Genomic DNA, 112,399 nt, shown 5'->3' on the forward strand with positions numbered 1-112,399 from the left:
CCCCCCCGCCGGTGGGGGGCGGGCCCCCCCCGGGCCCACCCCGGCCGGCGGGGGGGGGCCCCCCCCGCTGCTTTTAGTTGTGGTCTCCGGTGCAGGCGCCATGGTCTGTGAAGCGGGCAGCAGGTACGCGTGATCGCTTGCACTCAGTGTGTGGGAGTGCTAATTATTGACTTAGCACTCTTGCCGGATGACTGCTAAAAGTCCCCCGGCGTTGAGTGAACCAGCAACCACTGGGGTGAGGTTCGGGGAACCGCGTAAAGAGATCGCGCTAGCCGGGCCGTCCGTCGCGGGCACCTCAGCCGGGAATGGAAATTTTTGCTCCAAGCATGACTGTTCCGGAAGGACGATAGCCGTTATGGCCAAGATCATTGCATTTGAAGAAGAGGCACGCCGCGGCCTCGAGCGCGGGTTGAACATCCTCGCCGACGCCGTCAAGGTCACCCTCGGCCCGCGTGGCCGCAACGTAGTCCTCGAAAAGAAGTGGGGCGCTCCCACGATCACCAATGACGGCGTGTCCATCGCCAAGGAGATCGAACTGGACGATCCCTACGAGAAGATCGGCGCTGAGCTGGTCAAGGAAGTTGCCAAGAAGACTGACGATGTTGCCGGTGACGGCACCACCACGGCAACTGTCCTGGCCCAGGCGCTGGTGCGCGAAGGCCTGCGCAACGTTGCCGCCGGTGCCGACCCGCTGAGCCTGAAGCGCGGCATTGAGAAGGCTGTTGCAGCCGTCACCGCCGAGCTGATTTCTTCCGCCAAGGAGATCGAAACCAAGGAGCAGATCGCGGCTACGGCTTCCATCTCCGCCGGTGACCAGCAGATCGGCGACCTGATCGCCGAAGCACTGGACAAGGTCGGCAAGGAAGGCGTCATCACGGTCGAGGAGTCCAACACCTTCGGCCTGGAGCTGGAACTCACCGAAGGCATGCGCTTCGACAAGGGTTACATCTCCGGTTACTTCGTCACTGACGCTGAGCGCCAGGAAACGGTCCTCGAGGATCCGTACATCCTGATCGTCAACTCCAAGATCTCCAACGTCAAGGACCTCGTTGCCGTCCTCGAAAAGGTCATGCAGTCCGGCAAGCCGCTGCTGATCATTGCCGAAGACGTCGAGGGCGAAGCCCTGGCAACCCTGGTGGTCAACAAGATCCGCGGCACCTTCAAGTCCGTAGCCGTCAAGGCTCCGGGCTTCGGCGACCGCCGCAAGGCCCAGCTGGCTGACATCGCCATCCTCACCGGCGGCCAGGTCATCGCCGAAGAAGTTGGACTGAAGCTCGAAAACGCCACGCTCGACCTGCTGGGCAAGGCCCGCAAGGTTGTAGTCACCAAGGACGAAACCACCATCGTCGAAGGTGCAGGCGACGCTGAAGAGATCGCTGGCCGCGTCAACCAGATCCGCGCCGAAATCGAGAACTCCGATTCCGATTACGACCGCGAGAAGCTGCAGGAACGCCTTGCCAAGCTGGCCGGCGGTGTCGCTGTCATCAAGGCCGGTGCCGCAACCGAGGTGGAACTGAAGGAACGCAAGCACCGCATTGAGGACGCCGTCCGCAACGCAAAGGCTGCCGTTGAAGAAGGCATCGTCGCCGGTGGCGGCGTGGCCCTCATCCAGGCCGGCCTCAAGGCCTTCGCCAACCTCTCCCTCGAGGGCGACGAAGCAACGGGCGCGAACATCGTCCGCGTTGCCATCGACGCCCCGCTGAAGCAGATTGCCTTCAACGCCGGCATGGAGCCCGGTGTTGTGGTGGACAAGGTCCGCGGCCTGCCCGAAGGCTTCGGCCTGAACGCAGCCACCGGTGAGTACGAAGACCTGCTGGCTGCCGGCATCAACGACCCGGTAAAGGTGACGCGTTCCGCCCTGCAGAACGCTGCCTCCATCGCCGGCCTGTTCCTGACCACCGAAGCTGTGGTCGCGGACAAGCCGGAGAAGTCGGCTCCCGCCATGGGCGGCGCTGACGAGATGGCCGGCATGGGCGGCATGGGCGGCTTCTAAGCCCCCGGCTGACTCGGCTCAGCCTCTGCGCCACGCGTAAAGCAGGCACGGCACCCCGTTGGGGTGTCGTGCCTGCTTTGTTTCACCCGGGTCTAGTGGCGGAACAGTGAGGTGTTCGCTGCCTCCGTTTCGGCATACTGCGCCGACGCGAAGGCCAACGCCTGGTTAATGCTGTCCAGGGACTCCTCCACACGGGCCTGCGTAGCCCGCCAATCAGTAACCAGCGACTGGAAGTTGGCCGAGGCAGCGCCCCGCCAGATCTCGCCCAGTGACGCCAGCCCGGCCTGCATGCCGTTGACGTCCGCCCTCAGGCGCTCGATGGTTCCCTGTACTTCTGCACTCTTGGCGGCCAGCGCTTCGCTGTCCACGGCGAATAAGGGCATGTCTTCCTCCTGGTAAGGGTGCGGTTCGGATACCGGCAAGGCTAAGCAGCCCCGGGCACCGCAGCATGCCGGGAGGAACCCCTGTGGACGGCAGGAACAGGTGTCACACGGCCGGAAGGGGTGTGGAGGAGCGCAGGGGCGCCCGTCAGCTTCCCTTGCCCTCTTCGGCCCCGTCAGCGTCTTCGACCTCATCAGGGCTCTCCGGGAACTGCTCGGGTGCCCGGTACGGCAGCCGGATGGAGAGGGTGGCGCCGCCGCCCTCTGTTTCCGCGAGCCGCACCGTCCCGTCGTGCTGGGCCACCAGGGCAGCCACGATGGCCAGCCCAAGCCCGGTGCCGCCGGTTTCCCGGTAGCGGGAGGAATCGGCACGGTAGAAGCGCTCAAAGACGCGCGCGGCGTCGTCCTCCGAGATGCCGGGGCCGTGGTCTCGCACCTCCAGGACGGCGTCCATCCGGTCGTGGATGACCGGGGCAACCCCCACCGCCACCTCAATGGGCGAGCCGTCCGGGGTATAGCGCAGCGCATTGGTCATCAGGTTGGCCACTACCTGGCGCAGCCGTGCCTCGTCCCCCATGGTGGGCGCACTCTGCGGACCGTTCCCGTCCAGCCCCACCACCTTGATGACCCGGTCCGGTGCGCTGGCGCGGGCATCCATGGCGGCGTCGTTCCCCAGGATCATCAGGTCCACCGGTTCGTATTCCAGCGGCCGCTGCTCATCCACCCGGGCCAGGGTGAGCAGGTCTTCCACCAGTTGGCCCATGCGTTTGGCCTCGGATTCAATCCGTCCCATGGCCGCGGCAACTTCATCGGGTTTCTGCAGGGCGCCGTGCCGGTACAGTTCCGAGAATCCGCGAATAGTCACCAGGGGTGTCCGCAGCTCGTGGGAGGCGTCCTGGACAAAGCGGCGCATCTTCCGTTCGGACTGGGTCCGGGCGGCGAAGGCAGTCTCAATGTGCGCCAGCATAGCGTTCAACGAGCGGGAAAGGCGGCCGATTTCCGTGGCGGGATTGCCGACCTCCACGCGCCGGGACAGGTCACCGGCGGCAATGGCGGCTGCCGTCTTCTCCACCTGGCTCAGGGGCCGGAACTGCCGGGTCACGGCCCAATAGGCAATACCGGTGGCGCCCAGGGTCCCCAGCAGCCCCACGGAGAAGACCAGCGAGGCGGCCTCGTCCACCGTAGCGGCCACCGAATCCAGCGGAATGGCAACGGCCACGGAGCCGGGCAGGTTCTGGAAGTCGTAGATCCGTACCCGCCAGCCCTTGGACATGGGGGAGGTGCCGCGTACGTCAAAGCCGCGCGTGCCCATTTCGGCGACCTGGTCGGAGGTGTAGTCCGGGATCATTGGAATGTCCGCCGCGGACTCGGAGTGGGTCGCGGGACCGTGGCTGCCGTCTTCGTTCAGGTAGAGGCCGTAGTAGCGGAACAGGGACGCATCGGTGCTGGGGTCATTGACCAGCAGGTAACGGGAGACGGCAGGAGCGTTCTCGTTAATGTCGGCATCCAGGCGGCCCACCAGGATCTGGCGCAGCACATAGATGGTCGCCAACCCGGTGATGGTTACAGTCACCACCATCAGCACCGCCATGATGGCGACCAGCTGCGACCGCAGCGAAGCGGATTTCCAGCGCCGTACCAAGGCCCTAGCGCTTCTCCGAGGAGCGGAGCAGGTAGCCCACGCCGCGCTTGGTCTGGATCAGGGCCGGGGCGTCGGGGCTGCGGTCGATCTTGCGGCGCAGGTAGGAAATGTAGGACTCCACAATCGAAGCGTCGCCGTTGAAGTCGTATTCCCAGACATGGTCCAGGATCTGGGCCTTGGACAGCACCCGATTGGGATTAAGCATCAGGTAGCGCAGCAGTTTGAACTCGGTGGGGGAGAGATCGATGGTGACGCCGCCGCGGCGGACCTCGTGGGCGTCGTCGTCGAGCTCCAGGTCATCCACGCGGATGACGGCGTCATCATCCTCCAGGGGCTGGGTGCGGCGCAGCACTGCACGGATGCGGGCCACCACCTCGTCCAGGCTGAACGGCTTGGTGACGTAGTCGTCGCCGCCCACGGTCAGGCCGGTGACCTTGTCCTCGGTGTCGTCGCGGGCGGTCAGGAAAACCACGGGGAAGTGCTGGCCGGCGGCGCGGAGCCTGCGGGTGAGCGTGAACCCGTCCATGTCCGGAAGCATCACGTCCAGGACGGCGAGGTCCGGGTTGTGCGAGTCCACGGCGGCCAGTGCTTCACGGCCGTTGGCGGCAGCGACGACGTCGAAACCGGCGAACCGCAGCGAGGTGGACAGCAGTTCGCGGATGTTCGGCTCATCATCGACAACAAGGAGGCGTGCTTCGGGTGCAGACGATTTGTTCACCTGCCCAGTTTCTTACATTTAGCTGGACGTTGTCTGTAGGTCTGCATGAAGTCAGCTGGATAAATCCGGGTAGTTTGACCGGGTGGGCTGCGGGAGCGTCAAAAGCCCATGAGTGTCGAAAGGAGGTCCCGGTATGCCGTGCCGGTGGTCACCGCCTCGAATGAGACCTGCCCGTCGCTGACCGAGAGCAGATGCTGTCCGGCACGGCCGGCATCCACGTACCCCCACTCAGGAACGGGCCCGCGGTCTGCGGTCTGCACTTGGACCCGCCAGATGAACCAGGGTTCGCGCCACATGCGGATCCAGGCGGGATCATCCGTGGGTGGTGGCTCGTTCACGGAAAGCAGGCGGCGGTCAAAAACGCTGGTTGGACAATCCAGGACACCCTGGGTCAGAGTCCAAGCGGGGGCCAGGCCCAACCATGACGCCACGGTTGGCGCGAGTTCCGGAAGCCCTACGAAATCCAGCTGGACCAGGCCCTCATAATCACCGGTCCTGCCGGCATCGAGTTCGGCATGGGAAGGGCCGGCGAGTATCAACGCATTTTCGTCATCCAGCTGGATCTGCAGATCCGAGGACCCCTGCGGGTGGAGGCATTGGATACGGATGGCGGCGCGGGTTGCGGTCAGGGGTGCCGTCACGGTGGCTCCCTCGGGCGTCAAACGTCCTGCGGTGTCCATCAGGCCGGCTTCCACCAGAGCCGCGAGGCCCGATTCCCGGTTCTTCCGCTGGAGGCGGCCGACCCGGCCGTTCTCCGCCGCGGCATCCAGCAGGGTGACCGCGTCGCCGTCCAGCCATGGCCCCAGCGACTTGTAGGGCTGCCGGGCGGACAGCCCGGACAGCTGTTCAAGATCGGCACCGAGGATGTTGCTGGCGGCCTCATCGAGCGCGGGTTCACGTTCGGGGACAATATCAACCATTGGAGCTGTCTTTCATGGTGGCCGAGAGCGCGATAGACCCCAGGACTTCGTCGTAGGCGCCGAGCTGGTTGGCGGCGCAGGAAGTGGTCACGGTACCTGCAAGCCCGTTTTCAAGCAGCAGCAGGAGGGTGCAGTGGATCAACCCGCCGGAGCCGCGGTGCAGGTACTCCATCCGGCGGACGGCCTCCAGATGCGGAACCGGATCCACGGAGAGCAGGTAAGGGTCTGCCAGGGACGTCAGGAGTGCCGCCATAACCACCGTGCTCAGCTGGGTGACGGTGCCGGGGAAGGCAAACGTGGTTACCGTGACGTTCGGCCTGAAGCCGCCCTCGTCCATCCACGGAGCAACGGGCGCCGCCACTACCAGCTCCGCCTCAGGGAGCTGAATCACTGACCAGTCAGACGGTCGTTGAAGGGCAACATTGGCGCTTCGGTCAGCGGTGAACATTCTTGCTCCTCCGAAGCCAGGTGAACGGGGACGAATACTCGGGTTTCCGGAGCTGCTCCTTATCTGCGCCGCTGTCCAGCCAATCCTTGTACCACTGGGGCAGCATAAAGCGGGGAAGGCGGAAGAGGCAGGTCAGCGCCAACACCATCAGAGCTGAAAGGACAAACTGCGGGCCCATGGTGCTAAACCAGTCGATCCGAAGTTCCACGCCAATCACCAGCAGGATGCCGAACGCAAGAAACGGCAGCAGGTAAAACCCCATAAAACCCAGGTAATTGTGCTTGCCAAACTGGTACATGCTCGTCCCGGCCGCCCACCTTCGCCAGCTTCCGTTCATAGCGGCGACGCCGGTAATCAGGCAATAAAGGACTATGAAGAGTCCGACCACGCCGACCAATAAGATCGCTAGTGTATTCATGTCGTTGGATTCTGCCATGCTTCTTTCTTTTCTCCTGCCGCCTTGCCGAGCAGCATGCACGGCGGCGTCACCAAAGCTTCAGGTTCTCCCACGTTTCTTTGAGGGCACCCTTCGCGGCCTTGGCCACGCCGTCCTCGCCAACGTTCCTGAGGAAGTTTCCGGCGCCTTCTCCGACGGCTCCGCCGATCCACCCTCCCACAGCTGCTCCTACGACGGTTCCCACCACGGGGATGGGAATAAAGCTGCCCACTGCGGCCCCGGCGGTGGTACCGAGACTGCCGCCGGCGATGGCGAATCCGCCTTCGACAATCGCCGTGGCAGCGGCGCTGCCAACGCGCTGGCCAGTGCTGTAATCGGGATGCTCCAACTGGTCTTGGTTCCATTGTTCGGACCCGTTTTTGTAGATGGACAAGACGCCGTCTATCACGCCCAAGCCGTTAGAGGCCTTATTCGCCCAACCCGGGATCTGCGGAACCCTTGCCGTTGTTCCGCCGGCCGTGGTCCGCCGCCGGGCGTGTTCGACCACCGGGTCACGGAACACCGGCCGATGGACCGTGATTGCGCGGCGGCCCATCGGCGCCAGCAGTGTTGCCATCACGCTGTCCGGCGGGTAATAGCGGTGGGGCCGGCCATTCATGCGGAGCGTGACGGACCCGTCGACGTTGAGGCTGCGTCGATTGGAGCCCGGGTCAAGGGCCACTCGGATCAGCCGTGGACCCGGGGCCGAATGGATTGACAGCAGCCCGTGGGACAGCAGACCGCCCCCGACGGCGGCATAGGGGGAGGTTGCGCTGCCGGGCGCTTCCCAGACCGACTGGTGCAGGCCGGAAATGGCTCCGGCGCAAACGTCTTCGGCTGCCTGGAGCTCAGCTGCGATGGCCCATGTTTCACGGGCGATACGGGATTCTTCCGCCTCCGCAGCGGCCACGCCGTCCTCGTCATCCTCATCCGGCACTTGGGAAGCGTGGGCGCCCATAGCCGCTACCAGGGCGTCGTACCGCGGGCGAAGCGCATCGACGGCGTCGGCGAAGGCATCAAGGGCGTCCCGGATACCTCCGGTGACCTCCGCCGCCGCGTCGGTGTACGTTGCGGCCTTGTCCATGGCGCCGTGGACGATGTCCTGCTCAGGGGCCTGGTAACTGTCCCGCAGCCCTGCCCATGTTGCGACCAGGTCCTGCCCGTGGCCTCTCGCCCGGTTTCCCGAGTCCGCCACGCGTGCTGCGTCGCCGCGGATGGCGCCTGTGTCGGGCAGCTCCGGCAGGTTGCCGGCGCTCACGGCAGGGCTCCGGCAGGGGCGTCGTCGAGGCTGGTTAAGGAGGACCCGCCCGCCGACTGATTGGCGTTTCCTGCCATCTCCGCATCGCCGCTCACATAATGATTAACCGCATCGCCGGTTGAATTGCAGGCGTTCCCCGCGCGTACGGTGCCGCTGTTAACCAGCCGGGACAAATAGTCCTCGTAGCATTCCGTCATTGCCGAAAGGATTACGGGGCTGTTTGTTGAGCCGGCCGCGGAACTGACCGCATCCTGCAGGGTGGTTTCCTCTGCCTGCAGGTCCTCCACAGTGACCCGTGCCTTTTCGATGACGCCCCGGACTACGTCGACCTGGATATCCCAGCCGTTTATCGGCATCTTTCCCCCGTGGATAACGGAACAGCTTACGGTTCCGAGTGCTGGAACAAATGTAGCGAATGTCCAGACGAATTTAACCCAGAAAGGAGAGGGCGGCCATGGGGAGAACTACCCATGGCCAAATACAGTTAGACCGGCTTTTCGATATCGGAGGCGTCGAGGATGGAATAGGCATAGCCCTGCTCGGCCAGGAACCGCTGCCGCTTGGCGGCGAATTCCTGGTCCAGGGTGTCCCGGGCCACCACTGTGTAGAAATGGGCTGCCTTGCCATCCGCCTTGGGCCGCAGCAGCCGTCCCAGCCGCTGCGCTTCCTCCTGCCGGGAGCCGAAGGAACCGGACACCTGGATGGCCACGGAGGCCTCGGGCAGGTCGATGGAGAAGTTGGCAACCTTGGAGACCACCAGGGTGTTCAGCTTGCCCTCGCGGAATTCGCCAAACAGCCGCTGGCGCTCCTTCACCGGGGTATCGCCCTTGATGACGGGGGCGTCCAGCCGTTCAGCCAGTTCGTCCAGCTGGTCCAGGTACTGCCCGATGACCAGGGTCTGCTCACCGGTGTGGCGCTTCACCAACTGCTCGACGACGCCGGTCTTGGTCTCCGACGTCGAGCACAGCCGGTACTTGTCCCCGTCTTCGGCCATGGCGTAAGCCACCCGCTCATCCCGGGGCAGGTCCACCCGGACCTCGACGCATTCGGCCGGGGCAATGTAGCCCTGCGCCTCAATGTCCTTCCAAGGAGCGTCGTACCGCTTGGGTCCGATCAGGGAGAAGACTTCACCCTCGCGTCCGTCTTCGCGCACCAGCGTGGCGGTCAGGCCGAGCCGGCGGCGGGCCTGCAGATCCGCCGTCATCCTAAAGATCGGGGCCGGCAGCAGGTGCACCTCGTCATAGATAATCAGCCCCCAGTCGTTCGCGTCCAGGAGTTCCAGGTGCGGGTACAGGCCGCCGCGCTTGAGCGTCAGGACCTGGTAGGTGGCGATCGTGACCGGGCGGACTTCCTTCACGGCACCGGAGTATTCACCGATCTCGTCCTCGGTCAGCGAGGTCCGCTTGAGCAGTTCGTCCTTCCACTGCCGGGCGGAAACGGTGTTGGTGACCAGGATCAGCGTGGTGGTGGAGCTGGTCGCCATGGCGGCGGCTCCCACCAGGGTCTTGCCGGCACCGCAGGGGAGGACCACCACACCGGACCCGCCGGCCCAGAAGTTCTCGGTGGCCAGTTTCTGGTACGGGCGCAGGGCCCAGCCGTCTTCATTCAGCATGATGGGATGCGGGGTGCCGTCCACGTAGCCGGCCAAGTCTTCGGCAGGCCAGCCGAGCTTGAGCAGCAACTGCTTCAGCTGCCCCCGCATGGCGGACTGCACCACCACCGTCTCGCCGTCGATCCGCGGACCGAGCAGCGGCTGGATCTTCTTGGCGTGCATTACTTCTTCCAACACCGGGTAGTCGGTGGTGCGCAGCACCAAGCCGTGCTGGGGGTCCTTTTCCAGCCGCAGCCTGCCGTACCGGGACATGGTTTCTTCAATGTCGATCAGCAGTGAATGCGGCACCGGGAAGCGTGAATAGGTGAGGAGCGTGTTCAGGACCTGCTCGGCGTCGAGCCCCGCGGCACGCGCATTCCACAGACCCAGCGGGGTCAGCCGGTAGCTGTGGATGTGCTCGGGTGCCCGCTCCAGTTCGGCAAACGCGGCAATTGCATGCCGTGCCTCGGTTGCCTGCTCATGGTCGACCTCAAGGAGAATCGTTTTATCGCTCTGGACAATCAACGGTCCGTCAACCATGCGCCGGGCTACCCTCCACTATTTCCACATCCATAATCCGATGTACTGACACTGTACGTTCCACGTCGTGGCGCGGATCGTAGACCCGCACCCTTCCCTCGGTCACCGATAGGGGAACGAATATCTCCTGCCGCTGATTCCCCTGGCTGTCCACAACGCCCATCCGCACCGAACTCTTGGTCCGGATGGCCTTGCGCAGGGTCTCCAAGCTGACGAGGGACTGGCTTTCCCCGTTCGCCTGCAGCGGCGGTCCTTCGCCGCGCAGGGCTGCCAATTGCCGTTCCAGGTCCGCATCGGTCAGTTCCCACGGGTTCAGGCGCGTCTTGGAGGAGGACGGGGCGGCCACCGGGACCATCCGGTGGGAGCCCACCGGCTTGCGGGCCGGGCCCTCCAGTGCCGGGGGATACCCCAGATCCCGCAGGGACGAGGTCAGTTCCTTGGCCGGCACATTGGCCGCAACCACCGTGGGTGCCAAGCGGACCAGTCCCAGCGACGCTGTCCGCGGATCGGCCAGCAGGGCATTAAGGCCGGCTTCGTCGTCGCTGCGGAGGTATGACCCGGCGGCTCCCACCCGCAGCCGGCCGTACCGGGCGGCGGTGTCCTCCACCAGATAGCGCAGCGGCTGCGGAACCTCCGTGGCTGAATGCTGGCGCAGGAAGGCAAGAATGCCGTCGGCGTCGTGCCCTTCGTCCAGCGCGCGTCGGATGGAATCCGCGGAGAAACGGTAGATGGCCGCCGGGCCCTGACCCTCGGCGGTGGAGATCAGCGCCAGTTCCCGCGCGACGTCCGGCTCCAGGTAACCCGGTGCCACTGCCGTCAGGTCAGCCTGCAGCAGGAACGAATTCAGGGGTGCGGGCAACGCATCGCGCAGCACCTGCGTGGCAGCGGCATAGTCCCCGGCGGCCACGGACGAGCCGAGCAGCGTCAGTGCACCGGAGCCGAGCAGGCCCAACTGCGCAGCTTCCTTGAGGATGCCCGGAACCAGGCGTGCGAACCGCCGCTGCAGCCGCGGCTGGTGCCAGGTCAGGGCACTGATGAGGTCTTCCGGATCAAACGCCCCCACTGTTCCGTTTTCGCTGTCGCGCTCGGAAAGGAGGGCAAGCATTTCCATGGCCCGACGGCGGACCACGGGGGCGTCGGGCCGGGATACTTCGGCGGCCAGTGCGTTGACCGCGCCGCCTGCCGGCAGGGGAGCACCCACGAGGGAAGGTGCACGGTCCGCATCCAGCCACGCTTCAACCAGCCGGCGCCACTGCTCTTCGCGGTTCTCGTTCAGCCAGTTCCCTTCGGAGGCGCCCCACCGGGAAGTGGCTGCGTCCAGGGTGATCAGCCCGGCAATGGCGGCCAGCTCCAGCAGCCAGGAGGTGGTGGCGCCGTCGAGCCGCAGCGACTCGGACAGACGGCGTACTTCGCGTACACCCACTCCGCCCGAACGCAGGGTGCCGACCGGATTCTCGGCCGCCAGCGCCAGCAGTTCCGTGACTAGGCGCAGGGTCTCGGCCACTGCACCGAACGCGGCGTTATCCCTCAGGTTTCGGGTGACACTGCGGGGAGAGGGGCGGGGAGCTTCGAGCTGGAAATCGGACACAATGACGTGCCCGCGCGACGCCTGGCCCACGGGACGGGGCAGTTCCACGTGCAACGCGTCCAGGGGAACCAGCAGGCCGCGGGAAACCAGCCACTCCACCGGTGTGGGGGAGGGGTTGTCCAAGACGGCCCGTCCCATGGTGGCTTTCTTCGGGATGGTGCCCACCGGGGAGTACTTGAACCGCCGCAGCAGCTCCGTGGTGCCCGGAGGCGCCCCGTTCATCAGCGCCGCCCAGCCGGCAGGATCCGAAACCAAGTGGTGCAGGGAATGGGCAGCCGTGGCGGGGGTGTCCGCTTTCTCCAAGGGCAGCCCGGTGCTGCGCAGCCCTTCCACGATGCCCACCAGGCGCTGCCCGAACTCCGGGTGCTGTGCGGCGAGGGTGGAGTAGGGCCGGCCGAGACCCGCGGGATAGGCGCCCAGCGCCTCACCCAGAACGGACACCGGCAGGTAGAAGCGGCGCGAAGCGTCAGCTTTCGGCGCTCCCGGATGCGGTTTGGCCCGCCGCAGCAGGGCCAGCGAATGGAGGTGGGCCAGGATGGCGTCCAGGGACTTGATGGTGGACCCGGCAATCGCGGCCTTCAGCCATGAGGCGGTGGTGCTGAGCTGGGAATCTTCGTTGGTGGTCAGGTCAACGGCTTCAAGCACCTGCAGCTCGGGGGCAGTCAGCTTTTCAAGGATGCGCTGCACGCTGACCCGAGTGGAGGCGCGGGCCGCCAGGGCCTGGAAATCGGGGACCGGAGGAAGGACCAGATCGGGCCGGGCCGCGAACAATTCACGCAGCTGGTCGTCGCTGCGTGCGGCTAGATCATCGGCCAAAGCTCGAATCGCGGACATCAGCACCACGTTACCTGAGTGGGAAGGGAAACGGACCGATCAGCCTCGGCGTCTGCGCCGAACTCCGCTGATGACCAAACCTGCCATCAGCAGGAAAGCGAGAGGTAACGCAAAGTAGACGGCAGCAACCAGCCACGGGGCAACCGACTGGCCCTGCAGGGCAAGGATCAAAACGGCAGCCAGGGTTCCCAGCCCGAACAGGGCCAGAAGACCGGCCGCCGCGGCCAGGGCCCCCGAAATCCACGCGCGGGTGCGGCGGGGACCAGGCTGGGAGCCGGAAACAGAGGCCGAGGCGGACCGGACGGAGTCCGGCGGGGTTTTGTTCATGGTGATTAACGCTAACAGCGGAAATCCGCGGGACAAAGGGGCAGCCTTGGAGCCCCTATTCGCTTGTCGGGATATTCTAAAGGGAACAGACTTCCCCGTAGTATCTCAGAGGTACGGGTACCCCCCCGCTGCTTGCTGGGCAACGCGGAAACGGTGGCGGAACTGAACGGTCATGCAACAAGGCAGATGTCCTGCCGCAATCGGAACTAAGAACGAGGTAACCGAAGTGCCTATCGGCAAGGTCAAGTGGTTCGACACCGGCAAGGGTTTTGGTTTTCTGGCCACGGACGATGGACAGGAAGTCTTCCTCCATGCCTCGGCCCTGCCGGCTGGCGTCAGCGAGGTTAAGCCCGGTACGCGCATGGAGTTCGGTGTAGCCGACGGCCGGCGCGGACCGCAGGCCCTCTCCGCCCGTATCCTGGAGGCACCGCCGTCGGTTGCCAAGGCCACGCGCAAGGACGCCGAAGACATGGCCGTTATAACGGAAGACCTGATCAAACTGCTCGATGGCATTTCCAACGGACTGCGCCGCGGCCGCTACCCGGAAAAGAAGCATGCCACCAAGGTGGCCGCTGTGCTGCGTGCCGTTGCCGATGACTTGGATATATAAGGTTCGTGCGCTGAAGTGACAATGACACCCGTAACTCCCTCTCCCGAAACGCCCTCCGACCCGGCGGCCCGTAAACGTGCGCCCCGGCGGTCGGGGAAGCCCGACGCCGTGCTGGCTGCCGCGGTGGCGGAAGCACGTGCAGGCCTGCTCGAAGTTGCGTCCCCGGCTGAAGTTGGGGAGTACGCGGGGGCCGCGGCCGACGGCGAACGGCTGGTGACCCACCGGTTCACCTCGCTGCGCCCCGGTTACCGAGGCTGGCAGTGGTACGCCACTGTTGCCCGGATGCCGCGCAGCAAGAAGGTGACGGTCAGTGAAGTAGGGCTGCTTCCGTCGGAGGATGCGCTGCTGGCTCCGGAGTGGGTGCCCTGGTCGGAGCGGCTGCGTCCGGAAGACATTGCTGCCGAGCAGGAACAGTTGGCCCTCGAACAGGCAGCCCGGGAACATGTTGACGACGAACAGCACGCCCACGCCGAATCCCGGGACAAGGATGGCCAAGCGCGGGACGGCGCTCCCGAAGACGACGCTCCCGAAGACAGCGCGCGCCAAGACGATGCAGCGCAGTCCGGCGCGCAGGATCATCAGGAGACGGACGCGCAGGAGGACGAATAATCCGTGGCGGTTGCGGCAACTGGTTCAACAATCCCTGAGGGGGCGCTGAGCTGATGTTCCGCTCCCTCCGCCTCTTCAACTACCGGATCTGGTTCTTCGGCGCACTGGTTTCCAATGTCGGCACCTGGATGCAGCGGACCGCGCAGGACTGGCTGGTCTACGACATCCTCACCAACCAGGATGCCGCAGCCATGGGAATCGTGATGGCGCTGCAGCTGGGGCCACAGCTTCTCCTGGCCCCGTGGTCCGGGCTGATAGCCGACTCCTACAACCGGCGCAAAGTCCTGCTGATGACGCAGATCAGCATGGGTGCCCTGGGTCTGGCCCTGGGCCTGCTGGTGATTTCCGGCCAGGCGCAGCTGTGGCACGTGTACGCATTTGCGCTGGCCCTGGGCGTGGTGTCGGCGGTGGACGGACCGGCGCGCCAGGCGTTCGTCTCCGAGGTGGTTTCCGAGCGGGATCTGCCCAACGCCGTGGCGCTGAACAGTGCCTCCTTTAACGGGGCGCGGATGATCGGCCCCGCCGTCGCCGGACTCCTGACCGTCGCCGTCGGGCCGGGGCTGGTGTTTGTACTGAACGCCGTGACGTTCGGCGCCATGGTGCTCGCACTGCTGAATATGCGTGCCGGCGAACTGCGCGTGCTCCCCAAGGCGCCCCCGGGGAAGGGCCGCATCCGGGCAGGACTGGCCTATGTGAGGCACCGGCCCGACCTCATCATGGTGATGCTGGCAATCTTCATCGTGGGCACCTTTGGCATGAATTTCGCCATTTACATAGCTGCCATGGCACGTACCGAGTTCGGCCGGGACGCGGGCACGTTCGGCCTCCTCAATTCGGTGATGGCGATCGGTTCCGTCGCGGGCGCCTTGCTTTCCGCGCGGCGGGACAGGCCGCGCCTGCGCTTTGTCTTCGGAGCCGCAGGGGCCTTTGGCTTGTCCTGCATCCTGTCCGCAGCTGCGCCCACCCTGATTTTGTTCGGTCTATGCCTGATCCCGGTGGGCCTGTCCGCACTGACCCTGATGACGAGCGCCAATGCGTATGTTCAAACCACCACCGCCCAGGTCATGCGCGGGCGGGTGATGGCGCTGTATTTCGCCATCTTTATGGGCGGAACACCGCTGGGCGCGCCGGTGGTGGGCTGGGTTTCGGACTCGTTCGGCCCCCGCTGGAGCCTCGGTGTGGCCGCAGCCTCGGGGCTGCTGGCAGCCGCCATCGGTTTCGTATGGGCCTGGCGGACCTACGGGATGCGGTTCCACTATGACCGGAACCTGCCCCGGCGGCTCAGCATGACCACAGATACGCCGGAAAAAGCGCAGGACCCGGACAGCGCGTAGCGTTCGGGCCCTCCGGGCAGTGCATGCCCATGTTGGCAGTAATCAGGCTCAGGAGTTCGCGATCACGTAGTCGATGCACGCCAGGAGGGCGCTGACGTCGTCGGGCTCAATGGCGACAAAGGTGGCAATGCGCAGCTGGTTTCGGCCGAGCTTGCGGTAAGGCTCCACGTCCACGACGCCGTTGGCCCGCAGCGTCTTGGCAATGGCGGCGGCGTCGATGTCCGCTGCGAAATCGATGGTGGCAATAACGTTGGAACGGTCCTCCGGGCGGGCCACGAACGGGGTGGCAACGGCGGACTGTTCGGCCCACGAATAGATCCGTCCGGCAGATTCCGCGGTGCGGCCGGCGGCGAACGCCAGCCCGCCGTTGCCGTTCAGCCAGTCAATCTGGGCGTTGAGGGTCACCAGCGTGGACAACGACGGCGTGTTGTAGGTCTGGTTCAGCCGCGAGTTGTCCACGGCGGTCTGCAGGTTGAGGAAATCCGGGATCCAGCGGTCGCCGGCATTGATCCGCGCGGCGCGTTCCAGCGCAGCGGGGGAGAACATGCCCAGCCACAAGCCGCCGTCTGACGCGAAGTTCTTCTGCGGGGCGAAGTAGTACACATCGGACTGCGCCAGGTCCACGTCCAGGCCGCCGGCAGCCGAGGTCGCGTCGATCAGCACCAGGGCGCCGTCGTCGGAACCTTCCACCCGGCGCACCGGAGCGGCAACGCCGGTGGACGTTTCGTTCTGCGGCCAAGCATAGACATCCACCCCCGCTTCAGCCGCCGGTTCCGGACGGGTGCCCGGTTCAGCCGTGATGATGCTCGACGCCGAGAGGAACGGTGCTTTATTGGTAGCCGCCGCAAACTTGGAGCCGAATTCACCGAAGGACAGGTGCTGGGCCTTCTCCTGAACCAATCCGAAAGCGGCGACGTCCCAGAAAGCAGTGGAGCCGCCCACGCCCAGAACTACCTCGTAGCCCTCCGGAGCGGAGAACAGCTCGGCCAGTCCCTCGCGGATGCTGCCCACGAGGTTCCGCACGGGTGCCTGGCGGTGGGAGGTGCCCAGAAGCCCGGTGCCGGCACGTTCCAGCGCCGCCATCTGTTCCGGACGTACTTTGGACGGCCCGGCACCAAAGCGGCCGTCCTGCGGGAGGAGTTCAGCGGGAATCTTCAGTGCGGCGGTGTCGCCCATTGTGTCGCTCCAAGCGTGTCGAACGGAAAGCGCGTCTGCATTTCCATTCTGCCGCACCGCTTTCTTTCGGACGGTTTATGACCGCCGCCACAGGGATGTGTGGCGGGAAGCCCGCAATTTTCGGGCGGTCCGGCCGGTAGGCTAACGTGTTGGCGTAGACCCGGGCAGCGCGTTTTGCCGCTGTCCTCTTGCCTTCTACTAGGAGCGGCCCGTCATGACGGATCTCATTGACACAACTGAGATGTATCTCAGGACCATCCTGGAGCTGGAAGAAGAGAACATTGTGGCGCTGCGGGCGCGTATTGCCGAGCGGCTGAGGCACTCAGGCCCCACCGTGTCCCAGACCGTTGGCCGGATGGAGCGTGACGGCCTCGTGGTGGTGGCGGGAACCCGCCGGCTCGAACTGACGGAACTGGGCCGCCGGCGCGCTACCGAGGTGATGCGCAAGCACCGGCTCGCGGAGCGGCTGCTCTCGGACGTTATCGGCCTGGACTGGGCCTACGTCCACGACGAGGCCTGCCGGTGGGAACACGTGATGAGTGAGCGCGTGGAGCGCCGGCTGTATGAGCTGCTGGGACATCCCACGGAATCCCCTTACGGCAATCCGATTCCAGGCCTCGAGGGCATCGGCGGAGAGCCGGCACCGGTCTTCCACCAGGGCGTGCATGACCTGGTCTCTGCCGTGGCTGCCGTAGAGACAGGGTCCAAGTTGACCCTCCTGCGGCTGGCCGAACCCATCCAGGTGGAGCCGGAGCTGCTGTCCCAGCTGGATGAAGCCGGGCTGCGCCCCGGTGCGGAAATCACCGCCGAAGTCGTAGGCGGCTACATTTCCGTGCGTGTCCCCGGCATCGAAGGAGCGCTTGAATTGCCGGCAGAAGTGGCCGCACACGTTTTTGTGGCACACGCCGGGTAACGGAATGGTTACTTTTGGGACATTTACCCTATAGTGAATTCCGACGTTGAAACACCATCGTTATCCGGTCTGTCCGCCGAGCCCTGCCAACGGACCGGAGCACCAAACTCGTCAGGCAGGGGCGGAGGACCCAATTTCCGGCAGAAGAACTGCCTTGGGGTGAAGCCTTCCGGAGGCCGGCGGCAAAACGTGCATAGAAGCACGCAGTGCCGGCGGTGAGCCGAGGGCCGAGTTTCTCTACTCGAATCCGACAGCTAACTTCGCAGGCGTTCCAAGAGAGGGAAACACTTGTCGAAGCATGCTGCTTCGGGGCGCCGCCGTGCGGCTGCCCCTGTTGCGCCCGCCCGCCGGCGCAGCTCCCCGCCCTCCGGGCGCAGGCGGGTTGAAACAAAAACCCTGTCCATGGGTGGCGCCGCCCAAAAGGTGGCCATCACCGCCGCCACATCAGGCCTGATCCTCACCGCAGCGCTGCCCACCTCCGCGGCCGCTGACGATCCCGTCCAGCCGCAGCCGGTTTCGGCCGACACACCGGTTTCCGCGGATGCCAACGCGAACATCGGATTTGCCCGCGCCGGGTTGAGCAGCAGCTATGACCCGGACGCCAAGCTGGCTTCCGTCGGCGTGGCAGCAGGGTCCCACACGGTCCCCGCGGCCGCTAAGGGCACGCTGTCCACCCCGCTGGATTCCGCGCTGGTGGAGACATCGGGATTCGGCCACCGCGTCAGCCCCATTACGGGCGAAACCGGGGAAATGCATAACGGCCAGGATTTCGCCGCCACCTGCGGCACCGCAGTAAACGCAGCTGCTTCCGGAAAAGTGGTCTTCGCCGGCTGGCACCCCTACGGCGGCGGCAACCGCGTTGTCATTGACCACGGCAACGGGGTCGAAACCACCTATAACCACCTATCCGCCATTTCCGTGTCGGTAGGCAGCGAAATCAAGCGTGGAAACCTGGTGGGAGCAAGCGGAACAACGGGCTCTTCCACGGGTTGCCACCTGCATTTCGAGGTCATGGTTAACGGTGAAGTAGTGGACCCGCTGAACTGGTTGTAACCGCACGAATATCATTTCGTGACCGGAACGTGACATAGCGCAAATGTTGCTGTACGCTCGTCCTCGTGCCCGATTGGCCAAAGATCGGGCACCTTCGAACAGATCGCCTAGCTCTGCCACTGTTTGAAGTCCGTTCGCAGAATCGCATGGCAGAGGCGGGGGAACCAATTTCGGGTTTCGCAAGAAGCCCTTGGGGTTAAGTTGCAAATGGCTTTAGGCCTGGCAACCGGGTGACTCCCATCCGAATCCGACAGCTCACCTCGTAGGCAATTGGGAGAGGCAAACCTGTGTCATCACACGCTCATGGCCGCCGTCGCGCAGCCACCGTTCAGACCAACCCGATTACTGCACTTTCCAAGGCAGTCAGCAGCAACGCAGGCATGGTAGGCCGTCAGGCCGCCGTCGTTGTGGCAGCATCCGGCCTCGTGCTGGCTGCAGGACTCCCTGCACAGGCAGCGTCCGTCAGCATGGACCGCCAGGCACTCGAATCCACCCCGCTGAATGTTGTAGCCGGGACAGTCAAGGCTAATGCGGACGCGGACGTAAAGCTTGCGGTCATGGAAGCACCCAGCTCCATCTCCGGCGAAGAATACCGCGCACAGGTAGCAGCTGAAGAAGCCGCAGCCGCAGCAGCTGCTGAGGCCCAGGCCCAGCAGGCAGCAGCAACCCAGCAGGCAGCAGCAACCCAGCGTGCCGCTGCTTCCCGTGTTGCCGCACCTGTTGCAAACGGCGCAGTACAGACCGCATCCTCCACTCCCGCAGCACCGGCCGCTGACGCCGTAGCTCCGGGCAATGTGGCCGCCGGCCTCGTGGCCTCGGCTTACAGCCAGATCGGCGTGGCGCAGGATTGCACCGCCATGGTCGAGAAGGCCCTGCGCTCCGTCGGCAAGTCCGTCGGCGACCTGGCTCCCGGCCAGTTCTTCCAGTACGGCACCGTTGTTGGCAGCCCCGCTCCCGGTGACCTGGTCATCAGTGCTACCCACGTCGCCATCTACGTTGGCAACGGACAGGTCATCAGCGGCGGTCTGAACGGTATGAACACCGGTCTGCACAGCCTCTCCGACCTGCACGGCTACAGCTTCGTCCGCGTCTCCTAAGCCCTGGTCTTCGAGAACAATCATGACCTCGACAATTGAGCGCGCCCGCCACCGGGCGCCGGTTGAACGCACCAGCACGCTGAACGCCCTTGCAGGTGCGGTCAGTGCAAACGCAGGAACGGTTGGCCGCCAGGCTGCCGTTATCGCAGCTGCCTCAGGCTTGGTCCTCACCACCGGTGTGGCCGCCAATGCTTCCGGCACGGAGCCCCTGCGGGATGTCCAGACGAGCACCCTGGATCTCACGGCAGCAAAGCTCGACAAAGTGTCTGCAGAAGCTGTGCTTCACTTTGAGTTCGAAGGCATTGCGGGCACCACTCCCGCGCCGGCTCCGGCAGCCCCTGTGGTGGAAGAGGCGCAGACCGCTCTCCAGGTTCAGGAAATGCCGGCCGCAGGTGCTGCGCAGGTTGCCCGCCCGGCATCCAACGCAGCTCCGGCGGCAAGGGTCAACACCGCCGCCGCCCCGGCACCGCAGGGCAGCCCCTCAGGGCTGGCCGCCACCATTGCTGCAGCAGCCTACGCCCAGCTGGGCGTCAACCAGGACTGCACCATGCTGGTGACCAATGCCCTGGCGGCTGCGGGGATCAACTTCCACGGATGGCCTGCCGGCTACCTGTCCCTTGGACGGACGGTCAGCGCAGCCGAGGCCATGCCCGGTGACTTGATCTACTACGCCGACGGCGGCATGGGCCTGGCCCACATTGCCGTATACGTAGGCGGTGGCCAAGCCGTGCACGGCGGCTTCAACGGCAACAGCACCGTTGTGGCACCGGCAGAACTCGGCTCGGGCGGCGTCTACATCCGCGTAGGCGGATAACGGCTTTTCTCTCCGGCCAAAAGCTCCTCCTTCGGGGGGAGCTTTTGCCGTTAACCGTCCGGGTCCGTCCCCGGGGACGGACCCGGACGGCGGAAGATGGCGCCAGCGCCCAGGGCAAGGTTTCGGCCCCGGAAATGGCCAAGACTGCATTCCCGTCATACTCTTGCATAGACAATCCGATGTGCCGTAAGTGTGCCGGTGTCTAGTATTCACTGGCTCATGGACGGCCGACGAAGAGGTATGTGCATGCGCACTCTCGTTCTGAATGCTGGATATGAACCGCTGGCCGTGATCACCTTCCGCCGCGCGCTGGTGCTGGTCCTGAGCGGGAAAGCGAGTGTGGTGGCGGAGAGCGGCGAGCCGGTAGTCGGGCCCTCTGAAATCCTCCCCAGACCCTCGGTTATCCTGCTCCACCGGTACGTCCGGGTCCCGTACCGGGAGGGCACCGTTGCCACCCGTCGGGGCGTGCTGCGCCGGGATAACCACGAATGCGCGTACTGCGGAAAGGCGGCAGCCACGGTGGACCATGTTGTTCCCCGTTCACGCGGCGGCGATGACAGCTGGGAGAACCTGGTTGCATGTTGCCTGCGCTGCAACAATACGAAGGGCGACAGGACGTTGGCACAGCTTGGCTGGCAGCTGCGTATTTCTCCGAAGGCGCCCCGTGGAGCGCGCTGGCAGATCCGCGAACTGGAGCGTCCGTCACCGCAATGGGACCCCTTCCTGCAGAATGACACTGCCGCCTGATGCCCGTTGTTCCGGTGTACGACGCCGTAATCCTCGCCGGCGGCCGTTCCTCCCGCCTCGGCGGCAGCCCCAAGGCACTGCTGCGTACCGGTGGGCGCACCCTGCTGGAAACCACCTTGGACGCGGTTGCCGGGGCCCGGCGTGTGGCCGTAGTGGGACCGGGCTCACTGCTGCCGCTGCTTGAGGACGCGTCCCGCGAAACCGTGCTGGTGCGGGAGGAACCGGTGTTCGGCGGCCCGGCAGCCGCTGTTGCAGCGGGGCTGGAAGCCCTGCCCGCCTCGGGTGACTGGACGCTGGTCCTGGCCTGCGATATGCCGCGAATTGCCTCCGCGGCCGGAGTCCTGCTGGATGCGGCCGTCAGCGATGATTCCGACGGCGACTCCACCCTTCTGGCCCTTGACGCTGACGGCAGGAGCCAGCCGCTGGCGGGCCTGTACCGGACCGCAGACCTTCGTCAGGCCGTCCTCGGCCATGCACCCGGCGGCCTGACGAACATGTCCATGAAGGCTCTGCTTGCTAGGGTGCAATGGAGGGGTGTTGATGTTCCCCCCATGAGTACCGCCGATGTCGACACTTGGGCGGACGCGCGGATCTTGGGCGTAAGCACCGAAGGAACCGCGTTAACAGCACCGTCCAGCGAAGCGAAGGAGCACTAATGCCAAGCCAGCAGGAACAACTCGAGGTGTGGAGCGGGAGACTGCTCAAGGCACTGGAGCTCGAGGGGACCCCCGTGGATATCTCCGCCGTGCTTGACCTCGCTGCGGCCGCAGCCCACAACGTGGTGCGGCCGGCAGCGCCGTTGACCACTTTTATTGCCGGGTACGCAGCGGGACTGGCTGCCGGCAGCGGACAGGCGACCGACGCCGCGTCCATGCGTTCGGCCATGGCGGTGGCAGCCGCCGAATGCCGGGACGCAGCAGACGAAGGGGATGCGCAATGAGTGAAAAAAGCGCTCCCGTTATCCTGCCCGCACAACCCAATGCGTCTTGGGCCCAGGCCCGGCACGCGGCCTATGCCGCCGCCCGCCCGCTGCCCTACGAAACCGTTCCACTGGACGAAGCGCTGGGGCGGATCCTTGCCCTGGAGACCTCCGCGCTGCAGCCCGTCCCGCATTATGCTTCCGCCGCAATGGACGGCTGGGCCATAGCCGGGCCTCCGCCCTGGACGGTCATCACCCAGGAGGAACCGGAAGTGGAACGCTGGCAGATCCACAAGGAGTCCGGGCGGCGGGCGCTGCAGCCCGGGGAAGCCGTGAAAATCCTCACGGGCGGATTGATTCCCGAAGGCGCCGACGCCGTCCTGCGGTCCGAGAGCGGCTCTGTTTCGAACACCACGCCGCCGCGCCTGACCCGCAACGACCGGGCCCGCGAATCCGAACCGGCCGCCGGGGAGCACATCCGGCCCGCCGGGGAAGAGGCATCTGCCGGAGAGACCACCATCCCCGCAGGCAAGCTGCTCAACCCTGCCCATATTGCCCTGGCCGCCGTCTGCGGCCACGACACGCTGCCGGTGCTGCGTTCACCGCGGGTGTCCCTGCTGCTGACCGGTGATGAAGTGATTGATGCGGGGCTCCCGGAACCGGGCCAGGTCCGGGATACCTTCGGACCGCAGCTGCCGCAGCTGGTGTCCATGCTCGGCGGCAAGGTGGATGTGGTGCGCCGGCTCCCGGACCGGCTGGAGGAAGTGGTAGCAGCGCTCAGCAGCGAAGCCACGGACGAAATGTCTATTGCGATGTCCTCCGGCGACGTCCTCATCACCACCGGCGGTACCGGACGTTCCGAGGCCGACCACTTGCGCCGTGCCTTGGAAGAAGTGGAAGCCGAGCTCCTGATCGACGGGATTGCGATGCGTCCGGGCCACCCCACCATGCTCGCCCGGCTCCGGGACGGCAGGCTCCTGGTGGCCCTGCCGGGTAACCCGCTGGCAGCCATGATGGCCGTTTTTACCATCCTCCAGCCCCTCTTGGACGGACTGCGCGGCGCTCCGATTTCCCGGGAACGCCACGTGTTGGCCGGTGTGGACCTGGAACCGCTGCCCGGCCGCACCAGGCTGGTGCCGTGCAGTATCCAGGAGGACCGGGCCATGCCGTCCCCCTACTTCCGCTCCGGCATGCTGCGCGGCCTGGCCGAAGCGGACGCCGTGATGGTGGTGCCGCCCGAAGGCTGCATCAGGGACCAAGCAGTGATGGCCCTTCCCCTGCCCTGGCAGGTCAACCGGGCGCCCGCAGGATAACGTGCCGTACGCGGGCACCCGCTGACTGCGGATCCCGCCGCGGAGGGGCAACATAGAAGCAGGAAACAGGAATCAGGGAGGCATCATGGGACGGGTCACCACACGGGGACGGGTCACGAAATTCCGGCTGGACGGAAACGTCAGCCGGCGCGACGACGTCTTGGCGGGGGAGGAGCCGCTGGAGATCCGGGTGGGAGGAAAGAGTTTCACCGTCACCATGCGCACCCCCGGCGACGACTTTGACCTGGTAGCCGGTTTCCTGGTCTCGGAGGGTGTGATCTGGGAGCCCGGCCAGCTCATCAGCCTGCGCTACTGCGCGGGTGTGGATGATGACGGCAAACAGACCTTCAACGTGGTGGATGTACAGCTGAGGCCCGGGACCCCGCTGCCGGATACCGGCATGGAACGGCACGTCTATACCTCCAGTTCCTGCGGCATCTGCGGCACGGCCTCCATCGAGGCCGTGCGCAAGTCCTCCCACTTTGATTTGGAGGGCGACGGCGTCCGGTTGCCCCTGGAGATGCTCGCGTCCCTGCCGGACCGGTTGCGCGAAGGGCAGAAGGTCTTCGACCGGACCGGCGGCGTGCACGCGGCCGGGCTCTTCAGTGCCGAAGGGGAGCTGCTGTGCCTGCGTGAGGACGTGGGCCGGCACAATGCGGTGGACAAGGTGGTGGGCTGGGCCCTTCGCGCCGGGCTGCTGCCATTGCGCGGCATGGTGCTGCAGGTCTCCGGCCGGGCCTCGTTCGAACTGGTCCAGAAGGCGCAGTTGGCCGGCATCCCGGTGCTCGCCGCCGTAAGCGCACCGTCGGCGTTGTCCGTGGAATTGGCCCAGGACGCGGGGCTCACGCTGATTGGATTCAGCCGCGGCACCTCGCTCAACTGCTATTCGGCACCCGAACGGATCCTGGCCCCGGTCACCGCGGTAAGCGCCTAGCGCCGACGGTCCCGTGTCCGCCTAACCGGCCCCGGGTCCGGGGGCCGGAGCGGACCAACGCCTAACGGCCTGCGGGCAGCAGGACCGTGGCGGTGGTGCCCGAACCCACCTTCGATTCGACGCCCAGTTCCCCGCCGTGCTGCAGCACAATGTCCTGCACAATGGCCAGACCAAGCCCGGTTCCGGGAATGGCGGCCGAGGTGGCGTTGGAAGCGCGGAAGAACCGGCGGAAGAGATTGGGCAGCTCGGCTTCTGGGATGCCGATTCCGGTATCCGTGATCTGCACGCGGATACTTGGCCCGGCGCCCTCGGCACGCACCAGCTCTGCCCGGACCAGGACGGATCCGCCAGCGGGGGTGAACTTCACGGCATTGGAGCAGAGGTTGGTGAAAACCTGCTCCAGGGCAGCGCTGTCACCGTCCACACAGAGCGGATCCGGGCCGAGCTCCAGGCGAAGATCCAGGTTGTTCGCGCCGGCCGCAGGGGCCAGGGACGCCGCAACCGCTTGGAGCAGCTCATGAAGGTCCACCTCTTCAACATCCAGGGTGCCCTCGTCGGCATCCTGGCGGGAGATGGTGAGCAGGTCGGTAATCAACTGGTTGAGCCGCACCGCGTTGCGGCCTACGATCTTCAGCATATCCGCGACGTCGGCGGGGATGTCGCCGCCGGAGCCGTCCAGGATGAGGTCGAGGTATCCGGTGATCGAGGTCAGCGGGGTCCGCAGCTCATGGTTGACGGTGGCCACGAAATCCGTTTTCGCCTGGTCCAGTTCCCGCAGGCGTTTGAGCACCATCCGCTGCGCGGTGATCAGGTTTCCCTGCACCAGCCCGTGGGCAAGGTTTCCGCTGGCATGCTGGATCAGGGAAGTTTCCGTGCTGGTCCAGTCCCGGGGGCCGCGTTCACCGGCAAGCCACACCAAACCGAAGGCCTTATCCCCGTGGCCAAGCGGCACAATCATGGACGTCCCGAGGCCGGCGGCCAATGACGCCGGGCTCAGCGGGACCGGCTCGTCGCCGTCCGGCTGGCGATGGTCTTCGACGGCGAGTCCACGGCCGCGTGCCCACAGCTTTTCCGCAAGCTCGACGGCGGTGGATCCCGCCAGCGCGGGAATGGAACCGGTGGTTCCCTCACGGCTCCAGGACAGTGCCAGCTCGGGAACGCGCTCGTCCGGGAACGTCATCAGGAAGACATGGTCCGCTTGGAAGGTCTCGCCGAGTCCGTGGACCACTACTTCCGACATCTGCTGCGGATCATTGGTGGCGCGGATGGACGCGGAAATGCGGCGGGTTGCCTCGCGCAGCCGGGCTGCAGTCATCCGGCGGCCCCGGTGCGCCTCGGCGGTCGCCAGCATGAGGTCCACCCGGCGGGTCAGGTCATCGGGGTCTACCGGACTGGCGACAAAGTCCGCAATTCCCAGTTCGACCATAAGGTCTATGTCGAGGCCGGCTTCGTCCGCCACCAGGATCACCGGCAGCTTGGTCAAGGCCGGTACTTCATGGCGCAGGCGCTTAAGCAGGTCCATTCCGGCGATCCGGCGGACTCTGGAATCGACTACGGCGAGTACCGGTTCGGCAGCCCGTGCGGAAGCAACGGCCCCGTCCAAGTCCCGGACGGCAACAGGTTCCAGCCCCGCGGCGGCGAGGATTCCGGCGGTCACGGAGAACACGTCGGGCCGCTGCACGGCCACCAGCGCGGTGTAGCGCCGGGCGGCGCCGTCCGTGGGGACAGCCCCGGGGGCAGCCTCCTGCACGGAAGCGGAGCCCATGGTGGGTACGCCCTCCGTGGGGGCAGCAGGGGGTTTCAGTGCCGGAGACATAGCGGCCTTTCGTAGGTGCCCGGTTCAGCACGGGGGCAGCGTTTCGAAGTGTACCAGCGCACGGCGCCAACTCCGTGACATGTTTCACGCTGTGGAAAGGAAAGTCGCCGGCGGTTTCAGCCCCTGGCGATCGGCCGGGCCGGAGCTGGAGAGGGGCTTAAGCTGGAACGTGCATACAACGGAGGAAAACACATGAGTATGGAAGGCGCAGCCTGGAGCTCGCTTCACAAAATCTCGCGCGGCAGCGGAAATGACCGGAAGATTTCCCGGGAAACCCTGAAGCGGATCATCCGTTTCGCCGCTCCCTACCGTTTCCGGCTGCTGGGCTTTGTCCTGCTGTCGGTGGTCGGGGCATTCCTGGCCGTGGCCACGCCCGTACTGGCCGGTGAGGTGGTCAACTCCATCGTGGCCGGGACCGCTCCCGGCGTGGTGGTTCGGCTGGCCCTGCTGATCGCCGTCGTCGCCGTTGCCGACGCCGCCGTCTCCCTCGCCACCCGGTGGTTCTCCTCGCGCATTGGTGAAAGCGTCATTCTGGACCTGCGGACCGCGGTGTTCGACCACGTGCAGAAAATGCCGGTGGCGTTCTTCACGCGTACCCGCACCGGCGCCCTGGTCAGCCGGTTGAACAATGACGTCATTGGCGCCCAGCAGGCCTTCAGCGGCACCCTCTCCGGAGTGGTGAGCAACGTCGTCGCCCTGGTGCTGACCCTGATCGTGATGCTGGGGACGTCCTGGCAGGTGACTGTGCTGGCCATGCTGCTGCTGCCGGTGTTCCTGCTGCCGGCCCGGCGGATGGGAGGACGGCTGGCCGCCCTGCGGCGTGAAGCCGCCAACCACAATGCCTCGATGGGTACCCAGATGACCGAGCGGTTCTCCGCCCCCGGTGCCACCCTGATCAAGCTGTTCGGCCGGCCCGACGCCGAATCCCGGGAATTCGCCCTGCGCGCGTCCCGGGTCCGCGATATTGGCGTCAAGACCGCCATGATGCAGTCGGTCTTCGTGACCGCCCTGACCCTGGTTTCCGCCCTGGCGCTGGCCCTGGTTTACGGGCTGGGCGGCTATCTGGCCCTGCAGGGAAGCCTGAACACGGGCGACGTCGTCACCCTGGCCCTGCTGTTGACCCGCCTGTACGCGCCGCTGACCTCCCTGGCCAATGCCCGCGTGGAGGTTATGAGCGCGGTGGTCAGTTTCGAGCGGGTCTTCGAGATCCTCGACCTGCGCCCCCTCATCCGGGAAAAGGACAGCCCCGCCCCGGTGCCCGCCGGTCCGCTGAGCGTGGAGTTCGACGACGTGCGCTTCGCGTACCCCACCGCGGACAAGGTTTCCCTGGCCTCGCTGGAGGACGTGGCCGTTTTGGACACACGCGGCGGCGAGGAAGTCCTGCACGGGATATCTTTCCGGGTGGACCCGGGCCAGACGGTAGCGCTGGTAGGCACTTCCGGCGCCGGCAAATCCACCATTGCGCAGTTGCTCTCCCGGCTTTACGACGTCGACTCGGGTGCCGTGCGCTTCTCCGGCACCGACGTCCGTGACCTGAGCTTTGCCGGCATCCGGCAGGCCCTGGGCATGGTCACGCAGGACGGGCACCTGTTCCACGAAACCATCCGGGCCAACCTGCTCCTGGCGAACCCCGGGGCCAGCGACGAAGAGGTCTGGGACGCACTGCGCCGGGCCCGGCTCGAGGACATGGTGCGCTCCCTGTCGGACGGGCTGGAGACCATGGTGGGGGAGCGCGGGTACCGGCTTTCCGGCGGTGAACGCCAGCGCATGACCATTGCACGGCTGCTGCTGGCACAACCGCGCATCGTCATCCTGGATGAGGCGACGGCGGCCCTGGACTCGACGTCCGAGGCCGCGGTCCAGGCCGCCCTGGGGGAGGCCCTGCAGGGCCGGACCGCCGTCGTTATTGCGCACCGGCTCTCCACCATCCGCAACGCGGACCGCATCCTGGTGATTGAGGACGGACGGATTGCGGAGCAAGGCACGCACTCGCAGCTGCTGGCACAGGGAGGACGTTACGCGGAGCTCTACAACACACAGTTCGCAGCAGATCCGGCAGCGGAAAGCGATACCGCCGCCAGGTCCTAGGCCGGGCTTACCGCAGGGTGTCCATCCCGCTGCGGACCTCCCGGTAGTAGTCCTGCAGCTTCAGTTCCGCGGCGGCGTCGGGGTCCAGGACAAACGTGGCGTGCGGGTGCATCTGCAGCACGGAGGCGGGGCACATGCTGGACAGCGGGCCCTCCACCGCGTCCGCAACGGCCCGAGCCTTCGCCTTCCCCTGCGCCACCAGCAGCACCTTCCGCGCTTCACCGATGGTACCCAGTCCCTGGGTGAGGCACAGGGCGGGCACCTGCGATGCGTCGGCGAAGAAACGGGCGTTGTCCCGCCGGGTGGCGGACATGAGGGTTTTGACCCGGGTGCGGGACGCCAGCGACGACGTGGGCTCGTTGAAGCCGATGTGCCCGTTCCGGCCAATGCCCAGGATCTGCAGGTCAATACCGCCGGCTGCACGGATGGCGGCCTCGAAATCCGCGCAGGCGGCAGCCAGATCCGCGGCCGTACCGTTCGGCACGTGCACGTTGGCGGGGTCCAGGCCCAGCCGTTCGGTGACCTCGCGGCGGATAACTGAGGCGTAACTCTCCGGGTGCTGCGGGTCCAGGCCCACGTATTCGTCCAGGGCAAAGGCCTGCAGCGCGGACAGTTGCGGGCTGCGGTGCCGCTCCAGGACTTCGTAGATCGCCAGCGGAGAGGATCCGGTGGCGACGCCCAGGGTGCGGAGCTTCCCGGCCGCCACACCGCGCAGGATTTCCTGCGCCGCGAAATCCCCCACCTCGGCAGGACTGTCAAGGATCACCACATGCATTGTCAGCTCCCTGCCCGCTGGGCGGACCCGGTGACCGTTTTGGCCGGCGCCACAATAACCCGGGTTCCGCGGCTTTCGAACTCCGCTTTCTCGCCCTCGGTGATACCGCTGTCGGTGATCAGGTTGCTGAAGACGTAGCCACTCAGCGTCGCGAAGCTCCGGGTGCCGATTTTGGAGGAGTCGGCCACGATGTAGGTTTCGGAGGCCCGCTGCGACATCAGTGAATTCACTGCAGCCTCCCCTTCATCGCTGACTGTGGGGCCTACCTCGGCGTCGAGCCCGTTGACCCCCACAAAGGCCAGGTCCAGGGCTACGCGCTGAAGGATCACATCGGTGTAGGGCCCCACCAGCTCATAGGATCTCGGGTTCACGACGCCGCCGGTCACCATAACGCGGATATTCGGCCGGACCACCAGTTGCACGGCGATGTTAATGGCATTGGTGACAACCGTGAGCGTGGGTTTGCTGGACGGTTCCATCAGGTCCCGGCGCATGCCCAGGGCCTGGGCAATGGCCGTGCTGGTGGTTCCGCCGCAAAGTCCGATCACCGCGCCTTTGGGCACCAGCGCACTGGCGGCCTGCGCGATGGCCTGCTTTTGCGCAGTGTGGTCATCGCGGGTGTACCGGGTCGGCAGGTCATAGGCCACTGCCTCCATGGTGGCACCGCCGCGGGTCCGGGTGAGGAGCCGCTGGGCGGCAAGGGTATCCAGGTCCCGCCGGGCGGTGGCGGGGGATACCTTCAGCTCGGCCATGACGTCCTCAACCTGCACGTGGCCGCGCGCAGCCAGGAGGTCGAGGATGGAGTTGAGCCGCTCAGTCTTTTCCATGGGTGACAGCCTTTTCCGCGTTCGCGCTCAGCGCGAAGAGGGACAGCAAACGGCTTGCTTCGGGGGCGAGCGCCCGGCGGCCTGCGGAGAAGTACTTCCTGGAGTCGACCAGGTCCGGGTCGGTTCCAAGCGACTGGCGCACGGCGCGGGTGAAGAAGCCGTTCAGGTGCGTGGAAACGTTAATCTTAGTCATCCCGGCGGTGATGGCGGCAGCCAGCATGGCATCCGCAACCCCGGAGGAGCCATGCAGGACCAGGGGGATGGGCAGGGCCGAATGCAGTTCCGCGATGAGGTCCAGGTCCAGTGCGGCAGTGCGCTGTGCCATGGCATGCGAGGAACCTACGGCAACGGCCAGCGCGTCGACGCCGGTGGACATCACAAAGTCCGCTGCTTCGAAGGGATCCGTCCGTACCCCGGGAGCGTGTGCACCGTCCTTGCCTCCTATCTTCCCCAGCTCGGCCTCCACAAACACGCCCAGCGGCTCGGCATGCTTAACCACCCGTGCCGTGGCCGCCACGTTCTCGCTGTACGGCAGGTGCGCGCCGTCGTACATCACCGAGCCGAAGCCGAGCCGGACCGCCTGGTGCACCAGGTCCTCATCCTGCGCGTGGTCCAGATGCAGGGCAACGGGCACGGCTGCGGCCGAGGCCACGGACAGGCATGCTGCCGCCAGCGGTTCAAGGGCGCCGTGGTAGGAGGCGCAGTTCTCCGAAATCTGCAGTATCACCGGCAGCCCTGCCGCTTCGGCGCCCTCGACAATGGCTTCCGCCGTCTCCAGATGCAGGACATTGAAGCTGCCGATGCCGGTCCCTGCGGCAAAAGCGTCCGCCACGAGTGCCCGGGTTGGTGTAAGACCCATCAGTTTTCCTCCAGTACAGCGGATGCAGTGCGGTCATGATGCAAGGTGATGGTGATCTGCTCCTGCAGGGAGCGGTAGCTGGACGGGATTTCACCGGCCGCCGGCATCAGCACGGCGGCGGAGGAACAGGCGGCCGCCAGGCGGAGCATGCGGGCGGTGTCCCGGCTGCCGGAGGCCAGAGTCACCGCGACGGCGGCCACCGCTGCATCGCCTGCGCCGGTGGGGTTGCCGGCCAGGGTCCGTCCCAGCCGGGCGTGCAAGTAGTGGTCCGGATCCGTTGCGGAAAATGCGAGCAGTCCGGCCTCCCCGCAGCTGAGGAAAACCGTCCGCGCGCCGGCGTCGAGCAGGGAACGCGCCGCCCGGCGCAGGTCTTCTTCGCCGGTGGCTTCCCTCAGCTCGTGCTGGTTGGGTTTGAGTGCGAAGGCACCAGCCTCGGCCGCCCGCACCAGGTCCGCGCCCGAGGCGTCGATGATGCAGGGGATGTCCCGGCCGGCCGCGGCGTGGACCAGATCCGGGTAGAACCCGGCAGGCGCCCCCGGCGGGAGGCTGCCTGAGCCCACCACCACGCTTGCCCCGGACATGGCGGCGTCCACCTGGCGTTCAAGTTCCTGCCACTGGGCGGAGGTGAGGGGCAGCCCGGTTTCGTTGAAGATGCTGGTGAGGCCCGAGGTGCTGTCCACGAACGCCATGGTCCGCCGCGTTGCCGCGGTGACCGGCACCAGCCGGTGCGGGATTCCGCTGCCGAGGAGGTCCTCACGGCAGCGCTCGCCGGTCAGCCCGCCGCAGGTGGCAACGGCCAGCACCGGCGCGCCGAGCTGGTGCGCCACCCGTGCAACATTGAGGCCTTTGCCGCCGGCCCGGACCAGGGGAGGGGAAACCCGGTGGCTGCCGCCCGGGGTGAAGGCCGAAACAGCATAGGTCTCGTCCAGGGCGGGATTGGCGGTCACGGTCAGGACACCGCCTGCGCGGCCCCACCCGTTCACGCCGGTTCCCCCAGCATCCCCCGTGCATGCAGCGCCGCGCCCATAAGCCCGGCATCCTGTCCGAGGGTGGACACCCGGATGTCCGGGCGGCGGTGGAAAGACAACCGTGAGTCCACGGCCCGGACCAGGGGCCCGGTTAATTCGTCTCCGGCCTGGGACAGTCCGCCGCCCAGGATCACTGCCTCGGTCCCCAGCACCGCGGCCAGCTGGCAGATTCCCTCGGCCAGGGCTGCCACCGCCTGGTCCCACACCTCCCGGGCTGCCGGCTCCCCGGCCCGGGCTGCCCTGAGCACCGCTTCCGCACCGGTTGCCCGATTGCCCGTTCGTTCGTTGTAGCGCCGGACGATGGCACCGGCCGAGCCCACCGTTTCCAGGCACCCGTAGGCCCCGCACGCGCACTGCGTACCCGACGGGACAGGTGAGTGGCCTATTTCCCCGGCAAAACCGCCTGCACGTACCCTGCGTCCGTCACAGAACACCGCTCCGGCAATCCCCGTGCCGATGATCAGGACCACTGCATCCCGCAGCCCGCGTCCGGCACCGAGGTGCATTTCCGCCTCACCGGCTAGGCCGACGTCGTGCCCGAACGCTACCGGCAGCATGCCGTTCTCCTCGCGCAGCCGCCGGGCAAACGGGAAGTTCCGCCACCCGAGGTTCGCCGCAACAATGCCGATCCCGGCCTGCTCATCCACGAGGCCGGGCACCACAAAGCCAAGGGCCCGCACTGATGCCTGCGGGAACTCGCGCACGTACCCGCGGGCCAGCCCGGATACTTCGCGGATTATCGCCTCGCCGGGGCTCGCCGCGTCCCGGGGCGTGGGGACCCGCTGCAGGGAGTGGAACACGCCGTCGTTGTCCTGGAGGGCGGCCTTGATATCTGTCCCGCCCACATCGAAGGCCAGGACGGATTCCCCGAAGGAATGCCGGCTCGGCGGGAGATGGGACATGGTGCTCCTAGGTGTGTGACTGGCCCGGCAACTACGGAAAGTCCCTCAATGATGGACTTTGATTGGTATGCGTGTCTATAGATCAATAAAAATCATGCACTTCGCCCCCGCTGGAGGCCCAAGTTGGCCCTGCAACCGCGGGACAGGGGCAACTCGAGCAGTAAATATCCCGCAGAAGGGGTTGACTGCGCGCCCGGAGAGGGCAATTATTTCCTGCAACAGGCTGACGGAGCCTGATTGATAGTCCGGCATACTTATCAACTTCCATCACACCTACTTCAGCATTACCTTCCCCAGCACGTTCCTCCCCGCCGCGGAATGCGGCCGCTACTATCCAGTTCCCCGCCCTCGGCACCCTCGGCACCGGGCGGGAACCAATTGAAAGAGGACCCAATGAAGAGCACACTTCGAATTGGCCTGGTGGCGCTGGCAGCCTCCGGAGCACTGGCCGTTTCCTCCTGCGGTTTCGGGGGCAGCGGTTCCGACGGTGACGGCGGCGCAAGTTCCATCGACCTGCTGGTGCCGAGCTACTCGGACGGCACCAAGGCGCTGTGGGAGGGCGTCATCGAGGATTTTGAAGCCGCCAATGAAGGGATCACGGTCAACCTGCAGGTTGAGTCGTGGGAAAACCTCGAATCGGTGCTGCAGACCAAGATCCAGTCCGGCGAAGCTCCGGACATCTACAACGGCGGAGCGTTTTCGGCTTTTGCCGATGAGGGACTGCTCTACCCGGCAGAGGACGTGGCGTCCGACGAAACCATCAGCGACTTCCAGGACTCGTTTGCGGCCAATGAGACGCTGGACGGCACGCAGTACGGATTCCCGCTCATTGCCTCGGTGCGCGCCCTTTTCTACAACAAGGACCTGTTCCAGGCTGCGGGTGTGGCAGAGCCTCCGACCACCTGGGATGAACTGTATGCAGCTGCGCAGAAAATCTCGGCTACCGGGACCCCCGGCTACGGCATGCCGCTGGGCTCCGAGGAAGCACAGGGTGAAAGCCTGATTTGGTTTTCCGGCAACGGCGGAGATTTCGGCGACGAATCCGCCATAGCCGTGGACACCCCGGAGAACCTCGAGGCCGCCGAATTCATGAAGAAAATGATTGCCGGAGGCGTGACCCAGCCGGATCCGGGAGCCACGCAGCGTACCCCCATGATCAACGTGTTCGCACAGGGCAAGATCGGCATGGTCTACGCCCTGCCCCAGACAGTAGGCCAGATTGCCGAGGACAACCCGGACCTGAACTACGGCATAGCCAGTGTTCCCACCCGCACCGGCGAGCCCTCCACCTTGGGCGTAGCGGACCGGCTGATGGCCTTCAAGAACGACGAGGATAAGCAGGAAGCCATCACCGCATTCATGGACTTCTTCTACGCCGAGGACAACTACGTGGACTGGGTCCAGACCGAAGGGTTCCTGCCGACTACCAAGAGCGGCTCCGAGGCGATGGCCTCGGATGAGGACCTGTCGACCTTCCTGGACATGCTCCCCAGCGCCAAGTTCTACCCCACTACCAACCCGGCCTGGAACACCACGGACGGCGCCTTCAAGTCGCTGATGGGCCAGCTTGAAGACCAGGAGCCCAAGGCAGTCCTGGAGCAGATCCAGTCCAAGGCTGACGCAGCCTGATCCGCCCGGGGCCGCTGCCCGGCGCAGGCGGCGGCCCCACCAGTCCCAGAACAGGTTGAACTCCATGAGCACACTTCGGCAGGTACGCCTGCGTACCGGCAAGCGGCGGGGCAGCAATGAAAGCGTGTGGGCCGCGCTGCCCTGGATCGGTCCGGTCCTGCTGCTGATCTTCGGCATTGTTATATTCCCCGCCGGCTACATGATCTACAGCTCCACCCGGCGTATCAGCCAGGCCGGCACCAATGTGGAGGGTGTGGGAGCGGCGAACTTCCTCACCGTCTTCGAGGACCCCAACCTGCCGCGGATCCTGCTTAACACAGTGGTCTGGGTGGTGGTGGTGGTCACCTTGACCGTGGCCATTTCACTGGCCCTGGCGAACTTCCTGAACAAGCCGTTTCCAGGACGCACCTTTGTGCGGATGGCAGTGGTGGTCCCGTGGGCGGCCAGCGTGGTCATGACTACCACCGTGTTCTACTACGGCCTGGACCGCGACTACGGCATCATTAACAAGTTCCTGGTGGACGTGGGGCTGATGGATGCCTCCTACGGGTTCACCAAGAACACGGCCACGGCGCTCGCCGCCGCCATTGTGGTGGGTGTGTTTGTATCCATCCCCTTTACCACCTACACGCTGCTGGCCGGCCTGCAGGCCGTGCCGGGGGACGCGCTGGAAGCGGCCAAGATGGACGGTGCCGGACCGGTGCGCACCTACTTCAGCGTGGTGCTTCCCCAGTTGCGCGGCGCCCTGGCGGTGGCGGTGCTGATCAACATCATCAACGTGTTCAACAACCTGCCCATCCTGAGGATCATGACCGGGTCCATTCCGGGCTACAGCGCCGACACCCTGATGACGTACATCTTCAAGGTCCTGCAGTTCGACCGGCGCCTGGATGTGGCCAGTGCGCTCAGCGTCGTCAATTTCGCCGTCGTGCTGGTGATAGTGGCCGCCTACGTGAAGATCGTTCGACCCATGAAGGAGGCCTGACATGGCCGTCACTGCCCCTGCGCCCCCGGCAGGTTCCGTGCCCGCTGCGGCACTCCGGAAGCGGCGCTACGGCGCCGACAATGTCAGTGCCCGGCGGATGTGGGCGCGCACGGTCATCGGTGCCCTGATTGCCCTGGTTTTCCTCACCCCGTACCTCATCATGCTGGTGGGGTCACTGAAAACCAGGTCGGAAATCCTTTCGGTTCCCCCCGAGTACCTGCCCGGGGACGGGCTGCAGTTCGGCAACTACCAGTCCATGTGGTCCACTCCGGAAACCCCGCTCACCTACAACCTGCTGTCCACCATCATCATTGCGGTCCTAGCCACGCTGCTGGTGCTGCTGGTGGCCACCCCGGCCGCGTATTACACCGCAAGGTTCCGGTTCCCGGGCCGGCTGGTCTTCCTGTTCCTGGTGATTGTGACCCAGATGCTCCAGCCGGCGGTCCTCACGGCCGGACTGTTCCGGCAGATGCTGTGGCTGGACCTGAACGACACATGGGTGGCCATGATCCTGATTAACGCGGCCTTCAACCTCTCCTTCGCGCTATGGATCATGCACAGCTTCTTTGCCGCCATTCCGCAGGAGATTGACGAAGCGGCACAGATCGACGGCGCCGGACGGCTCAAAGTGCTGATGCGGATCAACCTGCCGCTGGTCTGGCCGGGGATTGTGACAGCGGTGATTTTCACTTTTGTGGCGTCCTGGAACGAGTTCGCGGCGAGCCTCGTGATTATGTCCACGGCGGAGAACCAGCCCCTGTCCGTGGCGCTGACTAAGTTCATCGGCCAATACGCCACCAGCTGGCAGTACGTTTTCGGCGTGTCAATCGTCGCCATTGTGCCGGTGATTATTCTCTTTGCCGTCATCGAAAAGCGCCTCATCGGCGGACTTACCGCGGGTGCCGTGAAGTAAGCAATCCATAGGAGCGGACATGATGAAACTCGCTGCGGGCGTCCTGCTCGCCTCGGTCGTTGCGCTTTCGGCCTGTTCCGGTCCGGCCGGCGCCACTGCTTCGGCCACGGCCTCCCCGGGTGTGTCCTCTCCGGGGGCCGACGCCGGCGGGGAGGGGGAGTCGCTCGAGTCACTGTTCAGCGCGGTCCGCAACAACGCCCCCACAGGCGAGCGCATCGACGCCCTGGAAGCCATCGCGATGCACTACTACTGGTACGGCGGCGACCTGTTGCAGGCCGAAGAGGAAATCTTCCAAGGCATCACCCTGCACGGGGATTACGACGTGGTGGCGCAGGCATTTGCGCAGGCGGTGGAAATGGACCCGTGGGACGTGGACCTGAGGTATTCACTGGCCTCGGCACAGGTGCTGCAGAAGAAGCTTCCGGAGGCCATGGACACCTACGCCGGCATCCTCGCCCTGGATCCGAAAAACTTCAATGCCCGGCTTATGCACACCGTGTACTCAAAGGTGACCGGTGACACCGCGGCCTACACAGCCGGGATGGAAGAGCTGCGGCGGCTGGAACCTGAACGTGCCGCGGAGTTTGAGGCGCGGATCCAGACTGTCGACGACGTCGCCGCCGTTCCCTTTAACACAAAGGTCCCGGACGGACTGCCCGCTGAGCACCATGCCTTCGTTGTCCTCGGCTATGCACTTTCGGACACGGGTGAAATGGAAGAAACACTGATTGAACGGCTCAAAGTAGCGAAGGCGGCAGCGGACAAGTATCCCGATTCCCTGCTGATCGTGACCGGCGGCGTTCCCAAGGGCGGCATCACGGAGTCGGAGGCGATGGCCCGCTGGCTGACGGAGAACGGCGTGGCGGAGGACCGGATCATCGAGGAGGGCCTGGCAACGGACACGGTGGAGAACGCACTGTTCTCCCTTGAACGGGCGCAGGACGCCGGCGTGGAAAGCATGACGCTCATCAGCAGCGCCAGCCACATGCGGCGTGCCCTGGTGGTCTTCGGGGAGACCGAGAAACTGCTGGCCCATCTGTCCGGCAGCAAGCACCGCGACATCGGCAACGCCGTCTACCTCGACTACCCCACCGCCGAAGAGGCGTCCGTTATGGGCCCGGACGAAGAAATGGTCATTATGCGGGACCTGATGCGTTCCTCGGGAATCTGGGCCTTCCCCGGGCTGCAGCGCTAGCCGGTTCGGGTGAACGCAGGCAGGGGCCTTAAAACAGAAAGTGCCCCCGGCCGGAATCGAACCGACGACCTGCCCTTTAGGAGAGGGCCGCTCTATCCTACTGAGCTACGGAGGCGGACCGCCGGGCTTCCCGGCGGGCGATATCAGCTTACCCGTTTCTCCCGCGGCCCGTTTGCAGCGTTTCCGGTGCGGCGCCGTCGGGCCCGGCTGCCTGGCTGCCGTCGGGCGCCAGCCGGGCCAGGTACCGCGAATAGCTCTCGCGGATGGACTGCATAAAGCCGAGTATGGTGCGCAGCTCCTGGTCCGTGTAGCGGGACATCACTTCGTCATTCATGGCACCCAGTGGGCCGAAGTATGCTCCGGCCAGCTCCATGGCCAGCGGTTCAAAGTGCAGGGTGACTTTCCGCCGGTCCGAGTGGGTGCGGTTGCGGTGGATGTGGCCGATGCGTTCAAGCCGGTCGATCACCGCGGTGGTGGCACCCGAGGACGTGCCCAGCCGGGCGCTCAGCTGCCCGGCGGTCAGCGCCTCGTGGCGGATTTCCGCCTCCATGATGAGCACCAGGGCCCGCATGTCCGTGGCGTTGAGTCCGTGGGTGTGCGCAAAGGCATCCGCCACACGCTGCCCGTCCACGCTCATGCCGCGGATTGCGTCGACGATGTCGCGCCTCAGTTCCTGGTCTTCCACAAGATCCATACTAACTTGGAATTGAAGTATCTCCATATCTGAGATACTTTCGAATGGAGATACTTACGTCACGGGAGAAGCACATGTACGCAGGGATAGTGAAGAACGCCAAGACGGCGTGGGTCACTCTGCTGATCGGGGTGGCCGTCATCATTGGCCTTTTTGCCCTGCCAGTCGAGGAAAACGACACCACGGGGGTGGGCGGCCTGGACGACAAGTACCAGTCCACCCAGGTTGCGGAGCTGCTTGAGGAATTCCCGGACGCACAGGAATCCTCCGCCATCGTGGTCATCTCCCGGGAAGACGGCGGTCCGCTGACCGATGCCGATACTGCAGCCATTGCCGGGATCAATGCCGCGGCCACCGAAGCAGGGGCCTCCGGCCCGCCGCCGCAGGTTCCGCCTGTGGTTTCGGAAAACAAGCTGGTGGCGATCGTGCCGCTGACACTGCAGGCCGCGGCCGACGACGGCGACGCCGTCTCCGCGGAAGTGGAGGCCCTGCGCAGCGCCGTTTCCGATGCAGCCCCTGAGGGGGTCAAAGCGGAGCTGACCGGCGGAGCCGCATTCAGTGCGGACCTGGCCGGAGTGTTCTCCGGGGCAAACTTCGTGCTGCTGACCGTCACCGCCGGCGTCGTTGCCGTGCTGCTGCTGATCACCTACCGTTCGCCGTGGCTGTGGATTGTGCCGCTGGCCATTGTGGGTGCCATTGAACAGCTCGCCGCCAAGGTGGTGGACCTGCTGGCCCCGGCCACCGGTATTACCGTGGACCCGTCCGCGGTCGGCATCACCAGCGTGCTGGTCTTCGGTGCCGCCACGAACTACGCGCTGCTGCTGATTGCCCGCTACCGGGAGGAACTGCGCGCCCACAGCTCGGTGTACGAAGCCATGGCCAAGGCCCTGACCCGCACCCGCGGGGCCATTATTGCCTCCGGCGGCACCGTGATCCTGGCGCTGCTGACCCTGCTGTTCGCTGACACCGCCAGCTACCGGGGCCTGGGTTTCTCCGCCGCCATCGGCATTGTGCTGGCAATCTTCAGCGCCCTGTTCCTCCTGCCGGTGGCGCTGGTGCTGCTGGGCCGCAAACTGTTCTGGCCGTTTGTGCCCAAGGTGGGGGACCCGGCCAAGGAAGGCAAGTTCTGGGGCCGGCTGGGTGAGGCCACCGCACGCCGCCCCAAGACCATTGCCGGCATCGCCGTCGTCGTCCTGCTGGCCCTGGGCAGCGCCCTGTTCAGCCTGCAGATTGGCCTCAGCGAGAACGAACAGTTCCGCGAAAAGCCGCAGGCCGTCACAGCCGCCGAGACGCTCGCTGAAGGCTTCCCGGCAGGTTCCTCCTCGCCGGTCACCGTCCTGGTGGACACCGCCGCGGCCGACGCCGCCGTTTCACAGCTGCAGGACGTCGAGGGCGTTACCGCGGCCACGGCGGGCACCGAGCATGACGGCAAGACCCGGATTGAACTGATCACCGGCTACGAGGCAGGCACCGACGAGGCGAACACCTTCATCACGGACCTGCGCGCGGACCTGGCCGGGGAGGACTACGGCGCCCTGGTGGGCGGTGAAGCCGCCGAACGCGTGGACCAGCTCGCCGCCAACCAGCACGACACCGTCCTGGTGGGAACCACCGTGATTGCCTTGGTCTTCCTGGTCCTCACCATCCTGCTGCGCTCCCTGGTAGCACCGTTGCTGCTGGTGGCCTCGGTGCTGCTGACCTTCCTGGCCGCCACCGGGCTGAGCTGGCTGGTCTTCGAGAATGTGCTGGACTTCCCGGCCATGGACGTGCAGACCCTGCTGTATTCCTTCCTGTTCCTGGTGGCGCTGGGTGTGGACTACAACATCTTCCTGACCACCCGGGCCCGTGAAAACGCGGTCACCATGGGAACAAAGCAGGGCATGCTGGCGGCACTGCGCTCCACCGGCGGCGTCATCACCAGCGCCGGTATCCTGCTGGCCGCTGTGTTCGCCGTGCTGGGAGTGCTTCCGCTGGTGACCCTGACGCAGGTGGGCATCATCGTGGCCGTCGGTGTCCTGTTCGACACCCTGCTGGTGCGGACCGTGGTGGTACCGGCCCTAACCTTCATCCTTGGCGAGCGGTTCTGGTGGCCGTCCCACCCGTCGCGTGAAGACGGCAACCACGGACGCCGCAAGGCTGAGGGCCAGCAGGATCCAGCGGGCGACGGTCAGCGTGCACGCCAGGGCGGCGTCGCCTCCCGATAGTTCGGCTGCGCCAAGGGCATTGTCAATGGCGATGTTCTCCCACAGGTCCGCGACCACAAAGAGGATCGGCGCACTGAAGAGCACCCAGCGCAGCGTCCGGCGCTGGGTGTTCAGCCCGATTATCAGCAGCCAGGTCAGGCCGAAGATCAGCGGGAAAAGCACCCCGGCAGTCTTGTGCACATAGCTGAGCTGGCCCAGGGCATCGGCGTCCATGGCCGCACGCAGCGCGGCCAGATGGTCTTCGCCGTATCCGAAGACCATCGAATCCGGCATGGCCAACCCGTCGGCGAGCTGGGTCAGCTGGCCCAGGACCAGCAGATGCAGGTACCAGAAGAGGAAGAGCGTGGTCACCACGCCCGCAATGACCACCAGGCCGGGGCTGGACTTGCCCTGCGGTCCCGGGGTTCCCGGACCGGCAGGGGCTCCGGGGGTGCCGGGCCGCGGCAGGCCGGCCTGAGGTCCGTGTTTTGCGGCGCGCTGTGCTGCTGATTTTCCCATACGTACAGTATGGCCGCACTGCCGGGGAGGCCCGGCCTGCAGCGCCGCGGGGACCGGGCGCTGCAGGTTTGGGGGTCCTTCACCGTCGCCTTCCGTACAGCTGATGCGGCCTGCCTGGTGCCTTATGTACAGCTGATGCGGCCTGCCAGCCCTCCAAGCCGCATTAGCTGTACACCCGCGCCCCCGCGCCCCCGCACACCGCCCACCTGCACCCCGCCCAAATGCCCCCTCCTGACCTGCGCCTGTCCGGGGCGGAGACGGGCGGCTACGCTGGGAGGCATGAGTGAGAATGCCCTGCCCGAGGACTTCCAACTGGCCGCCGACCTGGTGCGCGAAGCCGGGCAGCTTGCCCTGCAGATGCGTGCCGAGGGGCTGACCGCCAGCCAGAAAACCTCGGTGTCCGACGTCGTCACCGCCGCGGACCGCGAGGCGGAGGCGCTGGTGGTGCGCCGGCTGCGGGAACTGCGTCCGGACGACGGCATCGTGGGGGAGGAGGGTGCCAGCCACAACGGCACCTCCGGCCGGTCCTGGGTCATCGACCCCGTGGACGGGACCTACAACTTCTTCACCGGGTCCACCTACTGGTGCTCGGCCATTGCACTGCGGTCCGAGCCGGGCCCGCACGAACTGCCGGGTGACCCCGACGTGCTGCTCGGCGCCATCTACCAGCCGCAGGAAGACCTGCTGTGGGTTGGCGGCAAGGGCCGCCCGGCCACCCTCAACGGCGAGCCGATCGGTGCGCCGGCCGACGAACCGCTGAACCGGCTATGCGCCGGCACCTACCTGCACCCCACCTGGCTGCAGCGCCCGGAAGTGGTGGGCCCGTGGACGGCAGCGGCGTCGCGCGCAGCAACCCTGAGGATGATGGGCTCGGGCTCCTGCGACCTGGGCCGGGTGGCTTCCGGCCAGCCCGGGGCCTGGTTCCAGCACAGCTGCCCGGAATGGGACTGGCTGCCCGGCAAAGCCATTGTGCTGGCTGCCGGCGGCAGCACCGCCGTCGTCGAAGTAAACGGGTTCCGCTGGCACATTGCCGGTTCCGCCGGCGCCGTGCGGGAGATCCACGAAGCCCTGACCTCCGCCTGACCGGCTGCCCGTGGTCCGGGCGTGGACCGGACCGCAGGCGGTGCTCACCGGATTGTCAGCCGCAGCGCCTAGACTTAAAGCCATCATGGACTACCTCTTTGATCCACTCTTTCCCGCACCCCGCAAAAACGCTCCGGAGCCTGCCGCGCAGGCACCGCAGGCCGAACACACCCGGCGGAGATCCTCCTATGCGGACGAAAGCCGTGCCGCGGACCTGCTGCAGGGCCTGAACCCGCAGCAGGAAGAAGCGGTGAAACACGCCGGGTCGCCCCTGCTGATTGTGGCCGGCGCCGGATCGGGCAAAACCCGGGTCCTCAGCCACCGCATCGCCTATCTCCTGGCCACCGGCCGCTCGAACCCCGGCCAGATCCTGGCCATTACGTTCACCAACAAGGCCGCCGCGGAAATGCGCGAGCGGATCGAGAACCTGGTGGGCGGCGTCGCCAAGACCATGTGGATCTCCACCTTCCACTCCTCCTGCGTGCGGATCCTGCGCCGCGAGGCCAAAACGGTGGGGATGAACTCCAACTTCTCCATCTACGACTCGGCGGACTCGCTGCGCCTGATCACCTTGGTGGCCAAGGGCCTGGACCTGGACCCCAAGCGGTTCACCCCCAAGTCCATCATGAACAAGATCTCTGCGCTGAAGAACGAACTGGTGGACGAAGAGTCCTACGCCGAATCGGCGAATTACTCCGACCCGTTCGAATCCGCTGTGGCCGAGGTCTACAAGGGCTACGCGCAGCGGATGCGCCAGGCCAACGCCATGGACTTTGATGACCTGATTGCCCAGACGGTGTTTATGTTCCGGGCCTTCCCTGGCGTGGCCGAATACTACCGCCGGCGGTTCCGGCACATCCTGGTGGACGAGTACCAGGACACCAACCACGCCCAGTACGCGCTGGTCCGCGAACTGGTGGGCAGCGACGACGACGCCCTTGACGTTCCGCCGGCGGAACTGACCGTGGTGGGCGACTCCGACCAGTCCATCTACGCATTCCGCGGCGCCGACGTGCGGAACATCAACGATTTCGAGAAGGATTACCCCGCAGCACGGACCATCCTGCTGGAGCAGAACTACCGCTCCACCCAAACCATCCTCAATGCGGCCAACGCGGTGATTTCCCGCAACCCCAACCGGCCGGAGAAACGGCTCTGGACCGCTGAGGGCGACGGCGAGAAGATCATCGGCTACGTGGGCGAGAACGAACACGAGGAAGCCCGGTTCATTGCCGAGGAGATTGACCGGCTGCAGGACGAGGAAAACCTGCGCCCCGGCGACGTCGCGGTGTTCTACCGGACCAACGCGCAGTCCCGTTCCCTCGAAGACGTGCTGGTCCGCGTGGGGCTGCCCTACAAAGTGGTGGGTGGCACCCGGTTCTACGAACGCAAGGAAATCAAGGATGCGCTGGCCTACCTGCGCGTCCTGGTGAACTCCGACGACGTCGTGAACCTGCGCCGGATCCTCAACGAACCCAAGCGCGGCATCGGCGACCGCGCGGAATACTCCGTGGCGGCCCTGGCCGAACGGGAACGGATTTCCTTTATGGCCGCACTGCGCCGTGCCGCCGAGGCGCCGGGCCTGGCCACCCGGTCGCTGAACTCGATCAACGGCTTCGTGAAACTGATCGATGACCTCTCGGAGGTAGCCTCCGGCTCGGGTGCCGCCGCAGCCCTGGAAGCAGTACTGGAACAGACCGGCTACCTGGCCCAGCTGCGCTCCAGCAACGACCCGCAGGACGAGTCTCGGGTCGAGAACCTTGCCGAACTCGTGGCCGTGGTGCGCGAGTACGAGCGGGACAACCCCGAAGGGTCCCTGGGCGAGTTCCTGGAGCAGGTCTCTTTGGTGGCGGACGCCGATTCCATTCCCGACGCGCCGGAAGGCTCCGCGGAGGAAGTTGCGGCAGCCGTGGAGGAATCCCGCCGGCAGGGCGTGGTGACCCTGATGACCCTGCACACCGCCAAGGGCCTGGAGTTCCCGGTGGTGTTCCTGACCGGTATGGAGCAGGGACTGTTCCCGCACCAGCGCTCGGCCACAGACCCGGCCGAACTGGCAGAGGAGCGGCGGCTGGCCTACGTGGGGCTGACCCGGGCACGGCAGCGGCTGTACCTGACCAGGTCCGAGGTTCGCAGCATGTGGGGACAGAGCCAGTACAACCCGGCCAGCCAGTTCGTGAGCGAGGTCCCGGCGGACCTGATCGACTGGAAGCGCGAAGGAATGGAGCGGCCGGCCTGGGGCGGCGGCGGCGGCGGAAGCATCACGTCCAGCCGCTACTCCGGGTCCTCCTGGGGCGCCGGTACACCGCTGGGAACCGGCGGCAGCACCGCCAATGCGCCGGTGGCCAAGGCCATGGGCCGCGTGCAGCCGCAAAAGGAAGTCATCTCCGTGGCAGCCGGGGACAAGGTCAACCACACGTCCTTCGGGCACGGCACCGTGCTGGCCGTGGAAGGTGCGGGGGACAAAACAGTGGCAAAGGTGAAGTTCGACATCGGGGAAAAGCGCCTGCTGCTGCGCTATGCGCCGCTGACGAAGGAGTCCTGAAACGCGCCGTTCTTCATAACGCAGACCGGCCGATTTCTACAAGCGATAGAAGTGTGTCCTTCATCACTAAAGAGGTAGTCTGTGATCGGCGCCAAGCGCCGAGGTACTAAAGTTCCCAATGGAGCAGACCGGCTGGAAGCATCTGCTCTGCGATCGTCAGATCGAATGTAAACCTACTTCGACGTAGAAGGACACTAGCCCGTGGACCTGTTTGAATATCAGGCGCGCGATATGTTTGAGGCGCACGGTGTACCCGTGCTCGCCGGAATCGTGGCGCACACTCCTGAAGAAGCCAAAGCTGCTGCTGAGAAGATCGGCGGCGTTGTCGTCGTCAAGGCACAGGTCAAGGTTGGTGGCCGCGGCAAGGCCGGCGGCGTAAAGGTCGCGAAGACCGCCGATGAAGCTTTCGAGCACGCATCCAACATCCTGGGCATGGACATCAAGGGCCACACCGTTCACACGGTGATGATCGCCCAGGGTGCCGACATTGCCGAGGAATTCTACTTCTCGGTCCTGCTGGACCGCGCAAACCGCAACTACCTGGCCATGTGCTCGGTCGAAGGCGGCATGGAGATCGAGCAGCTGGCAGTGGAGCGTCCCGACGCCCTGGCCCGCGTAGCTGTTGATCCCGCCGTCGGCATCGACACCGCCAAGGCCGAAGAGATCGTCGACGCCGCCGGGTTCGCCCCCGAGCTGCGCGAAGGCGTAGTCAACGCCATCCTCAAGCTGTGGGACGTCTTCACCAAGGAAGACGCCACCCTCGTTGAGGTCAACCCGCTGGTGAAGACCGGCGACGGACAGATCCTCGCCCTCGACGGCAAGGTCTCCCTGGATGAGAACGCCGACTTCCGCCAGGCCGGACACGCCGCCCTGGAAGACAAGGACGCCGCGGATCCCCTCGAGGCCAAGGCCAAGGCCAATGACCTGAACTACGTCAAGCTTGACGGCCAGGTGGGCATCATCGGCAACGGCGCCGGTCTTGTCATGTCCACGCTCGACGTCGTCGCCTACGCCGGTGAAAAGCACGGCAACGTGAAGCCGGCCAACTTCCTGGACATCGGCGGCGGAGCCTCGGCATCCGTCATGGCCGCCGGCCTGGACGTCATCCTGAATGACGAGCAGGTCCGGTCCGTGTTCGTGAACGTCTTCGGCGGCATCACCGCCTGTGACGCCGTCGCCAACGGCATCGTCAAGGCCCTGGAAATCCTCGGAGACGAAGCCAACAAGCCGCTGGTTGTCCGTCTGGACGGCAACAACGTCGAAGAAGGCCGCCGCATCCTTGCCGAGGCCAACCACCCGCTGGTCACCCTGGCCACCACCATGGACGAAGGCGCCGACAAGGCTGCCGAGCTCGCTTACGCCGCTCGCTGACCAAGAGCCTGTCGAACCTTTAGAAAGAGAATCCCCTTATGTCTATCTTTTTGAACAAGGACTCCAAGGTCATCGTTCAGGGCATCACCGGCGGCGAAGGCACCAAGCACACCGCCCTGATGCTCAAGGCCGGAACCCAGGTTGTCGGCGGCGTTAACGCCCGCAAGGCCGGCACCACGGTTACCCACGGTGACGTGGAACTGCCCGTTTTCGGCACCGTGACTGAGGCCATGGACAAGACCAACGCAGACGTCTCCATCGTCTTCGTGCCGCCGGCCTTCACCAAGGACGCCGTCATGGAAGCGATCGACGCCGGCATCGGCCTCGTCGTCGTCATCACCGAAGGTGTTCCCGTGCAGGACTCCGCCGAGTTCTGGGCCCACGCCCAGTCCAAGGTGGATGCTGACGGCAACCAGGTCACGCGCATCATCGGCCCGAACTGCCCCGGCATCATCACGCCCGGCGAAGCTCTGGTTGGCATCACCCCCAACAACATCACCGGCAAGGGCCCGATCGGCTTGGTCTCCAAGTCCGGCACCCTGACCTACCAGATGATGTACGAACTGCGCGACCTTGGCTTCTCCACGGCCATTGGCATCGGCGGCGACCCGGTTATCGGCACCACTCACATCGACGCCCTGGCTGCGTTTGAAGCGGATCCCGAGACCAAGGCCATCGTAATGATCGGTGAAATCGGCGGCGACGCCGAGGAACGTGCCGCAGAGTTCATCAAGGCCAACGTCACGAAGCCGGTTGTCGGCTACGTGGCAGGTTTCACGGCTCCCGAAGGCAAGACCATGGGCCACGCAGGCGCCATTGTCTCCGGTTCCGCTGGAACCGCCCAGGCCAAGAAAGAAGCCCTCGAGGCTGCCGGCGTGAAGGTCGGCAAGACGCCGTCCGAGACCGCCACCCTGCTGCGCGAAGTTTACGCAGCCCTCTAGTTCCACCGCGCATGCCCCCGTCCTGCGGATTTTTCCGCAGGACGGGGGTTTTTGTGCGTACTGATCCGGTAAGAAAGTTAGACATGTCCACCTCAGTATCAAACGGCTCCACCAAGCCCGCGAAAGCAACACCGCACCGGCGGGCGCTCCGGCGTGCGTCCTGGATTGTTACCCTTGGCGGATTCCTCTTCGGCTACGACACCGGCGTTATCAACGGTGCACTGCCGTACATGCAGGACGATCTCGGCCTGACTCCGGTCACCGAGGGCCTGATTACGTCCAGCCTGCTGTTCGGTGCAGCCTTCGGCGGAGCCATTTCCGGCAAGCTGACGGACCGGTTCGGCCGACGCAGGGTCCTGATGGGTCTGGCCGCCGTCTTCCTGCTGGGCACGCTGGGCACGTCCTTGGCGCCCACCATTGCCGTGATGGTGGGCTCCCGCGTGGTTCTTGGCCTGGCGGTCGGCGGCGCCTCCGCGCTTGTGCCCGTGTTTCTGGCCGAACTGGCGCCGGCGGAGCGCCGCGGACAGATGGTTACCCGCGACCAGCTGATGATTGTCACCGGACAGCTGGTGGCCTTCATAGCCAATGCCGTGATCGGCAACCTCTGGGGCGAGGACCAGGGCGTGTGGCGCTGGATGCTCGTGGTGGCCACCCTGCCTGCCATCGCCCTGTGGATCGGCATCAGCTTCGTTCCGGAAAGCCCGCGCTGGCTGGCGTCCAAGGGCCGCTTCGCCGAGACCCTCGCCGCCCTGCGCCGGATCCGCAGCGAGGAAGACGCGCAGGCGGAACACGAAGAAGTGCGCACCTTGGCCGAAAAGGACTCCGCGGAGACCGGGACGCTGCGCGATTTCGCCGAGCCCTGGTTGCTGCGGGTGCTCCTGATCGGCATGGGACTGTCCATTGTCCAGCAGATCACGGGCGTCAACGCCATCATGTACTACGGCACCCAGATCCTGGAGGACGCGGGGTTCGGCACCGAAGCCGCCCTGACCGCCAATATCGCCAACGGCGTGGTCTCCGTTGCGGCTGCCATCTTCGGTATCTGGCTGCTGGGCCGGGTCCGCCGCCGGCACATGCTGATGACCGGCCTCATCGGCACCGGTTCCTCGCTGCTGCTGATTGGCCTGGTGTCGCTCTTCGTTGCCGAAGGTGATGCCCGCGGATACATCATCCTGGCCCTGACGGTTCTGTTCCTGGGCTTCCAGCAGGGCGCGGTATCCCCGGTGACCTGGCTGATGCTCTCGGAAATCTTCCCGCTGAAGGTCCGCGGCCTCGGCATTGGGCTGTCCGTCTTTGTGCAGTGGATGACCAACTTCGCCGTCGGCTTCTCCTTCCCCATCTTGATGGACGCCATCGGGATCTCGAAGACCTTCTTTATCTTCGTGGTGCTGGGGCTGCTGGCCCTGGTGTTTGTCCGCCGCTTTGTTCCGGAAACCCGCGGACAGAGCCTGGAGCAGGTGGAAGCCCAGCTTCGCGCTGCCGGCACCAAGTAGCCCAACGCCGGAAACGGAAGGGACCCTGCACCACGGTGCGGGGTCCCTTCCGTTTCTGTTCCCGGTGGCCCCTAGGGGACAGCCGGGTAGGCGGCAACGGTCGGCAAAGCCACCGAAGCGGTGAAGCTGGTCAGTGCCGTCGCCTTGGGTAGCGCATACACGGACGTGGCCGGGGTAATCTGCAGCACCAGCCGGCTGGCGGCATTCACCGTGTAGGAGACCTCTTCCAGCGGCACCGTCAGGGTATGTTCCGTGCCGTCCAGGATCAGCGGAACGGGTGTCACCTGGTTGCCCAGTACAAGTGATGCCCGGGATTTGTCGATGATCTGGGCATAAACGTGGGTGTTGCCCCGCGGTGCGTAGCCGCGGTAGGTGAGGGTCAGCTGCGGAGCCCCGAAGACCGACGTCGGAACCGCCGGGGAAACGATCGGCACGTTCACTGCCACGGGCGCCACAGCGGCGGCGATCACGGCGCCGCTGATGGCTGCGGGGGAGAGCAGGATCGAGCCGCGCCCGGTACCTGTCAGGGATCCGGTGGCCTGCGGGTAGCCCGGCGCGGCGCGGGTGATGCCGTTCTGGTCGATGAACTCAAAGGCTGCCCCGGTGTTCACCGGTTCATTCCGGAGATACCTGGCAAACCAGTTCAAGACCGCCGGAGTGATCCGGTCCGGTCCCGCAGTGGAGTTGCACAGGCCATGCCCGCCGCAGAACTGCAGCATTTTGGTGGGGGTGCCGGTGCTGCTGATGAGTTCATAGTTGCGGGTGGCCTCATTGAGGGTGAACAGGGTGTCTGCGGTGCCCTGAATGATCAGCGTGGGTGCGGTGATCGAGGTGAACATTTCGTCCGGCGTCAGGGACGCAAAGTAGGCGATGGATTCCGGACTGAGCTGGTTCGGGTAGGTCAGGCCCTCCTGGCAGGCCTTCCGCACGGGAGCCGAGAGGGCGCCGTCGTTCCCCACCAGGGAGCCCAACTGCCCCAGCGCTGTGCCCTCCCCGCAGAGCAGCGCACCCCAACCGGTTTTGAAGGAGCCGGCCTTGTAGAGGCTGGTGGTCAGATCATTCCAGGCGATGGTCGGGGTAATGGCATCCACCCGCTGGTCCTGGGCGGCGAGGACAAACTGGATGCCGCCGCCGTAGGAGGCGCCCGCCATGCCGAGCACCGGATCGCCGGGGGCGTCCAGGCTGGCCTCGGGCTGGGCAGCAATGAAGTCGATGATCGCCGAGCCGTCGCGGCCTTCGTAAGCGGGATTGTTGACGTAGGCCTCCCCGCCGCTGAAGCCGAAACCGCGGGGATCCCAGGTCACAACGTTATAGCCGGCATCGCGCAGGGGAGCGATGCCGATGGAACCGATCAGGGTATTGGTGGTTGTGGTTGGGATGCGTCCGCCGGGGAGGCCGAAGCCGGGTCCCACCATCACGGTAGGCGCCTGCTGCCCGGCAGCGAGATTGGTGGCCGGGAAGAAGTTGGTGTGGATGGGGGTGCCGTCAAAGCTGGTGATGACGACGTCGGTGCGGATGGCGGGCGCCGGTGCTGCGATAGCGGGTGCAGCAGACAGGGACGTGCCCAACAGCGCGGCGGACACCCCCAGAATAGCCAGGTGTTTCCTCATGGTGACCTCATTGTCGTGGGGAGGGGCTAATGGTTACCGTCTGGTAACTTTCGCAGACTATGAAGAAGGAGGAACGGCCACAAGCCTTTGAGCGCGTATTGGACCCGATAAGGCAGCAGTCCGGTGGACGCATCGGGAAATTACGGGGAGGTGGGGGAGACTTCTTCCTGCATGGACGGATGGCTGGAGCATTCGCTGGTGACCTTCAAGGTCCGCCCCAGCTCGTTAGCCCAGAACTTGATCACCGCCCCGTCCGTGCCTTCCGCAGTTACCGTCCACGTGACCTGCGGGGGATCGCCCGGTTCCGGCTCGAACTCGGCGATGATAGTCATGCCCTCGTCCTCGAAGTAGCGGCGCATCTGCTCACGGTCACGCCCCGGATCATCCGAAGGCGGTCCTAAGAGCTGTTGTGTCATATGCCGGGGGCCGGTACGGTCCTCGGGCCGGCATAAGATCGGAACGATGGGCTCCTCATACGTGGACGACCACGGCGCCCCGTTCACGAATGTCCATCCGTCCGTAGCCCCTGTCGCCTTGATCGCTGCGTCCGACGCGGCCATGAAACCGTCGAAGATCTCTCGGGAAGTCCGGTTCGTCTCCAGAACGGAGGACGCCGTGCTGGAGTCGACGCTACCCTTCCTATCAGCAGTCCTTTCAGCGCAAGCGGTAAGGCCACCACCGGTCAGAACAGTCATAGTCAGTCCGAGGCCAACCAGGCGCCTGGCGAAGGGGATCATTTCCCAAACACTCAATTGATTCAAATGACTTGTGCTTTCTGGGGGTAGTTTCTGTCCTGGGCCGATTGTTGTATAGGCGATACCCTCGCAGACTGTTGGAATCCGCAGCTAGGTACTGGTCGAAGTCGTGGTTTCCGTGGCTTTGGGCACCGGGCAGTCCGGTGGACGCGTCGGGAGATTACGGGGAGGTGGGGGAGACTTCTTCCTGCATGGACGGATGACTGGAGCATTCGCTGTAGACCAGCAGCCCCTGCCCGTTGGAATTGGCTGAAAATTCGATCCAAGACCCGTCCTTGCCCTGTGCCATAACGGTCCACTCGGCGTACGAGGGCTCATTGGGCTGGGGGTCGAAGACGGAAATCACAGTCATTCCGCGGCTTTCGAAATGACGGCGCATCCGGTCGCGGTCTCCTTGCGGATCGTCCGTGGCGGGGCTGAGCAGCAGTTGTTTCAGCTGCCACGGCCCGTCGCTATATTCCACCGAGGGGCAGGGGCCGGCCATCAGGGGCCGGTCACGATGCACTGCCCAGGGAGTGCCGTCCTCGGTTGTCCATGCTTCGGGTGCCGCGGACGCCTGGACCGCGGCGTCGGCGTCGGCGGCAAAATCATCGAAGACCTCCCGTGAGGTCCGGTTCGTTTCCAGCACGGAGGCAGGGCTGCTGTCGACGTTACCCTTCATATCATCAGTCCTTTCAGCGCAAGCGGTAAGGCCACCGGTCAGAACAGTTATGGTCAGTCCAAGGCCAACCAAGCGCCTGGCGAAGGGCATCATTTCCCAAACACTCAATTGATTCAAATGATTTGTGCTTTCTTAGGGTAGTTTCTGTCCTTGGCCGATTGTTGCATAGACGATACCTCGCAGACTGTTGGAATCCGCAGCCAGGTACTGATCAAAGTCGTGTTTTTCCGTGGCAACGTACACTTCGTCCCCGACCTTGACACCCTCGGAGGAGAAATATCGACCGCCCCAGTCCTCTTCTGAAGGGTCAGTTCGATAGTTGGACTCGGAACCGGAATCACCACCTGCTAAAGCGAAAACATCAGTGACCAAAATTCCGACGGGTGCCAGTCCATCCCCTTTGGCCGTGCTGACAAAGATGTCCCGCCGCCCATCAACACCGCGGTCAATGTTCAGCTGATCCGAAGACACATCGCTGTCTACGCCTGCCGAACCGACATAGACCGCCGAAGTAATCGGGTAGATAGTCTCGCCCAAAGCCTTGGTGGTCATATGAGTCCCATATGAGTGCGCTATCACGTTCGTTTCGGGCGCAGGAAGTCCGTTCGTGCTGTACGTCAGGTGCAGGCCGTCTAGGGAAGTGGCAAAAGCCTGTGCACCCCGCTCGGCATGGCCATCGGCAGTGACTGAAGTTGCGCCCGGAGTTTCATATCCTATATAGGCCACGGTCACGTGATTCCTTGTCCCGTCCGCTCGCACCTGCCGGTCGCGGACCGTTTCAGCATTAGTAACAAGGGAACCCATATTTGTTGAATAGTTGTTCATCCCTGGCACCACATAAGTGACATTAGTGTCTATTCCTACTTCTCCATCCAAGTCGCCGACGGCTATCGCCGCTAACGGATGATCATGGTCAGGTTCGAAAGAAATCAGCTGCTTAGGAGGATTTCCACTACCTTTCAACGCATCGCTGATGGATCGATAGGCCTCGCGTTGCTCTTCTGTCGCTTCGTAGGCAGGCGACAGTACTATTTCAAGGACGTCTCGGTTGGCCTCGCTTCGGACTTTGTAAGGGGCACCCTCCAGGTTTCCCGTCAGACCTGGCATGGACTTTGCCAGACCGGCACGTTGGGATGGTGAAAGCGACTTCCAGAACGAGGCTTCTTGATATGCACCCATCCCCTTTACGAAGAGCGAGGCCGCGGGCACGGCTGCGGCAAACGCCGCCACCTGCGCGGGACCCATCTCACCGAGCGCTCGGTAGAAAGCGGCAATATCCTCCTCGTTTGCGTCCGGCTTGGTCGCGTTTGCGAAGGAAGCAGCCAGATCCTCGGCTGCCTCGGTCTCCAGATCCATCCCGGGTGAGTCGAACTGAGAGATGACGGGGGTGGATACACGGGAAATGCCGTCCAGAGCCGATTGGCATGCTGCCCTCGCGCGTTCGTACCTGTCCTCAAGGGCCTCCACATCTGCTTGGAAGGTAGCCGTCCTCTGGGCCATCATCGCGTGCGCGCCGTCCCAATTGGGGATATTGCCGGAAGTCATCTCGGTCGCAATCGGTACGAGACGGGATTCTTCATCATCGATTTGCTGTTTCAGGGCGATTCTCGCGGCATTTATCTCCACCAGTTCCGCAGCAAATTCATTCAATGCGTCGGCGGCCAATGACACGCTTTCCTGATGGTCCCGGGCTTGTTGGGAGGGCCTTTCCATGGCCTGCAGCACCTTAGCTCGCCCAGGACCCATGTAGAGCGTGTCCAGAGCAGACCATTTGTTCCGGATCGAAGAGATCGCTTCCTGGAAACCTGCGGCAGACGCCCGCAAGTCCGCAGCGGCAGCGAGTATAGGTTCGCCCGGAGGTAAGTCCCGGAGCAGGCGCATGTCAACATCGAGAACCCAGATACTCACGAGACGGCCTGCGAATGGCGGAGCCCGTACTGCGTTTGCGTGTGGTACTCACCGGAGGCGGCGGCAGCCTGGGCATTCTGAATGTTTTGGACCATCTCGTCGTCGCCGGCCAGGTACGCAGAGACCGCCTGCCCCGTACCCTGGACCGCGTTGTTGCATCGAATCATGATGTCGGTTGGATCCGGACGGAAGATATCCTCATGGACCCGCGCTATCCCGGTATCCAGGCCTGCACAGCCGGTGAGCGCCTCCTGCAGCCGGGAAGCAGCTTCCGATAAACGGGTCCGTTCGGTTTCCAGGTTTTCCAACTCCGCACCGGTATCGCCGAGCAGGCTCTGGACCTCCGCTACGTGAATATCGATTGCCATGTTTCGTTTCCCCCGAATTTCAAGTGGTGCTGCCGAGCATACGAAATTCCAGGGCATAAATACATGGGCAGTTCTGCCCATGCCCGAGGGGACAAAAATACGGGAAGGTCCCGCACAGATATGTGCGGGACCTTCCCGTATTGGTTGGTGCTTATTCCTACCGGCTCATTGCCTTCGCTATTCCCGGCTACTTCCGGTCCGTCGGGGCGTTTTCCGGGGCACCCGTCTCCGGGCCGTCGTCGTGCTCCGTGGTGTGCAGATCGAAGGAGGAGCCGTGCTCTTCCACGCCGGCCTGGATGGCGCGGCCCACCACGGACACGGCGAGCCGGCGCCGCAGGGAGAGCGGATCCCGGGCCAGGTCCTTCGCCAGGGCGATGGTCATCAGCAGCATCACCACGGCGAACGGCAGGGCGGCGACAATGGTGATCCGCTGCAGACCGTCCAGGGCTTCCGAGGGTTCATCGCCGCCGGCCAGCAGCATCACCGCCGCCACGGCGCCGGTGAGGACGCCCCAGAAAACCACGACGCCGCGGGAGGGATGCTCCGCGCCGTTGGAGCTCAAGGAGGCCATCACAATCGAGGCGGAGTCCGCGCCGGTGACGAAGAAGATGGCCACCAGGATCATGGCCAGTACGCCCACGGCGCCGGCCACGAGGTTGGGCATGGGCAGGGCGGCGAAGAGGTCGAAGAGCGACCCATCGAAGGAAATGGTAGGTTCACCGTCCACCATGGTCACCAGCCCCGGCTCCCCGTTGGCTGCGGCCTTCTGCTGGGTGCCGATGGCGGCGCCGCCGAAGATCGAGAACCAGACCACGCTGACCACAAACGGCACCAGCAGCACGCCGGTGACGAACTGCCGGATGGTGCGTCCGCGGCTGATCCGGGCAATGAACATGCCAACGAAGGGCGTCCAGGACAGCCACCAGGCCCAGTAGAAGATGGTCCAGCTGGAGAGCCAGGCGCGCATGGATTCATCGCCGGCAACTTCAGTGCGGGAAGCCATCTGGGCGAGGTTGGTTGCGTAGTCGCCGATGGCGGCCGGGATGACATTGAGGATGAACAGTGTCGGACCGACCACGAAAATGACTGCCGCCAGCACCACTGCCAGGACCATGTTGATGTTGGACAGCCACTGGATGCCGCGGGAAATCCCGGACACGGCAGAGGCGACAAAGCAGCCGGTCAAGATGGCAACAATGGCTACGAGGATGGGCGTACCCACTGTGCCGAAGAAGCCGGCCGACTCCATGCCGCTGCCGATCTGCAGGGCGCCGAGGCCCAGGGACGCAGCGGTGCCGAAGAGGGTGGCGAAGATGGCGAAGATGTTCAGGACCTTGCCCAGCGGGCCGTCCACCCGCTTGGCACCGAACAGCGAGGTGAACGCGGAGGAGATCAGCTGCCTCCGGCCCAGCCGGTAGGTTCCGTAGGCCATGGCGATGCCGACGACGGCGTACATGGCCCACGGGTGCAGGCCCCAGTGGAACAGGGAGGTTCCCATCGCCGTCTGCAGTGCTTCTGCGGTCTGCGGATCATCGGTACCCGGGGGAGGGGAGATGTAGTAGAACAGCGGTTCAGCGACGCCGTAGAACATCAGGCCGATGCCCATGCCGGCGGAGAACATCATCGAAATCCAGGACACGGTCTTGAACTGGGGTTCTTCGCCGTCCTTGCCCAGCGGGATCCGCCCGAAGCGTCCCACGGCAAGCCAGATCACGTACACCACAAGGAAGGAAGCCAGCAGGACAAAGAACCAGCCGGCGTTGGTGATCACCCAATCCAAGGCAGTCTGGGATACCGAGGCCAGGTTGTCGGTGCCGAAGAAGCCCCAAGCGATGAAGGCCAGGGCCAGCACTGCTGTGACGGCAAAAAGCACCTTGTCCAGCTTGGCCGGGATCTCGCGGCTCAACGCCTTCTCCTGTTGGCGCTGTCCCTCAATCATCAGCTGGACGAGTTCATGCTCCTGCTCCACCACAGGCATGGAGGAGGTAGTGGATTCGTCAACGGTAATGGAGAGCCGGGCGGGTTCAGCGGGATCGCCGTCGTTCCTTCCAGCGTCGCGTATGGGACCTTCAGTGGTAGCCATAGGCCTTTCCTTATGTCAGCGCAAAGGGCCCGGACCCTGATGGCGGGCACGGGCAAGCAGATTGGCAACCACTCCCGGCGGAGGGCGCAATCAGCGCGCCTGCTTCCAGCCGGTATCCCCAAAGCAACGTGGTCCCAACTCTGCGTTCCTTTACATAATTCGCGAGTGTGTCTCTTCCAGAGTTGCGGTATGCAACGTCTCAAGTCAAATTCGCGCAGGAGTCGGGACCAGGGCAGCTGCTGTCAGGTGGTGGGGATGGTCATGGCGGGGTCCTCGGAGCAGGGTCCCTCGTAGGACAGGCTGCTGAGGTGGTTACCGGCTTGGTAGATCAGCGCGTTACCCTCGGCATCCTCGAGAGTGACGATGATGTAGTAGCCGGACCCGGTGTCGGACGGGACGTCCTCGTTGTAGCGGCCCACTTCGGTGAATCCCTGTTTTTCGAAGTGGGACACGTACTTGGAAACCGCTGCCTCGGGGTCATCGACAGCCGGACCCATGATCATGCCGGTGTACCGGTGGGACAGAGGCTCCGATCCCGGACATACACGCCCGAAGTACCCGGTTGTGTCCCTCTCCCAGGGGAGCCTGTCCGGCCCGGAAAATGTCCAGTTGCCGCCGTGCACTTTCGTGGTTTCCTCATTGAGGTCGAGCATCCGTTGGAGGAGTTCGGGGGCAGGCTTGGAAGTGCTCATTGCGCCGTCGTTGCCGGCATTGTCGGATTGGAACATCGGGTCCTCGGATTCGGAGGTGCGGGTGCAGCCGGACAGAACAAGGGTGAGCGCCACAGCGACAGTGGCTGCAACCGGGGTCAGTCGGGGGAAGGTCATAGGTACTCGGCCATCTCTTCGGGGTCATGGAGCGGTGGAAAGATCTGGCGGTCTCGTTTCAAGACACTATCGCCCCTGCCGGTTGTGGCGCGCGCCACCGAATCGAGGCTGTGGGTACGGATATCAAGGTATCCGTGCCCCTTCTGGGTCCCGAAGGGGTCCAGGTTTGTGTCGCCGCTACCGTTGACAGAGTGTCCACGCGTCGCCACGAGATCCCGTGCGGGATCCCCCTTGGAGCTGAATTCGTGTGCCCCGAAACCTTCCTCCAACGGATTGATGCGGTACCCAAAATACCCGCCGCTGGGGGCCACAATGTCCTGGGGAGCGTTGGTGGCAAACAATGCAGGAGTGCCGTCTGATGCCGGCTTGATATTCAGGTCCGCTGCGTTGTCCACAACCGCCTGGTCCAGTCCCGCTGAGCCGAAGAAGGTCACGGAATCCACGTCAAAATCCGTTTGAGTCAAGCCGTAGGCTGACGTGGTTGTACCGTACGAATGGGCAGCCACGGCGATGTAGGGATCACGGTTGCCGCTGGCAGCGTGGAAACCGTTCAGCGCCGTGGCGAACTTTTCCCCGCCTGCTCTGGCGTGAGCGGTATCGAGGACCTCCGTATGTCCCAGCGAGAGCTGCGGCGGGGTCTCATAACCGATCCATGCGACTACCGCCTGGTTATGCTCACCGAGCTTCCCCTGCGCGTCATAGATGTTCTGGGACGCATCGGTCCAGCTTTCATCCTCTTTCCACGAAGTCCCCATGCCCGGAACGTTCCATGTGACGTTGTCTGCCGTGTCCATGTTGCCGATGGCTACCGCAGCAAGAGGAGGGGAACTCAAGTCCAGGGAGATGATGCCGCGGGGTGCTGCACCGGGAGCCGATTTGGCTCCGGCTTGGATAGCCAGGAGTGCATCCCTGCGCTCGCCTTCGGCGTCGACCAGTGCCGCCTCCAGCGCCACGGCATTGGCGGCGGTCCGGTCGGAATAGGGGATTCCCTCGAGGTTGCCCACCATGAGCGGAAATTGTTTGGCCAAGGACTGCCGCTGTGCCGCCGCCAACCGGCTCCAGGCCTCCTTATTACTTCGCGGATCCAGCCCCGGGTGCGGTCCGGAAAATAATTCCGGGTTGCTCTGCTTGAACTGCGCAGCTTGGGAAGGAGTCAGCAACGCCAACGCGGCCAGGAGCTGGCGCATGGCGTCCGGTCCGTCGTCACCGTTCAGGACCTTATTCAGCGCACGGGTGGCGTCGGACGCAGCGTATTCGTTTTCATTCGCTGCGGCGGCCGGGAGGACGTCGCTGGTGCGCCGGCGCAGTGCCCGCAGCGCCGTCCGGCACGTTTCTTCCGCGGCCTGCAGGTCCGCTGCCAGCGCATCTGCCTGGCGCTGCAGAAGGGCGCTCACCAGTGCGTCAGATTTTTCATCCACGAAGTCGGCAATGAAGTCGGGCACAAAGCCTGGAGTTAAATTCTCCCTTGCTCTATCCGCAACCTTGGCGGCTCCCACCTCAGCATCCAAGATTGCGCGCTTAGCCTTGATGGTCCGTACCGCGTCGGCAAATTCCTCAAGTGCGTTACGCGCGGACGCCGCAACCCGCCCGATTGCCTCGCCGTGGTCACTTGGCTTGTCCATCGCGCTGAAGACAACCTGCTGTTCCGGCGCGCGGTAGTAGTCCGTGATCGTGCGCCACTTGTCCTGCGCATCGTTCAGCGTTTGCGCCATCTGGTCCGTTTGCTCCGCTATGCCGGCAGCCGCCGTGCTGAGTGCTTCAGGTTCCGGAAGATTCTCCGTACCGCTCAGGTCAACTGCAATCAAACTCATGTTAGGCCCCACCTTCCGCGGGATGTCTGGACGGGAGCTGTCGGGGCCGCGTCCGCTTGGGAGCTTGCTTGGAATAACTGAACCGGCTCCGGTGCCGCGCTGGGCTCTCCGCCTCCGGTTTCGGGGATGGGGATTCCAGCGGACGGTTGGTCAGCGGGGTCGATAATGAAGCCCGGATCGATGCCCGGCCATGTAGTCCCGGGGCCGGGGGTTGCAGGGCCGGGGTGGCCCGGAACGGCTGGTGTTGTTCCTTGGTCCACACCGCCCGGGATTGACTCTGGCAGGGGCAGCGGCAGGGGAAGGGTAACGTGCCCGTGCCCCGGGTCCATCCCCGGAAATGAAGGATCGGGAATGTGCAGGACGGGGCCCGGGTGCCCGGGTGTCACCACTCCCGGAGCAGTGCCGACGACCTCCGGAAGCGCGGCGGGCAGGTGGGCGGGCAGTGTTTCCGCGACGGGGATGTGAGCGGCCGGCAGGTGGGCGGGCAGTGTTTCCGCGACGGGGATGGGAATCGGAGCCGGACCAGGCACGGGAGCAGGAGACGGAGGCTCGGGCGCCTGGGCCACGGGAACGGGGACGGTCGCCTCTGGAGCCTGAACAACCGGCACGGGAACGGGGACGGTCGCCTCAGGCGCCGGCGCGGGTGACGGGGGTTCCCATGTCACGCCTGCTGTTGAACCCGGGGGATCCAGCGGGACAACACTGCCAGCCGCCAGCTGTGCGTTAGCCAGCATTTCCTCGTCACCAATGACATAGGCGCGAATCGCCCGCCGGGTGGCGAAGACAGCATTGTCAGAGCGCGTCAGGACGGTCTCAATATCCTTTAGCAGGGTTTCTCCGGCGAAATTGGAAAAGGCGGAAAGGACCGGGCTGCTGCCTAATGCAAATTCGACGTCGTCTATGAAACCCTGGATACGGCTGTGGACACCCTGGCTCGCCGTCAGAATCGTCTCGGTGTCGGTGACGATCCTGCCTACTATTGCGGCATCTATGTCGTACTCGCTCATGGTCTCCCCCTTGAACCGGTTTCCTGCTGCCCCTGGAAATGCGGACACAGTCGGGAGAGCCCATATTCAACAGTTCCCCCGTTTCGGGAAGAACATAACCTGCCGAAAGGAATTCGTACATGGGGAGAACTCCCCATGTACTTCCCCTAGAGTGCCGTGGTGCCGAAAAGCATCCCCAGCAGATATGTGGCGGCCGCAGCACCGAGGCCGATCGCCAGCTGGCGCAGCGCCCGCTTGAGCGGCGAGGCACCGGACAGCAGACCGACGACGGCGCCGGTCATCAGCAGCGCCAGTCCCACCAAGACGCAGGAGAGAACGACGGCGGTGAGTCCGGTGAGGCCGAAGATGTACGGCAGGATCGGGATCACGGCACCGGAGGCAAAGAAGCAGAAGCTGGAGGCCGCAGCACCCAGCCCGGTGCCGACGGATTCGTGCTCGTCGCGGCGGTCCTCGGTGTCGGCCTCGGGGTTGAGGGAGAAGCTGGGGTCACAGTCGCAGGTGTAGAGCCCCATTCGTTCAGCCGCACGGTGCTCGGCGGCCTCCCTGGTCATTCCGCGGGCGCGGTACACCAGCACCAGTTCGTTGGCGTCAATATCCAGCGATTTCGCGGCGGAAAGGGTGATCTGGGTGGGTCGGGAAGCGTCCAGCAGTTCCCGCTGGGACCGGACCGAGACGTACTCGCCGGCACCCATGGACAGGGCGCCGGCGAGTAGGCCCGCCAGCCCGCTGAACAGGATGAATGTGCTGGAAACCCCGGCGGCGCCAATGCCCATAATCAGGGCGAGGTTGCTGACCAAGCCGTCATTCGCACCGAACACCGCGGCACGGAAATTGCCGGAAAGCCGGGTCCGTCCGCGGGTGGCCAAGCCCCGGACCACTTCTTCATGGATCTGCTCATCAGCGGCCATGGCGCTGGTGGCGTTAGGGTCCTGGGCATAGGGCGATCGGCCCTCGGCACGCTGGGCCAGCGCCAGTACAAACACCGAGCCAAAACGCCGGGCCAGCAGGCCGAGGGCGCGGTTACGGAAGGATGCGCGCATCGGGCGGCCGGCGTCGTCGCCCAAAAGCTGGCGCCAGTGTTCCTCATGGCGGCCCTCCGCCTCGGCCAAGGCGAGGAGGATGTCGCGTTCCTCCCCGTCGCGGCGTTCGGCGAGGTAACGGTAGGTGGCGGCTTCGGCCTGTTCGTCGGCGAGGTACTGCCGCCAGCGCTTGAGGTCGGCATTGGAAGGGACGCTGGGCCCGTTGTGCGGCTCCGGCGGTGACTGGGAATTCACGGTGCTCCTGACAGGGACCGGAACAGGGGGATCCGGCCAGTTAAAAAGGTCTCTGACCGAAGGTCTCGCTCGCCCGGGCTGCGTGCCGTCGGGTGGACTGCCGGGACGCCGCGGCGTCCAGTATGTCGACAGGCCTCGGCCGTACGGAACCAAAGGCCCGGGCCGGAGCTACTCCCCTTCAACGTCCCAGTGTAATGCAATCAGCCGGCGCAAGGCGGGACCGAACCGGAGCGGCCCGCCGCGGGCCCGGTTGAGCTGGAGGCTCAATAACTTAAGTCAAGGGGCGGGCAGGCGCTAAAGTCGAATGCGTGAGCAAAAACTACCCTCTTACGGATCCGGACCGCCCGTGGACCCGCCATTACAGCGAGGGAGTCCTGGAAGGCTTTACCCTTCCGGAGGAATCCCTTGTCGACATGGTTGAGACCTCCATCCGCAAGTACCGGTCCAAGACCGCCCTTGAGTTCTTCGGCGCCACCACCAGCTATGAGGAACTCGGAGAGCAGATCCGCCGGGTTGCCACAGGTCTGTTGAAGCTGGGGGTGCGCAAGGGTGACCGCGTGGCACTGGTACTGCCCAACTCACCACAGCACGTGGTCGCGTTCTACGCCGTGCTGCGGTTGGGTGCAGTGGTGGTGGAGCACAATCCGCTGTACACCGACAGGGAACTGCGGCACCAGTTTGAGGACCACGGGGCCACGGTGGCCATTGTGTGGGACAAGACGGTGGAACAGATCCAGAATCTGCCCGCAGACATCCCCGTGCGGACCATCATTTCCGTGGACCTGATCTCCGCAATGCCCCTGTCCAACCGGATCGCGCTGAAGCTGCCGGTCCCCAAGGCGCGTAAGGCCCGCGCGGCGCTGACCGTGGACACGAAGCCCCGCAGCGGGTCCCGGAAGGTGCTCACCTGGAAGACCCTGCTGAACAACCGGCCGCTGCGCCGGCGGTATCCGCGTCCCGCGGCCGGTGACCTTGCCGCCATCCAGTACACCAGCGGCACCACGGCAGACCCCAAGGGCGCCATGCTCCTGCACTCGAACCTGATGGCCAACGCTGCCCAGGGTGTCGCGTGGGCGTCGGGCCTCCGGCTAGGCGAGGAAACCTTCTACGCCGTGCTGCCCATGTTCCACGCCTACGGGCTCACCCTGAGCTTGACCTGCGCCATGAAGACCGGGTCACGGCTGGTCCTCTTCCCGAAGTTCGACGAGGACCTCACCCTGCAGGCGATGAAGAAGTCCCCCGCCACGTTCCTGCCGGCGGTGCCGCCCATCTACGACCGGCTGGCAGCCGCGGCAGCAGAACAGGGCGTCTCGCTGCGCGGCATCAGATTCGCTATTTCCGGTGCCATGAACCTGCCCCTGGAAACGGTCGAAACCTGGGAAGCGGCCACCGGCGGACACCTCATTGAGGGCTACGGGCTGACCGAAACTTCCCCGGTTGCCCTGGGCAACCCGTTTAGTCCTTCCCGGAAGCCGGGCACGGTGGGTGTGCCGTTCCCGCTGACGGATATCCGTGTTGTGGACCCCGAAAACCCGGCCATGGACGTTGCCCAGGGCACGCCCGGCGAACTGCTGATCCGCGGACCGCAGGTGTTTGACGGTTACTGGAACAAGCCCAAGGAAACGGAAGCGGTCCTGCTCAACGGCGGCTGGTTCCGGACCGGCGATATTGTCTCCGTGGATGAGGACGGGTTTGTCACCATCCGCGACCGCATCAAGGAACTGATCATCACCGGCGGCTTCAACGTCTCACCCTCCGAGGTGGAGGAGGCGCTGAAGCGCCACGACTCGGTTGAGGACGCCGCCGTGGTTGGACTGGCCCGCTCAGGCGGCGGCGAGGACGTGGTGGCTGCAGTTGTGGTCAAGCCCGGAAGTGGCTTCAACGCCGAAGGGTTGCGGACCTACGTCCGCAACGAGCTGGCCGCCTATAAGGTCCCGCGCCGCATCGTGGAGATCCAGGAACTGCCCAAATCCCTGATCGGCAAGGTCCTGCGGCGCCACGTCCGCGACAACCTGCAAAACGGCGGCCACCCCGCCACCCCAGACGAAGGTACTGCCCCCACCAACGCCCAGAACAATGCCTGAGCGGAAAAGAGCGGACATGAGCGCATCACAACCGGACCAGACGGAACGGCACCCCGACCACACCAGGCCTGCCCGGTACTGGAGCGGCGCACTTGGCCATGCCGGCCAGCGCTCTGCCCAGATCCTGCTGATCCTGCTGCTGGTATCCGTCGCCGTGTACGGGCTGATGCAGATCACCCTGGTGGTGATCCCGGTGCTGCTGGCCCTGATCCTGGGTGCGGCTATTGCCCCGTTCGTCAACTGGCTGCGGCGGAAGGGCTGGCCCAGTGCCTTGGCCACAGGCCTTTCCTTCCTGCTCCTGCTGGCCGTCTTCGGCGGACTGATCACCGGGATTGTCTTCGCCATCCGCAGCGAATGGTCCTCCCTGGTGGACCAGGCCGTGCAGGGCTTCGAAAAGCTCTATGACTTTGTGGAGAACGGGCCGCTGCCCATAGATGACAACATGCTGCGCAGCGCGCGTGACAGTGCCATTGACTTCGCCACCAGCAGCACCGTCAGCAACGGCGCGCTTGCAGGCCTCTCCGCAGCCACGTCCTTCGCCACCGGTTTCCTGCTGATGGCCGTGGTGCTGTTCTACTTCCTCAAGGACGGGGACCGCATTTGGGCCTTCTTCCTGCGGCTGTTCCCGGACGACCGGCGGGACAAAGCCCGTTTGTCCGGCTTCCGGGTCATGGAAGTGCTGGGCGGCTACATCCGCGGAACCGCCATCGTGGCGATGGTTGACGCCGTGTGCATCGGTGCGGCCCTGTTCTTCCTGGGTGTGCCGCTGGCCCTGCCCTTGACCGTCATTGTTTTTGTCGGGTCGTTCATTCCGCTGGTCGGTGCCACGGCGGCCGGTGTCTTTGCCGCGTTGATTGCCCTGGTGGCCAACGGTCCCGTGGTCGCCCTGATTGTGGTGATCGTGATCATCCTGGTGAACCAGCTGGAAGGCAACTTCCTCCAGCCCGTGGTGATGGGCAAGTCGCTGAGCATCCATGCCCTGGTCATCCTGCTGGCGCTGACCGCCGGCACCATCCTCGCCGGCATCATCGGTGCCATCCTGGCTGTCCCCATCGCCGCCGTGGGCTGGGCCGTTATCAAGGTGTGGACGGGGGAGGACACCGGCGAGGACATCGAAGAGGCCGGTGAGATCCCAAACCCGGAGGACCAGCCCGAAATGGAATCGGCCGAAAAGCACTGACCCCGGAAAGGATCCGCGCCGACCATGAAGGCCCTGCCTGTAGAACCGAGCAACGCACCGGTGGCCATCGGCGTGCGGATCCGTTCCGCCCGCCAGGCGCGGAGGATGACCATCGGGCAGGTGGCTGAGGCCACCGGCCTGACCAAGGGATTCCTCAGCCGGGTGGAGCGGGACCTCACCTCGCCGTCCGTCGCGTCACTGCTCACCCTGTGCCAGGTGCTGTCCATCTCCATCGGCGAACTGTTTTCCGCGCCGGAGACCCACGTGACCCGCTGGGACGATGCCCCGAAGATTCACTTGGGCGGGGAGGGCATTGAGGAACGGCTGCTCACCGCGCGCACCGAGCGCCGGGTGCAGATAGTGCGCTCCGTCATTGAACCGGGCGGTTCCGGGGAGGCGGACCTCTACTCGGTGGACTGCGACGTCGAGGTGCTGCACGTGGTCCAGGGCACCTTCGAACTCATCCTGGGGCACGAGTCCATGGAACTGGGCACGGGCGACACCGTGACGTTCCCCGGGCGCGAGCCGCATTCCTGGCGCAACCCGTCCCGGGAAGAAACCGTTGTGCTCTGGACCCTGGTCAGCCCCGGCGGTTCCTAGGCGCTGACAGCGGTGCTCTCGGCGGTCCCGGTCAGGTCCTCGAGGTATTCGACGGCGCCGCTTAGGTCCCGGCCTGCGGAACGGTAGCCCACATAGCCGTCGGGGCGGACCACGAGCAGTTCGGCCCGGCGCGGGCTGAGGCCCAGGCGGTGGAACGCCAGCCCGCTGACATCCTTGATGATGCCGGCGTCGTCCGCAATCAGGCTGCTGCCGGCGGTGAGCTGCCGGACGTTCAGCAGGCCCGCGAGCTGCGGCAGGGCAGCGGCGAGCCGCGCCGGTGCGTCCTGCGGCCAGCCGGGCCCGCAGAGGAGCACGGAGAAGCCGGGCGTGGCCAGGAGGTCCTGCAGCCGGCGCTCCCGGTCCTGGTGGATGACGTCGGCGTCGGGCAGCCGGTCACCGGGGCGGGGTCCGCGGGACAGTGCTGCCGGGAACCGTGAGGCTCCGGAGTCCACCACGCTGCTGCCGCGGTAGTTGACATTCAGCTGGGACATGGAGCGGAAGAGGCGGGAGCGCAGCCCGTCCCAGGCCATGGCCTTGGGGGCGACGGCGGGCAGCAGCTTGGTGCGGGGGAGCTTCTTCAGGCCGTTGCGGCTGGTGGCCAGCTTGAAAACGCGGTCCGTGGTGGAAACGACTTCCTGGCCTACGGGCCGCCGCTCGGCGTGGTAGCTGTCGATCAGCTCTTCGCTGGCCAGTCCGCGGGCACCCAGTGCGAGCTTCCAACCCAGGTTCAGGGCGTCCTGGATGCCGGTGTTCATGCCCTGCGCGGCCACGGGGGAGTGGACGTGTGCGGCGTCGCCGGCCAGGAACACGGAGCCCCGCTGGAAGTATTCCGCCATCTGGTGCGACAGCCGGAAAGTGCTGATCCACTTCGGATCGCGGACGGTCAGCTGTCCGTGCGTGAAGGTGTCCGCCATGCCCTGGAGGGTTTCAAGCGTTGCCGGACGATGCGGCGGCTTGATGCCGATCATCCGCCAGGTGGCCGGTCCGCCGAGCGGGAACAGGAACAGGAAACCGTCTTCGGTGGGGTAGGAATGCACCGTTTCGGGTTCGGCGCCGTCAATTTCGACATCGGCCAGGATGAAGGTGTCGGGGTAAGCCCCGCCGCGCCAATCCATGCCGGCCTTGGCACGGACGGTGCTGTCGGCCCCGTCTGCGCCGACAACGTAGCGCGCACGGATGCGTTCGATTCCGCGGTCCATCCGCTGGATCTTGGCTTCCATGCCGGCAAAGGGATCCTCGGGGTCCAGCCGCTCCAGGTCCTGCAGTTCCGCTCCGCGTTCAATCCGTACGCGGCGGGAGAGCAGGTACTGCGTCAGGATGCGTTCGGTTTCCGTCTGGGACAGGAACAGCAGCTGCTGGAAAGCAGTATCGTCCATGCCGGTGTCGAACAGGTCCACTTCCAGCGTTTCCTCGGGCAGGTGCAAGTGCAGCTGCCGGGCGGGACGGCCGGCTGCCGCCAGTTCAGCGCTGACGCCGAAGGGCCGCAGTGCCTCCAGCGTGCGGGGCTGGATGGCGATGGCACGGGATTCGGTGCCCGGGCTCTGCCGCCGGTCAATGATGCGGAAGCTCGCGCCGAAGGCGCTGAGTTGGGCGGCGAGCGCCAGCCCCGTGGGGCCCGCGCCCACAATCAGGACGTCGACGTCGTAGTTCGGGTCTGCGCTGTTATCGTGGGCCGCCATGCCTTCAGCCTAGTCTTGACCGCGAGCGCAGTTCCACTTTAGCCTTTTGGTAAACATTTGATTACCTGCAGATAACCGCGGGTAACCGCCGCACACAACCGCCGCACACCACCACCGCACCGGGGCAAGGACGCCCCGGGGATCCCGGAGACACCCATGGATGAGCTTCCCCGCGTCAGCGCCAACGGCAACACCGGGCCGGTGGACGCGGCGCGGATCCCCCGGTATGCCGGAGCGGCGACCTTCGCCCGCCTGCCGCGCCTGGACCAGGTGGACCGTGCCGAGGTGGCCGTGGTGGGGGTTCCCTTCGACAGCGGGGTGTCCTACCGGCCGGGGGCGCGTTTCGGCGCCAACCACGTCCGGGAGGCCAGCCGCCTGCTGCGCCCCTATCACCCGGGGCTGGATGCCTCGCCGTTCGCGAACCTGCAGGTGGCCGACGCCGGCGACATGGCCGTGAATCCCTTTGACATCAACGAGGCCATCGAAACCATCCAGCAGCACGCGCTGGACCTGACGGCGTCCGGAAGCAGGCTGCTGACCCTGGGCGGTGACCACACCATTGCCCTGCCGCTGCTGCGTGCAGCATCCGAACGCGCGGGGCAGCCGGTGGCGCTGCTGCACTTTGATGCCCATCTGGACACCTGGGACACCTACTTCGGCGCCGAATACACCCACGGAACGCCGTTCCGCCGGGCGGTGGAGGAAGGCATCCTGGACACCGAGGCAATATCCCATGTGGGCACCCGCGGGCCGCTCTACGGCAAAAAGGACCTTGAGGAGGACCGCCGGTTCGGGTTCGGCATTGTGACCTCTTCGGATGTTTTCCGGCAGGGGGTGGATGAGGTGGTGGACAGGTTGCGCAGCCGCATCGGCTCCCGTCCGCTGTACGTGTCCGTGGACATTGACGTCTTGGACCCGGCCCACGCGCCGGGCACCGGCACTCCGGAAGCCGGCGGCATCACCAGCCGGGAACTGCTGGAGATCCTGCGCGGACTGCGCGGCCTGAACCTGGTGGGCGCCGACGTCGTCGAAGTAGCTCCCGCCTACGACCACGCCGACATTACGGCGGTGGCCGCCTCGCACGTGGCCTATGACCTGATCACCCTGATGGGACTGTCCGCATGAGCGCCGACGCTGCCGCCAACCCTTCCGCTGCATCCTCCGCACCCGTGCGCAACGGCGGGGACCTGGTGGTGGAAACCCTTGAAGCACTCGGTGCCACTACGGTCTTCGGGATCCCCGGCCAGCACGCCCTGGGCCTCTTTGACGCGCTGTCCCGCTCCCGGCTGGAGTTCATCTCCTCCCGGGTGGAGAACAATTCGGCGTTCGCCGCCGACGGCTTTTCCCGGGCCACCGGGCAGGTGGGGGTGCTGTTCCTCTCCACCGGGCCGGGCGCGCTGACCTCCCTGGCCGGGCTCCAGGAAGCCTATGCCACCGGTGTGCCGATGATCGTGGTGGCCAGCCAGCTTCCCATTGACGGCCTGGGTGCCCGCCGTCGCGGCATGCTGCACCAGCTTGATGACCAGAAGGCATCGGCCGCCAACGTCACCAAGAGCCAGCGGCTGATCCAGCACGCCTCCGGCATCCCGTCCGCTATCCAGGATGCGTGGACCGAGGCCATTTCCGCACCGATGGGTCCGGTGTGGATCGAGGTGCCGCAGAACGTGCTGCTGAATCCGGTGATGGTTCCGGCCGTGGAAGATGCGCTGGCCGAGCCGTTCGACAACCCGCCGCGCAGCGAGCTGGTGAAGGAGGCTGTCCGCTGGCTCGGTGTTGCCCGGCGTCCGGCAGTTATTGCCGGCGGCGGCGTGCGCCGCAGCGGCGCCGAAGCCCAGCTGCTCTCCATTGCCGGGAAACTCCATGCCCCGGTGATCTGCACCCCCGGCGGCAACGGAGCCTTCCCCTGGAACCATCCGCTGTCGCTGCAGTCCTGGGTGGAGGACCGGCACACGACGGACGTGCTGGAGGACGCCGACGTCCTCCTGGTCATCGGTTCCTCCCTGGGCGAGGTGACCTCCAACTACTTCACCATGGCTCCGCGTGGCCGGATCATCCAGATTGACGCCGAGCCCCGGGTGCTGGAGTCCAACCGGCCGGCACTGGGTATCCGGGCCGACGCGCGGCAAGCACTTCAAGCACTGGACCAGGCGCTGCCGCAGGCCGCCGTCCTGCCGGACTGGCACGGCCAGGCGGCAGAGGACCTGGTGGCCGAAACCCTGGCGCGGGTGCAGTCGAGGCTGGACAGCCAGGACCTGGACATGGAGCGGCAGTTCATGGCAGATATCCGGGCGGCCGTACCCGAGACGATGCAGACCTACTGGGACATGACCATTTCCGCCTACTGGGCCTGGAGCTGCTGGGACGCTAAGGCCGGGGCCTTCCACTCCGCCCAGGGTGCCGGCGGGCTGGGCTACGGCTTTCCGGGGGCAATTGGCGGAGCCGTGGGGCTCGGGGAACGGGTCCTGGCAGTATCCGGGGACGGGTCGGCCATGTACTCAATCGCGGAACTGGCTACCGCCCGGCAGCATCACCTGCCGGTGACCTGGCTGATCGTGGACGACGGCGGCTACGGCATCCTGCGCGAATACATGGAGGATGCCTTCGGCAAGGCCACCGCCACGGAGCTGGCCGGGCCCGACTTCGTCAAGCTGGCCGAATCGTTCGGCGTCCCGGCCCGCCGTTGCGCTCCCGGCGGAATCCGTACGGCCCTGGAAGAATCTTTCGCTGCGGAAGGCCCCAACGTGGTGGTGGTGGAGGCGCGGATAGGCCTCTTTGCTCCCACCCACCTCTGACATGACACAAAGCGGTTTAGTTAGTTGACCTAGGTAAACAATGTTCGTATAGTTGCCTAGGTCAACTATCAATATTGTTTCGGAGGCGGCCTGCTTTGCCCGTACAGCAACACACGGCAGAAGAGCTGGTTCGCAGTGTTTTTGCCCTCCAGCGTTCGCTGCGGGCCCTCACCCACCACAGCATCCTCGACGGCGGTCCCGGCATCGCACTGCAGGGCGTCATGCGGATGATCGGCGAAGACGGTGAGCTGCGCGCCACTGAACTGGCCGCGAAACTGGGAATCGGCGCCGCTGGACTGAGCCGGCATGTCGCCGAACTCGAGGAGCTCGGGTACGTCCACCGCCGCCCCCATCCGCAGGATCGCCGGGCCAACCTGATCCGCCTCTCCGAACTGGGGGAGTCCGTCCTCGCCCAGTCCCTCAACCGGCGGGCCGCCGTCCTGCAGCAGACGCTGTCGGAGTGGTCCGAGGAACAGGCCCAGCTGGCCTCCGAGTCCATCGGGGCGCTCTCCGAATCCCTCCTTACCTCCATCCGTACGGCCGCGCCGGGCACCACCGGCCCCGCCGTCGGAACCTCCACACACCTATCTCCGCAGGAGCAAGCAACTAAGTGAGCGAAACAAAAACCGCCCGGAAGAAACACGTCCCCGGGGAAATGAGCCACCGCCAGATCCTCCAGGCCCTCACCGGCCTGCTCGCCGCACTGTTCACGGCGATGCTGAGCACCACCATCGTGGCCAACGCGCTGCCCACCATCATGGGCGAGCTGCACGGCACCCAGACCGACTTCGCCTGGGTCGTCACCGCCGCACTGCTGGCCAACGCGGTCAGCACACCCATCTGGGGCAAGCTCGCTGACCTGTTCAACAAAAAAGTACTGGTGCAGCTGAGCATCATCGTCTTCGTGGCCGGCTCCGTGCTGGCAGGGTTCTCCGAATCCATGCCGCTGCTGCTCACCGCGCGGGTGATCCAGGGCCTGGGCATGGGCGGCCTGACTGCCCTGGCGCAGGCGATCATCGGCTCAATCATCCCGCCGCGCGAGCGCGGCCGGTACTCCGGGTACATGGGTGCGGTCATGGCCGTCGCCACCGCCGGCGGCCCGCTGCTGGGCGGCTTCATCGTAGACAGCCCGCTGGGCTGGCGCTGGACCTTCTTCCTCTGCGTCCCGCTCGCCGTCATCGCGCTGATCCTGCTCCAGTTCACCCTGCGCCTGGAACACGTGCGCCGTCCGGCCCGGATCGACTGGCTCGGATCCATCCTGCTCACCGCCGGCGTCTCCCTGCTGCTGATCTGGGTTTCGTTTGCCGGCAAGGAGGACTACTACGAGTGGGCCTCCTGGGAAACCGCCGCCATGGTGGGCGGCTCCGTGATCCTGCTGGCACTGCTGGTCCTGGTGGAGTCCAAGGTTTCCGAACCCATCATCCCGCTCAAGATCATCAGCCAGCGCACCACCGCGCTGGCCATCCTGGCCTCCGTGGCCGTGGGTATCGCCATGTTCGGTTCCACCACCTTCCTGGGCCAGTACTTCCAGTTGGCCCGCGGCTTCAGCCCCACCGAAGCCGGACTGCTGATGCTGCCCATGATCGCGGGCAACCTGCTCGGATCGGTCGGTTCCGGCCTGCTGATCACCCGCTTCGGTAAGTGGAAGCGCTTCCTGGTCATCGGCACCATCCTGGTCATCATCGGCACGGCGCTGGCCGGCACCATCGACCATGAAACCCAGATGGTCCTGGTCAGCCTGTTTATCTTCGTCCTCGGTGTGGGCATGGGCCTGCTGATGCAGAACCTGGTCCTTGCAGTCCAGAACACCGTCAAGGTCACGGAGGTTGGCTCGGCCAGCGCCTCCATCGCCTTCTTCCGCACCGTCGGCGGCGCCATCGGCGTTTCCGTGCTGGGTGCCGTGCTCTCCAGCTCGGTCAGCCGCCGGGTGAGCGAGGAACTGACCAACGCCGGCATCCCGACCAGCGGGGGCACCACCGCCACGCTGGACCTTGCCCAGCTGCCGCCGCAGATCCAGGAATTCTTCCGCATCGCATATGCCGAGGGCACCGCGGACATCTTCCGGATTGCCGCTGTAGTCTCCGTGGTTGCGCTGGTGGCCGTGCTGTTCATCAAGGAGCAGGCCCTGCGCCGTACCCTGGACGTCAAGCCGACCACCGGCAACCCGGTGGAACCGGGCCTCACCGGCGGTACGGAAATACTCCAGACCGGGGCCATGTCCGCCGTGCAGGCTGACGATGTCCAGGCCAAGGACACCATGGCAACGGACGCCCCCGCGGAGGATGCCGCAACCCGGAAGTAACTCCCGCGGCACCTACTGCATGGTGAAACGCCGTGCCACCGCGTTGCCCAGCGCCGGGACCTGGAACACCCGTTCCAGCCCGGCGTTGCGCATTGCCAGCACAGGTGCCGGCAGCGGCCGGCCCAGGACCATGTTGGTCCGGGCCTGCGCGGAGGCAATCACCGCGTCGCGCCGCCGGCGCCGTTCAAACTCCCGCAGCTCCGCTCCCACCGGCCGGCCGCGCAGGGACGCGGCAATCAGCGGGGCCAGGGCGGCGGCGTCGAGCCAGCCCAGGTTCATGCCCTGCCCGCCGATGGGACTGATCTGGTGGGCGGCATCGCCCACCAGCACGGTCCGGCCGCGGACCAGCCGGCCCGCCCTGCCGATGCGCACGTCGAAGGCACTGAGCATCGAGTTGGCCCCGGCATCCAGCCGGTATCCGGTGCGGCGCAGAACCACGGCGGCCAGCATTTCGGCCGTGGCACCGCGCTGCAGGCAGTCGGTGTGGGCCACCCACCGGCGCAGCCCGCCGGGCAGGGGAAAGGATTCCACGATTCCCTCCGGCTCCAGATACAGCACTCCCAGCGGCCCGTCACCGGTGTGGTCCGGAAAGTCGCCCATCAAATAGGTATCGGCAAGCTGCCGGGAGGACCAGCGCGTGCCAAGCGCGGTGCGGACGGCGGACCGGGCGCCGTCGGCCGCCACCAGCAGGGATGCCCGCGTGTTGAACGGCTTCCCGCCGGAGCGGCCGCAGACCCGGACGCAGCATCCGTCGTCGGTAAAGGACTCCACCCGCGCGCCGCGTACCAGCGCCGTTGGGTCCAGGGCGCGCAGGCGTTCCTCGAGCAGCTCCTCGGTGCGGATCTGCGGCAGCGTCAGGACAAACGGATACTGTGCCGAAGCGGCGGCGAAATCCAGCCGGGCAACCGTCCGGCCCGCGCTGCGGGCCTCACCGTGGGTGATCCGTACGCCTTCGGCGGTCATGGCATCGGCGATTCCGGCCAGGGCGAGGGACGCCAGGGCCGGCGGGTGGACACCGATGGCACGCGAATGCCGGCTGCGCCCGGTCCGCTGTTCGAGTACCTGGACGGTGATGCCCGCCTGCAGCAGCAGGACAGCCAAATAGGCTCCCACCGGTCCGCCGCCCACAATAACGACGTCGGATGCCGCCCGGGGAACGTGTGCTGCGGTCGCCTGCGGCGCCGGGGCGGGGGAGAGCTGGTGCACCGTGATCAGGACTCCCTGGCCAGCGCCGGGATCCGGGACAGCGGCGGATGGACCAGCAGGTTCTGCCACGGCCGGTGCTGCACGCCCTGCCAGCCGGCCGGAGTTACCTCCGCCAGTTCCGCCGCCGTGAAACTGCGCCGGATGGAGGTCAGCCCGTCCCGGCGGATGAATGAGCCGGGGAAAAACGGCCAGGTCCCCACCGAAAACAGCACGTACGCCCACCGGCTGCGCTCAATGTCGCTGTGCAGAATCAGCCTGGTGGCGAGTTTTTCCGAATCGGCCAGCAGGGCCTCCAGTTCCCCCGCGCCGAGGTGATGGAGCATGTGGTTGGAGATCACGACGTCGTAGGACCGGCCTTCCGCAACCAGGTCGGAGCTGAATGCCTGCCGGTAGGTGAGCCCCGGCACCGGGGGGCGGGCCGAGGCGAAGGCGTGCGCCCGCGGATCCGGGTCGATCGCCGTGATGTCCAGCGCGAAGCCGTCCCGGCGCGCCCAGCGGGCAAGGCAGCGGGGCACGTCCCCGCCGCCGGAACCGATATCCAGCAAACTCCCGCCGCCGCTCTCCCGGAACAGCGGGCGCAGGTACCGGACGTAGTTGCGCCGCCATCCCGATACAACGGCGTTGATCAGCCAGAAGCGGGCGTAGGTGCGTTCCAATTGCCGGGGATCGGCGTCGGGCCGGTCCATTTCTTCCACGGCATCCACGGCGCGTTCAGCCAGCGACGGGAGCACACCCGTCATGCAGGGACGCCTACCGCCGGCTGCTCAGCGCGTTCTCCGGCCACCGCTGCCGCCGGCTGGACCGGCACGCCGACCCGGGTGAACAATCCTGTTTCCACGGTCAGGCCCGGGCCGAAGGCCATGGAACAAATCCGCTCGTTGCCACCTGCAGAGGGCAGATCCAGGATGCGTTTGAGGACAAACAGCACCGTAGCGCTGCTCATGTTGCCCACTGTGCGCAGCGTTTCCCGAGCCGGGAACAGCTGTTCCTCGCTCAGTTCGAGCTTGGCCTCCACCTTGTCCAGGATGCTGCGGCCACCGGGATGGATGGCCCAGTGCTCGATCTCCCGGTACGGCAGCGTTCCCAACGAATCGTCGTGGGCGAGCAGCGGGTCAAGGGCGCCGACAATGTGGTCGTCGATGATGTGCGGAACATAGGTGCCCAGCACCATCTCGAAGCCTTCGTCGCCGATGTTCCAGGCCATGGCTTCCTCACCCACCGGGGTAAGGATGGTCTCGAAATGGTCCAGTTGGATGCCGGGGCCCTCGGGCAGGTCATCGCGGGCAGTGATCACCGCGGCGGCGGCGCCGTCGGCAAAGAGCGAGGACCCCATGATGGCATCGGGGTCATTGGAGGTGCGCACATGCAGGGAGCAGAGTTCGGCGCTGACTACCAGCACCACGGCGCCGGGATCGGCCTCGCAGAAGGACTTCGCGGCGCGCATGGCCGGGAACGCGGCATAGCAGCCCATAAAGCCCAGGTGGTATCGCTGGACGGAGGGGTCCAGCCCGAGCGCCCGGACCACTTTGTAGTCCGGGCCGGGGTTGAAGAACCCCGTGCAGGAGACGGTGATGACGTGCGTGATGTCCGCCGCCGTCACTCCCGGGGCGGCCGCCAAGGCCTTGGTTGCGGCCTCGATGAAAAGCTTGGTGGCCTGCACTGCGAAAATGTCGTTGCGGACCTTGGTGCTGGGCTTCAGCAGCAATCCGCTGCGGGCGTCGTAAAACACCGGATGCTCGGAGGTGTCGGTGAGGGACAGCTCGGCCAGTGCCGTGCGGCGGGTGTCGATGGCCGCGGAATCGAAGCAGGTGCGGACCAGCCGTTCACCCAGCCGGGTCAGGCCCGGCTGGGTGGCGAAGCAGTCACGGACTTCAGTCTGCACCAGCACAGTGGGGGGAATTGCAGTTTCCAAGGACCTGAGGGTAACCGTCATAGTCCATTCTTAGGGGACTGTGACCCGGCACACAATGGTTGGAGTGCTGCAAAGGTTGCCGTGGGCTACTGGTTTAGCGGCTGCAGCAGGTCCTTTTCCAGTACGAGGTCCATCGACAGGGTCTTGTAGCCCTCCGCTTCAAAAAGCACCGTGACGGTCTCATCCTCGTAACTCATCACGACGCCGGGACCCCACTCGGTGTGCGTCACCGGGGACTGCAGCGGGAACGGGAGGTCCGCCGCATCGTCCGGGGACAGCTCGGCCAGGTCTTCCGGGGCGACGTCCGCCGCGGCAGCGGCCTTTTCGCAGTTGTCGCAGTTCCCGCAGGGATCGGGCATATTCTCCCCGAAGTAGCCGAGCAGGAACTGGCGGCGGCAGCCCGAGGTCTCGGCTTACTGCCGGGCCATATCCACCCGCGACTGGTCGATGTTCTCGCGCCGTTCGGCGTACTCGGCGGCGGCGGATACCGCCTCGTCCGGGCTCATGGTGCCTGCCTTGTAGCCCTTTTTGCTGGCTGTGACGGCCCCGGCCTCGTACAGCAGGTTCAGCAGGCCAGCGAGTTTCCGCGCGCTGAGGTTCAGTGTTTCCCGCAGCCGGGCCTGGCTGATGGTGCCGTTCTGTGCCCGGAGCACCGCGAACAACTGCCGCAGGTCGTCGTCGCTGGGCCGGTTGCTGGCAAAGAAGCGACGCAGGCCCAGGTCCTCCGGCCGGTAGTGCAGGATGGCGGTGGCGGGTTTGCCGTCCCGTCCGCCCCGGCCGATTTCCTGGTAGTAGCTGTCCACCGAATCCGGGATCCCGGCGTGCACCACGTAGCGGACGTTGGGCTTGTCGATGCCCATGCCGAACGCCGTGGTGGCCACCACTACGTCCAGTTCGTCAGCCAGGAACCGGCGGTGGACGTCTTCCCGTTCCCCGGCCGGCCGGCCCGAATGGAAGGCCGCTGCCCGCAGGCCCGCCTTTTCCAGGTCCTCGGCGTATTGCTCGGCTTCCTTGCGCGTTGCCACGTACACCAGGCCGGGGTGTTCCAGGTCCGGAACACTGTCCACCACGGCGCGCCGTTTGTCCTCGGACTCCACGTGCATGCGAACCGCCAGGTGCAGGTTGGGCCGGTCAAAGCCCTGGGCTATCAGGAACGGGTCCTTCAGCTGCAGGACGCCGGCAATCTCGGTGCGCACCGGCGGAGCGGCGGTGGCGGTGAGGGCAACCACGGGTTTCCCGAGGGCCTGGACCAGGGCGCCGAGTTGGAGGTAGTCCGGCCGGAAATCATGGCCCCACGCAGAGACGCAGTGCGCCTCGTCGATGACCAGTAAGGACACATCCAGGCTCTTCAGGCGTTGTGCCACGTCCTCCTTGGCCACCTGTTCCGGCGCGAGGAACAGGAACTTGGCCCGCTGCTCCTCATTCGGGTCCTCAACCGCTGCCCACGCGTCGTTGATCTGGGCTTGGGACTGACCGGAGTTCACTACATACGCACGGGTGCGGCCCGCGGCAGCGTTAATGGCGTCTGCTTGGTCGCGCTGCAGTGCGACCAAGGGAGAAATAACGACGGCGACACCCGGCAGGGCAAGCGCCGGAACCTGGTAGACGGCGGATTTGCCGTGTCCGGTATGCATAACGCACAGGACATCCCTGCCCTGGGCTACGGCGGTCATGGCTTCGAGCTGCCCTTCGCGGGGCGTCTCCCAGCCGAAGACCTCCGAGGCTGTCCGGATCAGGGTTTCCCTGGTGACGTTCATGAATGACCCTTCAGCGAACCGAACCGGCCAAAGCCGGTATTCAACTTAGTAAGCTTACTGAGGACCGGAGGTGGATGCGATTCGTGCCCGCGGGCGGGACCACTGGAACCACTGGCGGCATAGGAGCACAACCAGCACCAGTTCCAGGACCGCACCGCCGTAGTACATCACCAGGGCGCCCTGTTCCGCCGCGGCCGCGCTCACGCCGGGCGGCGGATCGGCATAAATGCCCTTGGCCAGGATGTTGTGCGCGGCAATGGACAGGACCAGCACAATGGCCCGCAGCCGGTAGCCGGCCCGGTGCGGTGAGGGATCCCGGCCGATGATGGCGGCGGTAAACAGATACCCCGCAGCGAGCAGATGGAACGTCACCAGCCAGTGCACCGGCATGGACTCCTGCATGGCTTGCAGCAGCGGGGTGCGGAACATCAGGAACATTCCGCCGGTATTCAGCACGGCCGCGGTAACGGGGAAAGCCAGGAAGCGGACAAACCTGCTGCGCAGCAGCCGGGACAGCCGCCGGGCCGGAAAGACGTCAAGGCTGCGCAGCGCGAGCGTGAAGGGACGGGACAACACCAGCAGCAGCGGCGAGACCATCCCGGCCAGCAGGTGGGAGAAGCTGAGTATGGCGAAATCCGTATGCGCCAGTTCGGCCAGCGGGTTCAGCACGGTCACCAGGACCGCCCCCACGCCCAAGGTGAAGCACAGGGTCCGGTACCAGGGCCAGCTGCCTGAGCGCGGCGAGAGCGCTCCGGCCCAGTAGGCCACCAAGGCAGCAACCGCGGGGATAAAGAACAACGTCTCCGCGGCGAAGCCTCCGCCGTGGTTATGCATCGGCCGTGGTTTCTGCCGTGCCCGGGGGAACGGCGGGACGGGTGCGGTACGTCAGCCATGCGCCGGCGGCGATCAGCAGCACCGCCACCGAGTTCCACACGGTGTCATAGGCCAGCAGATCCACCTCGTACCGGATCTGGTGCAGGCCCATGAGTTTGTGCTGCACGGTGCCGTCATACAACTGGAAGGCTCCGGCGCCGAGCAGGACACCGCCAATCCAGCGCGGCCACAGGAGCTGGTGCCAGCGGCGGAGGTCGGCGAACAGGAACAACCCGGCCACCACGGCAAACCAGCCAAAGGCGTGGAACAGTCCGTCCGAGAACAGGCCCACCGAGGTGGTGGAGCGGTCATAGAAGTGGTGCCACTGCAGCAGTTGGTGGAAGACCACTTCATCCATGAAGGCAGCCAGCCCGATTCCAAACAGGAGACCGGAGACCAGATTGCGTGGGCGGGGAGACCTGCGGGTGTGGTGCTGCATTGCCATCTTTTGAACATAACACCGACCGGGCGGCGGCTGCAGGCGTGCGTGACAAGGCCGGTGCGCTGCGGCAAGGATGGATACCATGTGGATCGGCGCGCTGGAACTGGACCTGCTCCTGGGGGATGTGCATTCCCTCAAGGGCAAACGCTCGGTGGTGCGGCCCATCCTCGCTGAGCTGCGGCGGAAGTTTGACGTCTCCGCCGCGGAGGTCGGGTCGCTGGACCTGCACCGCCGCTCGGGTCTGGGTGTAAGTGTGGTGTCGGCGGACAGGTCGCATGTGGTGGAGGTGCTCGATGCCGCGGAGCGACTGGTGGCGGCCCGGCCGGAAGTGGAGCTGTTGAGCACCCGGCGCCGGCTCTTCACCGAAGAGGACTAACCGCCCCGGCCGGCCGCTCGCCACAAGCGGGTGCATGGGGAAGAATTGGGCGGGTGAGTCTAAGCAGCGTAGAACCCGTCGCCCACCTATCCGCATCGGACGAGCAGGTCATTGCCCAGCTCGCCTCGGAACTCGGCGTTGCGCCGTGGCAGGTCCGTGCTGCCGTGGAACTGCTCGACGGCGGTGCCACGGTGCCGTTTATCGCCCGGTACCGCAAGGAGGCCACCGGAACCCTGGATGACGCACAGCTGCGGGACCTGGATGAGCGGCTGCGGTACCTGCGCGAACTGCAGGAACGGCGGCGCACCATCCTTGAGGCGATCGATGACCAGGGCAAGCTGACCCCGGAGCTGAGGGCCGCCGTCGTCGGGGCTGAAACCAAGTCCCGGCTGGAGGACATCTACCTGCCTTACCGGAGCAAGCGGCGCACCAAGGCGCAGATTGCCCGGGAAGCGGGACTGGAACCGCTGGCGGATACCCTGCTGGCGGATCCCGGCCGCGTGCCGGAAACCGAGGCAGCAGCGTACGTGCGCGACGGCGTGCCCGACGCAGTAGAGGCGCTCGCCGGCGCGCGGTCCATCCTCATCGAGCGTGTGTCCCAGGATGCGGACCTGCTGACCGAGCAGCGCGAGAAGCTGTGGCGGCAGGGGCGGATGCGCTCGCAGGTCCGGCCCGGCAAGGAAACCGAAGGCCGCAAGTTCACCGACTACTACGACTTCTCCCAGTCGCCCTCCGGGATGCCGTCGCACCGGGTGCTGGCACTGCTGCGCGGGGAGAAGGAGGGCATCCTGGAACTGGCCCTGACCGAGGGGGACCCGGCGGACGCCGAGGCGCTGGCCGGCGCGCGGGCCCGTTATGAACGTTCGGTGGCCGCGCGCCTGGGGGTAGCGGACCGGGGGCGTCCGGCGGACGCCTGGCTGATGCAGACGGTACAGCTGGCCTGGCGGCGGATCCTGGCGAAGTTGTCCGTGGACCTGCGCGTCCGGCTGTTCACCGACGCGGAAACCGAAGCGGTCCGGGTCTTCGCTGCGAACCTGCGTGATGTGCTGCTGGCCGCGCCCGCCGGCAACAAGGCCACTTTGGGCCTGGACCCGGGCCTGCGCACCGGGGTGAAGGTGGCCGTGGTGGACGGCACCGGCCAAGCGGTGGCCACCGACACCGTGTACCCGCATGCCCCGGTGCGCCGCTGGGACGAGGCCCTCGTGGCCCTGGCCGGGCTGGTGAAAGCGCACGGGGTGGAACTGATTGCGATTGGCAACGGCACGGCATCGCGTGAAACGGACAAGCTGGCCGCCGAACTGATCAAGCTGGTGACAGGCGTGCGCAAGCTGGTGGTCTCGGAAGCCGGAGCATCGGTGTATTCCGCATCCGCGCTTGCTTCTGCTGAATTACCCGGCATGGACGTTTCCCTGCGCGGTGCCGTGTCCATTGCCCGCCGGCTGCAGGACCCGCTGGCCGAACTGGTGAAGATTGATCCCAAGTCCATCGGAGTGGGCCAATACCAGCACGACGTGACGCCGGCCAAGCTGGAGCGCGCCCTGGATGCGGTGATCGAAGACTGCGTGAACGCGGTGGGCGTGGACGTGAACACCGCGTCGCCGTCGCTGCTGGCACGGGTGGCCGGCGTCGGGCCGCTGCTTAGCGAAAACATCGTGGCCCACCGGAACGCAAACGGTCCCTTTACCCGCCGCCGGGACCTCTTGAAGGTGCCGCGGCTGGGGGCAAAGGCGTATGAGCAGTGCGCCGGGTTCCTGCGCGTGAGCGGGGGATCGGAGCCGTTGGACGGCACCAGCGTCCACCCTGAGTCCTATCCGACTGCCCGCAGGGTCCTGACCGCCGCGGGTGCCACCATGAGTCCGTCCGGGGCGTCCCTGGACGGCCTGGATCCGGCGGCGTTCGTGGACGATCAGGTGGGCCTGCCCACCGTCCTGGACATCATTGCCGAACTGCGCAAACCCGGGCGCGACCCCCGCCCGGCCTTTGAAACAGCGGCCTTCTCCGAGGGGATCGAGAATATTTCGGACCTGCGGCCGGGCATGGTCCTGGACGGGGTGGTCACCAACGTTGCCGCCTTCGGAGCCTTTGTTGATGTGGGCGTGCACCAGGACGGATTGGTGCACATTTCCGCCATGTCCACCACCTTCATTTCCGACCCCCGGGAAGTGGTTAAGTCCGGGCAGGTGGTCAAGGTCAAGGTGATGGAGGCGGATCCGGAGCGCAAGCGGATCTCGCTGACCCTGCGGCTCGACGACGACCCTGCAGACCCGGCCGGGAGCCGGCCGCGGCGCGGGCAGGGAACGCAGGGACAGGCATCACGGGGGCAGGCATCACGGGGGCAGGGCCCGCGGGCAGCAGTGCCCGCGCCGGCAGCGTCCCGCCCGGGGCCGGTTTCGGCCTCATCACCAAAGGCCAAGGCATCCGCGAAGGGCGGCGCCAAGGCCACAGCCCAGGCAGCTGGGAAGGGTGCAGCGCGGGTTAGCAGGGCAGAACCGGCCCCGGGCGGTGCCATGGCCGATGCCCTGCGCGCCGCCGGCCTGTTGAAGTAGGCCGGCAGCGGGCTGGCAGCGGAGCCCGATCCCTGAGGCCGATCCCGCTGGGAGGATCAGCCGGCGTCGCCCGGCCGGTCCTCATCCAATCCGCCGTCCCGTTCCGCGTCCCGTGGGTCGCCAGACGCGGGCACCGTACCCGCGGCATGCGTGCCCTGGTCATCGCGGATGTTGCCGGCGGAGTGGGCCTTGTGGCCCGGAGTGCGGGGTTCGCCGGTGGGGCCGGACTGGGGTGCGCTGGGACCGAGCGGATCTTTGGCGCCGTTCGCCGGTCCCTCCGAATCTGCCCGGCCGTGTTCAAGGGGTTCGCGAGCCATGAGGGGTCCTTCCTTGGCTGGGGGTGGTCCTAGTCCTGGAGCAAGGTGCGCAGGAGGCTGTTTTCCAGGTCCGCAAGCAGTGCCCGGGGGTTCTCATAGATTTCTTCGGCTCCTGCTTCGAGCAGTTCGGCTTCGCTGGTGCCGCCGCAGGTGAGGCCGATGGTGGGAATGGAAAGCTTGCCCGCTGCCTTCACATCCCACACCGAGTCACCCACAAAAACGGTATTAGCCGCCTCCAGTCCGCCGGACTCCAAAGCTGCTTCCAGAATGTCGGGGGAGGGTTTGCTGGCTTCGGCATCTCCGGAGCTGGTCGCACCGCTGATGGCCGAATCGGCGTCGATGACGGTGCGCAGGAACTTTAGTTCAGCTTCGGATGCTGACGAGGCCAGGACTACGGTGAGGTCCTTGTCCGCGCAGGCCTTCAGGAGGTCGCTGGCACCGTCGAAGGAACGCAGTGCGGGCCACCACGTAGAGAAAATGGCGCCGTGTGTGGCGTCCATTTTTTCGTCCTCGTCCTTGTTGCGGTCCTCGCCCAGCAGATGTTCCACGAGCTTGTCCCCGCCCATGCCGATGGCCCGGTGAATGGCGGACATGGGCACATCGTGCTCCATTCGGCGGAAGGCCTGCCACCAGCAAACCGCGTGCAGGTAGTTGGAATCCACCAGGGTTCCGTCCACATCAAAAAGGACGCCCCGTTTGCCGTTAGCCGAACTGCCCATGCCTGCCGCCTCCATTGGTCTGGTTGCTGAAGATGTCTGTGGTCGAGTCTAGTGCCGTGTCTCGGGGCTCGGGGCCGGTGCTGCCCCGGGCGGGCCCAGGAACCTGCGCAGTTGCTGTTCCAAGACGCTCCGGTCACGGAGTTCGCACTCCCACACCACCAGGGCCTCCCAGCCGGCCGCTGCCAGCCGGTCCCGTGCTGCGGCGTCGTGCTCCACGGTCCGATTCCGCTTGGCCGCCCAGAACTCGCTGTTGGTTTGCGGAGCGTGCCGGCCGGCCGGGCAGGAGTGGAAATGCCAGAAGCAGCCGTTGACGAACAGGACTTTGCGGCGCCCGGCGAACACCAGGTCCGGCTTGCCGGGAAGGCGTGTTTGGCCGAAGCTGCCGTGCAGCCGGAACCGGTAGCCGGCGGCGTGCAGGAGGCTGCGCACCAGCAGCTCGGGCTTGGTGTTTTTGCTGCGGATGCGCGACATATTGCGGCTGCGCTGTTCGGGGCTGACGGTATCGGCCATGGTTCCAGTGTAGGAACCGGTTTCAGTTTGGTTTCAGGCTACGCGGATTTAGGGGAGGGGGAGTTGCAAAGCCCTAAGGTGGCTTACTATTAGAGGCACTGATAGACCCCTTACAAGGAGGTAAGTGATGTCGGGCTACTTTAAGCTGGTGGACGCCCACGAAGGCAGCTACCGGATCAAGCTCATTTCCGGCGACGGAACGTTGATGGCTGTGTCCACCACCTTTGACACAAAGCAGGACGCAGCGGCAGGAATTGCGCAGCTGCGGGAAATTGCCGGAACGGGCCCCGTGGTGGACCAGAGCCATGATGCAGATGTGCTGGACGCTGCGAAGAACTCAGGACGCAAGGCAGCGGCGAGCTAAGTCAACGAAGACACGGAACAGGCCCCTGCCCCTCCCCAAAAGGAGGTTCAAGGGCCTGTTCCGCGTCTAGGGTGTCCCGCTCAGCTCTGCCCTTCGTCGCCTTCGGCGGCTTCCTGGGAATGTTCGCGCTGTTCGTTCTGCTTCGTGCTGCTATCGCCCTCGGAGGCCTCCTGGCCGTGGGTCCGGTTGGAGTCCTTCTCCTCGTTGGCGCCCTGTTCGCTCATGCGATTCTCCACTTCTTCCACAGCCGGCACCGGCAGTCGCCGGTTCTCCTAGGAGCGGCCCTACCGTCCAGTCTAAGAACCCCGGTACGGATGCAACAGGCCGTGCCCGTGCGGTGCGTCCCATGAGGGCGCCGGACACCGTGCCAAGCAATGCTGGCCTGTACCGGGTGCTGCCGGTAGCGTGAGCCGGATGCAGCCAAAAGACGCAGACGTCATTGTTGTTGGTGCCGGACTTGCCGGCCTGGTAGCCACCGCTGAACTGGTGGATGCCGGGCGCACGGTGATCCTGGTGGAACAGGAAGGCCAACAGAGCATAGGCGGACAGGCCTGGTGGTCCTTCGGCGGCCTGTTCCTGGTGAACTCGCCCGAGCAGCGCCGGCTCCGTGTGCGGGATTCCGTGGAACTGGCCTGGCAGGACTGGCAGGGCACCGCCGGCTTTGACCGCGAGGAAGACTTCTGGCCGCGTAAGTGGTCCGAGGCCTATGTGCATTTCGCGGCAGGGGAGAAACGGGCCTGGCTGCAGCAGATGGGGCACCGGCTCTTTCCCGTGGTCGGTTGGGCCGAGCGCGGCGGGTACGGTGCCAGCGGGCCGGGCAACTCGGTGCCGCGCTTCCACATCACCTGGGGGACCGGGCCGGGAATCACCGCGCCGTTCGAGGCCAAGGTGCGCGACGGCGTCGAACGCGGCCTGGTGCGCCTGGCGTTCCGGCACCGGCTCGACGACCTTGTCCTCACCGGCGGCGCCGTGACCGGTGTGCGCGGCACAGTGTTGGAACCAACGACGGCGGAGCGGGGCACTGCGTCCTCCCGGGTAGCCGTTGGGGATTTTGAGTTCAGCGCATCCGCAGTGGTGCTTACTACCGGCGGGATCGGCGGGGACCACGACGCCGTCCGGGCAGCATGGCCGGACCGGATGGGACCGGCACCGCAGAATATGCTCAGCGGCGTGCCCGAACATGTGGACGGGCGCGGGATCGGCATTGCGCAGGCAGCCGGCGGGCGGGTGATCAACCCGGACCGGATGTGGCATTACGTGGAAGGCATCCGCAACTGGAATCCGGTGTGGAAAAACCACGGCATCCGGATCCTTCCCGGCCCCTCGTCACTGTGGCTGGATGCGGCCGGGGACCGGCTGCCCGTGCCGCTTTTTCCGGGGTTTGACACCCTGGGGACCTTGGAACACCTGCGCCGCACGGGCTCCGACTACAGCTGGTTCATCCTCAACAAGGCCATCATCCGCAAGGAATTCGCCCTCTCCGGTTCCGAACAGAACCCGGACCTGACGGGAAAGTCCATTCGGGATGTGCTGAAGCGGGCCACAGCCGGAGTGCCGGCTCCGGTCCAGGCCTTCCTTGACCATGGGGAGGACTTCATTACCGCCAATTCCGTGGACGAGCTGGTGGCGGGAATGAATATGCTGGCCAAGGATTCCTCCGCCCAGGGCGAGGCGCCCCAACTTTCCGCGGACGCGGTCCGGCGTGAAATCGAGGCCCGGGACCGGGAAATCCGGAATCCCTTCAGCAAGGATTCGCAGGTGACAGCCATTCGCGGTGCCCGCACCTATCTGGGCGACCGGCTGATCCGCACGGCCGCTCCGCACCGGATCCTGGACCCCAAGGCCGGGCCCCTGATTGCCGTACGGCTGTCGGTGCTGACCCGCAAGACCCTTGGCGGGCTGCAAACCGACCTGGAGTCGCGGGTGCTGGGCCAAGACGGGGCGCCGGTGCCGGGGCTGTTCGCAGCTGGGGAGGCCGCCGGCTTCGGTGGCGGCGGAATGCATGGGTACCGGTCCCTGGAGGGGACGTTCCTGGGCGGCTGCCTCTTTAGCGGCAGGGCCGCCGGGAGGACTGCTGCAGCTTTTTGATGTACGGGTTTGATGTACGAGTGCGAAGAATGCTTGATAATGCCGCCAGCCTACCCAGCAACAGGCCTGGCACGGCTCAAGCTCACGATTGATTTTCCCGGGTAATTTGGGGTGCGAGCCGCCGGTGCCTAGCCACTTCGGATGAGGGCGACGGCGGAAGCGAGGGGCGCTTGGGCGCGACCCGGAGGAATAAGTGGTGTGGGACCGGGGTTGACCACTACATGCAAACGCATGTGGAGGAGGACCGGATGGTTGATCTTGTTGTGGTTTCGGGTGGCTTGGGCGTTCCGTCCTCGTCACGGATGCTTGCCGATTCCCTGGCTCAGGCGGCACGGGAGGAGATCGAAGCACGGGGCCGTCAGGTGACGGTCTCCACATTCGAACTCCGCGAATACGCCGTTGATATAGCCAACACCATGGTCACCGGTTATGCGCCGCCAAAATTGGAAGCCCTGATCAGCAAGCTGGTGGCCGCAGACGCGGTCGTGGCAGTGACGCCGGTCTTTACGGCGTCCATGAGCGGGCTCTTCAAGTCCTTCTTCGACGTCATCGACAACAAATCCCTGGACGGCAAACCGGTCCTCATTGCGGCCACCGGCGGCAGCGCCCGGCATTCCATGGTGCTGGATTACTCCATGCGGCCGATGTTCAGCTACCTGCGGGCACGGGTTGTCCCCACGGGTGTTTATGCCGCCCCCGGGGACTGGGGTGCAGGCGAAGCAGGTGCCGGGCCCCTGGATGACCGGGTGCGCCGTGCCGCAGGGGAACTTGCCGCGCTGATGGGGAACGTCCCCGGAGGTACGGCCCAGCAGTCCGGGAACTCACAGCCTTCCCCGGTCTCCCAGCCGGCTCCCTCCCCGCGCGAAACCGCCCAGCAGTTGCCGGCGTCGCTGCCGTTCGAAGAGATGCTCGCGCAGATCCAGCGCAAGTAAACCGTTCGGGACCGCAAACCGTTCCGGCACCTGCCGGGGCGGTAGGTGCCGCGCCTATACTTCTGGGACTGTCAGCTCACGCCGAACGGGGTCCGTTCATGGAACCGAGCGTTGTTATCCTTCCGGAGCCTAGGGACTATCTGGTCAATGCCGTGCAGGCAGGCGGCGGAGTGGTTGCACCGCTCTCGGAGGCAACCAGGGGACTGGTCCTGACCGAAGGGCTGTCCCAGGATGCCCTGGAAACGGTCTTGGCCGAGCATCCCGGCATAGCGTGGATACAGCTTCCCCTGGCCGGGGTGGACCAGTACGAGGACCTGATGCGGCGCAACCCCGACCGGCAGTGGACCAGCGGCAAGGGCGCATTCGGGCAGCCGGTGGGGGAGTTCGCCCTGGCACTGGTCCTGGCCCTGCTGCGCTCGGTGGATACGTTCGCCCGGGCGCAGAGCTGGGGCAAGCCGCAGGGCACCTCGCTGCACGGCAAACGCGTGGTGATTGTGGGGGCCGGAGGGGTGGGCAAGGAAATCCTGCGGCTGGTGTCGGCGTTCACCGAACACATCACCATGGTCCGCGCGCACCACCAGCCGGTACCGGGGGCAGAGAAAACCGTCACCGACGAGGGTTTGGACGACGCCCTGCGGGAAGCCGATGTCCTGGTGCTGGCAGCACCCATGACGGCAGGAACAGACCACCTGATGGACGCCCGGCGCCTGGCCCTGCTGCGGCCCGACGCCTTCCTGGTGAACATCGCCCGCGGTCCGCTCGTGGAAACCGCGGCGTTGGTGACCGCCCTGGCGGAAGGGAAACTTGCCGGGGCAGCACTGGATGTCACCGATCCGCAGCCGCTGCCGGACGGGCATCCCCTCTGGTCCGAACCCCGGGCTTTGATCACGCCGCATACCGGGGAAACACAGGACATGATCCGTCCGCTGTTCACGGCCCGGGTGGAGCGCAACGTACGGAACTTGGCGGCGGGGTTTGTCTTGGAGGGACTGGTGGACGTCCGCGCCGGTTACTAGGAACGCACGCTGCTAGGAGCGAAATGTCCGCCGGACTCAGGTATCCACCCTCGGCCCTGAGGCGACGTCGCCGTCCCAGCCCAGGTTCCGGGCCATCCGTTGCAGCACTGCCAGCAGGGCGGTGTACTCCTCTTCGGCGATGTCCTCCGTCATCAACTGCCGGATCCGGTCCACGGCGCCGCGCAGGTTCTCCAAGCTGCGGCTGCCCAGGTCCGTCAGCTGGTACTGGCCGTCCTCGAGTGCCACCCAGCCGGACTCCCGCAGTTCTTCAATGAGTTCTTCGGAAGTGCCGGTCTCCACGGCAGGGAAAAACGGCCGCAAACCGTCCGACAGCTGTTTCTGGGTGGCCGGCCCCTCCACCAGCAGGTTCATCATCTGCCACTGCCGGCGGGTGACGCCGTGCTCTTCGAAGCTGGCGCCGAACTGGTCATCAACCAGCTGGTCGACAAGCTTGAGCCAGAATCCGATGGGACGCTCCTGAGTGGCCATCACTCCACTGTACAAATCAATGACCGTCCCGGGAAGGACACGGGCGGCTCGGCCGAAGCTATTGCAGGAGGGCCCGGATGTCCTCTGCAGTGAGCGCTGAACTGAAGACGGCGTCGTCGTCCATTACCGAGGTGAACAGCTTCGCCTTCTGCTCCTTCAGTGCCATCACCTTCTCCTCGATGGTGTCCCGGGCGACCATCCGGTAGACCATGACATTGTTTTTCTGCCCGATCCGGTGGGTGCGGTCCACGGCCTGCGACTCGGCGGCCGGATTCCACCAGGGATCGAGCAGGAAAACGTAGTCCGCCTCGGTCAGGTTCAGGCCGAAGCCGCCGGCCTTGAGGCTGATGAGGAACACCGGGGCCTCGCCCTCCTTGAAGGAGGCAATCACGTCGGCACGGTTGCGGGTGGAGCCGTCCAGATAGGCGTATTTGATGCCTGCCTCGTCCAGCCGTTCCGCTGCCTTTTTCAGGAAGGAGGTGAACTGGCTGAAGATCAGGGCACGGTGGCCTTCAGCGGTAATGTCGTTGAGCTGCTCGAACAGCACATCCAGTTTGGCTGACGGGATGCCCTCGTATTCCTCCTCCACCAGGGAGGCATCCAGGCTCAGCATGCGCAGCAGGGTCAGGGAGCGGAAAACGATCATCCGGTTCCGGTCCATGTCCTGGATCAGCCCCATGAGTTTCTGGCGTTCGCGCTGCAGGTGCGTCTCGTAGATCTTGCGGTGTTTGGGGTGCAGTTCCACTTCCAGGACCTGTTCCTGCTTCTCGGGCAGGTCCTTGGCGACTGCTTCCTTGGTACGGCGCATCAGCAGCGGCCGGATCCGGCTGCGCAGCCGGGCCAGCAGGTCGGGGCTGTCACCGCGCTCGATGGGCCGCTGGTATTCATCCGCGAACTTGCGCGCGGACGGGAACAGGCCCGGGGCCACAATGGCGAACAGTCCCCACAGTTCCATCAGGTTGTTTTCCATGGGCGTGCCGGTGATGGCCAGCTTGAACGGCACCGGCAGGTCCCGGGCACACTGGTGCACGCGGGTTACGCGGTTCTTCACGAACTGCGCCTCATCCAGGATCAGCCCGTCCCATTCGGTCTTCCGATAGGCGGCGAAGTCCAGCCGGAACACGGCATAGGAGGTGATGACGACGTCGGCGCCCGCCACCACCTCGGCCAGCGGCACCTTGGACTTGGCGGTGGTGTCGCCCACGGTGACTACCTTTAGGCCCGGCGTGAACCGCGCCGCTTCGGATGCCCAGTTGGGCACCACCGAGGTGGGGGCAACCACCAGGAACGGACGGACCGGCTGCCGGTCCTCCTGCTCCCGGGATTGCTTTTCCCGCGCGTGGGCCAGCAGGGCCAGGGTCTGCAGGGTCTTGCCCAGGCCCATGTCGTCGGCGAGGATGCCGCCCAGGCCGTGGTCCCAGAGGAACGCGAGCCAGTTGAATCCTTCATGCTGGTACGGGCGCAGGTCCGCCTGCAGCCCCGCCGGCAGCGGCACCGGGTCCACGCTCTTCAGGTCCAGCAGGGCGGACACCGATTCCCGCCAGGCTGCGGCTTCCTCGGTTTCTTCCGCGAGCTCTTCCAGCTCCGCCCACAGCCCGGCCTGGTAGCGGCTGATCCCCAGTTCCCCGGTGTCCCATTCCTGCAGTCCCTGCGCCTCGTTGATCAGGGCATGCAGGTGCTCGAACTCGGGGCGGTCCAGGGACAGGTAGGTGCGGTCCACCAGCAGGAGCTTGGTTTTGCCCTGCGCGATGGCCTTGAAGATATCCGCGAACGGCACCAGCCGGCCTTCCACGGTGACCATCACGGCCAGGTCGAACCAGTCCCGGCGTTCAGTTTCCACGGTGGTGATTTTCAGCTTGGGTGCTTCGAGCAGTTCCCGGTAGTCCGGGCGTTCGCCGAAGACGTCCACCCGCAGGCCCTCGATCTTTTCCAGGTCGGGAAGGACATGCTCGGTGAATTCCGCGGCTTCGATGCCGCGCAGGGTGCGGTTCCGCGGCACTGCGGACATGGTGCTGCCGGCTTCTGCCAGCAGCACGCCCTCGGCGGGGATATCGCGGTAGGTGGTGTCGGCGTCGTCCGCCGCTGCGGCTTTGCCGGTGAGCGGCAGCCGGGTCACGGTGCTGCCGTGCCGGTATTCCCACTCCCAGCCCAGCACCAGTTCATCGTCGGCGCCGAATGACGCCGACAGGACCAGCACCGGCGGAGATATTTCGGGAAACTCCACGGATTCATCGCTGCTGGTGACGGGCAGGACCTGCCGCAGCCGGGGATAGAACTTCTCCAGGAATACCGGGGCGTCGGCTTTGGGAACCGTCACGGGAGCACCCTGCAGGAGCAGGCCCTTGTCCTGTTCGGTCAGGGTTTTGGCGGTGGGCGCCAGCGTGACGGTGTTCTGCGCGGACCGGACGTAGATGCCGTGGCTGCCGATGATGCCGGCGGCTTCCAGGGGAACCGGAGTGCCGTCGATTTCCAGGGTGGGCAGCAGCCGCAGCGGAGCCGGTGTCTCGCCGCCGGCCGCGCGGACGTCCAGGGACAGTACGGCCAGTTTGCCCACCCGGATGTCCATGTCTTTCTTGCTGCCCACAAACGGGATCCCCAGCCGTGAAGCTTCCTCCAGAAGCTGCCAGAGCAGGGGATTGGCGAAGTCGTCCAGGTACAGCCAGGAGTCGTTCTGCCCGAAGTAGCTCACGCCGTTAGAGCGGTGCAGGGCCGGGAACTGGGAGAACCAGCGGTGCTGGTCCGGGTCCAGCCGCAGGCCGTAGGTTTGATAGCTGATGTTGCTCCAGGCCAGATTGTTCTTGACCCAGTTGCCCTTGGTATTGCGCACCACCGGCCGGACCCCCAGACGGAAGGGAGTGGCCCGGTGCCGGCTGCGCGGCGCCGGCGCACCCCAGCGCGAATCAGCAGCCGCCACTACGTTGCGCAGTTCAAATTGCAGTGCCAGCGGAGTGGTCTCGGCGGGCCGTGCTGCTCCGGCCAGGTCCGCGTCAATGAGGGTCTGCAGCGACTGCTGCCAGGCCGGGACGGACGGGGTCAGAGCGGGCGAGGATAGTTCCTGCCGGGCCAGCAGATGGTCCATATTGCTTTGCAGGGCTGCTGCCGCCACATGCTTGCAGTCAAAGCCCAGCGGGCAGCTGCAGTGGTTGTCCAGCAGCCGGTAATCCCCTTGGCGCTTGGCGCCGAGCTGCAGCAGGGTCCGGTAGGGAACCGCTGCGGTGCCGCGTACCTGCGCGCGCAGCACTTCGCCCTGGGCATCCCATTCAAGGGCCTGCACGGCGCCGCTCCTGGCGTAGGTCTGGCCGCGCTGGAACGCCGAGCCGCCAACCACGCGGATGACGTCGGTGACGTCGACGAGCGGGAGGGTTTCGGGCATGGTTTTATCGTCTCACGCAGCGCCGACGGTTTGCGCGGCCGGCCCCGCAGGCCGGTTTGGAGCCTTCCGGGGTGTCGTGCCTACGATATTGGTAACGCGGGTCACAACGGCGTGATCTGCGTACCAAGGCTTCTGTGGCCCGGACGGCGGTGCTACCGGGCCGCACAGGCGCCCTGAACAAAGGCGTAAACATTGGCCGTGAACTCCGCCGGCGCCGCCAGCCGGACCTGGCCTTCGTAGGCTCCGGCCGAAATGTACACGGGCAGCAGGGTTCCCACTTTGTCCTCCGCCAGTGCGTGCGCATCGCAGCGCTGGGGGGCCAGCACCAGGGAAAGCTCCCGGGGGCTGTCGGTCCCGCGGATGGTGGTTTCCTGCGGCCAGGATCCGCCGGCGGCCAGCAGCGGAGTCTCTTCGAACCGGTGCAGCACAAGGCTTGCGCTGTTGCCGCTGGGCTCAACCAGGACGCGGGCGACGGCGGTGCTCCCGTCTACCGCCAGTTCCGGGGCGATGCTGATCCGTGCCACGGCGTCCATCCCGGCCACCAGGCAATCCCGCTGGTGCATGGTGGCGAAGTCACCACGCGGGTCCGCGGCATCCAGTTGGACCGTCCCGGAGTCCAACTCAAGCGTGGCGGTGTGCAGGCCCTGCTGGTCTGCTCCTTCCTGATCCGTCCCGTCCGACTCTGTCCCGTCCGACTCTGTCCCGTCCGACTCCGTCCCCTCCGACTCAGCACCCGCACACACCGGCGTCGCCAACGGCACCGGCAGGCTGACGGTCGCCCCGGGGGCAAGCCGCACCGGTTCCGAGCGGGCAGGCTGCCATGGCTGTGGGGCCGCATAGAGTCCGGTGCCGATCGACGCCGCGGAGATGGCGACCGGTTCCTTTCTCAGATTGGTAATCCGGAGCTGGACACTGTCCTCGCCGGCATACAGCCGGCTGGCAGCCAGTTCCGCCGTCAGCCCGGCGGCGGGAGTCGACGGTGCCGGCGCAGTCGGTGTTGGCGGTGCTGCGTCCTCCGGCGGGGCAGCCTGCCCGACGACGGCGGGCAGGCTCTGGACCGTCACCCAGGCGGCCACGAGCAAGACCAGCACGGCGAAGATCCTGCTCACCACCCGGTCATCCAGCAGGCGGGACAGCCGTGCTGCTGCCAGTGAGGCTGCCACCGCCACTGCCGCGAAGGCCAGGGTCAGCGTCCAGTCCATGCCCAGGCCGGCCAGATGTGCGGAGAACCCCGAGGCGGAATTAATGGCGATTACCGCCAGCGACGTTCCCACGGCCTGCTGCAGCGGAACCCCCAAGAACATGGCCAGCGCCGGAATGAGCAGGAACCCGCCACCCACCCCGAGCAGGCCGGTGAGGAAGCCGACGGCAAGGCCCACTGCCACTCCGCGGAGCAGCGGCCCCCGGACCGGCACGGCGGCTGGCAGGGCACCGGGAATCCTCCGCCCGGCCAGCAGCATCCTGGTCCCCGCCACCACCATGAGGGCCGCAAACAGCAGCATCAGCACATCGGGGTCCAGCCGTTCGCTCAACGCAGCACCGGCCCAGGACGCCGGAAAACCTGCAATGCCCAGTACGGCCACCAGGGTCCAGTTGATTCCGGTGTGCAGACGCGGCAGCAGCCCGGCCAGCGAGGACAGGCCCACCACAATCAGGGAGGTGGGCACGGCGTCGTCGGGCGGCAGGCCCACCAGATAGACCAGTGCCGGAACGGCGATGATGGCCCCGCCGGCGCCCACCAGGCCCACCACGGTTCCCACCACGACGGCGACCGCCGCTCCCAGCACGAACATGGAGTCCACGCTCCCACGCGCGGCCCGGCAGGCACAGTAACCGCCGTCGTCGGGCCGGACGCCGTGCTATCTTATGGAAGATAAATCTGATTTATTGCCGCCGTGGCTCCGCAAATCAGATGTGATGACGCGTCTGAGGAGTGTGCTGCCATGCCGCCGTACCTAGTTCCGCCGCTGGTTGTGATGGGTGTGCAGGGGTGCGGCAAGTCCACCTCGGGCCGCGCCATCGCCGATGAATTATCCCTGCCGTTTATCGACGGAGATGACCTGCATCCGGCCAGCAACAGGGAAAAGATGGCCTCCGGGCATCCCCTGACCGATGCCGACCGGGAACCCTGGCTGCGGGCCATCGGCTCGGCGCTCGCGGACGGCCTCGCCCGCGGCGAATCCACAGTAATCGCCTGTTCCGCGCTGAAGCGCCGGTACCGTGACCTCATCCGTTCCTTCGCGCCCGGCACCCGCTTCATACACCTCGACGGAAACCGGTCCCTGATTGCCGAACGGCTCACCCACCGGGACCACGAATACATGCCGCCGACCCTGCTGGACTCCCAGTTCGACACCCTTGAACCGCTGGCGGCGGACGAAGCCGGAATTCCGGTGGACATCAACCTCGCTCCAGCCGAAATTGCCGCCTTTGTGGCCCAGGCACTGACTGCCCGCTGACCTGCCCCGATTCCCGCTTTCTTTCCCAGATAGGACAACGATGACCGATCTAGAACTCAACTGGACGTTGAGTACTCCCGGCCTGCTCCTCATCGCCGTAGCCGCCATTGCGCTGCTGCTGGTGATGATCATGAAGTTCCGAATCCACGCTTTCCTCTCATTGATCACCGTCAGCCTGCTCACCGCGGTTGCCACCGGCATCCCCGCATCGGGCATCGTGCCGACGCTGACCGCCGGGTTCGGCACCACCCTGGGCAGCGTTGCCCTGCTGGTCGGCCTGGGTGCCATGCTCGGGCGGATGCTGGAAGTCTCCGGCGGCGCCGAGGTGCTGACCAACGCACTGATCGGCAAGTTCGGGCAGAAGCGGGCTTCGTTGGCCCTGTCCGTGGCCTCGCTGATGTTCGGCTTCCCGATCTTCTTCGATGCCGGCCTGGTGGTAATGCTGCCGATCATCTTCACCGTGGCGCGGCGGATGGGCGGCTCCCTGCTCACCTACGGCTTCCCGGCTGCTGCAGCGTTCTCCGTGATGCACGTGTTTGTCCCGCCGCACCCAGGCCCCGTGGCCGCGACCGGCCTGCTGGGCGCCGACGTCGGCTTGGTCCTGATCTTCGGCCTGCTGGTTGCGATTCCCACCTGGTACCTGGCCGGCTACCTCTTTGGCACCTTCCTCGGCAAGAAGTTCGTCCTCCCGGTCCCGTCCATCCTTGACGCACCCTCCGGATCGGCCGAGTCCGAGTTCCGCTCCTCGCCGAAGCTGGGCACCATTGTGACCCTGCTGATGCTGCCGTTTGTGCTGATCTTCCTGAACACCGGATTGAACATGCTGGCCACCGCGGAGATCGTCTCCCTGGACACCGGCTGGGTGCAGATCCTGCGCACACTGGGCGAAACCCCGGTGGCGCTGCTGATCACCGTGTTCCTGGCCATGTGGCTGCTGGGCCGCCGCCAGGGCAAAAAGGGCACGCTCATCGAGACCGTGGTGGACAGTGCGCTGGGCCCGGTCTGCTCGATCATCCTGATCACCGGGGCCGGCGGTATGTTCGGCGGCGTCCTGCGCGCCAGCGGCATCGGCAACGCTATTGCCGAGTCACTCGACGCCATTGGCCTTCCGGTGATTGTGGCCGGCTTCCTCATCGCCGCCATTGTGCGGATGGCGCAGGGCTCGGCCACCGTGGCCCTGACCACGGCTGCCGCCCTGGTCCAGCCCGTGGTGATGGGCAACCCGGACTTCAACGCGGTCCAGGTGGTGGCCATTGTGCTGGCGCTGGCCGGCGGTTCGGTGTTCGCCGGGCACGTCAATGACTCCGGCTTCTGGCTGATCAGCCGGTTCTTCCAGATGGACACCAAAACCACGCTGAAGACGTGGACGGTTGGCCAGGCGCTGATCGGCGTCGTTGGTTTCGCCTTTGCACTGGTGATTTACCTGGTGGCCTCCGGGTTCTAGACCCCTTCCAGCGCTCGGAGCCGCCCCGATTGCACGGCGGAGGCGAAGGCGGAGTAGTCCTGTTCGTTTTGGGCGGCGTACCGTGCGCAGAAATCGGTGACGGCGTCGTCGAACTTTTCGCTCTTGCCCAGATAGGCGGCAATCGCGATGGGATCCCCGGACCTGGCATGCGCCCGGGCCAGGGTCCAGCCGCAGGTGCGGGCGTAAAGCTCCATGCCGAAGGGCTTCATCGCCTCGACAACTATCGAACCCTTCATATCCCTCAACTGGCGCCAGTAGAGGTAGCGGTTGTCCTGTACACCCCTGGTCCAGCCCAGGAAAATATCGCTTGCCGCCTGCATCATGCGCTGGCCCTGCACCACCCGGGCACCGGGCTGCCGGTACTTGCTTTTGGGCAGATGGTCCTCCAGGACGGAGCGGGTGGCTTCCTTGACCTGGAGGAACAGCGGATCACCCGAATCGCGGCCCTGCAGCAACACGATGAAGCCCCGCGTGCCCACGCTGCCGATCCCCACCGCTTTCCGGGCGACGTCGACCACCTCGAAGCGCTCGAGGAGCCGGCGCCGATCCTCCTGCAAACTCGCCCGGTAGGACCGGAGCTGGTCCCGGATGGCGGTCTCCATTTCCTCGGCCGTCAATCCCCAGGAAACATCGAGCTCCCGAAGGGGAACGATAACCGGCGGCTGGCTGAGAATCCGGTACGTCCCGTCCACCTCTTCAGCCAGCTTCGACTGTGCCTGCAGGCTGTCCCGGGACCGGGCCTTCCGGATGGTCTCTTCCGCCGTCTTTCGGGCGTGTTTGGCGGCCTTCTTATCCGCCTTGCCCTTGCTGGCGACCGTCGCCTGCCGGATCGTTTCCAAAATGTCCTTTTCAGCAAGATGCGCGTACCAGATATCCATCGTGTCCATTTGTGCGAAATCCCGCATTGCTTCCCGGTAGGACCGGACCGCTGCACGGGTCACCGCGCGGGTGTCTTCTGCGGAGAACCCGTTGTTTTGGGCTGCGATGGTGAAACTCGCGGCCATCCGCAGGACGTCATACTCAAACGGCCCCGGAAGTGTCTCGTCGAAGTCGTTCAAGTCGAACACCAACGCCCGCTCGGGGGAGGCGAAGACCCCGAAGTTGGACAGGTGCGCGTCCCCGCTCAGCTGGACCGTCAGGCCCGCGCGCGGCATGTCCTTGAGATCGGCGGCCATGACCTTGGCAGCGCCGCGGTAGAAGGTGAACGGCGAGGCAAGCATCCGGCCGTGCCGCACCGGCACCAGATCGGGGTCGCGGGTGCGGTTTTGTGCTTCGATGAGCGCCACGGGATCCGGGCGGCCGGAAGCGGGACCCCACCCCTGATGCGTTGATACGGGGGTCGACCTTCGGTGGTCCTTGCCTGCTGCCGCACGTTCCGCAACGGTTGGACGCTGGGTTTGGGTACTTTCCATGGTCGGCGACCTCTCTGCAGCGGTTCGCTGCGCCCATCGGTCAGGTCCTGCGGGGTCAGGTTACCTGTCCGCTATCTTCCCCGACCAGCGCTGGAGGGAGACCAATCCACCCGGGCCCGGGTTAGTATCGCCGCGTGGACAACATCAGTGATCTGCAGAATTGGTCCGCCGCACTGCTCGCGGGCGAACGGGTCCGCTTCCGCGAACTGCGCGAGCCGGACCTGCCGCATCTGGCCGAGTGGTGGAACGACCCCTTCCAGTCCGTCCTGCAGCAGAACCGGGTGGCCGCACGGCCGGAGGAGTCCGCGGCGGCCATGTTCCGGACCTGGAGCAAAAACGAGTTACCTTCGGGGTTCGGCTACAGCATCGTGAACCCCGCCGAACGGCTGGTGGGGCACATCAGCGTCTGGGGCATCTCCGTTCCCGAGCGGTTTGCCACCATGGCGATCATCATCGGTCCGGAATTCCAGAACCAGGGGATGGGCCGGGAAGCGATGCAGCTGGGCCTGCGGATTGTGTTCGAGGAAATGGGAGCGCATAAGGCGGAACTGCAGACCTGGTCCTATAACGAGCGGGCGCTGCACCTCTACACCTCACTGGGATTTGTCGAAGAAGGCCGCCGCCGTGCTGCCGTGTTCCACCGCGGAGCGTTCCACGACCAGGTGCTGCTGGGCATGCTGGAGCAGGAATACCGGGCATCCGCCGCCGGGTAGCGGCTAGCGGGGGAGAGCGGGCGACGGCGCAGGGATGCTGGCCAGCCAGTCGTCCACGAGCGCCGCAACCACTGCGGGACGCTCCATGTATACGTGGTGCCCCGCGGCGTCGAGCACTGCGAACGTGCCGCGCACATAGTGATCCCGCAGCGCCAGACCGTCCTCATACCCGGTCACGTGGTCCTGCCGCCCGAAGATATGCAGCGACGGCGCCTCGAACGGTTCCGGATACGCAGCCTCCGGTTCCCGGCGCAGCGCGTAGTCCGCGGCAATCCGCTCCGTCATCTGCTGATTCGTCCCGCGAAGGCCGGGAAGGACAAACTCGTTGAACGCGGCAAGGGTGCCCGGAGTCTGGATCACCGCCACGTCCCGGAAATCGTCGTCGACTGCATGTTCTGGAACATCTGCATGGATAACGGCGCGTGCCGGGAGCACCCGCTTGCTGTGATCGGCTGTGAACACCGCCCCGAGGGTGGCCAGCCCGAGCACCTGGCTGCGCATCGTGTGCGCCACATGGCGGGCGATCATGCCGCCGAATGAATGCCCGATGATCGCGAACGGCTCCTCTCCCAGGCGGTACCGAAGTTCATTTACGACGCCGTCGGCCACGTCCTGGGCACTGGCGGCAGATCCCGGAACCGCCTGTTCGGTCCACGGCAGGTCTAGGTAGATACGCCGCCACGAGCTGCCGGCCAGCGAGGCTTCGAGGGGCAGCATGCTGCGGTGGTCCAGCTCGAACCCGTGCACCAGTACCAGCGGCCTGCCCTGTCCAACTTCATGCGCTATCACCGGATCATCCTAGGGCAGCGGCGTAAAATCCCGCGGTTCGTCCGTCCATACACTGCCCACTTCCTCCATGGTGCGGCGCATAATCTGGTCCATGGCAGCGCGGGCGGTCTCCGGGTCGCCGCCGGAAATCGCGTTGGCCACGTCAATATGCAGCTGCAGGGCCTCTTCATGCGGCCGGTCCGGCATCAGGCCGTAGTGCGTGCGGCCGCGCAGCACCTCGGCGATCATCGACTGCATCTGCGCGAACATCTCATTGCCGGAAGCGGCCAGCACCAGCCCGTGATAGTGGATATCCAGGTCCAGGAATTGCTGCAGGTCACCGGCCCGGCCCACCGACCGCATTTTCGCCGCCACCGCCATCAGCTCCGCGCTCAGATCGGCCGGAGCGTACCGGGCGGCCAACTCGGCTGCCGCCGGTTCGACGGCGGAACGCAGCTCAGTCAACGAGCGCAGCTGGGCGCCCTTGCCCGCGGCCGCCAGCCGCCAGCGGATCACGGACGGGTCAAACACATTCCAGCTGGTCTCGGGGAGCACACGGATGCCCACGCGTTTGACGGTTTCAACCAGGCCGAGGGACTGCAGAACGCGCACTGCTTCGCGGGCCACCGAGCGGGAGACCTGGAGTTCGGTTTCGAGGTGCTCGGAATGCATGGTGTCACCGGCCGCCAGTTCACCGGAAATGATCCGTTTGCCCACGGATTCAATAACAAGGTTATGCAGCCTTGAACTCATGCGGCGGCCGGTATTCGAATCACCTGTTCATTCTATGCACCACGGGCTTCCCCGCCTGCTCCATAACCTGCCGGTAGCCACCCGTTTATTCCCACTCAGCGGGCGGCGTAAAACCGTTGAGTATTTACGGCCGCAGCCATAGCGTGACCGGAACAAACCCAGCTCGAAAAAGGAGTCATTCCAATGTCCACTGACAATTCTGAGCTGTACGGCGTTTTCGCCGCCACCGGCAAGCAGGGGTCCGCCACTGCGCAGGCCCTGTTGGAGCAGGGTGTCCGGGTGCGGGCCCTGGTGCGGCGGCCGGAGTCTGAACAGGCCGGGGACCTGGCGGCCCGCGGCGCCGAAGTGGTCCTCGCGGACCTCGACCGGCCGGAGACACTCGGCCCGGCGATGGACGGGCTGGACGCACTCTGGTTCATGACCACCATGAATACCCCGGACGGTCCGGCCGGGGAAGCGCCCATGGCCAAGGCGCTCGGCGACGCCGCGGTGGAGGCCGGCGTCGGGCGCCTGGTCTTCAGTTCGGTGGACGGTGCCGAGCGGAACAGCGGTGTCCCGCATTTCGACAGCAAATACGACGCCGAGCAGTACCTGCAAGGGCTGCCGATTGGCCTCACTGTGGTCCGGCCGGTCTTTTTTATGGAGAACCTGCCCTACCTCGCCGCGGTCGAGGACGACGAAACCGTCCTGCGGATGCCGTTGCCGGACGGGATCCCGCTGCAGATGGTGGCGGTACGCGACGTCGGCCGGGTTGCGGCGGCGGCACTGCTGGATCCGGCGGAGATTCCCAGCGGTGCGGTGGGGGTTGCCGGGGATGAACTGACCGGCACCGAAATCGCCAGAGTCCTGGGTGCCGCTGCCGGAATGCCCGGCCGTTATGAAGCCCTGCCATTGGAAACCCTGGCGGGACAAGCAGACTCGCAGGCAATGTTCCGCTGGTTCGGGCAGCTGCCGGCCTACCAGGGGGACTTCGAAGCCACCAACACCCTTGCCCGCGGTGCCCTGGACCTGGACAGCTGGCTGGTGTCCAACGGCGTGCGTTCCTAGCGGGCCGGGTCAGGCTCCGGCTGCAGCGTTGCCCTGCGGCCGGACCACCGGGAAGCTGCCGTGCGGCTCCTCGTCCTCCTCGAAGTGGCTGGAGGCACGCCCCACTATGAGCGCATCCGGAGCATGCGCCACGGTCTTGTCCTTGTTCGGATAATCCACCGTGTTCAGCACATGGCGCATGGCCTCCAGACGGGCACGCTTTTTGTCATTCGACTTGATCACCGTCCACGGGGCGTCTCCGGTGTCGGTGTAAAAGAACATGGCTTCCTTGGCCTGCGTGTAGGCGTCCCACTTGTCCAGGCTCGCCAGGTCGGTGGGGGAGAGCTTCCACTGTTTCACCGGGTCGGTTTCCCGGGCAGCGAACCGGGCAACCTGCTCGGCCCGGCCCACCGAAAACCACAGTTTGTGCAGCAGTGTGCCGGAATTGACCAGCATGCGTTCCAGTTCGGGGACTTCACGCATGAACTCCAGATACTGCGCCGGCGTGCAGTAACCCATCACGCGTTCCACCCCGGCCCGGTTGTACCAGGAGCGGTCCATCATCACTATCTCCCCGCCGCTGGGCAGGGTGCGGACATACCGCTGGAAGTACCACTGGGTGACTTCTTCGGAAGTGGGCTTTTCCAGGGCCACCACGCGGGCACCGCGGGGATTGAGGTGTTCATTGAACCGTTTGATCGCGCCGCCCTTCCCGGCGGCGTCGCGCCCTTCAAAGATGAGGAGCATTTTCTGCCCGCTCTCTTTGACCCAAAGCTGCATTTTCAAAAGCTCTATCTGCAGCAGCCGCTTCTGCCGGTCATAGGTCCGCCGGCTGAGCTTGGTGTCGTAGGGGTAGTTCTGCCGCCAGGCGTTGTCATCGACCTTGATCTTGAGTTTCCTGGCCTTGCTGTTCAGCTCCTGGAGCTCGTCCAATTCCTGGGCGTAGTCCTCCGTGACGGCCACCCGCTGGCCGTTGCCCTCGGCCGCGCCCAGACTCCGGCCATCCCGTTCGGCCAGCTGCTCGGCCAGTTCCTTAACTTCTTTGGTTCCGTTCTTATTGGTTGCCACGACATCTCCCATGACATGTGCCCTGTGGGTGACCTCTGCCCTGCGGGTTCGGTCCTTCCGAAACTACGCGTACCCGCGGGCATATTGGAAGAGGGTTCCGGCACCCCGCAGCGCGGCTCCTGCGCGGCTCAGGCGCGGTTTGGTGCGGCGCGCCTGAGCCGATGCCGGGAGGCCGGCGCCGATAATGGAGGGCGATGACTTCACTACGCACCAAAGTCCTGTCCCTTCTTGCCCTGCCCGCGGTCCTGCTCGGCGCCGCCGGCTGCACCCCAGCCGCGGATGCCGGTCCAGGTGCCTCGCCTTCGGCAGCAACTGCCACGGCCACTGACACCGCTTCCGGCGTCCCGGCCCCTGCGGAGCCCGCCGCGCCGCCCGCCGCATCCGATTCCGTGGTTGCCGCGGGAACAGCACTGGAACAGCTGGCCGGAATCCCCATCAAGGGCCGCGCCCCGAAGACCGGGTATGACCGCGAGCAGTTCGGCCCGGCCTGGGCAGACGTGGACCACAACGGCTGCGATACCCGCAACGACATCCTTGCCCGCGACCTGGTGGACGTGGTTTACAAGGACGGTACGCAGGAATGCGTGGTCGCCTCGGGCACGTTCCAGGATCCGTACACCGGCACCACCATCAGCTTTGTCCGCGGCAACACCACCAGCACCGCGGTGCAGATTGACCATGTGGTGGCGTTGTCCGATGCCTGGCAGAAGGGTGCCCAGCAGCTTTCCGCCGAGGAGCGCCGGATGCTGGCCAATGATCCGCTGAACCTGATGGCGGCAGACGGCCCGGCCAACGGCGCCAAGTCCGACGGCGACGCCGCCACCTGGCTGCCCGCCAACAACGCCTTCCGCTGCGAATACGTGGCCCGCCAGACGGCGGTCAAAGCCGAATACCGGCTGTGGATGACCCAGGCCGAGCACGATGCCATCGCCACTGTCCTGTCCGGCTGCCCGGAGGAGCCGGTGCCGGTGCGGGCCGGCACCGCTGCGGTGTCCACCGGAGCTGGGGCAGCTGGTCCGGCCGCAGACGAGGCCGCAGCTCCCGCCGCCCCTCCGGCACCCGCTGCTCCGGCGGCAGGGCCCGGCACCGGGTACGCCAACTGCGCGGCGGTCCGGGCCGCCGGCGCGGCACCCATCCGGGTGGGCGAGGCCGGCTGGGACCCGAAGTTCGACCGCGACGGCGACGGCGTGGGCTGCGAGTCCTGACTCCGGGGCGGCCGCATCAGCTGTACGGAAGGTGCCCCACTAAGCCCGGGCGGGGTCCTTCGCTAGTCCCTTTCTTCGCCCAGCGTCAGGGCGGCTGTGATCAGGGCCAGATGGGACAGGCCCTGAGGGAAGTTGCCCAGGAAGGCGGAGTCTTCTTCGGCGATCATCTCGGTGTACAGGCCCACATCGTTGGCCAGCGGCACCAGCTCATCCATCAGGGCGGCGGCTTCCTCCCGGCGGCCGACGCAGTCCAGGGCCGCAGCCATCCAGAAGGCGCAGGCCACAAAGGTGCCCTCCTCCTTCTCGGCTCCGCTGAACCGGTACAGCAGGGGCCCGCGGCCCAGTTCACCGCGCAGGGCATCCAGGGTGGAGGACATCCGCTCGCCCCGGTCAAAACCGCTGATGGCGTGCAGCAGGATGGAGGCATCCAGCTGGTCGGTGCCGGGATACCAGACATAGCTGCTGCGTTCCTCGGACCAGCAGTTGGCATCCACCCAGTCCCGGATCCGGTCCATCTCGGCCCGCCAGCGTTCCGGGTTACCCGGAATCTGGCCCAGGTCCGCCAGATGCGAAGCGCAGCTCAGCGCGTGCCAGCAGCCCAGCTTGGAGGTGGTGTAATGCCGCTCCTCGTCCAGCTCCCACATCCCGGAATCACGCCGCTGCCAAACGTCGCAGGCCAGGTCCGCGAGGTCCGCCAGGTAACGGCCGGTGCCGGTGTCCAGCACATGGCCGGCGTCCACGTACATCTGGACAATGTTGAACAGGTCCCCGAAAACGCCCATCTGCAGCTGAGCGGCGGCGTCGTTGCCGTTGACCACGGGTCCGATGCCGCGCCAGCCGGGCATATCCAGCACCTCGGCGTCCTCGGCACGGCTGCCGTTGAGCCGGGTAAACACCTTCAGATCCGAGCCCTGTTCCCGCACGCTTTTGAGCATCCCGGACACCGCCGCGTGTACTTCCTCGCGCAGCCCGAAGCGGATCATGGCGTGCAGGGTGTAGGCCGTGTCCCGCACCCAGGCGTACCGGTAGTCCCAGTTTTTGCCGCCGTGCACGTTCTCCGGCAGCGACGTGGTGGCAGCAGCGGCAATCGCGCCGGTGGGGCTGTGCAGCAGCAGTTTGAGGGCAAGGGCACTGCGTTCCACCGCGTCGCTCCAGCGGCCCTCGTACTGGAACTCCCTGGACCAGTCCTGCCAGTTGGCGATGGTGCGGTCCACGCCGTCGTCGATGGTGTCCGGGTCCGGCAGCGGCAGGGGTTCGTCGTGGGTGGAAATCACGGCCAGCAGGTGGCGTGAACCGGCCCGGGCGGTGAAGGTGCCGCTGATGTCCCGCTCGGACGTTTCTTCCGTGCCGATGTCCCGGCCGCGGACGGCAATGGTGGTGCCCTGCACCTGCAGCACCGGGCCGTGCACCGTCTGCTGCACCCAGGGGGAAGCGGTATTGAAGCTGCTGCCCGGAGTGACGGCCCAGCGCATCCGAACTTCGCCGTCGAGTCCCTCGATCCGCCGCGCCAGCTCACCCCACGGTAGCCGCCCGGCCACGCCGGTGTTCAGCGAGTCGGTGACCCGCACGCTGCCGGTGCCGGTGGTGAAGGTGGTGGCCAGAACGTTGGTGCCCTCCACATAGGCGCGCTCCACGGTGAAGTCCGCGACTGGGCGCAGCTCAATCTGCCCGCCGTTTTCCGCGTCCAGGAGGCGGGCGAAGGCGGGTGTGGAGTCCAGGTCCGGGGTGGGGTACCAGTCGATGGAACCGTCCAGGGCCACCAGGGCCACGGTCCGTCCGTCGCCGATTGCCCCGTAGGAGCGCAGGTCCACGTAGCCGTCCGTGCGGTCCGGGTGGGACATGCTCATGTGCTGCTCCTTGCTGGTTGGGTGGTGGGGGACGGCTAGGGATTCAGCCGGGCGGTGGGTCCGGCGTTGGGCCCGGCGGTGAAGATCCAGGGTTCCCTGGGCAGGCTCGCCGGGTTGAACTCCGCCAGCGCCGCCTGGAGGTTTCCGGGCAGGCCCAGGGAGGCCAGGATCAGTTCACGGGCGGCGTCCGCGTTCATTCCGGCGGCGGCCAAATCGGGAAGGGTCACGGCGCCGTCGCGCTTGGCCAGCCGCTGCCCGGCGGTATTCAGGGCCAGCGGCACATGGGCGTAACGCACCGGGGGCAGGCCGAGCAACGAGCCGAGGTACGCCTGCCGGGGCGCAGAGCTGAGCAGGTCATCACCGCGCACCACCTGATCGATGCCCTGCAGCGCATCATCGAGCACCACGGCAAGGTTGTAGGAGGGCACACCGTCGTTGCGCAGCAGCACCAGGTCATCCACGGCCGAGGTGTAGCTGCCGTGCAGCTCATCGGTCACGGTGAACTCGGGAACCTGGGCGCGCAGGCGCAGCGCAGCGGGCCGCTCCCGCCGTCGTACCGCGCGTTGTTCCTCGGTGAGGTTCCGGCAGGTGCCGGGGTAGGCGCCGGGCGGGGCGTGCGGGGCGGAGGCGGCCTCGGCTACTTCGCGGCGGGTGCAGAAACACTCGTAGACCAGCCCGGCTGCCCGCAGTTCCGCGATTGCCTCCAGGTACAACTCCAGCCGTTCGGACTGCCGGATGATGTCCCCGTCCCAGTCCAGGCCGACGGCGGCGAGGTCACGCAGCTGCGCTGCTTCGGCACCGGAGCGGACCCGGTCCAGGTCCTCCATCCGCAACAGGAACCGGCGGCCGGTGCTGCGCGCGAACAGCCAGGCCAGCAGGGCTGTGCGCAGGTTGCCTACATGCAGTTCCCCGGTGGGGCTGGGGGCGAAGCGGCCGGCGGCGTCGGAAGTAGGCACCCTCTCAGTCTATAAAGCCGCGCGGGCGGTCCGTGTTTCCGGGCGCTTCCGGACACCGTACCGGAGGGCTTGTGATTCCGGACCGGGGGTGTCCGCAAGGGCATGGAAAGGACCTTCGCGGTTGCCTAGCGTGGCGGGCATGGGACTCATGGAAGTGGAACTTGCCTTAGCCGAACACCGGCAGCGGACCCGGGAAATGGAGCGCTGGCACGGCTTCCGGCGGGCGGCCCGGGAACGGGCACAGCTGGGGCAGGCCCGGGTACAGGAGGGGACAGCGCAGGAAGGAACAGGGCAGGAAGGGATCATGCGGCCCAAGATCGACTGGCCGGTTTTCACGCTCCGGCTCGGGCCGCTGCGGCTGGCGCTGTTCCGCACGGTCCGGTTGCCCGCGGGCACTGGCCGGGATTCACACGGGACACCCAGAGTTCTCCCGGGTTAGCCGGAGTACGGTTTTGGGCGACGAGGCTACCGCCGCTCCCGTGCTGGGCGGGACGGCGGCCCCGGTAGGGATTGATGCCATGACTTACGCGGGACGCAGCTCATCGGGTGGAAAGCGAACGACGACGTCGGGCGGCTCCCGCTGGACCATCGTGGTGGTGGGCGTGATCGTGCTGCTGCTCATCATTGCCCAGGGCGTGGCAACCGGCTTTACCGGCCTGCTGGGTTCGGCGGGCCTGATCGCCCTGTGCACCGGGCTCTACACGTTCCTGACCAACCGGCCCTCCTGGCTGGACCTGCCCAACCGGATGATCGGCGGGATTCTCGCCGTGGCGGGTCTGCTCGCGTCGGCCATCGCCACCGCCATCCACTGGGGGTAGGGCTGGACCCGGAGCCGGTTACGCCCGGTCCGTGAGTGCGCCCTCGGTCTGAGTGGTGGACGTGGGCACCCCGGTCTCATCCGCGAGTTCGGCGCGCTTGAGCCCGTCGCCGCGCACCCACAGCCGGTAGGCAGCGAACAGGAGCACAATCCAGGCGGCGCCCACAATAAGGGCCACCCGGGTCTCCGGGATGATGCCCAGCAGCACCACAATGAAGGCCATAAAGGCCAGTGCGGCGTAGGAAGCAACCGGCCACAACGGCACCCCGAATTCCGAGGCGGGCAGGCTCCGGCGCTTGATGTCCCGCTTCATCGCGATGTGCGAGAGCAGGATCATCAGCCACACCCACACGGTGGCGAACGTGGCGATCGAGGCGATGATGGTGAACAGGGACTCGGGCAGCAGCGCGTTGAGCACCACACCGGCCAGCAGCACCACGGCCATGGTGGCCACGGTCATCCACGGCACGCCGTTCCGGGAGATTTTGGCGAACGACGACGGCGCCTGGCCCTCCTGTGCGAGGCCGTAAAGGACGCGGCCGGCACCGAAGATGTCGGAGTTGATGGCTGAGATTGCGGCCGTGATCACCACGGCGTTAAGGATGTGCGCGGCGGCCGGGATGCCGAGTGAGTCGAAGATCTGCACAAACGGGCTTGTTTCACCGTTGATGTCCTGCCAGGGGAAGATCATCATCAGGATGCCCAGCGCGCACACATAGAAGAGCAGGATGCGCACCGGCACGGTGTTCACTGCGGCGGGGATGGCCTTCTTGGGGTTATCCGCCTCGCCGGCGGTGATGCCGATGGTTTCAATGCCGCCGAAGGCGAACATCACAATGGAGAAGGATGCCAGCAGGCCCCAGAATCCGTTCGCGAAGAACCCGCCCGAGCCGAGCATGGTCTCAAAGCCCGGGTTCGCGCCGTCGGGCAGGCCGAAGCCGAACACCACAATGGCCGCGCCGCCCACAATCATCGCGATGATGGCCGCCACCTTGACGATGGATAGCCAGAACTCGGTTTCCCCGAACACCTTCACCCGCATCAGGTTCAGTGCCGCGATCAGCAGCACCACCGCGAGGATCCAGATCCACCGCGGCACGTCCTCGAACCAGAAGCCCATGTAAATGCCGAACGCGGTCACATCTGCAATGGCGACAATGGCCATTTCAAAGGCGAACGTCCACCCGGTGATGAACCCGGCGAACGGGCCCAGGTAGCGGCTGGCGTAGTGGCCGAAGGAGCCGGACACCGGATGCCTAACGGCCATCTCGCCGAGGGCGCGCATGACCAAGAACACAGCGGCACCGCCGATCATGTAGGCCAGCAGCACGGCCGGGCCGGCCGACTGGATGGCGGACGCCGAACCGTAGAACAGGCCGGTGCCGATGGCCGAACCAAGCGCCATGAAGCGGATGTGCCGGACATTCAGCCCGCGGGCCAAGGCCTGGGTAAAGGAGGACTTCAAAGAAAACGCACCTTGGAGATTGGGGGGATCAGCCGAATAGTCGGCCTATCCATGGTACGCCCGCCGCCGGCACGTCCGTTTTCGAGGCTGGCGGACGTGCCGGTGCGCGGTCTCCGAATTTAGGTGCCGGTGCCGTAGCTGATGCGTGCCTCGGGCGGAATCAGCGGGGAACCCGCGCGGACCTTCATTTCCTGCACGGTCCAGGCGTTGCCGTCCGGATCCGCGAAGCCGAAGAAGGTCCCGCCGTCGCGCTCGTCGAAGACGGTGACCTCGCTCGCCTCGACGCCGCGGTCCAGCAGTTCCTGACGGGCAGCCTGCGCATCTGAGACCACCAGTTGCAGGCCGCGAAGGGACCCGGGCACCATGCCTTGGCTGGCTGCACCGTCGCCCACGAGGATCGAGCAGCCGGAGCCGGGCGGCGTCAGCTGCGCGAAGTTCATCTGGTCGTTTGAGGTCTGGTGGTCCAGGTTAAAGCCCAGTTGGTCGCGGTAGAACGCTATTGCCCGGTCCTGGTCACTGACCGGGACAACCACCAACTCCAGCGTCCAGTCCATGGTTATGCCTGCCTTCCGGTTCCGACGGATGCGAGCAGGGCATCCAGTTGGTCATAACCGTCAGACATGCCCTCTTCCATGCCGTTGTCCAGGAAGCCGTCGCGGGCTTCCACCGACGGATAGAGCGAGCGTCCGGTGAGCCGGCACCGGCCATCGGGCAGCGCCGTGAAAGTACTGTATTCAAGCGTCACCACCTCCGGAGTGCTCTCAAACTCGAAGGTCTGCAGCACAAACTCGTCCTGGCGCACCGTGTGGAAGACGCCGCGGAAGGCGTACTCGTCCTCGCCCCTCGAGTGCACAAAGCGGTACGCGCCGCCGGTGCGCGGTTCGAACTGGTCGATGCGCGTGGCCACGTCCTTCGGCCCGATCCACTGGGCAAACAGCTCGGGATCGATATGGGCGTTAAAGACGGTGCCTACCGGGAAATCGAACTCACGGGAAAAGTCCATAACGGGCTCGCCGGCGGGCGCGTTCAGCGTCAACGGGTTGCTCATCATGCGCCCCTTCCCTGCAGCGCCTCCGGCTGCAGCTGGGCCAGGAGCTCGTCCATCCGGTCAAAGCCTTCCGCAACTCCGGCTTCCATGCCGGAAGCGGCCATCCCGTCCCGTGCCTCCATGGAGGGATAGACGGAATGTGCCGTGATCCGGGTCCGGTCGCCGTCGAGCGCCTCAAGCGTCATGAATTCCAGACTGGTGATGTCCGGATAGCCGGAGAACTCGAAGGTCTGGATGGCGGCTTCGTTTTCCCGCACGGTGTGGAAGATGCCCCGGAATTCGTAGGGCACCCCGTCCGGGCCGGTGTGGATGTAGCTGTAGGAGCCGCCGGTGCGGAAGTCGTAGTGGTTGATGTCCATTTTCATTCCGCGCGGTCCCAGCCACTGGACCAGTAGGTCCGGCTCCGAGTAGGCCCGGAAGACCTGGTCCACGGGATAATCCACCTCGCGGCTGAAATCGATGAACGGAACGCCGTCGGGGACGGTGAGCTGCAGTGCGTTGGTCATGGGGGATCCTTTGCCTGCGGGCCGCCTGTCGCTGCGGCCTGTGCGCGAAGCACGGCATCAAGGCTGCGGAACTGCTCCTCGCGGACCAGCCGGTACTGGCCGATCCAGGCGGTGAGTGCCTCCAACCGTGCGGGGTTCAGGTGGACGGGCCGGCGCTGCGCGTCACGGCTGCGCGTGACGAGCTCGGCATGCTCGAGGACCTGGATGTGCTTCGAAACCGCCTGCTTGGAGATCTCGAAGGGTTCCGCCAGTTCATTGACCGTTGCCGGCCCCTTGGAAAGCCGGGCAATGATGTGCCGCCGGATCGGGTCTGCCAGGGCCAGGAAAGCCTGGTCCAGGTTCTCCGATGAGGTTTCATCGCCAAGTGGGTCCATGCGTTCGGTCAGCTTCTGTGTGTCCGTAGTGGTGCTGGTAATCAAGGTGCCGGTTGTTCAACCTTGCGGTTGATTACGAAGCTACGCGCGGGCCGGACAGCAATCAAGAGCTTTGGCGAAAAACGTTGAAGGACATGGGGCGGCGGGTAGTGTGGGCCGCGCCGGCATACTTGTCCGGCGTGAAACGTTCAACGGGGGTGGGACATGGATTATCCGAGCGGGCACGAAGAAACGAGCGGACCGGGGTTTTCGGTCACTAGGGCTGATCAAAAGCGAGTGCGGGGCAGCGATGATCCCGCAGCCCGTCCAGGCTCCGGAAACCCGGTGGACGCAGGGATGAAGGGCCTGCTAATCGTGGGCAACCTGCTGTATCTCCTCGCGGCCGTTCCGGCCCTGTTCATGTTTTTCGTTGCCACTGATTACTCGGAGGCAGCCAACGGGCCGGTCTGGCTCTTGCTAACCGCGGCGCTGGCCTGGCCGGTTGCCTTAGTTGTCTCCTGGGTTCTCTTCCTTTGGTTCCACCGCAAGGGTGCAGATTGGCTGGGTGGCCTTCTTTTCATGACCGTTTTTGGATTGTGGGTGATCCTGGCGTTTTCCAACCCCATGATGGCCTGATTCCGGCAGCATGAGAGTCGCGAGCGCAGCACCCGGGTTAGGGTGGTGGCGCATGCCGGAGAGGAGAGAACCGTGAAACGAGCCGGGTACACCCTTACCGAACCGGCGGCGGGGATCGTCTTCGTGCAGGGACCGGCGTCGAACTGGATCATCCTGCGGGAGGCTAAGCAGTTCACCCTGGTCGACGGCGGCTACCGCGGCGACCTGCCGCTGGTCCTGGCCTCCATCCGGGACGCGGGCCTGGCGCCGGGCGACGCCGTCGCCGTCCTCATCACCCACGCCCACGTTGACCACACCGGCGCGGCAGCACATTTCGCCCAGCACTACGGCGCCCCGGTGCTCTGCAGTTCCGGCGAACTAAACCACCTGCGCGGCGAGGAGAAATTCTCCGTGACTCCGCTGCAGATAGTGCGGCGGGCCTGGCAGCCCCGGGTTTTCCGCTGGGCGGTGCACGTGCTGCGGTCCGGGGGAGCGGCAGGACACCCCGTGCCGTCGGCGGCGGCCTGGGACGATGCGCTGCTGGCGGGTCTGCCCGGCTCTCCGGTCGCGGTCCCGACGCCGGGACACACACCCGGGCATACCGCCTTTTACCTGCCCCGGGCCAAGGCCGCGATCACCGGCGACGCACTGGTCACCGGCCACGCGATCAGTGCCCGGACCGGTCCCCAGCTGCTGCACCCCATGTTCCACCACGACGGCGTGCGGGCGGACAGTGCGCTCGCGATCCTTTCGAGACTGGACGCCTGCCTGCTCCTGCCCGGACACGGTCCCGCCCTCCGGACCGGCATCCGCGAGGCGGCAAATGCCGCCCGGCGGCAACGGGTTGCCAGGGCTAAGCCCGTGGTTAGGCCGGGCTCCGGCTGGGCTGGGGAACCAACCTGCGGACGGGTGGAGCCGGCCGGCCGGTCCTGGCCCGTGTTCCGCCGCCGTACACTGGCCGCGGAAATCTCATCCGTCATTAAATTGCGCGACTCCTACCTGAAGGAGGTAGGGGTATAGGAACAACCGAACGCCATGATGAGACTTCGGTTTAGCTTCTTGCGCCTACTATCCGAGGGTGTCGGCAAGCTCCGCGAACACAACGTAGTTGTCTTCGAATTCGCCGGAATCGGAATTGAAACCGTCGCAGGTAATCAATCGGAGCTCTGGCCCGGCAGTGTTTCCATAGACGAGGTCGCTGGGAAAGTTGCTCTTCGAGTACTGCTCGCCTCGGACGAAACTAAAAACGGCTGTACTTCCGTCTGTCTGACGGACACTTATTACATCGCCAGCGCTTAACTCTCTGAGACGCGCAAAAACGCCAGGGCCGCCGTCCGTGGCGTTGACGTGTCCAAGTAGGACGGAAGGCCCAAGTTGTCCCGGCACGGGCGAACCAACATACCAACCTGCGGGGGAACCGGGTTCCGTAGGCGGGACTTCAATAGTTCCGTCAGGGTTGAGGCCCAAGTCGATAAGGCTAGAGTCCACGCCGATCTCCGTAATAACTACAGAGGCAGGCCGGCCTGCCACCGATGGCTGCAGTTCTCGGACAGCATCAGGAGCCGATGCTGTGCCTGACTTTGCCGCCGTCGCTGACGGAGAGGAACCGGCAGCAGTGTCCGGCTGCACTGCAGGGTTTGCACACCCGGTGAGCAGGGCGAACGCGACCGCCACATAAACTGCCTTGTTTCTGCGGCGGTCGCGGGGGGAAGTGCCTATAACTGGAACCTCCCTGTTCTGCCTCATACAGACTTAGGCCTCGGCGGACTTGCGCTTGGCAAGCGTTACTGATGCGGCTGCTGCGGCGACAAAGAGCGCGCCTCCTGCAACGAGAAAGCCGGTCGAATCGCTGGTCTGCTGTGACGCGCCGGTCGCGGGAGCGCCCACCGGAACCTGCACGATCTGGGGGGCGGGCGCTACGTTTTCTACGGGTGCGGCCGGATCGGCAACGGGTGCTTCAGGTGCACCTGCGTCGGCATTTTCGCAGCCGAAACCGTCGAGATCGCTGTCCAGATGCGCACCATAGCGCGGATCGCTAGCAGGGATATTGTAAACACCACTCGCCGCCGCCTCGGAGCAGTTCTCGAACTGGCCAGTCGGTGTGAGCGCCATTGCCGGCGTAGCCGACATAGCTGAAATTCCAATTACTGCCGCGAAAGCAAAGCCTGCTGCTGTCTTCTTCATGAGATCCCCCAATGAGTATCGAACGTTAATAGTGGGGAGAGTCTATATATAGGTAGGGTGTTTTGCTAACTGGCCGAACGGGGCAGATTTCCTATCAGTTAAATGTCGCATTATCGTATGGCAACTCCTCATCCTTTAGGAGATGAGTGAACAGTTTGGTGATCAAGAACTACCCTTAGGGGAGCCAAACAAAGGCGGGTGGAGCCGGCTGCCTGCTCCTTCTCGGACACGGTCCCGCCGTCCGGACCGGCATCCGCGAGGCGGTTGAATCCGCCTGGCGGCAACGGGCGGCGGTCAAGGTACCCCGGCCGGTGCTGCTTTCTGGCCGGAAGGGCGGCCTTGCGGGAGAGCCGACCTACGGACGGGTGGAACATTCCGGCACTGCGGTGCCCGGGGCGGAATAGCTCTTCCTGCCCTTCAACCGGCCGCCGTACACTGGCGGCGGAAACGCACCCCCGTGGAACGGACAGGCCATGGATGAGCAGGTTACCCCCAATGATCCGCCAGCCGCGGGAGCGTCGGCACGCTCCGGGGGTAAGCGGGGGCGGAAACCGGCGGACCCGAAGCGGGCCGCCATCCTGGGGGCCATGTTCCTTATGGCCACCAGTGCCATCGGCCCGGGCTTCATCACGCAGACCACGGTCTTTACGGTCCAGCTGGGTGCGGCGTTCGCCTTCGCCATCCTGGTCTCGATCCTGGTGGACATTTGCGTCCAGCTGAACGTGTGGCGAATCATCGGCATTTCCGGCCTGCGGGCCCAGGTGCTGGGGAACAAGGTCCTGCCGGGGGCCGGCTGGGTACTGGCCGCCCTGGTGTTTGTCGGCGGACTGGTGTTCAACATCGGCAACGTGGCCGGGACGGGGCTGGGCCTGAACGCCATGCTGGGGCTGGAACCCCGGATCGGAGCGGCGGTCTCGGCCGTGCTGGCCATCCTGATTTTCCTGTCCAAACGGGCAGGCCTGGCGCTGGACCGGGTGGTGGTGGTCCTCGGCGCGGTGATGATCGCACTAATGCTCTACGTGGCCGTCATCGCCGGACCACCGGTGGGCAGCGCCCTGAAGAACACGGTGCTGCCGGACACCGTGGATTTCCTGGCGATCACGACCCTGATCGGCGGCACGGTGGGCGGCTATATCACCTACGCCGGGGCGCACCGCATGGTGGACTCGGGCAACTCGGGGCTGGAGAACATCCGCCCCATCACCCGCGCCGCACTGCTGGGCGTGATCGTCACCGGCGTGATGCGCGTGCTGCTGTTCCTTGCCGTCCTGGGCGTGGTGGCCGGCGGTGCAGTGCTGACCGGCAGCAACCTCGCTGCGGACGCCTTCCGGGTGGCGGCCGGCGAGATCGGGATCCGCCTGTTTGGCGTCGTGTTCTGGGCCGCGGCGCTGACCTCGGTCATTGGTGCGTCCTATACCTCGGTTTCCTTCATCACCAAGCTCACCACCAGCACCCGGACACGGAACCTGCTCACGGTAGCCTTCATCGCTGTCTGCACGGCCGCCTACCTGCTCGCCGGACAACCGCCGCAGACGCTCCTGGTGTTTGCCGGGGCCTTCAACGGGCTCATCCTGCCGCTGGGCGTCGCCATCCTGCTGTGGGCTGCTTGGCGGCGCAGCGATCTGCTTGCCGGCTACCGGTACCCGCGCTGGCTGCTGATTGCCGGGGTGCTGGCCTGGCTGCTGACCCTGTATCTGGGCTGGAACTCGCTCGCGGGGCTGATCGACCTTTGGGCCTAGGCGCAACCGACGTGTAAACCCCGTGTTAACAATCCCTGGATCGTTCAACAAAACGCTTGCGGATTGTTGAACAACCTTTAGACTGCTGGAAGCCCTTGTGGC

The 112,399-nt window shown here is 65.7% G+C and carries 105 protein-coding genes, 1 tRNA gene, 2 pseudogenes and 2 riboswitches; of the genes and pseudogenes, 47 read left to right on the top strand and 61 right to left on the bottom strand.

What is annotated here, in order from left to right; translation table 11 throughout:
* Positions 1 to 355: 355 nt before the first annotated feature.
* Positions 356 to 1,993 (top strand): chaperonin GroEL, encoded by a 1,638-nt coding sequence (gene groL / locus LJ754_RS11485; RefSeq protein WP_227913524.1) that lies wholly within the window; start codon positions 356 to 358, stop codon positions 1,991 to 1,993.
* A gap of 92 nt (positions 1,994 to 2,085) precedes the next feature.
* Here groL and LJ754_RS11490 read toward each other — a convergent pair whose 3' ends face one another.
* The 11 genes from LJ754_RS11490 to LJ754_RS11540 all read right to left on the bottom strand — a co-directional run bounded on the left by LJ754_RS11490 (position 2,086) and on the right by LJ754_RS11540 (position 12,675).
* On the bottom strand, positions 2,086 to 2,376 hold the full coding sequence (locus LJ754_RS11490) for a WXG100 family type VII secretion target (RefSeq protein ID WP_227913523.1): 291 nt from the start codon (positions 2,374 to 2,376) through the stop codon (positions 2,086 to 2,088).
* Positions 2,377 to 2,521: 145 nt separating this feature from the next.
* The gene (locus LJ754_RS11495) at positions 2,522 to 4,015 is read right to left on the bottom strand and encodes a sensor histidine kinase (protein ID WP_227926675.1); all 1,494 of its coding nucleotides are present in this window, start codon (positions 4,013 to 4,015) and stop codon (positions 2,522 to 2,524) included.
* 4 nt (positions 4,016 to 4,019) lie between these two features.
* Positions 4,020 to 4,733, bottom strand: coding sequence for a response regulator transcription factor (locus tag LJ754_RS11500; protein ID WP_227913521.1), 714 nt, complete (start codon positions 4,731 to 4,733; stop codon positions 4,020 to 4,022).
* A 98-nt stretch (positions 4,734 to 4,831) separates the two neighbouring features.
* The gene (locus LJ754_RS11505; RefSeq protein WP_227926676.1) at positions 4,832 to 5,653 is read right to left on the bottom strand and encodes a hypothetical protein; all 822 of its coding nucleotides are present in this window, start codon (positions 5,651 to 5,653) and stop codon (positions 4,832 to 4,834) included.
* Positions 5,646 to 6,044, bottom strand: a complete 399-nt coding sequence (locus tag LJ754_RS11510) for a hypothetical protein (RefSeq protein WP_227926677.1) — start codon at positions 6,042 to 6,044, stop codon at positions 5,646 to 5,648. Before LJ754_RS11510 ends, LJ754_RS11505 begins: the two co-directional genes overlap by 8 nt.
* Before the next feature lie 43 nt (positions 6,045 to 6,087).
* The gene (locus tag LJ754_RS11515) at positions 6,088 to 6,537 is read right to left on the bottom strand and encodes a hypothetical protein (protein WP_227926678.1); all 450 of its coding nucleotides are present in this window, start codon (positions 6,535 to 6,537) and stop codon (positions 6,088 to 6,090) included.
* A gap of 49 nt (positions 6,538 to 6,586) precedes the next feature.
* Positions 6,587 to 7,795, bottom strand: a complete 1,209-nt coding sequence (locus LJ754_RS11520; protein WP_227926679.1) for a hypothetical protein — start codon at positions 7,793 to 7,795, stop codon at positions 6,587 to 6,589.
* Positions 7,792 to 8,151, bottom strand: a complete 360-nt coding sequence (locus LJ754_RS11525) for a DUF6507 family protein (RefSeq protein WP_227926680.1) — start codon at positions 8,149 to 8,151, stop codon at positions 7,792 to 7,794. The genes LJ754_RS11520 and LJ754_RS11525 overlap by 4 nt, the downstream gene beginning before the upstream one ends.
* Positions 8,152 to 8,279: 128 nt before the next feature.
* Positions 8,280 to 9,926, bottom strand: coding sequence for a DNA repair helicase XPB (locus LJ754_RS11530; RefSeq protein WP_227926681.1), 1,647 nt, complete (start codon positions 9,924 to 9,926; stop codon positions 8,280 to 8,282).
* Positions 9,919 to 12,348, bottom strand: coding sequence for a helicase-associated domain-containing protein (locus LJ754_RS11535; RefSeq protein ID WP_227913519.1), 2,430 nt, complete (start codon positions 12,346 to 12,348; stop codon positions 9,919 to 9,921). The genes LJ754_RS11530 and LJ754_RS11535 overlap by 8 nt, the downstream gene beginning before the upstream one ends.
* A gap of 39 nt (positions 12,349 to 12,387) precedes the next feature.
* A complete protein-coding gene (locus LJ754_RS11540) occupies positions 12,388 to 12,675 on the bottom strand; it encodes a hypothetical protein (RefSeq protein ID WP_227913518.1) in 288 nt (95 codons plus the stop codon).
* 226 nt (positions 12,676 to 12,901) lie between these two features.
* Here LJ754_RS11540 and LJ754_RS11545 point away from each other — a divergent pair, with 226 nt between their 5' ends.
* The 3 genes from LJ754_RS11545 to LJ754_RS11555 are packed head-to-tail and all read left to right on the top strand — an operon-like array spanning position 12,902 to position 15,228.
* On the top strand, positions 12,902 to 13,285 hold the full coding sequence (locus tag LJ754_RS11545; RefSeq protein WP_227913517.1) for a cold-shock protein: 384 nt from the start codon (positions 12,902 to 12,904) through the stop codon (positions 13,283 to 13,285).
* 21 nt (positions 13,286 to 13,306) lie between these two features.
* A complete protein-coding gene (locus LJ754_RS11550; protein ID WP_227926894.1) occupies positions 13,307 to 13,894 on the top strand; it encodes a DUF3027 domain-containing protein in 588 nt (195 codons plus the stop codon).
* 53 nt (positions 13,895 to 13,947) lie between these two features.
* Positions 13,948 to 15,228: an MFS transporter gene (locus LJ754_RS11555; RefSeq protein WP_227926683.1), complete on the top strand. Its 1,281-nt coding sequence runs from the start codon at positions 13,948 to 13,950 to the stop codon at positions 15,226 to 15,228.
* A gap of 48 nt (positions 15,229 to 15,276) precedes the next feature.
* Here LJ754_RS11555 and serC read toward each other — a convergent pair whose 3' ends face one another.
* Entirely contained in the window at positions 15,277 to 16,404 is a 1,128-nt protein-coding gene (gene serC, locus LJ754_RS11560) for a phosphoserine transaminase (protein ID WP_227913515.1), read from the bottom strand.
* Positions 16,405 to 16,618: 214 nt separating this feature from the next.
* On the opposite strand from serC, the gene LJ754_RS11565 reads away from it, so the two are divergent.
* From LJ754_RS11565 to fdhD, 9 genes are all read left to right on the top strand, one after another.
* Complete coding sequence (locus LJ754_RS11565; RefSeq protein WP_227926684.1) at positions 16,619 to 17,317, top strand: metal-dependent transcriptional regulator; 699 nt, start codon at positions 16,619 to 16,621, stop codon at positions 17,315 to 17,317.
* A 90-nt stretch (positions 17,318 to 17,407) separates the two neighbouring features.
* Positions 17,408 to 17,602: riboswitch (cyclic di-AMP (ydaO/yuaA leader) on the top strand.
* A 3-nt stretch (positions 17,603 to 17,605) separates the two neighbouring features.
* Positions 17,606 to 18,370 carry a M23 family metallopeptidase gene (locus tag LJ754_RS11570; protein ID WP_227926686.1) on the top strand — a complete coding sequence of 255 codons (765 nt, stop codon included), beginning with the start codon at positions 17,606 to 17,608 and terminating at the stop codon, positions 18,368 to 18,370.
* 125 nt (positions 18,371 to 18,495) lie between these two features.
* A riboswitch (cyclic di-AMP (ydaO/yuaA leader) is annotated at positions 18,496 to 18,654 on the top strand.
* A gap of 3 nt (positions 18,655 to 18,657) precedes the next feature.
* A complete protein-coding gene (locus tag LJ754_RS16845; protein ID WP_227926687.1) occupies positions 18,658 to 19,467 on the top strand; it encodes an NlpC/P60 family protein in 810 nt (269 codons plus the stop codon).
* 22 nt (positions 19,468 to 19,489) lie between these two features.
* Complete coding sequence (locus LJ754_RS11580) at positions 19,490 to 20,281, top strand: NlpC/P60 family protein (RefSeq protein ID WP_227926689.1); 792 nt, start codon at positions 19,490 to 19,492, stop codon at positions 20,279 to 20,281.
* 246 nt (positions 20,282 to 20,527) lie between these two features.
* Positions 20,528 to 21,028 carry an HNH endonuclease gene (locus tag LJ754_RS11585; RefSeq protein ID WP_227913510.1) on the top strand — a complete coding sequence of 167 codons (501 nt, stop codon included), beginning with the start codon at positions 20,528 to 20,530 and terminating at the stop codon, positions 21,026 to 21,028.
* Positions 21,028 to 21,684: a molybdenum cofactor guanylyltransferase gene (gene mobA / locus LJ754_RS11590; RefSeq protein WP_227926690.1), complete on the top strand. Its 657-nt coding sequence runs from the start codon at positions 21,028 to 21,030 to the stop codon at positions 21,682 to 21,684. The genes LJ754_RS11585 and mobA overlap by 1 nt, the downstream gene beginning before the upstream one ends.
* The gene (locus LJ754_RS11595) at positions 21,684 to 21,968 is read left to right on the top strand and encodes a DUF6457 domain-containing protein (protein WP_227926691.1); all 285 of its coding nucleotides are present in this window, start codon (positions 21,684 to 21,686) and stop codon (positions 21,966 to 21,968) included. Before mobA ends, LJ754_RS11595 begins: the two co-directional genes overlap by 1 nt.
* Positions 21,965 to 23,260, top strand: a complete 1,296-nt coding sequence (locus LJ754_RS11600; protein ID WP_227913507.1) for a molybdopterin molybdotransferase MoeA — start codon at positions 21,965 to 21,967, stop codon at positions 23,258 to 23,260. The genes LJ754_RS11595 and LJ754_RS11600 overlap by 4 nt, the downstream gene beginning before the upstream one ends.
* 85 nt (positions 23,261 to 23,345) lie before the next feature.
* On the top strand, positions 23,346 to 24,194 hold the full coding sequence (fdhD, locus tag LJ754_RS11605; RefSeq protein WP_227926693.1) for a formate dehydrogenase accessory sulfurtransferase FdhD: 849 nt from the start codon (positions 23,346 to 23,348) through the stop codon (positions 24,192 to 24,194).
* Positions 24,195 to 24,255: 61 nt separating this feature from the next.
* Here fdhD and LJ754_RS11610 read toward each other — a convergent pair whose 3' ends face one another.
* Positions 24,256 to 26,010 (bottom strand): sensor histidine kinase, encoded by a 1,755-nt coding sequence (locus LJ754_RS11610; protein ID WP_227926694.1) that lies wholly within the window; start codon positions 26,008 to 26,010, stop codon positions 24,256 to 24,258.
* A gap of 192 nt (positions 26,011 to 26,202) precedes the next feature.
* On the opposite strand from LJ754_RS11610, the gene LJ754_RS11615 reads away from it, so the two are divergent.
* On the top strand, positions 26,203 to 28,098 hold the full coding sequence (locus LJ754_RS11615) for an ABC transporter ATP-binding protein (RefSeq protein ID WP_227926696.1): 1,896 nt from the start codon (positions 26,203 to 26,205) through the stop codon (positions 28,096 to 28,098).
* A 7-nt stretch (positions 28,099 to 28,105) separates the two neighbouring features.
* Here LJ754_RS11615 and nagB read toward each other — a convergent pair whose 3' ends face one another.
* From nagB to LJ754_RS11640, 5 genes are read right to left on the bottom strand one after another with little or no spacing between them, the layout of a single operon-like run.
* Complete coding sequence (gene nagB, locus LJ754_RS11620; RefSeq protein WP_227926698.1) at positions 28,106 to 28,873, bottom strand: glucosamine-6-phosphate deaminase; 768 nt, start codon at positions 28,871 to 28,873, stop codon at positions 28,106 to 28,108.
* Between the two features lie 2 nt (positions 28,874 to 28,875).
* Positions 28,876 to 29,700, bottom strand: coding sequence for a DeoR/GlpR family DNA-binding transcription regulator (locus LJ754_RS11625; RefSeq protein WP_227913502.1), 825 nt, complete (start codon positions 29,698 to 29,700; stop codon positions 28,876 to 28,878).
* A complete protein-coding gene (locus tag LJ754_RS11630) occupies positions 29,687 to 30,559 on the bottom strand; it encodes a class II fructose-bisphosphate aldolase (protein WP_227926700.1) in 873 nt (290 codons plus the stop codon). The genes LJ754_RS11625 and LJ754_RS11630 overlap by 14 nt, the downstream gene beginning before the upstream one ends.
* On the bottom strand, positions 30,559 to 31,542 hold the full coding sequence (locus tag LJ754_RS11635; protein ID WP_227926702.1) for a 1-phosphofructokinase family hexose kinase: 984 nt from the start codon (positions 31,540 to 31,542) through the stop codon (positions 30,559 to 30,561). Before LJ754_RS11635 ends, LJ754_RS11630 begins: the two co-directional genes overlap by 1 nt.
* Positions 31,539 to 32,489 (bottom strand): ROK family protein, encoded by a 951-nt coding sequence (locus tag LJ754_RS11640; RefSeq protein ID WP_227926703.1) that lies wholly within the window; start codon positions 32,487 to 32,489, stop codon positions 31,539 to 31,541. Before LJ754_RS11640 ends, LJ754_RS11635 begins: the two co-directional genes overlap by 4 nt.
* A gap of 393 nt (positions 32,490 to 32,882) precedes the next feature.
* Between LJ754_RS11640 and LJ754_RS11645 the strand changes: the two genes are divergently transcribed.
* From LJ754_RS11645 to LJ754_RS11660, 4 genes are all read left to right on the top strand, one after another.
* Positions 32,883 to 34,118, top strand: coding sequence for an extracellular solute-binding protein (locus LJ754_RS11645; RefSeq protein ID WP_227926704.1), 1,236 nt, complete (start codon positions 32,883 to 32,885; stop codon positions 34,116 to 34,118).
* 64 nt (positions 34,119 to 34,182) lie between these two features.
* Entirely contained in the window at positions 34,183 to 35,103 is a 921-nt protein-coding gene (locus tag LJ754_RS11650) for a carbohydrate ABC transporter permease (protein ID WP_227926705.1), read from the top strand.
* A gap of 1 nt (position 35,104) precedes the next feature.
* Positions 35,105 to 36,016 carry a carbohydrate ABC transporter permease gene (locus LJ754_RS11655; protein ID WP_227926706.1) on the top strand — a complete coding sequence of 304 codons (912 nt, stop codon included), beginning with the start codon at positions 35,105 to 35,107 and terminating at the stop codon, positions 36,014 to 36,016.
* Between the two features lie 19 nt (positions 36,017 to 36,035).
* Entirely contained in the window at positions 36,036 to 37,211 is a 1,176-nt protein-coding gene (locus LJ754_RS11660) for an ElyC/SanA/YdcF family protein (protein ID WP_227926707.1), read from the top strand.
* A gap of 41 nt (positions 37,212 to 37,252) precedes the next feature.
* On the opposite strand, the gene LJ754_RS11665 is transcribed toward LJ754_RS11660, so the two are convergent.
* Positions 37,253 to 37,326 (bottom strand) — tRNA-Arg (locus LJ754_RS11665).
* Positions 37,327 to 37,359: 33 nt separating this feature from the next.
* The gene (locus tag LJ754_RS11670) at positions 37,360 to 37,905 is read right to left on the bottom strand and encodes a MarR family winged helix-turn-helix transcriptional regulator (protein WP_227926708.1); all 546 of its coding nucleotides are present in this window, start codon (positions 37,903 to 37,905) and stop codon (positions 37,360 to 37,362) included.
* A 74-nt stretch (positions 37,906 to 37,979) separates the two neighbouring features.
* Here LJ754_RS11670 and LJ754_RS11675 point away from each other — a divergent pair.
* Positions 37,980 to 39,941: pseudogene (locus LJ754_RS11675) on the top strand (MMPL family transporter); the annotation flags it as partial.
* A 21-nt stretch (positions 39,942 to 39,962) separates the two neighbouring features.
* Here the strand turns inward: LJ754_RS11675 and LJ754_RS11680 are convergent.
* Entirely contained in the window at positions 39,963 to 40,607 is a 645-nt protein-coding gene (locus LJ754_RS11680) for a hypothetical protein (RefSeq protein ID WP_227926709.1), read from the bottom strand.
* A 279-nt stretch (positions 40,608 to 40,886) separates the two neighbouring features.
* Between LJ754_RS11680 and LJ754_RS11685 the strand changes: the two genes are divergently transcribed.
* The 5 genes from LJ754_RS11685 to LJ754_RS11705 all read left to right on the top strand — a co-directional run bounded on the left by LJ754_RS11685 (position 40,887) and on the right by LJ754_RS11705 (position 48,037).
* Positions 40,887 to 41,690: an inositol monophosphatase family protein gene (locus tag LJ754_RS11685; protein WP_227913492.1), complete on the top strand. Its 804-nt coding sequence runs from the start codon at positions 40,887 to 40,889 to the stop codon at positions 41,688 to 41,690.
* 85 nt (positions 41,691 to 41,775) lie between these two features.
* Positions 41,776 to 44,232, top strand: a complete 2,457-nt coding sequence (gene pcrA / locus LJ754_RS11690; RefSeq protein ID WP_227926710.1) for a DNA helicase PcrA — start codon at positions 41,776 to 41,778, stop codon at positions 44,230 to 44,232.
* Between the two features lie 201 nt (positions 44,233 to 44,433).
* A complete protein-coding gene (gene sucC, locus LJ754_RS11695) occupies positions 44,434 to 45,603 on the top strand; it encodes an ADP-forming succinate--CoA ligase subunit beta (RefSeq protein WP_227913490.1) in 1,170 nt (389 codons plus the stop codon).
* Positions 45,604 to 45,641: 38 nt separating this feature from the next.
* Positions 45,642 to 46,544 carry a succinate--CoA ligase subunit alpha gene (sucD, locus tag LJ754_RS11700; RefSeq protein WP_227926711.1) on the top strand — a complete coding sequence of 301 codons (903 nt, stop codon included), beginning with the start codon at positions 45,642 to 45,644 and terminating at the stop codon, positions 46,542 to 46,544.
* Between the two features lie 83 nt (positions 46,545 to 46,627).
* Positions 46,628 to 48,037 carry a sugar porter family MFS transporter gene (locus tag LJ754_RS11705; RefSeq protein WP_227926712.1) on the top strand — a complete coding sequence of 470 codons (1,410 nt, stop codon included), beginning with the start codon at positions 46,628 to 46,630 and terminating at the stop codon, positions 48,035 to 48,037.
* Between the two features lie 71 nt (positions 48,038 to 48,108).
* Here LJ754_RS11705 and LJ754_RS11710 read toward each other — a convergent pair whose 3' ends face one another.
* The 10 genes from LJ754_RS11710 to LJ754_RS11755 all read right to left on the bottom strand — a co-directional run bounded on the left by LJ754_RS11710 (position 48,109) and on the right by LJ754_RS11755 (position 60,341).
* Complete coding sequence (locus tag LJ754_RS11710) at positions 48,109 to 49,647, bottom strand: alpha/beta hydrolase family protein (protein ID WP_227926713.1); 1,539 nt, start codon at positions 49,645 to 49,647, stop codon at positions 48,109 to 48,111.
* Between the two features lie 140 nt (positions 49,648 to 49,787).
* Entirely contained in the window at positions 49,788 to 49,979 is a 192-nt protein-coding gene (locus tag LJ754_RS11715) for a hypothetical protein (protein ID WP_227926714.1), read from the bottom strand.
* A gap of 583 nt (positions 49,980 to 50,562) precedes the next feature.
* A complete protein-coding gene (locus LJ754_RS11720) occupies positions 50,563 to 51,063 on the bottom strand; it encodes a hypothetical protein (RefSeq protein ID WP_227926715.1) in 501 nt (166 codons plus the stop codon).
* A 132-nt stretch (positions 51,064 to 51,195) separates the two neighbouring features.
* Complete coding sequence (locus tag LJ754_RS16935) at positions 51,196 to 52,971, bottom strand: alpha/beta hydrolase (protein WP_227926716.1); 1,776 nt, start codon at positions 52,969 to 52,971, stop codon at positions 51,196 to 51,198.
* Complete coding sequence (locus LJ754_RS11730; protein WP_227926717.1) at positions 52,968 to 53,339, bottom strand: DUF6507 family protein; 372 nt, start codon at positions 53,337 to 53,339, stop codon at positions 52,968 to 52,970. The genes LJ754_RS16935 and LJ754_RS11730 overlap by 4 nt, the downstream gene beginning before the upstream one ends.
* Before the next feature lie 187 nt (positions 53,340 to 53,526).
* Positions 53,527 to 55,422: a BCCT family transporter gene (locus tag LJ754_RS11735; protein ID WP_442860327.1), complete on the bottom strand. Its 1,896-nt coding sequence runs from the start codon at positions 55,420 to 55,422 to the stop codon at positions 53,527 to 53,529.
* Positions 55,423 to 55,664: 242 nt separating this feature from the next.
* Entirely contained in the window at positions 55,665 to 56,249 is a 585-nt protein-coding gene (locus LJ754_RS11740) for a hypothetical protein (protein WP_227926718.1), read from the bottom strand.
* Entirely contained in the window at positions 56,246 to 58,060 is a 1,815-nt protein-coding gene (locus LJ754_RS11745) for an alpha/beta hydrolase (protein ID WP_227926719.1), read from the bottom strand. Before LJ754_RS11745 ends, LJ754_RS11740 begins: the two co-directional genes overlap by 4 nt.
* The gene (locus LJ754_RS17045; protein ID WP_227926720.1) at positions 58,057 to 59,067 is read right to left on the bottom strand and encodes a DUF6507 family protein; all 1,011 of its coding nucleotides are present in this window, start codon (positions 59,065 to 59,067) and stop codon (positions 58,057 to 58,059) included. Before LJ754_RS17045 ends, LJ754_RS11745 begins: the two co-directional genes overlap by 4 nt.
* Positions 59,068 to 59,213: 146 nt before the next feature.
* Positions 59,214 to 60,341: a VIT1/CCC1 transporter family protein gene (locus tag LJ754_RS11755; RefSeq protein ID WP_227926721.1), complete on the bottom strand. Its 1,128-nt coding sequence runs from the start codon at positions 60,339 to 60,341 to the stop codon at positions 59,214 to 59,216.
* A gap of 308 nt (positions 60,342 to 60,649) precedes the next feature.
* On the opposite strand from LJ754_RS11755, the gene LJ754_RS11760 reads away from it, so the two are divergent.
* The 3 genes from LJ754_RS11760 to LJ754_RS11770 are packed head-to-tail and all read left to right on the top strand — an operon-like array spanning position 60,650 to position 64,205.
* Positions 60,650 to 62,425, top strand: coding sequence for a long-chain-fatty-acid--CoA ligase (locus LJ754_RS11760; RefSeq protein ID WP_227926722.1), 1,776 nt, complete (start codon positions 60,650 to 60,652; stop codon positions 62,423 to 62,425).
* A 16-nt stretch (positions 62,426 to 62,441) separates the two neighbouring features.
* The gene (locus LJ754_RS11765) at positions 62,442 to 63,605 is read left to right on the top strand and encodes an AI-2E family transporter (RefSeq protein WP_227913481.1); all 1,164 of its coding nucleotides are present in this window, start codon (positions 62,442 to 62,444) and stop codon (positions 63,603 to 63,605) included.
* A gap of 24 nt (positions 63,606 to 63,629) precedes the next feature.
* Complete coding sequence (locus LJ754_RS11770) at positions 63,630 to 64,205, top strand: helix-turn-helix domain-containing protein (protein WP_227926723.1); 576 nt, start codon at positions 63,630 to 63,632, stop codon at positions 64,203 to 64,205.
* Here LJ754_RS11770 and LJ754_RS11775 read toward each other — a convergent pair.
* On the bottom strand, positions 64,202 to 65,884 hold the full coding sequence (locus tag LJ754_RS11775) for an FAD-dependent monooxygenase (protein ID WP_227926724.1): 1,683 nt from the start codon (positions 65,882 to 65,884) through the stop codon (positions 64,202 to 64,204). The two genes, LJ754_RS11770 and LJ754_RS11775, sit on opposite strands and share 4 nt — an antisense overlap.
* Positions 65,885 to 66,040: 156 nt before the next feature.
* On the opposite strand from LJ754_RS11775, the gene speB reads away from it, so the two are divergent.
* From speB to LJ754_RS11795, 4 genes are all read left to right on the top strand, one after another.
* Positions 66,041 to 67,009, top strand: a complete 969-nt coding sequence (gene speB, locus LJ754_RS11780) for an agmatinase (protein WP_227926725.1) — start codon at positions 66,041 to 66,043, stop codon at positions 67,007 to 67,009.
* The gene (locus LJ754_RS11785; protein WP_227926726.1) at positions 67,006 to 68,676 is read left to right on the top strand and encodes a thiamine pyrophosphate-binding protein; all 1,671 of its coding nucleotides are present in this window, start codon (positions 67,006 to 67,008) and stop codon (positions 68,674 to 68,676) included. The genes speB and LJ754_RS11785 overlap by 4 nt, the downstream gene beginning before the upstream one ends.
* Before the next feature lie 95 nt (positions 68,677 to 68,771).
* Positions 68,772 to 69,290, top strand: a complete 519-nt coding sequence (locus tag LJ754_RS11790; RefSeq protein WP_227926727.1) for a MarR family winged helix-turn-helix transcriptional regulator — start codon at positions 68,772 to 68,774, stop codon at positions 69,288 to 69,290.
* Between the two features lie 41 nt (positions 69,291 to 69,331).
* A complete protein-coding gene (locus tag LJ754_RS11795; protein ID WP_231700795.1) occupies positions 69,332 to 70,978 on the top strand; it encodes an MDR family MFS transporter in 1,647 nt (548 codons plus the stop codon).
* Between the two features lie 12 nt (positions 70,979 to 70,990).
* Here LJ754_RS11795 and LJ754_RS11800 read toward each other — a convergent pair whose 3' ends face one another.
* The 8 genes and pseudogenes from LJ754_RS11800 to LJ754_RS11825 form a co-directional block, all read right to left on the bottom strand.
* Entirely contained in the window at positions 70,991 to 72,253 is a 1,263-nt protein-coding gene (locus LJ754_RS11800) for an FAD-dependent oxidoreductase (RefSeq protein ID WP_227926729.1), read from the bottom strand.
* Positions 72,190 to 72,924, bottom strand: coding sequence for a class I SAM-dependent methyltransferase (locus LJ754_RS11805; protein WP_227926730.1), 735 nt, complete (start codon positions 72,922 to 72,924; stop codon positions 72,190 to 72,192). The genes LJ754_RS11800 and LJ754_RS11805 overlap by 64 nt, the downstream gene beginning before the upstream one ends.
* Positions 72,921 to 74,117 carry a type III polyketide synthase gene (locus tag LJ754_RS11810; RefSeq protein WP_227913472.1) on the bottom strand — a complete coding sequence of 399 codons (1,197 nt, stop codon included), beginning with the start codon at positions 74,115 to 74,117 and terminating at the stop codon, positions 72,921 to 72,923. The genes LJ754_RS11805 and LJ754_RS11810 overlap by 4 nt, the downstream gene beginning before the upstream one ends.
* Positions 74,118 to 74,182: 65 nt before the next feature.
* Positions 74,183 to 74,455, bottom strand: coding sequence for a DUF3553 domain-containing protein (locus LJ754_RS16940; RefSeq protein ID WP_331461525.1), 273 nt, complete (start codon positions 74,453 to 74,455; stop codon positions 74,183 to 74,185).
* A pseudogene (locus tag LJ754_RS16945) lies at positions 74,432 to 74,494 on the bottom strand (RecQ family zinc-binding domain-containing protein); the annotation flags it as partial. The pseudogene LJ754_RS16945 and the gene LJ754_RS16940, both read right to left, overlap by 24 nt.
* 15 nt (positions 74,495 to 74,509) lie before the next feature.
* A complete protein-coding gene (locus LJ754_RS11815; protein ID WP_331461526.1) occupies positions 74,510 to 75,853 on the bottom strand; it encodes a RecQ family ATP-dependent DNA helicase in 1,344 nt (447 codons plus the stop codon).
* A gap of 54 nt (positions 75,854 to 75,907) precedes the next feature.
* On the bottom strand, positions 75,908 to 76,687 hold the full coding sequence (locus tag LJ754_RS11820) for a cytochrome c oxidase assembly protein (protein WP_227926731.1): 780 nt from the start codon (positions 76,685 to 76,687) through the stop codon (positions 75,908 to 75,910).
* Positions 76,680 to 77,171 (bottom strand): DUF2243 domain-containing protein, encoded by a 492-nt coding sequence (locus tag LJ754_RS11825; RefSeq protein ID WP_227926732.1) that lies wholly within the window; start codon positions 77,169 to 77,171, stop codon positions 76,680 to 76,682. The genes LJ754_RS11820 and LJ754_RS11825 overlap by 8 nt, the downstream gene beginning before the upstream one ends.
* A gap of 79 nt (positions 77,172 to 77,250) precedes the next feature.
* Between LJ754_RS11825 and LJ754_RS11830 the strand changes: the two genes are divergently transcribed.
* Together LJ754_RS11830 and LJ754_RS11835 are read left to right on the top strand one after the other, a co-directional pair.
* The gene (locus LJ754_RS11830) at positions 77,251 to 77,544 is read left to right on the top strand and encodes a DUF503 domain-containing protein (RefSeq protein ID WP_227913468.1); all 294 of its coding nucleotides are present in this window, start codon (positions 77,251 to 77,253) and stop codon (positions 77,542 to 77,544) included.
* A 53-nt stretch (positions 77,545 to 77,597) separates the two neighbouring features.
* Entirely contained in the window at positions 77,598 to 80,090 is a 2,493-nt protein-coding gene (locus LJ754_RS11835; RefSeq protein WP_227926733.1) for a Tex family protein, read from the top strand.
* A 56-nt stretch (positions 80,091 to 80,146) separates the two neighbouring features.
* Here LJ754_RS11835 and LJ754_RS11840 read toward each other — a convergent pair whose 3' ends face one another.
* From LJ754_RS11840 to LJ754_RS11850, 3 genes are read right to left on the bottom strand one after another with little or no spacing between them, the layout of a single operon-like run.
* Entirely contained in the window at positions 80,147 to 80,407 is a 261-nt protein-coding gene (locus tag LJ754_RS11840) for a hypothetical protein (protein WP_227926734.1), read from the bottom strand.
* 29 nt (positions 80,408 to 80,436) lie between these two features.
* Entirely contained in the window at positions 80,437 to 81,126 is a 690-nt protein-coding gene (locus LJ754_RS11845; RefSeq protein ID WP_227913465.1) for an HAD family hydrolase, read from the bottom strand.
* Between the two features lie 48 nt (positions 81,127 to 81,174).
* Entirely contained in the window at positions 81,175 to 81,636 is a 462-nt protein-coding gene (locus LJ754_RS11850) for a very short patch repair endonuclease (protein ID WP_227926735.1), read from the bottom strand.
* Between the two features lie 127 nt (positions 81,637 to 81,763).
* On the opposite strand from LJ754_RS11850, the gene LJ754_RS11855 reads away from it, so the two are divergent.
* Entirely contained in the window at positions 81,764 to 82,000 is a 237-nt protein-coding gene (locus LJ754_RS11855) for a YegP family protein (protein WP_227913463.1), read from the top strand.
* Positions 82,001 to 82,080: 80 nt separating this feature from the next.
* Here the strand turns inward: LJ754_RS11855 and LJ754_RS11860 are convergent, their stop codons facing one another.
* Positions 82,081 to 82,224 carry a hypothetical protein gene (locus LJ754_RS11860; RefSeq protein WP_227913462.1) on the bottom strand — a complete coding sequence of 48 codons (144 nt, stop codon included), beginning with the start codon at positions 82,222 to 82,224 and terminating at the stop codon, positions 82,081 to 82,083.
* 190 nt (positions 82,225 to 82,414) lie between these two features.
* Between LJ754_RS11860 and LJ754_RS11865 the strand changes: the two genes are divergently transcribed.
* The 3 genes from LJ754_RS11865 to LJ754_RS11875 all read left to right on the top strand — a co-directional run bounded on the left by LJ754_RS11865 (position 82,415) and on the right by LJ754_RS11875 (position 86,036).
* Positions 82,415 to 84,088, top strand: coding sequence for an FAD-binding dehydrogenase (locus LJ754_RS11865; protein ID WP_227926736.1), 1,674 nt, complete (start codon positions 82,415 to 82,417; stop codon positions 84,086 to 84,088).
* 248 nt (positions 84,089 to 84,336) lie between these two features.
* On the top strand, positions 84,337 to 85,020 hold the full coding sequence (locus LJ754_RS11870) for an FMN reductase (RefSeq protein ID WP_227926737.1): 684 nt from the start codon (positions 84,337 to 84,339) through the stop codon (positions 85,018 to 85,020).
* Between the two features lie 98 nt (positions 85,021 to 85,118).
* Positions 85,119 to 86,036 (top strand): NAD(P)-dependent oxidoreductase, encoded by a 918-nt coding sequence (locus LJ754_RS11875; RefSeq protein ID WP_227926738.1) that lies wholly within the window; start codon positions 85,119 to 85,121, stop codon positions 86,034 to 86,036.
* Positions 86,037 to 86,072: 36 nt separating this feature from the next.
* Here the strand turns inward: LJ754_RS11875 and LJ754_RS11880 are convergent, their stop codons facing one another.
* From LJ754_RS11880 to LJ754_RS11890, 3 genes are all read right to left on the bottom strand, one after another.
* Entirely contained in the window at positions 86,073 to 86,525 is a 453-nt protein-coding gene (locus tag LJ754_RS11880) for a MarR family winged helix-turn-helix transcriptional regulator (RefSeq protein ID WP_227926739.1), read from the bottom strand.
* A gap of 58 nt (positions 86,526 to 86,583) precedes the next feature.
* Positions 86,584 to 89,898, bottom strand: a complete 3,315-nt coding sequence (locus LJ754_RS11885) for a DEAD/DEAH box helicase (protein WP_227926740.1) — start codon at positions 89,896 to 89,898, stop codon at positions 86,584 to 86,586.
* A 152-nt stretch (positions 89,899 to 90,050) separates the two neighbouring features.
* Positions 90,051 to 91,691 (bottom strand): sulfite exporter TauE/SafE family protein, encoded by a 1,641-nt coding sequence (locus LJ754_RS11890; protein ID WP_227926896.1) that lies wholly within the window; start codon positions 91,689 to 91,691, stop codon positions 90,051 to 90,053.
* Between the two features lie 150 nt (positions 91,692 to 91,841).
* On the opposite strand from LJ754_RS11890, the gene LJ754_RS11895 reads away from it, so the two are divergent.
* Positions 91,842 to 92,357 carry a gluconokinase gene (locus tag LJ754_RS11895; RefSeq protein WP_227926741.1) on the top strand — a complete coding sequence of 172 codons (516 nt, stop codon included), beginning with the start codon at positions 91,842 to 91,844 and terminating at the stop codon, positions 92,355 to 92,357.
* Positions 92,358 to 92,397: 40 nt separating this feature from the next.
* Positions 92,398 to 93,801, top strand: a complete 1,404-nt coding sequence (locus tag LJ754_RS11900) for a GntP family permease (RefSeq protein ID WP_227926742.1) — start codon at positions 92,398 to 92,400, stop codon at positions 93,799 to 93,801.
* On the opposite strand, the gene LJ754_RS11905 is transcribed toward LJ754_RS11900, so the two are convergent.
* Positions 93,798 to 95,234, bottom strand: a complete 1,437-nt coding sequence (locus tag LJ754_RS11905; protein WP_227926743.1) for a DUF2252 domain-containing protein — start codon at positions 95,232 to 95,234, stop codon at positions 93,798 to 93,800. The two genes, LJ754_RS11900 and LJ754_RS11905, sit on opposite strands and share 4 nt — an antisense overlap.
* A 134-nt stretch (positions 95,235 to 95,368) precedes the next feature.
* On the opposite strand from LJ754_RS11905, the gene LJ754_RS11910 reads away from it, so the two are divergent.
* On the top strand, positions 95,369 to 95,947 hold the full coding sequence (locus LJ754_RS11910) for a GNAT family N-acetyltransferase (protein ID WP_227926744.1): 579 nt from the start codon (positions 95,369 to 95,371) through the stop codon (positions 95,945 to 95,947).
* A gap of 3 nt (positions 95,948 to 95,950) precedes the next feature.
* Here the strand turns inward: LJ754_RS11910 and LJ754_RS11915 are convergent, their stop codons facing one another.
* Together LJ754_RS11915 and LJ754_RS11920 are read right to left on the bottom strand one after the other, a co-directional pair.
* A complete protein-coding gene (locus tag LJ754_RS11915) occupies positions 95,951 to 96,736 on the bottom strand; it encodes an alpha/beta fold hydrolase (RefSeq protein WP_227926745.1) in 786 nt (261 codons plus the stop codon).
* A gap of 9 nt (positions 96,737 to 96,745) precedes the next feature.
* A complete protein-coding gene (locus LJ754_RS11920) occupies positions 96,746 to 97,468 on the bottom strand; it encodes a FadR/GntR family transcriptional regulator (RefSeq protein WP_227926746.1) in 723 nt (240 codons plus the stop codon).
* A gap of 183 nt (positions 97,469 to 97,651) precedes the next feature.
* On the opposite strand from LJ754_RS11920, the gene LJ754_RS11925 reads away from it, so the two are divergent.
* Positions 97,652 to 98,515 carry an NmrA/HSCARG family protein gene (locus LJ754_RS11925; RefSeq protein WP_227926747.1) on the top strand — a complete coding sequence of 288 codons (864 nt, stop codon included), beginning with the start codon at positions 97,652 to 97,654 and terminating at the stop codon, positions 98,513 to 98,515.
* Between the two features lie 9 nt (positions 98,516 to 98,524).
* On the opposite strand, the gene ppk2 is transcribed toward LJ754_RS11925, so the two are convergent.
* Complete coding sequence (ppk2, locus tag LJ754_RS11930) at positions 98,525 to 99,487, bottom strand: polyphosphate kinase 2 (protein WP_227926897.1); 963 nt, start codon at positions 99,485 to 99,487, stop codon at positions 98,525 to 98,527.
* 138 nt (positions 99,488 to 99,625) lie between these two features.
* Complete coding sequence (locus LJ754_RS11935) at positions 99,626 to 99,766, bottom strand: hypothetical protein (RefSeq protein ID WP_227926748.1); 141 nt, start codon at positions 99,764 to 99,766, stop codon at positions 99,626 to 99,628.
* Between LJ754_RS11935 and LJ754_RS11940 the strand changes: the two genes are divergently transcribed.
* Positions 99,757 to 100,767, top strand: a complete 1,011-nt coding sequence (locus LJ754_RS11940) for a GmrSD restriction endonuclease domain-containing protein (protein WP_227926749.1) — start codon at positions 99,757 to 99,759, stop codon at positions 100,765 to 100,767. The two genes, LJ754_RS11935 and LJ754_RS11940, sit on opposite strands and share 10 nt — an antisense overlap.
* A gap of 62 nt (positions 100,768 to 100,829) precedes the next feature.
* Here the strand turns inward: LJ754_RS11940 and LJ754_RS11945 are convergent, their stop codons facing one another.
* Both LJ754_RS11945 and gluQRS read right to left on the bottom strand, forming a co-directional pair.
* Positions 100,830 to 102,614 (bottom strand): glycoside hydrolase family 15 protein, encoded by a 1,785-nt coding sequence (locus LJ754_RS11945; protein WP_227926750.1) that lies wholly within the window; start codon positions 102,612 to 102,614, stop codon positions 100,830 to 100,832.
* 35 nt (positions 102,615 to 102,649) lie between these two features.
* On the bottom strand, positions 102,650 to 103,570 hold the full coding sequence (gene gluQRS / locus LJ754_RS11950) for a tRNA glutamyl-Q(34) synthetase GluQRS (protein WP_227926751.1): 921 nt from the start codon (positions 103,568 to 103,570) through the stop codon (positions 102,650 to 102,652).
* 139 nt (positions 103,571 to 103,709) lie between these two features.
* On the opposite strand from gluQRS, the gene LJ754_RS11955 reads away from it, so the two are divergent.
* Together LJ754_RS11955 and LJ754_RS11960 are read left to right on the top strand one after the other, a co-directional pair.
* Positions 103,710 to 104,009, top strand: a complete 300-nt coding sequence (locus LJ754_RS11955; protein ID WP_227926752.1) for a hypothetical protein — start codon at positions 103,710 to 103,712, stop codon at positions 104,007 to 104,009.
* Positions 104,010 to 104,022: 13 nt separating this feature from the next.
* Positions 104,023 to 104,388 (top strand): hypothetical protein, encoded by a 366-nt coding sequence (locus LJ754_RS11960; RefSeq protein WP_227926753.1) that lies wholly within the window; start codon positions 104,023 to 104,025, stop codon positions 104,386 to 104,388.
* Positions 104,389 to 104,406: 18 nt separating this feature from the next.
* Here the strand turns inward: LJ754_RS11960 and LJ754_RS11965 are convergent, their stop codons facing one another.
* From LJ754_RS11965 to LJ754_RS11985, 5 genes are all read right to left on the bottom strand, one after another.
* Complete coding sequence (locus LJ754_RS11965) at positions 104,407 to 105,792, bottom strand: amino acid permease (protein ID WP_227926898.1); 1,386 nt, start codon at positions 105,790 to 105,792, stop codon at positions 104,407 to 104,409.
* Positions 105,793 to 105,971: 179 nt separating this feature from the next.
* Entirely contained in the window at positions 105,972 to 106,406 is a 435-nt protein-coding gene (locus tag LJ754_RS11970; protein WP_227926754.1) for a VOC family protein, read from the bottom strand.
* Positions 106,407 to 106,408: 2 nt separating this feature from the next.
* Positions 106,409 to 106,900, bottom strand: a complete 492-nt coding sequence (locus LJ754_RS11975; protein WP_227926755.1) for an SRPBCC family protein — start codon at positions 106,898 to 106,900, stop codon at positions 106,409 to 106,411.
* Positions 106,900 to 107,406 (bottom strand): SRPBCC family protein, encoded by a 507-nt coding sequence (locus LJ754_RS11980; RefSeq protein WP_227913443.1) that lies wholly within the window; start codon positions 107,404 to 107,406, stop codon positions 106,900 to 106,902. Before LJ754_RS11980 ends, LJ754_RS11975 begins: the two co-directional genes overlap by 1 nt.
* Positions 107,403 to 107,780: an ArsR/SmtB family transcription factor gene (locus tag LJ754_RS11985; RefSeq protein WP_227926899.1), complete on the bottom strand. Its 378-nt coding sequence runs from the start codon at positions 107,778 to 107,780 to the stop codon at positions 107,403 to 107,405. The genes LJ754_RS11980 and LJ754_RS11985 overlap by 4 nt, the downstream gene beginning before the upstream one ends.
* A 354-nt stretch (positions 107,781 to 108,134) precedes the next feature.
* Between LJ754_RS11985 and LJ754_RS11990 the strand changes: the two genes are divergently transcribed.
* Positions 108,135 to 108,395 (top strand): hypothetical protein, encoded by a 261-nt coding sequence (locus tag LJ754_RS11990; protein ID WP_227926756.1) that lies wholly within the window; start codon positions 108,135 to 108,137, stop codon positions 108,393 to 108,395.
* A gap of 72 nt (positions 108,396 to 108,467) precedes the next feature.
* A complete protein-coding gene (locus LJ754_RS11995; RefSeq protein WP_227926757.1) occupies positions 108,468 to 109,394 on the top strand; it encodes an MBL fold metallo-hydrolase in 927 nt (308 codons plus the stop codon).
* A 48-nt stretch (positions 109,395 to 109,442) separates the two neighbouring features.
* Here the strand turns inward: LJ754_RS11995 and LJ754_RS12000 are convergent, their stop codons facing one another.
* Both LJ754_RS12000 and LJ754_RS12005 read right to left on the bottom strand, forming a co-directional pair.
* Positions 109,443 to 110,120, bottom strand: coding sequence for a class F sortase (locus LJ754_RS12000; RefSeq protein WP_227926758.1), 678 nt, complete (start codon positions 110,118 to 110,120; stop codon positions 109,443 to 109,445).
* 6 nt (positions 110,121 to 110,126) lie between these two features.
* Entirely contained in the window at positions 110,127 to 110,558 is a 432-nt protein-coding gene (locus tag LJ754_RS12005; protein ID WP_227926759.1) for an excalibur calcium-binding domain-containing protein, read from the bottom strand.
* A 473-nt stretch (positions 110,559 to 111,031) separates the two neighbouring features.
* Between LJ754_RS12005 and LJ754_RS12010 the strand changes: the two genes are divergently transcribed.
* Positions 111,032 to 112,297 carry an NRAMP family divalent metal transporter gene (locus tag LJ754_RS12010; RefSeq protein WP_227926760.1) on the top strand — a complete coding sequence of 422 codons (1,266 nt, stop codon included), beginning with the start codon at positions 111,032 to 111,034 and terminating at the stop codon, positions 112,295 to 112,297.
* The last annotated feature ends 102 nt before the right edge of the window (positions 112,298 to 112,399 follow it).

Source organism: Arthrobacter sp. zg-Y40 (assembly GCF_020731535.1).
GTDB lineage: Bacteria > Actinomycetota > Actinomycetes > Actinomycetales > Micrococcaceae > Arthrobacter_B.

Coding starts and splice junctions, on each gene's coding strand:
- LJ754_RS11730 (WP_227926717.1), bottom strand. CDS start 53,339: ATGGCAATCGATATTCACGTAGCGGAGGTCCAGAGCCTGCTCGGCGAT.
- LJ754_RS11650 (WP_227926705.1), top strand. CDS start 34,183: ATGAGCACACTTCGGCAGGTACGCCTGCGTACCGGCAAGCGGCGGGGC.
- LJ754_RS11860 (WP_227913462.1), bottom strand. CDS start 82,224: ATGAGCGAACAGGGCGCCAACGAGGAGAAGGACTCCAACCGGACCCAC.
- LJ754_RS11965 (WP_227926898.1), bottom strand. CDS start 105,792: ATGGCGCTTGGTTCGGCCATCGGCACCGGCCTGTTCTACGGTTCGGCG.
- LJ754_RS11530 (WP_227926681.1), bottom strand. CDS start 9,926: ATGGTTGACGGACCGTTGATTGTCCAGAGCGATAAAACGATTCTCCTT.
- LJ754_RS11765 (WP_227913481.1), top strand. CDS start 62,442: ATGAGCGCATCACAACCGGACCAGACGGAACGGCACCCCGACCACACC.
- LJ754_RS12005 (WP_227926759.1), bottom strand. CDS start 110,558: ATGAAGAAGACAGCAGCAGGCTTTGCTTTCGCGGCAGTAATTGGAATT.
- LJ754_RS11775 (WP_227926724.1), bottom strand. CDS start 65,884: ATGGCGGCCCACGATAACAGCGCAGACCCGAACTACGACGTCGACGTC.
- nagB (WP_227926698.1), bottom strand. CDS start 28,873: ATGCATGTGGTGATCCTTGACAGTCCTGCCGAGGTGGGGGATTTCGCG.
- LJ754_RS11845 (WP_227913465.1), bottom strand. CDS start 81,126: ATGGGCAGTTCGGCTAACGGCAAACGGGGCGTCCTTTTTGATGTGGAC.
- LJ754_RS11710 (WP_227926713.1), bottom strand. CDS start 49,647: ATGAGGAAACACCTGGCTATTCTGGGGGTGTCCGCCGCGCTGTTGGGC.
- LJ754_RS11955 (WP_227926752.1), top strand. CDS start 103,710: ATGGGACTCATGGAAGTGGAACTTGCCTTAGCCGAACACCGGCAGCGG.
- LJ754_RS11985 (WP_227926899.1), bottom strand. CDS start 107,780: ATGGACCCACTTGGCGATGAAACCTCATCGGAGAACCTGGACCAGGCT.
- LJ754_RS11830 (WP_227913468.1), top strand. CDS start 77,251: ATGTGGATCGGCGCGCTGGAACTGGACCTGCTCCTGGGGGATGTGCAT.
- sucD (WP_227926711.1), top strand. CDS start 45,642: ATGTCTATCTTTTTGAACAAGGACTCCAAGGTCATCGTTCAGGGCATC.
- LJ754_RS11655 (WP_227926706.1), top strand. CDS start 35,105: ATGGCCGTCACTGCCCCTGCGCCCCCGGCAGGTTCCGTGCCCGCTGCG.
- LJ754_RS11885 (WP_227926740.1), bottom strand. CDS start 89,898: ATGCCCGAAACCCTCCCGCTCGTCGACGTCACCGACGTCATCCGCGTG.
- LJ754_RS11900 (WP_227926742.1), top strand. CDS start 92,398: ATGACCGATCTAGAACTCAACTGGACGTTGAGTACTCCCGGCCTGCTC.
- groL (WP_227913524.1), top strand. CDS start 356: ATGGCCAAGATCATTGCATTTGAAGAAGAGGCACGCCGCGGCCTCGAG.
- LJ754_RS11850 (WP_227926735.1), bottom strand. CDS start 81,636: ATGGCCGATACCGTCAGCCCCGAACAGCGCAGCCGCAATATGTCGCGC.
- LJ754_RS11580 (WP_227926689.1), top strand. CDS start 19,490: ATGACCTCGACAATTGAGCGCGCCCGCCACCGGGCGCCGGTTGAACGC.
- LJ754_RS11550 (WP_227926894.1), top strand. CDS start 13,307: ATGACACCCGTAACTCCCTCTCCCGAAACGCCCTCCGACCCGGCGGCC.
- serC (WP_227913515.1), bottom strand. CDS start 16,404: ATGGGCGACACCGCCGCACTGAAGATTCCCGCTGAACTCCTCCCGCAG.
- LJ754_RS11720 (WP_227926715.1), bottom strand. CDS start 51,063: ATGAAGGGTAACGTCGACAGCAGCCCTGCCTCCGTGCTGGAAACGAAC.
- LJ754_RS11540 (WP_227913518.1), bottom strand. CDS start 12,675: ATGAACAAAACCCCGCCGGACTCCGTCCGGTCCGCCTCGGCCTCTGTT.
- LJ754_RS11820 (WP_227926731.1), bottom strand. CDS start 76,687: ATGCATAACCACGGCGGAGGCTTCGCCGCGGAGACGTTGTTCTTTATC.
- LJ754_RS11770 (WP_227926723.1), top strand. CDS start 63,630: ATGAAGGCCCTGCCTGTAGAACCGAGCAACGCACCGGTGGCCATCGGC.
- LJ754_RS11745 (WP_227926719.1), bottom strand. CDS start 58,060: ATGAGTTTGATTGCAGTTGACCTGAGCGGTACGGAGAATCTTCCGGAA.
- LJ754_RS11945 (WP_227926750.1), bottom strand. CDS start 102,614: ATGAGCATGTCCCACCCGGACCGCACGGACGGCTACGTGGACCTGCGC.
- speB (WP_227926725.1), top strand. CDS start 66,041: ATGGATGAGCTTCCCCGCGTCAGCGCCAACGGCAACACCGGGCCGGTG.
- LJ754_RS11610 (WP_227926694.1), bottom strand. CDS start 26,010: ATGTCTCCGGCACTGAAACCCCCTGCTGCCCCCACGGAGGGCGTACCC.
- LJ754_RS11815 (WP_331461526.1), bottom strand. CDS start 75,853: ATGAACGTCACCAGGGAAACCCTGATCCGGACAGCCTCGGAGGTCTTC.
- LJ754_RS11565 (WP_227926684.1), top strand. CDS start 16,619: ATGACGGATCTCATTGACACAACTGAGATGTATCTCAGGACCATCCTG.
- LJ754_RS12000 (WP_227926758.1), bottom strand. CDS start 110,120: ATGAGGCAGAACAGGGAGGTTCCAGTTATAGGCACTTCCCCCCGCGAC.
- LJ754_RS11670 (WP_227926708.1), bottom strand. CDS start 37,905: ATGGATCTTGTGGAAGACCAGGAACTGAGGCGCGACATCGTCGACGCA.
- LJ754_RS11645 (WP_227926704.1), top strand. CDS start 32,883: ATGAAGAGCACACTTCGAATTGGCCTGGTGGCGCTGGCAGCCTCCGGA.
- LJ754_RS11980 (WP_227913443.1), bottom strand. CDS start 107,406: ATGACCAACGCACTGCAGCTCACCGTCCCCGACGGCGTTCCGTTCATC.
- LJ754_RS11925 (WP_227926747.1), top strand. CDS start 97,652: ATGTCCACTGACAATTCTGAGCTGTACGGCGTTTTCGCCGCCACCGGC.
- mobA (WP_227926690.1), top strand. CDS start 21,028: ATGCCCGTTGTTCCGGTGTACGACGCCGTAATCCTCGCCGGCGGCCGT.
- LJ754_RS11870 (WP_227926737.1), top strand. CDS start 84,337: ATGGTTGATCTTGTTGTGGTTTCGGGTGGCTTGGGCGTTCCGTCCTCG.
- LJ754_RS11555 (WP_227926683.1), top strand. CDS start 13,948: ATGTTCCGCTCCCTCCGCCTCTTCAACTACCGGATCTGGTTCTTCGGC.
- LJ754_RS11630 (WP_227926700.1), bottom strand. CDS start 30,559: ATGGGTCTTACACCAACCCGGGCACTCGTGGCGGACGCTTTTGCCGCA.
- LJ754_RS11525 (WP_227926680.1), bottom strand. CDS start 8,151: ATGCCGATAAACGGCTGGGATATCCAGGTCGACGTAGTCCGGGGCGTC.
- fdhD (WP_227926693.1), top strand. CDS start 23,346: ATGGGACGGGTCACCACACGGGGACGGGTCACGAAATTCCGGCTGGAC.
- LJ754_RS11825 (WP_227926732.1), bottom strand. CDS start 77,171: ATGGCAATGCAGCACCACACCCGCAGGTCTCCCCGCCCACGCAATCTG.
- LJ754_RS11660 (WP_227926707.1), top strand. CDS start 36,036: ATGATGAAACTCGCTGCGGGCGTCCTGCTCGCCTCGGTCGTTGCGCTT.
- LJ754_RS11640 (WP_227926703.1), bottom strand. CDS start 32,489: ATGTCCCATCTCCCGCCGAGCCGGCATTCCTTCGGGGAATCCGTCCTG.
- LJ754_RS11920 (WP_227926746.1), bottom strand. CDS start 97,468: ATGAGTTCAAGGCTGCATAACCTTGTTATTGAATCCGTGGGCAAACGG.
- LJ754_RS11875 (WP_227926738.1), top strand. CDS start 85,119: ATGGAACCGAGCGTTGTTATCCTTCCGGAGCCTAGGGACTATCTGGTC.
- LJ754_RS17045 (WP_227926720.1), bottom strand. CDS start 59,067: ATGAGCGAGTACGACATAGATGCCGCAATAGTAGGCAGGATCGTCACC.
- LJ754_RS11810 (WP_227913472.1), bottom strand. CDS start 74,117: ATGACGGTTACCCTCAGGTCCTTGGAAACTGCAATTCCCCCCACTGTG.
- LJ754_RS11505 (WP_227926676.1), bottom strand. CDS start 5,653: ATGGTTGATATTGTCCCCGAACGTGAACCCGCGCTCGATGAGGCCGCC.
- pcrA (WP_227926710.1), top strand. CDS start 41,776: ATGGACTACCTCTTTGATCCACTCTTTCCCGCACCCCGCAAAAACGCT.
- LJ754_RS11805 (WP_227926730.1), bottom strand. CDS start 72,924: ATGACGGGTGTGCTCCCGTCGCTGGCTGAACGCGCCGTGGATGCCGTG.
- LJ754_RS11895 (WP_227926741.1), top strand. CDS start 91,842: ATGCCGCCGTACCTAGTTCCGCCGCTGGTTGTGATGGGTGTGCAGGGG.
- LJ754_RS16940 (WP_331461525.1), bottom strand. CDS start 74,455: ATGCCCGATCCCTGCGGGAACTGCGACAACTGCGAAAAGGCCGCTGCC.
- LJ754_RS11905 (WP_227926743.1), bottom strand. CDS start 95,234: ATGGAAAGTACCCAAACCCAGCGTCCAACCGTTGCGGAACGTGCGGCA.
- LJ754_RS11680 (WP_227926709.1), bottom strand. CDS start 40,607: ATGGGAAAATCAGCAGCACAGCGCGCCGCAAAACACGGACCTCAGGCC.
- LJ754_RS11535 (WP_227913519.1), bottom strand. CDS start 12,348: ATGTCCGCGATTCGAGCTTTGGCCGATGATCTAGCCGCACGCAGCGAC.
- LJ754_RS11685 (WP_227913492.1), top strand. CDS start 40,887: ATGAGTGAGAATGCCCTGCCCGAGGACTTCCAACTGGCCGCCGACCTG.
- LJ754_RS11490 (WP_227913523.1), bottom strand. CDS start 2,376: ATGCCCTTATTCGCCGTGGACAGCGAAGCGCTGGCCGCCAAGAGTGCA.
- LJ754_RS11705 (WP_227926712.1), top strand. CDS start 46,628: ATGTCCACCTCAGTATCAAACGGCTCCACCAAGCCCGCGAAAGCAACA.
- LJ754_RS11855 (WP_227913463.1), top strand. CDS start 81,764: ATGTCGGGCTACTTTAAGCTGGTGGACGCCCACGAAGGCAGCTACCGG.
- LJ754_RS12010 (WP_227926760.1), top strand. CDS start 111,032: ATGGATGAGCAGGTTACCCCCAATGATCCGCCAGCCGCGGGAGCGTCG.
- LJ754_RS11890 (WP_227926896.1), bottom strand. CDS start 91,691: ATGTTCGTGCTGGGAGCGGCGGTCGCCGTCGTGGTGGGAACCGTGGTG.
- LJ754_RS11975 (WP_227926755.1), bottom strand. CDS start 106,900: ATGAGCAACCCGTTGACGCTGAACGCGCCCGCCGGCGAGCCCGTTATG.
- LJ754_RS11625 (WP_227913502.1), bottom strand. CDS start 29,700: ATGGAAAAGACTGAGCGGCTCAACTCCATCCTCGACCTCCTGGCTGCG.
- LJ754_RS11515 (WP_227926678.1), bottom strand. CDS start 6,537: ATGGCAGAATCCAACGACATGAATACACTAGCGATCTTATTGGTCGGC.
- LJ754_RS11615 (WP_227926696.1), top strand. CDS start 26,203: ATGAGTATGGAAGGCGCAGCCTGGAGCTCGCTTCACAAAATCTCGCGC.
- LJ754_RS11840 (WP_227926734.1), bottom strand. CDS start 80,407: ATGGCTCGCGAACCCCTTGAACACGGCCGGGCAGATTCGGAGGGACCG.
- LJ754_RS11595 (WP_227926691.1), top strand. CDS start 21,684: ATGCCAAGCCAGCAGGAACAACTCGAGGTGTGGAGCGGGAGACTGCTC.
- LJ754_RS11880 (WP_227926739.1), bottom strand. CDS start 86,525: ATGGCCACTCAGGAGCGTCCCATCGGATTCTGGCTCAAGCTTGTCGAC.
- LJ754_RS11600 (WP_227913507.1), top strand. CDS start 21,965: ATGAGTGAAAAAAGCGCTCCCGTTATCCTGCCCGCACAACCCAATGCG.
- LJ754_RS11715 (WP_227926714.1), bottom strand. CDS start 49,979: ATGACTATCATCGCCGAGTTCGAGCCGGAACCGGGCGATCCCCCGCAG.
- LJ754_RS11785 (WP_227926726.1), top strand. CDS start 67,006: ATGAGCGCCGACGCTGCCGCCAACCCTTCCGCTGCATCCTCCGCACCC.
- LJ754_RS11735 (WP_442860327.1), bottom strand. CDS start 55,422: ATGGCTACCACTGAAGGTCCCATACGCGACGCTGGAAGGAACGACGGC.
- LJ754_RS11865 (WP_227926736.1), top strand. CDS start 82,415: ATGCAGCCAAAAGACGCAGACGTCATTGTTGTTGGTGCCGGACTTGCC.
- LJ754_RS11940 (WP_227926749.1), top strand. CDS start 99,757: ATGACTTCACTACGCACCAAAGTCCTGTCCCTTCTTGCCCTGCCCGCG.
- LJ754_RS11585 (WP_227913510.1), top strand. CDS start 20,528: ATGCGCACTCTCGTTCTGAATGCTGGATATGAACCGCTGGCCGTGATC.
- LJ754_RS11795 (WP_231700795.1), top strand. CDS start 69,332: ATGAGCCACCGCCAGATCCTCCAGGCCCTCACCGGCCTGCTCGCCGCA.
- LJ754_RS11740 (WP_227926718.1), bottom strand. CDS start 56,249: ATGACCTTCCCCCGACTGACCCCGGTTGCAGCCACTGTCGCTGTGGCG.
- LJ754_RS11970 (WP_227926754.1), bottom strand. CDS start 106,406: ATGGACTGGACGCTGGAGTTGGTGGTTGTCCCGGTCAGTGACCAGGAC.